Origin of the sequence: Bariatricus sp. HCP28S3_A4 (assembly GCF_052066395.1) — a bacterium.
Classification (GTDB): domain Bacteria; phylum Bacillota; class Clostridia; order Lachnospirales; family Lachnospiraceae; genus Allocoprococcus.
In genome coordinates this window covers 1-115,343 of the sequence record NZ_JBQHSE010000003.1, presented here as the reverse complement: position 1 = coordinate 115,343, position 115,343 = coordinate 1, and the positions used below count along the sequence as shown (strand labels likewise).

Here is a 115,343-nt window from a genome sequence, read left to right as displayed (position 1 = left end):
CTTCTGCAGAGTTATCGCACAAAGAAAAAATATTACCGGTTAAAGGATGGCTCCTTCGTTGATCTGGAGAATTCTCCACTGGAAGCTTTAAATGAGATGATTCAGGGACTGCATGTGAAGCCAAAAGAGTTCCTGAAAGGCCAACTACATCTTCCGATGTATCGGACGCTTTATCTGGATAAACTGCTGGAAGAAAACGAGAGCATTTACAGTAACAGAGACAGTCATTTCCGTAAGATCATTAAAGGATTTAAGACGGTAAAGGAAGCGGACTTTGAAGAGCCAGAGAGTTTAAGCAAAGTGATGCGTCCTTACCAGAAAGATGGATTTAAGTGGCTGCGAACACTGGAGGAGTGGGGATTTGGCGGAATCCTTGCGGATGATATGGGACTTGGGAAGACGCTGCAGGCGATTGCTGTGCTTCTTTCTGCAAAACAAGAAGGAAAAGAAGGAACGTCTCTAATCATAGCGCCGGCTTCTCTGGTCTTCAACTGGCAGGAAGAGTTCAGCCGCTTTGCATCGGAACTTCGGGTAAATGTGGTTGCCGGTACGCAGAATGAGCGCCGGAATATTGTTGAAAACTGGAAGGATGTGGATGTGCTGATTACGTCTTATGACCTGCTCAAACGTGATATTGGGTTTTATGACGAAAAAACATTTCTCTATGAGATCATTGATGAAGCGCAGTATATAAAAAATCATTCAACAGCTGCAGCCAAAGCAGTTAAGGTGATACAAAGCAAAACCAGGTATGCTCTGACGGGAACCCCGATCGAGAATCGCTTAAGTGAGCTTTGGAGCATCTTCGATTATCTCATGCCGGGATTCTTATATTCTTACGAAGCTTTCCGAAAAGAACTTGAGATTCCGATTGCAAAGAATCAGGATGAGGCTGCTACAAAGAGACTACAGAAGATGACGGCTCCTTTCATCCTGAGAAGGCTGAAAGAGAATGTTTTGAAAGACCTTCCGGAGAAAATGGAAGAAATCAGGTATGTCAAGTTTGAAGATACACAGCAGAAGTTATATGATGGACAGGTACTGCATTTGAAACAGGTAATTTCCGAGCAGGACAATCAGGAGTTTAATAAGAATAAGCTGCAGGTATTAGCGGAAATCACGAAGCTTCGGCAGATTTGTTGCGATCCTTCGCTTTGTTTTGAACACTATCGCGGAGAAGCCGCGAAGGTTGATGCATGTCTGGATCTGGTGCAGAGTGCGATGGATGGCGGACATCGTATCCTGCTGTTTTCACAGTTTACTTCTATGCTGGATATTTTGAAGGAGAATTTTGATAAGGCGGGAATCCCGTATTTCCTGATAACGGGAAGCACCGCAAAAGAAAAACGTCTTGAGCTTGTCAGGGAATTTAACGAAGGAGATACGCCGGTATTTTTGATTTCATTGAAAGCAGGTGGAGTCGGACTTAATCTTACCGGTGCAGATGTGGTCATCCATTATGATCCATGGTGGAATCAGGCGGTTCAGAATCAGGCGACAGACCGTGCGCACCGAATCGGTCAGACGCGGAAAGTGACAGTGTATAAACTCCTGGCGAAGAACACGATTGAGGAGAAGATTCAAAAGCTGCAAGAGAAGAAAACTGATCTTGCTACCCAGATCTTAAGTGGAGAGAATGGATATTTGGGAAGTATGAACCGAGATGAATTGCTGGAACTTCTGGATTCCAATCAGGCATAAAAAAGGGGAACGCAGTTTTGCGTTCCCTTTTAAAACATTTGCATTTCAATCACTGATTCAATGCGCCCAGAGACTTATAGAATTCCGGGTAAGAGACATCGACACACCGGCTGTCCTGTATTGTGGTCGTTCCCGCAGCAGCAAGTCCGGCGATGGAAAATGCCATTGCGATGCGGTGATCCAGATAGCTGTTGATGTCCGTGCCGTGGAGAGGATTTCCACCGTGGATGATCATGCCGTCTTCGGTAGGAACCACGTCTGCGCCCATGGCAAGCAGAGCTTCCGTTGTTGTTTTGATCCGGTCGGTTTCCTTCACTTTGAGTTCAGCGGCATCTTTGATCACAGTTGTTCCTTCTGCGAAAGCTGCCATTACAGCGATCATTGGAATCTCGTCAATGAGAGTCGGGATGATCGCACCTTCTACCGTCGTACCGTGAAGTGAACTGGATCTTACAAGCAGATCGGCGGTCGGTTCTCCGCTGGCACTGGTCTGGTTTACATAAGTGATATCAGCGCCCATAGCGCGGCATACTTCGAGAAGTCCGGCGCGGGTCGGGTTGATCCCGACATTTCGGATGAGCAGTTCAGAGTTCGGCACCAGAAGTCCGGCGGCAATGAAGTATGCTGCGGAAGAAATGTCACCGGGAACCTGAATCTGCCGGGCAAAAAGTTCTTCGCATGGCTGAATGGAGGCCGTGGCGCTTCCGTCGTCATGATTGATGGTTATTACATTTGCCCCAAATCCATTCAGCATCAGCTCCGTATGATTGCGGGACAGCGTAGGCTCTGTAACTTCAGTCACACCGTCGGCATAAAGTCCTGCGAGAAGAACGGCGGATTTGACCTGCGCGGATGCCACCCTGGAACGATAGTGAATATGTTTCAGCTCCGGGTGTGATCCGGGATTCAGGTGATGGTTGATCTGAAGCGGCGCACAGCCATTACCGTTCTGACTTTGAATATCGGCACCCATAAGGGACAGCGGTTCCATAATCCGTTTCATGGGGCGCGAATTCAGAGAGGCATCTCCCGATAAAGTGGTGGCAAAGGGCTGCCCGGAGAGGATTCCGGAGATCAGGCGGGTGGTTGTACCGCTGTTCCCGACATCCAGCGTTCCGGCCGGAGCGGTCAGACCATGAAGCCCCCTGCCGTGAACCAGTATCTTTTCCGGCGTATTCTCAATTTCGATCCCCATAGCGCGGAAACATCCGATCGTAGACAGACAGTCCGCTCCCTGAAGAAAATGAGTAATCTCAGTTGTACCTTTGGCCAGTGCCCCGAACATAACGGAACGATGGGAAATGGACTTGTCTCCGGGGATTTCAATCTCACCGTGAAGTCCGTGGGAAGTATGAATTTCCATAATTATGTATATTCCTTTCTGATTGTAGATTCGTTATCTTTCATATATGATATACCGATGCTTTCTGAGCAGAGCGGAAGCTTTATCGCAGGAATTGCCGTCGTAGAATTCAATTCTAAGAACGCCTTCTTCAAATTCGCGGTTATTTACAATTCCGATATTCTTGATATTGACACCGCCGCACGCAAGGATCGTAGCGATTGTTGCAATGCCGCCGGTCTCATCCGGTATGTCGCAGTAGATGGCGAACGTCTTCCGGATCGGTCCCGATGAACCGTCAGGGATCGAATTCCTGTAATTTCTGGAATGGTCAAACATATCATAAATTGCCTGAGAATCGCCTGCATCGATCAGTGATTTAGCCTGAGTCAGCATCTGAATATATTCATCCAGAATCCGGGAAATATTCTTTCCGTTCTGAAGGCAGATATGCTGCCACATCGTCGGTGAAGAAGAAGCAATCCTTGTGATATCCTTAAAACCGCCCGCCGCAAGATTCTTCATCAGTTCATCCGGAGTATCGGTATTCCGCACAAAATTAACCAGGGATGCGGCGATAATATGCGGAAGATGACTGATCGTGCCGGTAATCTGATCATGGATCTGATAATCAAGCACGACAGGAATGGAATGGAGAGCCTCCACGAACTCGGAATAGCTCTGTATTTTTTCTTTGGAAACTTCCGGAGAAGGAGTAAGGATGAAATAAGCGTTTTCAATTAAAAGCGGTTTGGAATTTGCAAATCCGCTTTTCTCAGAACCGGCCATCGGGTGACCGCCTATGAAGTATTTCCCCAGTCCCAGACGTTCAATCTCCTCATGCATCGGAGTTTTTACACTCCCAACGTCAGTGAGAATCAGTCCGTCATGGAGATAGGGCGTCATCATCTTCAGGTATTCGGTATTAAATGCCACAGGGGCACAGAGGAAAATGTAGTCGCAGTCGCGGAAATTGTCATCGATCGACGTGCAGGCTACATGAATGACCGATTCCTGTGTTGCAAGTGCCAGTGTTTCTTTATTATTATCGAATGCAATTATCTCGTAATCCGGATAGTAACGGCGGATGGCCCGGGCAATGGACCCGCCGATCAGTCCGAGACCAATAAATCCGATTTTCTTCTGTTTCATAGCTAAAGAATCCTTTCTAAACATTAACTTTCATTTTAAATGATAAAACGAATTCTGTCAATAATGCAACGCTTTAAAGTGAAAAAGCAATAGGAGTTGCGATATTTTTGTTAAAAATAAATAAAATAGTTGTAACTTTGAACAATATTTAGTACAATGTACCCATGAGAAACTTTTTACAAGGAGGCAGCAGCATGAAGGTTTACAGAACGGATGAAATAAGAAACGTTGTTCTTTTGGGACATGGGGGATGTGGAAAGACAAGTCTTGCAGAGGCAATGGCTTATGTTTCAGGAGCAACGAACCGTTTGGGCAGCATTGACGGAGGAAATACGATCAGTGATTTCGATAAAGAGGAGCAGAAGAGAAAGTTCTCAATCAGCACAAGTCTGATTCCGATAGAGTGGGAAAAAGCAAAGATCAATATTCTGGACACTCCTGGATATTTCGACTTTGTAGGTGAAGTAGAGGAAGCTGTAAGTGCGGCGGATGCAGCGGTGATCGTTGTTTCTGGTAAGGCTGGTGTTCAGGTCGGAACCGAGAAAGCATGGGAACTCTGCAACAAGTATAAACTTCCGCGAATGATTTATGTAACAGAGATGGATGTGGATGATGCAAGTTTCCGTCAGGTAGTGGAAGATCTGACAGCAAGATACGGAAAAGTAATCGCACCTCATTTCATGCCGATTCGTGAGAACGAGAAGCTGGTTGGCTATGTAAACGTTATTAAGAATGCGGCAAGAAGATATACAGGTCTCGGACAGAAAGAAGAATGTGAAATTCCGGAATATTCAAAGGAGAATCTGCAGATTTACCGTGAGAAACTTCTTGAAGCAGTGGCTGAGACGAGTGAAGCCTTTATGGAACGTTATTTCGAAGGAGATGAATTCTCTGTAGAAGAGATTCGTTCTGCTATGAGAAGCGAAGTTATGGACGGTTCGATCGTTCCGGTAGCGATGGGCTCCAATATTCAGGCGCAGGGCGTAACCAATCTCCTTTCTGATATTGTACGTTTCTTCCCGAGTCCGGAATATCGTGAGTGTGCAGGAATCAACCGTAAGACAAATGAGATCTTTGAGGCAAATTATGACTTTGCACAGCCGAAGAGTGCATATGTATTTAAGACTATGGTTGATCCGTTTATCGGAAAATACTCTTTTGTGAAAGTATGTTCGGGCGTACTGAAAGGCGATGATATCCTTTATAATGCAGAGACAGATGCAGAAGCAAAGCTTGGTAAAATCTACACCCTGAACGGAAATAAACCGGTAGAAGTGAGCGAGCTTTTTGCCGGAGATATCGGAGCAATCGCAAAACTTGGTACAACAAGAACCGGTGATACGCTCTCTACAAAGAATACTCCGGTTTCTTTTGGAAGAACCGAATACTCCAAACCATATACATATATGAAATATGTAGTAAATAATAAAGGTGATGAAGATAAAGTTTCCCAGGCACTTGCAAGAATGATGGCAGAAGATGTAACACTGAAAGTGGTGAATGACAGTGAGAACCGTCAGTCTCTTATCTATGGTATGGGCGATCAGCATCTGGAAGTTGTGGCAAGCAAGTTGGCAGAACGTTATAAAGTTGGTATTACACTTGAGACTCCGAAAGTTGCATTCCGTGAGACGATCCGCAAGAATTCCGATGTGGATACCAAGTATAAGAAACAGTCCGGCGGACATGGACAGTACGGACATGTTAAGATGAGATTTGAACCGTCCGGAGATCTGGAGACACCGTATGTATTCGAAGAAGAGGTTGTGGGAGGAGCTGTTCCGAAGAACTACTTCCCGGCTGTTGAGAAGGGACTTCAGGATTCTGTTGTTAAGGGACCTCTGGCAGGATATCCGGTTGTTGGCGTAAAAGCAACTCTTTACGATGGATCTTACCATCCGGTAGATTCCTCAGAAATGGCATTTAAGACTGCAACATGCCAGGCATTTAAGAAAGGTTTCATGGAAGCAGGTCCTGTTCTTCTGGAACCAATTGCATCCGTTAAGGTTACGGTTCCGGATGATTATACCGGAGATGTAATGGGAGATCTGAATAAACGTCGTGGAAGAGTTTTAGGAATGAATCCGGTTGCAGGCGGATATCAGGTGATTGAGGCGGATGTGCCGATGACAGGTATGTTTGGATATTGTACAACGCTTCGTTCCATGACGGGCGGACGTGGTACATATTCTTATGAATTTGCCCGTTATGAGCAGGCACCGAATGATGTTCAGGAGAAGGAAATCGCAAAACGCGCTGCAGAAGAGGCGTAAATTCAATTTGATAGAACAAGAGAAAAGCCGGGCATTTTGTCCGGCTTTCTTTAACAACACTAATTCGTTTTAAATTACAGACCTCGCTATTGTACTTTTGACATAAAAGTGGTATGCTACGTAGGTAAATCTAAAGAAAAATGAAGGGTAGCCTTAAATGAAAATTGTAATTATTGGGGACGGAAAAGTTGGACATAAATTGACGACACAATTATCCGAAGAAAATTACGATGTCGTACTGATTGATCGAAATGAAGGGAAACTGAAAGAAGCAATCAATAATTTGGATATTATGTGCATCAACGGGGATGGAGCAGATGCTCAAATCCAGAGACAGGCGGGAGTTCCGAATGCAGATCTGGTTATAGCCTGTGCGTCTACAGATGAATTGAATATGGTAAGCTGCCTTCTGGCAAGAAAACTGGGAGCAAAGCACACCATTGCACGTGTGAGAAATCCTATCTACTATCAGCAAATTGATCTTTTGAAAGAGGATCTCAGACTAAGTATGGCAGTGAATCCGGAACTTGCGGTAGCATTTGAAATCTCACGGGCGATTCTTCTTCCCGATACCGCAAAGGTTGAGACATTTATGAAAGGAAAAGCTGAGCTCGTAGAATATATTGTAAAAGAACAGAGCAGGCTGGACGGGATGAAGCTTTCTGATATTTATCAGAAGTATCAGATTAAACTGCTTATCTGTGCGGTGCGAAGAGGGAATGATGTGATTATTCCGGATGGAGATTTTCTGGTAAAGGTCGGGGACAGACTTCACTTGGTCGCTTCCCATAAATATATCGAAGAGTTTTTCCGATTTGTCGGAAGAAAAAGAAAAGTAAAGAAAGTCATGATCTGCGGAGGCAGCCGAGTGGCATATTATCTTGCAAAACAGCTGATTGCTCTTGGAATGCAGGTGAAGATCATTGAAAAAGATCTGAAAAAGTGTGAGTCACTCTGTGAAGAGCTTCCGAAGGCGACTATTATATGCGGAGATGCAGCAGATCATGATCTGCTGATTGAAGAGGGCATTGAAGAAGCAGATGCCATGATCAATCTTACTAATGTGGATGAGGAGAATATTATACTTGCATTGTTTGGAAGAACCAAGGGTGTGGATAAGATAGTGGCTAAGGTCAATGAAGACAGCAGAGCACAATTGGTGCAGGAACTGGATATTGATGCTTTGGTTTCCACGAAAACAGCGACTGCTGACGCGATTATGAGTTATGTGCGTGCTCGTCAGAATTCGCTTCGCAGCGTCAATGTTGAATCCATGTATCAGCTTGTCGGCGGAAGAGTAGTGGCTCTCGAGTTTATTATCAAAGAAGAGACAAATTATACGAATATTCCGTTGAAAGAACTTAGTTTTAAAGCGAACAACCTGATTGCTTGCATTGGGCGGGGACGTCAGGTGATCATTCCGGATGGTGATGAATGTATGAAGGTCGGGGATAGTGTAGTGATGGTAACGACAGAAAAAAAAGTACAGGATATCACTGATATAATGCTTTAGCAGGAGAATGTAAGCAATGAATAAGAAAATGACAAAATATATCATTGGAAAAATGCTTGGGGTTGAGGCGATTCTGCTTTTAATTCCGATGATGGTAGGGCTTATGTACAGTGAGAAGGAGTCGGCATATTTTCTTGTGGCGTCGACACTCCTTTGCGTCTGCTATTTCATATGGGGAAGAAAAGAACCCGAAGATACGATGATTTACACGAAAGAAGGGCTGATCATCGTGGCGACGGCATGGATCTTCTGGTCACTGTTCGGAGCGCTTCCATTTTTTCTGTCCGGGTGTATACCGAATTTTATCGACGCGTTTTTTGAGACTGTTTCAGGCTTCACCACGACGGGATCGACTATACTTATGGATATCGAAAGTATGCCCAAATGTATGAATTTCTGGCGTGCACTGACGCATTGGATCGGTGGTATGGGTGTGCTGGTGTTTGTAATGGTGCTGACATCCCTTGATGAAAAGAATTCCATGCATCTGATGCGTGCGGAAGTTCCGGGTCCGGAAGCAGACAAACTGGTCCCAAAGGCAAGGGGAACGGCGCAACTGTTGTATGGTATGTATTTCATTCTGACTGTATTGGAAATCATCCTGCTCCTTTGCGGAGGGATGAGCCTTTTTGACAGTGTGACGCATGCATTCAGCACAGCCGGAACCGGAGGATTTAATTCCTACAATAACAGTGTGGCACATTTTAACAGCGCTTATATTGATGGTGTGATCACTGTTTTCATGATTTTGTTCGGGATTAATTTTAACATGTATTTCCTCCTGTTAATGAAAGATGTTAAAAATGTTCTGAAAAATGAAGAACTTCGTGCTTACCTGGGAATTATCGCAGTCGCTGTCGTGATGATAGTGGTGAATATCACTCCAATGTATCACTCTGTTGGGAAAGCATTTCGCTATGCTTCTTTTCAGGTGGCGGCAATCATAACAACGACGGGTTTCGTGACTGTGGATTTTAATCTGTGGCCGGAACTTTCGAAAATGGTGCTTCTGATTTTGATGATCATTGGTGCGTGTGCAGGGTCGACGGGTGGTGGTATCAAGGTTTCCAGATTTCTGATCCTGATCAAGAGTATCGGACGGGAATTGAAGTCGATGCTGCACCCGAAGGGAGTATCCATTGTAAAGGTAAACGGAAAAAGGGTGAAAGAAGAGACCATGCGGGGCGTATATGTTTATATCAGTGCATATATTATTATTCTTGCTCTTTCTGTTTTGCTTGTTTCTGCGAACAATTATAATTTTGAGACATCCTTTACGGCGGTACTTACGACTCTGAACAATGTTGGACCGGGGCTGGGACTGGTCGGTCCGGTGGAGAATTTTGCTAAATTCAATAGCTTTTCAAAACTGGTACTTTGCTTTGATATGCTGATCGGAAGACTGGAGATATTTCCATTCCTGATGTTGTTTACACCAACACTTTGGAATAAAAAATTTTAAAAGAGGAGGAAATGAATGTGAAAAAGAAAGGAACTATTCTGGGAGTTGTTATTTTTTTGATTTTGGCAGGAATCTACTATTATCTGGCGCTCCCAGCATTTAATATTCATTCGGCGGATGTATGGTACTTTATTCTTGTACTGGTTGCCGTTGTTGGAATTATTTATGCCCTGAAAAGAGGAATTTCAAGAAGAAAGGAGATCAGTGATTCCAAGTTTTTGAAGGTGATCATCGGACTGTTCATTGTTCTTCTGCTGGTATACCTGATTGGAAGCTTTCTTTCTTCACCGGTGATCAACGCAAAGAAATATCAGCAGCTTCTTAAGGTGGAGGACGGAGAATTTACACAGGATATTGAAGAACTGTCCTTTGATCAGATTCCGCTTCTCGACAGGGATTCGGCACAGATTCTGGGTAACCGCAAGATGGGAAGTATGTCTGACATGGTTTCGCAGTTTGAAGTCGATGATATTTACAGCCAGATCAACTACAAAAACCGTCCGGTCAGGGTATCTCCGCTTCGGTATGCCAGTCTGATTAAATGGTTTACAAACCGCAAAGAAGGAATCCCGGCTTATATCCGGATCGACATGGCCAGCCAGACAACGGAAATGGTAAAGCTGGACGAAGGTATGAAGTATTCGACCAGTGAGTACTTTGGAAGGAATATTTATCGTCATCTGAGGTTTGCGCATCCGACTTATATTTATGGGGATCTCAGTTTTGAGATTGACGATGACGGAGTTCCATACTGGATCGCACCGGTAATGAAATACAATATCGGTCTGTTTGGCGGGGTAACCGTAGGACGTGTGGTTTTGTGTAATGCCATTACCGGTGAAATGGAAGACTATAAGATCGATGAAGTACCGGAGTGGATTGACCGTGCGTATTCAGCAGATCTTCTGATAGAATTATATGATTATTATGGCTCGTTAAAGCATGGTTTCCTGAACAGCATACTGAGTCAGAAAGACTGCCTGAAGACGACGAACGGCTATAATTATCTTGCAATCGATGATGACGTATGGGTTTATACAGGTGTAACTTCTGTAAACAGCGATCAGTCCAACGTCGGGTTCGTGCTGATGAATCAGCGAACGATGGAGACAAAATACTATGCAGTCGAAGGTGCGATTGAGGACTCTGCCATGGATTCAGCTGAAGGTCAGGTGCAGAATCTGCATTATGTGGCTACGTTCCCGCTACTTCTGAATATCTCGGGCGAGCCGACGTATTTCATCGCACTGAAAGATGATGCCGGTCTGGTCAAGAAATATGCGATGGTAAACGTCCAGAAGTACCAGTTGGTTGCGATTGGTGATACGGTCAGCAAATGTGAGCAGGAGTATAATGAACTTCTCCTTACCAATGGAGTGAAAGAAGCAGAAAAAGATGAAAGAGAAGTTCTGGAAATCAAAGGAAAGATCACTAAAATTGCACAGGCGGTCATTGACGGAACATCGCATTATTATATCATGATCGAAGACTCGGAAGATATTTTTGATGTGTCTGTTGTGGACTATATTGATATCATCCGATATGAAATTGGTGATGAAGTAACTGTAGAATATAAAAAAGGAGAGAAGACGAACACGGTTTTGTCTCTGGAAAAATAAAGAAATGGATATCTGCCGGCGAGAATGTCGGCAGATATTTGTCTATGTATAGGAACAAAAAAGGACGCAGCATTTATATGTTACGTCCTTTCCCTTGTTTATTTTCAATCTTAATTCAGAATCTGGCAGCCTTCCATGTTCACATCACCGAGCTGTTCATTTGTAGCGCTGATGCTGATATAGAAATCGATATTGTTGTCTTTAGAAATCTTTTTCAGTTTTTCAATAAAAGCAGGAATATTTTCAAGAGCGATATTAGCATGTTTTAAAATACCGTCAATGAAAATTGCCTGAATATCGTGGTCTGCACTTGTCATACCGTAAATGAATCCCAGGTATTCATCGATGTTCGTGATTACATCGTAATCATCCATGCAGATAGCGCGGATGTTGAAAGATAAGCTGTATGTATCGCGATGGCTCTTCTTGATAAAAAATACATGTCCGTCGCAACCTTTCACCAGTTCATTCGCACGCTCGATCATCTGCTGTGTTTTTCCACTACCCTTTGGGCCTGTTAATAAATTTACCATATCTACAAGTCTCCTTTTTACGTATATTTTGTACTAAAAATGGTACTCTTTCTCTTGGAACCATTATACACTAATCACAAAGGATAAACAACCCCATTTATTTGCAACTTTTTAGGAAGTGTGATACAATTAGCCATGCAGACGTAAAGATCGATTGAAAAGAGGATGAAAAATGACAAAAGTAGATATTATTTCAGGTTTTTTAGGTGCAGGTAAAACAACATTTATAAAAAAGCTGATCGAGGAGGTGTTTCCCGGAGAGAAGCTGGTTCTGATTGAAAACGAATTCGGCGAGATCGGTATCGACGGCGGTTTTCTTAAAGATGCAGGAGTTGAGATCACAGAAATGAATTCAGGATGCATCTGTTGTACACTGGTCGGGGATTTCAGCAAAGCACTTCAGAAAGTTCTTACAGAGTATCAGCCGGACAGAGTGATCATCGAACCATCCGGAGTCGGAAAACTGTCTGACGTAGTAAAGGCTATTGAAGGTGTCAAAGAAGAGGCAGATATTGAGATCGATGGCCGGATCACGGTTGTGGACGGGAAAAAGGCAAAGATTTATATGAAGAATTTCGGAGAATTCTTCGAAAATCAGGTGGAGCATGCATCCACGATCGTAATCAGCAGAACACAGATGATGAAGGATGAAAAGATTGAAGAATGTGTTCATATTTTGAGAGAGAAGAATCCGGATGCGGCCATTATTTCAACACCGTGGGAAGAACTTGGAAAAGAAGCAGTACAGCGCGCATTGGAGCATGGTGCCGAGATTGAAGGCATTCTGGAAGAACACCATCACCATGAAGAGGAAGAATGTTGCGATCACGAGCATCATCACCACCATCATGAAGAGGAGGAATGCTGTGATCACGAGCATCATCACCATCATCACGATGAGGAGTGTTGTGACCATGACCATCATCATGACCATGGTCCGGATTGCACTTGCGGATGCCACGATCATCATGATCACCATGGACATCACCATGCGGATGAAGTATTTACAAGCTGGGGCAAAGAAACAGCTCACAAATATATCGAGGATGAACTTGATTTTATCCTGAAAGCATTGACAGAGACGGAAGCTTACGGAACGATTCTTCGCGCAAAAGGCATTATTCAGATGGAAGACGGTTCATGGAAGCAGTTTGATATGGTTCCGGAGGAATTTGAGATCCGTGCAGGACAGGCTGATTATACAGGCCGCCTTTGCGTGATTGGAACAGATCTGAAGGAAGACGAGCTTATGAAGCTGTTCCATATTTAGACCGGAGGTGGGAAAGATGATGACACCGGTTTATATCTGTACAGGATTTCTGGACAGCGGCAAAACGACTTTCGTGAAGGATACCCTCATGAAGCAGGAATGGATCGAAGATGGGCCGACACTTCTTTTACAGTGCGAAGAGGGTGAAGAAGAGTACTCAGAGAGTTATCTGGATGAAAATGGTATGTTTCTCCTTGAAATAGAGGAACGGGAGCAATTGAACGGGGATTTCTTTGATAATTGTGAACGCACGTATCACCCGGCGCAGGTTGTCATTGAGTACAATGGTACATGGGATCTTCAGGAGATCATGGACGAGGAATATCCGGAAAACTGGGAAATCCAGGGCGTTTATTCTACGGTAAATGGCGAAACGCTGGATATGTATCTGAAAAATATGCGCAATATGCTGATGAGCCAGCTCACCGAATCGGAGCTGATCGTCATCAACCGCTGTGGAGAAGGGACAGACCGGTCTGCATTTCGAAGAGCATTGAAGATCCAGAACCCGCAGGCACAGCTGATCTTTGAGGATGAAGACGGACAGATCATCCCCCAGACGGAAGAAGACCTTCCATTTGATATCAAAGCGGATGAGATTGAGGTCGATGATGTGGATTTCGGAACCTGGTATGTGGATGCGTATGAGCATCCAGAGCATTATCTGCACAAAGAGATCACATTTCTGGCGCAGACGTTCCGACCGAAAGGAATGCCGGATAACCTAATGATTCCGGGAAGACAGATCATGACCTGCTGTGCGGACGATGTGAGATTTTATGGGTATCCGTGCAAAATATCCGGAAAACTGCAGTTTGAACAGAGAGGATGGGCTCGGATCAAGGCGCGTTTTGAATATGAATCTGTACGAAGATTTGCTCCGAAACAGCCGGTACTTTATCTGTTGGAGATGGAAAAAGCTCAAAAGCCGGAAGAAGTAGTAGTCTATCTTTAACTGAGGTGAAAATGACAAAAACAGAAGAAAAATATCAGATTTTAAAACAATATTTTGGATATGAAGATTTCCGCCCCGGACAGGAGAAGCTGATCGACAGCATCCTGTCCGGGCGGGATGTGCTCGGAATCCTTCCAACCGGAGCAGGAAAATCACTCTGCTTCCAGATTCCGGCACTTATTATGGAAGGAATCACTCTTGTAATCTCGCCGCTGATCTCACTTATGAAGGATCAGGTGGCATCTCTTAATCAAGTCGGAATTCATGCAGCATTCCTCAACAGTTCCCTTACATATGGACAATATCAAAAAGCACTCGCGTTTGCGGCAGAAGGACGATATAAGATTATCTATGTAGCACCGGAAAGGCTGGAGACTGCAGAGTTTTTAAGTTTTGCACTGCATGCAAAGATTTCAATGGTGGCTGTGGATGAAGCACACTGCGTATCCCAGTGGGGACAGGATTTCAGGCCCAGTTATCTTAAGATCACCGATTTTGTGGACAAGCTTCCGGTGCGCCCGGTCATCAGTGCATTTACCGCTACTGCGACGAAAGAAGTCCGTGAGGATATGATCGATATTCTGATGCTGAGGGATCCGGTACTGGTGACAACAGGTTACGACCGGCCGAATCTCTATCTCGGGGTACAGACACCAAAGGATAAATACAGTGCCCTGAAACAATTTGTGGAAATGCATCCGGGACAGTGCGGGATCATTTACTGTCTGACCAGAAAGCTGGTGGAGGAAGTGTGTGTCCGCCTGGAGGACGACGGATTTTCGGTGACCCGTTATCATGCGGGACTTTCCGATAAGGAAAGACGTGAGAATCAGGACGATTTTATCTATGACCGGAAGCAGATCATTGTTGCGACCAATGCATTTGGTATGGGCATCGATAAATCCAACGTCCGTTATGTCGTGCATTATAATATGCCGAAAAATCTGGAATCCTATTATCAGGAAGTCGGACGATGTGCGCGGGATGGAGAGCCCGGAGAATGCATATTATTTTACAGCGGGCAGGATGTGGTTACAAATCAGCGGTTTATTGAATACAATCAGGATAATGAAGAACTGGATGATTTTACCCGGGCAATCGTGATGGAGCGTGACCGTGAAAGACTGAAGAAAATGACGTATTATTGTTTTACAAATGAGTGCCTGCGAGACTATATCCTTCGTTATTTCGGTGAGTATGGATCGAATTACTGTGGAAATTGTTTCAACTGCCTGAGTCAGTTTGAAACGGTCGATGTGACCGTCGAGGCGGAAAAGATTACAGAATGCGTGAAGACAAGCGGACAGAGGTATGGAATCAATGTGATTCTGGATACCGTACACGGTGCGAACACTGCAAAGATCAGACAATATAAAATGGATAAAAATCCATGTTACGGGACTCTGGCGAAAGTACCGGCGTGGCGGCTCCGTCAGATTTTCAATCATTTATTATTGGAAGAGTATCTGACGACAACGAATGACGAATATATGCTGGTGAAGCTGACTGAAAAATCCGATTCCCTACTTGAAGGTAAAGTTTCGGTCTCCATGAAAATGGCGAAGGAACAGGAGAAAACGGAAAAGACTGCGGTGAAAAAGAAGAAAAAAACGGCTGGGGTACTGCTTTCAAATGAACAGGAGGCACTCTTTGAAAAGCTGCGTCAGCTCAGGATGGAGATCGCAAAAGAAGAAAAAGTTCCGCCATATATTGTGTTCTCGGATAAGACCCTGGTACATATGTGCCAGGTGAGGCCGGAAAATAAAGCGCAGATGCTTAAGGTAAGCGGTGTTGGGAAATTTAAGTATCAGAAGTATGGGGAGAGCTTTCTAGAAGTGATATTGAATTGACACACGTAATAATACGTAGTATAATTGCAAGTAAAGAAAGGAGCCACATAAGAATGCCGATAACTCCCAAGGAGATGATAAGACTTCTCAAAAAGAATGGAACAGGCAATTCTAAAACAGGCGGGGATAACAGATAGATAGTATAAAAATGGAGGTGTCTTTATGGGCAAAATGTTTTATCCTGCGATCTTTCATCAGGAAGAAGGTGGATTCTGGGTGTCCTTTCCAGATTTGCCGGAGTGTTATACAGAGGGGAATGATATGAAACATGCTTATGAAATGGCAGTGGAAGCACTGGGGCTTGCACTTGTTAGCAGGAAAACGGAAAAAGAAATGATTCCTGAACCATCAAGTCCGGAAAACATTCATGTAGAAGATGGTGTGTTGGTTGTAATCAGTTTTGACATGATGGAATATCAGAAAAAGCATAATTCAAAAGCCGTTAAAAAGACATTGAGCATCCCTGAGTGGTTAAATGAAGAAGCTATGGCGTTGGGAATTAATTTTTCACAAGTCCTTCAGGAAGCTTTGATTCAGAGAATTCAAGCAAAGGGAAGAGGATAATGTACATCACGTATGAGATAATTAAGTCTTCAAGGAAAACAATAGCAGTGGAAGTGCGCCAGGACGGTTCTGTCCTGGTACGCGCTCCGCGGAATTGTCCACAGTCCAGAATTGACACATTTCTAAAAGAGAAACAAGCATGGGTTCTTGCCAAAGTGGAGGAACAGAAGGAGAAAGAAGCGGATTCGATGAAAATCCAGCCGCTCAGTGAAGCGGAGCAAAGATTGTATAGAGATAAAGCGAGAGAAATTTTTGAACAGAAGGTTTCCTATTATGCCCAAATGATGGGTGTCAGTTACGGAAGAATTGCGATTCGCGACCAGAAGACCAGATGGGGAAGCTGCAGTGGCGAAGGAAATCTGAACTTCAATTGGAGGCTGATATTTGCCCCGGCGGGAGTGCTGGATTATGTAGTGGTGCATGAGCTCGCTCATCGGAAGGAAATGAATCATTCTCCACGCTTCTGGAAGGTTGTGGAAGATACCATGCCGGAATACAGGAAGTATCAGAAGTGGCTGAAGGAGAATGGGAGAGGACTTCACAGGTATTGATTGAAAGGATTTTTGGAAAATGTGATAACTGCCCTGGGAACGGCATTTATTGACAGTGCAGTTGAAATCTGCAGCTGGTTACAGTTGTTTGAGTCAGAAGAAGAGAAAGAATGTTTTATACAATTGTATACTGGATTGTAACAAGAAATGGGAGACATGAGGAAAAGCTGAATTAAATATAACTGGATCAATCACCTGTTTGTTACTTTGAGAGATTGTGATTGATCCACTTATTATCGCTCGTTACACTAGTGTTCTAGCAATCGTACCCCCATCTTAAGATTTCCGGCTTCGGATATTCCACCCCAAAAGTTTCAATCTCAATTTTCTTAATAAATTCATCTGTAATAGGCTGCTTAATTACAATATCAGGCCCTTCTGAATGATCGGTAATGTCACGAAGAGGAACATTTTCAATACGTTCTATTTCCTCAAACCCATCGATAACCCGTCCGAAAGCAGCAAATTTGCCTTGGAGTCTTTCCTTAACATCGTCGGATAATGTAATAAAGAATCCGCAACCATGCGCTTCTTTGCTTGCGTCACCGGCCATGCCCAGAACACCTTTTCCAAATTGAATTGGATTGTTAAATCCATTAGAAGCAAACTCCCCGTTAAGTACCAGGTCGCAGTCAGGTTCTTTTGAAAAATCATAAGTTGACTGAATGACAAAGCCCGGAACAACACGAGAAATGAGTCGATTAGTGTACATACCCTGCGTTATGCACCATATAAAACTATTTACAGTGTTTGGCGCATATTCGGGATAGAGTTCGGCGGTAATAATTCCCTGATTCGTATATATTTTTGCAATTGGATGTTTCATCAGAGTCACCTCGTTCATTTATTCTGATCTTATTATACTACAGAACCCCCAATAATGAAAAATAAAAAAAGATTTTATTGAGAGTAAATGGTATTATGATAAAAGTGGATAAAATCCGGAAAGGGAAAAAGCATAGTGGGATAAAGTCATTGAATGTGGCTAATAACTCTTTTGAAGGAATCTTTAGCATAAAGGAGTGAATTTCGAATGTTTCAAACGAAGAAAAAGAAGATTATCAACTATCTTAATGAGAAAAATACGGCGAATGCTGAGCTCTCACCGTTTGATCTTTTATTATCTGATTATATTAGTGGTGAACTAAAAATCAGAATGGAAGAAATGGATATTGTAAAACCAGACATATATATTGATTGGCTTCCGGATTATAAATGTATAGGGATTCAGGGGAAGTATAAGCAATATTATGTGGATTTACAGGTTGAGCCAACAGAGATTTCGATTGGATGTGATCCGGATGAACCGGATGAGCACACTGTATTTCCTTTAGAAAGCAGAGATCAGATGTATAAAGCAGTAAAAGATATACTGGTTTATTTGAAGTAATGATTTTGAATGGAAGAGGCTTGTTATGAAGAAATACACAATTGGTTTGATTATAATGCTATTGGCTTTGCTATCGTTAATAGGCTGCGGCAGAGACGAGAAGACAGATTATAGCGAGTATACTTTTTTCACCGATATTGATTGGTGTCGGGAGACAGAGATTGATGTAGAGCATATCTGTTTTTCTTCGGATGGCAGTTTCAGTTATTATTATGGATGCGGGAATCCTGCGAATGATTCTGATTTATGTGAGGGTTATACATATGATGATGAAGGCAGAAACTGGGGAACAAATTCAGTGTTCTTTATGGACGGAGGTATGAGAGAATGAATGAACTTCTTTTTGGAGCAGCATACTATGAGGAGTATATGCCATATGATCGTTTGGAGCAGAAAGTGGATTTGCCGGAATATGCTTATCCGATTATTGTACGAAAGGGAACGAATGATTTCGGTAAAAAAGTCAAATATTTCTTAAACTACTCCGCTGAAGCAAAGAAGGTGCCATATACTTATGAAGATGGCGTGGAATTGTTATCCGGAAGACGGATTGAAGCACAGGAAATGCTGGAGATTCCGGCATGGGGTGTTAAGATTATTGAGGGATAGCCTCTTCGATATATATAATAGCGTACACGGAATCGATTCCGTGTACGCTAATCTTATAGTCTATTTCTTACGTGGAACGATCTCCAGCCAGTATCCGTCCGGATCGGCGATAAAGTAGATTCCCATGGCAGGATTTTCAAAGCAGATGCAGCCCATTTCTTCATGCAGTTTATGGGCGGCTTCGTAGTCATCTGTCCGGAAAGCAAGGTGGAATTCACATTCACCGAGATCATACGGCTGTGGATGATCCTGAAGCCAGGTCAGCTCCAGTTCAAAATCGCTCTCGTCATTTCCAAGATATGCAATGACGAAATCTTCACCGTTCACACGGCGTTTCTCTTTGAGTCCCAGAGCTTTCTCATAAAAGGCCAGAGATTTGTCCAAATCTGTTACATTGTAATTTTCATGATACATTTGAAATTTCATAAAGGTCCTCTTTTCCGCGCGGATGCGCATGATTGATAGTAGAATAAATGGGGATACCGATTATTTGGCATCTGCGGTTTCTGTCAGAATAATCCGGTTCTCATACTGCGGATATTCTGCAAGAAAACGTGTGATGATCTCAGGCTGTTCCCAATAATGCATGGGATAAATGCGGTCGCAGGATATTTTCTTCAAAAAATATAACATGCCCCGGGCATAATCGTTCTCCTGTCTTGGATCCAGAACAACGAAAGCTGCAGTCAGTGCCGAGCCGTCAAGATCCTGAGCCAGTGTATCGATCTCTTTCCGGTAGCTTCCGGTCATCTGCCGGTTGTAGGAGTCGGATTCTTCTTCCCATACCCAGTCGTTCAGATCACCTGCGTGGTAGAAGCATTCTTCCTTGTCGCGAATGAGAAATGCCACTCCTTTATCCGTAGAAAGAAAGGTTGACAGTGTCTGTCCCTGTGGCAGGCTGTAGGTGCGGCGGGACGAAACAGATAGGAGAGGGATGTCCTTGGGAACCGTTCTCCCTGAAATGTCACGCGACAAAACGGCATGAATCTGTTCCATTCCCATGTCCTTCAGTAAAGAGAATACGGAAGGATGATAATGATCTGCGTGTTTGTGGCTGGCCAGTACCAGAATGGGTTTCTGCGGATTCAGCTCCGGGAGTTCTCCCTTAAAATAATCAAACAGATAATAGCAGCTTTCGGTTTCTGCCAGAAAACAACTGTGGTGAATATAGGTCACTTTCATAAGCATTTCCTTTCTGTCGGATTTTGATCTACCGGTTTATTTATAGTAACTGTTCAGAGCCAACCTCGAAAACACTTCGTGTTTCCTCAGTGTGGCGTATCCGCCAAATAGATTTGTACAAAAAAGTGCTCATGAATGCAAGCATTCAACGCCCTTTTTTGACAAATCTGCTTGGCTCTGAACAGTTACATTTTACAATATTGAGAGGTTTTTTACAAGAAGGTGTACATTGCTATTTCTATGGGGGATTGGTATAATACGAAGAGAAACGCTGCCTCTATATATATAATAGAGGAATCGGGGACATGGACCCGGAAAACAAATAAAGAGAACACTCTGATCGAATGGGCAGGTCAGACAGAAAATAAGAGAGGGCGAATGCCCGGAAAGGCAGATAATTATGGAAAACAGCAAAGCAAAAGATCAGAAAGTACTTCAGATGGTCCGCAGTCAGAAGGAGATGTATGTGATTTTTTCGGAATGTACGAAAATGCCGTATGTAGTGTGTGATCCGAAAACATATGACGATGAAATTCTCATCTATTTCAATGTAGACGAATGCAAAAACAAAGTAAGACAACTTATGAATGAAAAAATTCCGGTAAAAATCGTTAAAATCGAAAATCGGAGTTTCCTCGAGTTTTATGTCAGCCTTTATCCGATGGGGGTAAATGAGATCGTATATGATCTGGGATTGCCGAAAGAGATAAGAATACAGCTGGCGGATCTGGTGACCAGGAAGAACGACGGGAAGATGCCGAACGGACAGGAACGAATCGAAAATTCCGAATTTCAACTGACGGCACTTTACTATATGCAGGAGGCGCGGAGACTTCCGCAGGAAAAGGTTCTGGAAAGTGAAGAACTGCGCGAACTGAGCGAAGAGATGATGGCACATTTCCAGAAAGGAAAGTATTTTGTTGTATCTAAAGAAGGAAAAGAGATGGTGATTCTCAAACAGAAAGATGGAAAAGTATTTCAGCCGATCTTTACAGACGTGCAGGAGCTTGGAAAATTCCTGAGTGTACACCGTAAGGAGAAGCTGCAGACCGGAATCGTAGAAGCGGGAAAACTGATTGAAATACTGGTGCCGGGAGCCGAGGGCGTAGCGGTGAATCCCTTTGGTGTGAATCTTCAGATGAAAATGCAAAAGAAACAATAATGAAAGAAAACGAAAGTAAAAATAAAAAAATAAAAAATAATCAAAAAAGGACTTATAATTTTCGCAAAAGTATTGTATAATGGATACGATATCAAAATACAACTCAAATGGAGGGTAAAACAATGAAAATTGCAATCGGCTGTGATCCAAATGCAACAGAGTACAAAACAATCTTAACACCGTTCATCGAAAGTCTCGGACATGAATGTGTAGATTTCGGAAGTGATGATCCGATTTATGCAAATACTGCAATCCGTCTGGCTGAGGCTGTAGCTGCAGGGGAGTGTGAACGGGGAATTCTCATCTGCGGGACGGGTATCGGTGTATGTATCGCTGCAAATAAAGTAAAAGGAGCATATGCAGCACTAGTGAATAATGTATATCAGGCACAGAGAGCCCAGCTTAGTAACAATGCAAACATCATCACGATGGGCGCACAGGTTACCGGAATTGAACTTGCAAAATGTCTGGTTAAAGAGTACTTAAGTGTATCTTATGATCCGAATTCACGTTCTGCCCCGAAAGTAGCAAGAATTACAGAGTACGAGAATGAAAAATAAGAAAAATAAGAGATAATAATCAGAGAATACCGTCGTAAAAGATAAGCATCGAGCGAAGCAGAAAACTTTTCCGGCGGTATTTTCATTGCCATGCATATGCCAAAGCTGTCCAGTGGACCATTTTTTAATTGCCATGCATATGTCAAAGATGTCCAGTGGATCTTTTTTAATTGCCATGCATATGTCAAAAAGGTCCAGTGGACCTTTTTTAATTAAAAGTTTACAATCCTGTTATTGAATATCTGGGGCGCAGGTTCTATAATGTGCATATTAGAGTATAGAAATGGAGATTTTTTTATGTTTTTTAGCGCTTATGGAATGATTGTGAAAGCAATTTATACTTTTTTTCAAACATTGATCTATGTAGTGCCTGCACTCCTGATTGCAATTTCCATGCATGAATTCGCACATGGATATATGTCTTATCTTCTTGGGGATCCGACACCGAAGATGGACGGAAGGCTGACACTGAATCCGTTCCGTCATCTGGATGTATGGGGAACCTTGTGCCTGCTGGTTTTTCATGTCGGATGGGCAAAGCCGATCCGGGTCAATACACGGAATTATAAAAATAAACGAAGAGATATGATTCTGGTGGCAGCAGCGGGGCCTCTGATGAATTTTATTCTGGCGTTTCTGTTCATGCTGCTTTACGGTCTGATCTACAAATTCGGAACCAGCGGAGTGCTCTTGAATTATCTATATGTGTTGAGTTATTATGGGGCACAGCTGAATGTGGGACTTGGGGTATTCAACCTGATTCCGGTGCCGCCGCTTGACGGGGCAAATATTCTGGCAGAGATCGTGCCTGCGGTTAACAGATTTTACAGCCGTTTCCGGCAATATGGATGGCTGATTCTGCTGCTTCTTCTCGGAACAAGAGTGCTGTATGTTCCGATGGAAGCGCTGATGAGTGCGATACTGAGTGTGCTGAAGAATGTGGTATGGTTCATACTGCGGATCGGCGTTGTTGTGGGAAGCGGCGGAGGAACCATTTTATAGTGGACTAAGGGGGAGTGAAGATGGGGGAATTACAGAATCATGCAGTGGAGATCATCCGCGAAGTCAAGAAAGCTGTTGTCGGAAAGGATGATGTGATCGAGCAGATCATGACTGCGATCATAGGAGGCGGCCACATTCTGATCGAGGATATGCCGGGGGTCGGGAAAACGACGATGGCACTGGCATTTTCCAAAGCGATGGGAATTCAGGAAAAGAGAGTACAGTTTACGCCGGATGTGATGCCGGCGGATCTGACCGGTTTTTCCATGTATCAAAAGGAAACCGGAAGATTTGTTTACCAGCCGGGAGCTGTGATGTGCAATCTTTTTCTGGCGGATGAGATCAACCGTACTTCTCCGAAGACGCAGTCAGCGCTTCTGGAAGTTATGGAGGAAGGATGTGTGACGGTGGACGGTGTGACGCGAAGCACCGGAAGGCCGTTCGTAGTTATTGCGACCGAGAATCCGGAGGGGTCGGCGGGGACACAGCTTCTGCCGGAATCGCAGCTGGACCGCTTTATGATCTGTATCCGGATGGGGTATCCGACGGTAGAGGAAGAGGTAGAGATTCTAAAGCGCCGTCAGATGGGCAACCCGGTGAATGAAGTGCAGAATGTGACGGGAGCGGAGCAGATCCTCTGGATGCAGGAAGAGGCATCTCAGGTGTTTATCCACGATTCCGTGTTTGAATATATCGCCAATCTTGCAAAGGCAACCAGAGAACATGAGCTTCTGACTGCCGGACTCAGCCCGAGAGGAACAGTGGCACTGGCGGCGATGGGGAGGGCAAGAGCATGGCTGAAAGGGAGAAATTATGTTCTGCCGGGAGATATCCAAACGGTATTTGGAAGCGTTGCGCTTCACCGGATCCGCCTGAATACCAAAGCGAAAGTGGGACATGCAAGGCCTGAGGAGATCCTGGAGCAGGTCTTAATGCAGGTGAAGGAACCGAATGTAAGGAAGAGATAATGTTTCGATAAAAGCGGGGAGCATGGGGAGACTATGATCAAACGTGTATGTATTTATATGGCGGCGGTATTGCTGACATTATACTGTTTTTTCCTGTATGAGGACGAAATCGTGGCCGCCATGCTGGTGGCCGAATTGATCTATTTTCCGCTGGCGTTCGGGTATCTTATGCTGCAGAAGGGGAAAATCCGTGTCGTTTTGGAAGATATTATACCCATTGCGGAAAAGAATCAGGAAATTCCGGTAAGGGTGATTGTGAGAAATGCTTCACACAGGTTCGCGGCGCGGTATCGCATAGAATTGTCTGTGGAAAATGAATTCACCGGGGAAGTTCTCCGGCATGGAGTGAGCGGGACGGTGAAGGCGGGGCAGGAAGAGAAGCAAGTTATTCTGCTGCGCTCGTCCAGATGTGGAAATCTGATCATCAGGCTGGAAAAGTGCTGGCTGTATGACAGCCTGGGAATATTGAGGACAGCTTTGTTAAACGGGAGAAAAGCTGCGTTTCGGCGGCGCCGGGAGATGGCTGTACAGCGGCAGTCGGTGGGAATCCTTCCCGAGTGCCACCTGATTCCGGTGGAGGTGACGCGGCGTACGCGGGAATTTCCTGCGGATGCAGATGAATATTCGGATCGGGAAAGCGGGGACGACCCGTCAGAGACGTATCAGATCCGGGCGTACAGGGATCAGGATTCGATTCATGATATTCACTGGAAACTGTCGGCAAAAGCTGATGAGCTTCTGGTCAAGGAACACGGCAGACCGCTTGGATGCGTGGTCTTATTATGGCTGAATCTGGAAAAGAAGTCCGGGCAGAGGAGGAAACGCTTCGTTGGAGACGATAGAAAAGAGAATCGGATTGCTTCAGGGATTCTGGAGACGGCAGCTTCCATTTCGTTCTCCCTGTTAGAAGCAGAGTGCGTGCATATGGTGGCATGGTATGAGAAGGCCAATCAGAGAATCTGTAAAAAGAGGATCAGTCGGATGGAACATGTTTATGAGCTGATGAACCGTCTGCTTTTTGTGGAGGAATACGATCATTCGGATGAAGTGGAGGCTTTGTATGAGGAAGCCTTCCGCGGGGAACAGTTCAGTACGAAGCTGGAATTGTGTTCAGACGGTACTTTACTGGTACATGGGGAGAAAAGGTGCGTTGTTCCGTTAGATGAGGAAAAGATCGCATGGGAAGAGATGTATCTGATTGTATAGTTCTGGTTCATGAGGGGACAAGATGAATGGATTAGAGATTATTGACCGTTCAAATAGAGAACAGACAGCAGGATATGCGGTAAAAGAAGCGGCAGCAATGTACGGAATGCTGGTGCTGGTTTTTGCCGCATATTTTTCTGTCTTTGAGGTCCATAACCCGATCGCGGCACTTTTTCTTCTGCCTTTACCGGCAGCAGGAATCGCAGTCTGGGCGGGGAGATGGGGGAGAAGGAAATGGATCCCGATTCTGACAGTGGCTGCTTCGGCAATGCTTGTGCTAACGCCCTGGAATTTCTTAAATGGGATTTCTGTTTTGGCTAATGCCTATATCCGGCTGAATAATGAGTTCTATGGGGTGAGCCAGCCGCTTCTTAAGGTGAATGAGATTTCGGCAGATATTCTGGCAGCTCTGTTTGGAATCCAGATTATTCTGGCTCTTCTTCTGCAACTGGCGGGTAAGTGTAAGCATGGGGCACGAGGGAATGTTCTGGTGCTGCTGGTAATCGTTCTGCCGGTGGCAATGGCCGCCACGGTCGGGAAAATGCCTTCGACAGCCGCTTCCTGGTGTCTGCTTGGCGGAACGCTCTTTTACATGAGATGGAAAATATGCAAATGTGTGCCACTAAGAGAAGCAGCCGGAATCCTTATGATGCTGGGCGTTCTGTTTGGGTGTACGCAGGCATGCATGCCGTATATCCGGACATATAAACTGGAGCATGAGGATCGCCTGATTGAGATCTATGACAGACTGACCCAGATGCAGCAGATCGATATGCAGGGGATTCTGGAAGCCCGTTTTGGCAAAGAGGGATCTTACTCGGGAGGAGGGATCGGAAAAGGAAATCTGGAACATCTGAGTGAATTCAAGCCCACCGGCGAGAAAGCACTGGAAGTCATAGTGACGGAAAAACCCAGGGAAACACTGTATCTAAGAGCATATACCGGGGTGAACTATACCGGAAGGGCATGGGAGAAAGAGACGGTTTTGGCGTTCCGGCAAGGCGTGCCGTCCATTTTCGGAGAGTCCGGCCGCAGAGCACTGATGAATGAACCATTTACAAGGATCAGTGACGGGGCGGCCGGTTTGGAACAACAGAAGATCCGGATCCGCAGAGAAGGAGCTTCCTCTGATTTTTCTTATATACCGTATTTTGCGAAAGTGAATCAGGATGACAAAATCTATCTGGATGCCTGGGTGAAAGGACGATGGACGAAGGATCAGGAGTATAGTTACTTTTCGGCGGCAGAGGTCAAGAACATCTCATCGGGAGAGCTTGCCAAAGAGTCGGATATCTGGAATGAATACAGGACATTTGTTAAGGAAGAGTACAGTACGGCTCCGGACGGACTGAATCAATTGAAAGCATTAACCCGTTCGATGGATCAAGGAAATGTGGAACAGGTGTCAAATGAGATCAACCGGCTTTTTGAAGATACACTGGGACTTCGTTATAGTAAGACACCGGGAGAGGTTCCGGAAGGTGAAGAATTTACGGAATACTTTTTGACAGAGAACCGGAAAGGATTCTGTGTCCATTTTGCGTCAGCCTCAGCGCTTATCTACAGGATGTGTGGCTATTCATCACGGTTTGTGGAAGGATATGCAGTCCCTTCCAATGAATTTGTACGATTAGATGACGGAACGTACCGTGCTGTGGTGACGGATGATATGGCACATGCATGGTGTGAGACGTTTGATGAGAAGACCGGCTGGGTGGTGAGGGAACACACGCCGTCGTATATGGAAGAGACTGATGCGGCAGGTACTCCTGATGACCGGGAAGACGAAACACCGGATATTGTGGAACATGAAGAAGCGGATCACACAGCTCAGGCAGAGGAAGAAGATCTGACGACACAACCGGAGACGGAAGAAAATAAAGGGGGAAATGTGGCAGATCAGAAGACGGATGACGGGGGAAAGACTGATAACGGAGAAAGAGAAAATAAGCCGGGGATTATTCAGACAATCGGAAAGATAACGGCAGTTGTCGCAGCAACGACGTTGGGAGTGATCATTCTGGTGCTGTGCATTTTCATGGTATTTGGAGGTCTTGTAAGGCAAAAACGATATGCCGGTTTCCGAAGGCGAAAAGAAAATCGGGGAATTGCCAACCTGTACCAGGCCATATATGAAATCTGTCTGTTTGACGGGATGAAGCCGGATCAGCAAGATGAGAGGATGACTCTGGAAAAAATGAAAGCACAATTCACCCAGCTTTCAGAGGAAGAGTGGGAATGGATGTATCTGTGCGCGGAAAGGGCTGCGTTCTCCGGTGAGGAGATCACAAAAGAGGAACAGAAGCAGATGTTCCGGTTGTACCAGAAATTCCGCAGAGCATACCTGAAGACGTTGAACAGAAAAAAGAAATTCTGGTTCTTATATGGGAAAGGATTGTAGATGTAAAAATACCGGGTCGGCAGGGTGCCGCCCGGTATTTTTCTATTCTTTTGATGGCTCTGTTTTGGCCGTTGCGGTTCTGACACTGATGCCGTTGATCTCAACACGGTCGTCGACTGCGATGACCAGGCATTTTCGGCCGTCGATGATGCGGGTCTCGACCAGATCGGCGCATTCCGGGTTCACCTGAATGGTGATGTCCGGTGTCTTGATCTCGAATTTCTTCGTGTTCGCTACATTTGCGGCAAGAAGAGAAGTGTTTTCACCGGCGGCAGCATCAAAGTGTTCGTCGAATGTTTCCAGTTTTGCTTCTTCCACGCCGCTTTTGGCGAGCAGATATTTCACCTCGGCTTTATCGAGTTCAAGCGGTTCCGGATTTTCTGCGTTCTGTTCGATCAGTTCGTTCAGGTTCTCATGGATATTTTTGACTACTTCATATTCGCAGTCGTCACCAAGTGTTTCCTCGATCAGAGCTTTGAAGGTTTCCTTCTGGCTTCCGGCTGTGAGCGGAGGTACGCAGCCGAGCAGGACATCGGTGAGGCCGTTGGAAAGGTTCTCTGCATTTTTGGAATAATACAGAAGACTGTGGATATCGGTGCTGCGGTCGTTAAATGCCGGGAATAAGAATCCGGCATCCGGCATTTCCACGATCCAGTCGCGGATCCTCTCATGAAAACTGTTTTCATCGGCGTGATAGCTGAGAGCCGGTTTGGAGAGCTTGACCGGACAAAAGCAGCAGAGGATGTAGTCAAAGACCTCATCCGATGCATCGAACATCTCTGTTCCGTCCGAAGCTTTTCCGGGAATATCATATACGGCATGAATCAGCAGAATCAGGTAGTTTTCCGGGAAATCATAGGAATCAATCACCCGGTTGTAGAATTCCGTGAGAAGGTCATCGTCGGTAAGACGGCTGTTACGCAGTTTCAGGAGAAATTCCTGTGTGCCGCCTTCGGATTCTGTCTCAAGCGGGAATTCCATGTTTAAAAGATTTTTCCCGATGGTGCCGGAAAGGGATTTGCGAAAAATATCAAAATATTTGAACATCTCCTCTTCCGGAAGGGAGAGGAATGCTTCTTTCAGTTCCGTCTTTTTCTCTTTTTCCCCGTCTACATAACATCCGCAGATCCGGGTGATCGCGCAGTTATGTGGGGTGAATTGTTTCTTGATTTCAGTCACTTCTTTTTTATTCATATGTAGATTTCTCCTTTGTCAAAAGAATTTTGTCAGCGTGATTAATAGTATAGCGCAAATCGGGTAGATAGACAAATATAAAATATTTATTAAATTGATTAAAAGAGAAAATTCTTCATTGATTCTTGATTTCTCTAAGAATAAAATAAAACAATAGGCAGAAATCATCTGCAGAATTGAGGGGTTAATAGAGACGACAGGAGGACTAGACAAGATGTCGAAATTTTGTGTAAAAAAGCCATATACCGTATTGGTAGGTATCGTGATGGTGCTTGTTCTGGGATTTATCAGTTTCACCAGGATCACGACCGATCTGCTGCCGAGCATCACGTTGCCCTATGTTATGGCGATAACGACTTACCCGGGGGCGACGCCGGAAAAGGTGGAAAGCTCTGTGACAGAACCATTGGAGAGTTCGCTCGGTACGGTGAATGGTGTAAAGAATGTGACCAGTAATTCCGCGGAGAATTACAGTCTGGTCATACTGGAATTCGAAGAGGATACGAATATGGACAGCGCGATGGTCAAGCTGTCAACTGCCGTGGAACAGCTGAGCAGCGTCCTCCCGGACGAAGCGGGAACGCCGATGCTGATGGAACTGTCGCCGGATATGATCCCTACGATGACGGTGAGCCTTGATTATGATGGAATGGATGTGAAAGAACTCAGCAAGTTCGCGGAGGACACATTGATTCCTTATCTGGAACGTCAGGACGGCGTGGCGAGCGTGAACAGCACGGGGCTTACCGAGGAAAAAGTAGAGATCCGTCTGAACCAGGCAAAGATCGATCAAGTAAATGACCGCCTTCTGGCGAAAATGGACAGTACTTTTGCCGAGGCTAAGGCGACGCTGGATGAAAAAGAGAGTGAATTAAACGCAGCGAAGGGTGAGATCGCCAGCGGTAAGAAAGAGTTGGAGAGCCAACAGGATTCCACCTATGATGAACTGGCAAAATACAGCCAGCTGATGGATGAAACGATGGCAACAGCGTCTGCCTATCAGGCGCAGGTGACCGGACTTCAGACCAGCCAGGCGGCGCTTTCGGCAGAAAAGGATGCTTATCATGAGCAGGTCGTCCCGGCATATAATCAGCTGAATGAAGTGGTGGCGCAGGTTGGTGCCATGATGGGAGTTCCGGATCTCAGTATTTCTGCGATTCTTGCCGATGAGAGCCAGACAACCTATCAGCAGGTGAAGATGACTCTGGCAAATATGGCACAGATGCAGCCGGATAATCCGGAGCTTCAGACGATGGTAGAGAATTTCACATGGGAGAATCTTTCCATGATGGAAGAGAAGGTAACGGTACGGCTTCCGCAGATCGATACGGAGCTTGCCAATCTGGATACCGAGATCGCTGCGGCGCAGGCCGTGCTTGCTCAGGTGAACAGTCAGGTCGCTGAAGCAAAGAACAATTACGCTTCCGTGGAGAAAGGAAAGCTTTCCGCTGCAGCTGCATTTGGCGCGGCTTCCGCACAGCTTTCGGCGGGAGAGAGCCAGCTTGCATCGGCACAGGCTCAGCTTGATGAGGCAAGAGAGCAGTATAAGACGGCAAGAGAGACGGCGATGAAGAACGCCAATATTGATGCGCTTGTAGATATGGATACTTTGTCCGGACTGATCTATGCGCAGAATTTCGAAATGCCGGCAGGCTACATAAAGGAAGGCGAGAAACAATTCCTTCTGAAAATCGGTGACAATTTCGACACGCTGGATGAACTCAAGAATACCCTTCTGTGCAGTCTGGACGGAATCGGTGATGTCAGGCTGTCGGACGTGGCGGATGTGACGATGATCGATAATTCCGGCGAAAGTTATGCAAGGATCAACGGAAATGATGCGGTTATGCTGAGTATCATGAAATCATCCACGGCAGGGACCTCGGATGTTTCCAACAATCTGAATGATGTGATAAAGGAACTGGAAGAAACGTATGAGGGACTACATATCACTTCATTGATGGACCAGGGAGATTATATTAAACTGATCATTCAGTCTGTTTTAAAGAATCTGATCTACGGTGCGATTCTGGCAATCATTGTGCTGGCATTGTTCTTGAAGGATGTGAAGCCGACGATCGTGGTTGCGTTCAGTATTCCGCTCAGTGTATTATTTGCGATTGTATTGATGTATTTCTCAAATGTAACACTGAATATTATTTCTCTGTCCGGGTTGGCGCTTGGAGTCGGAATGCTGGTGGATAACTCGATCGTCGTGATTGAAAATATTTACCGGCTCAGAAGTATGGGAGTTCCGGCCCCGAAAGCCGCGGTTCAGGGAGCAAAACAGGTGTCCGGTGCAATTTTTGCTTCAACTTTGACCACTATCTGTGTCTTTCTTCCGATCGTATTTACAAAAGGTATGACTCGGGAACTATTTACGGATATGGGGCTTACCATTGCTTATTCGCTGATCGCCAGCCTGATCGTGGCACTTACCGTTGTGCCGGCCATGAGTTCGACCGTGCTGAAGAAGAGTACTGCGAAAAAGCACCCACTGTTTGATAAAGTGATGATCCTTTATGATAAATCACTTCGTTTCTGTCTGAAATGGAAAATTGTTCCGCTTGGCCTTGCGGTTGCGCTCTTGGTCGGCGCCGTATATGGAACCACGAAAATGGGACTGGAGCTGATCCCGAATATGAGCAGCAATACGATCAGCGTTTCTCTGGCAATGAATGAGGAAATGGATCAGGATACCATTTATCGGAACGTCGATGAACTGACAGCACAAATTGCAGATATCGAGGGCGTAGAAACAGTCGGCGCCATGTCGGGAGGAACTGCCATGAGTGTTATGTCGCTGAGTGGCACTTCGACCGGAGAAAAACAAACGCAGTTCACGTTCTATGCACTTTTGGACGAAGAGCATGAAAATGACGGTGATGCGATCGGTAAACAGATCGCAGAGCTTGGAAGCGGTCAGGAAGAAAAATATGAGATGGAGGTCTCTTCGTCCGGAATGGATATGTCCTCTCTCGGAGGAAGCGGAATCGAAATCGATATTCAAGGACAGGATCTGGATACACTCCTTGCCATTAGTGAGGATGTGAAAGGCATGTTGGAACAGGTCGAGGGCCTGGAGGAGATTACGAATGGTCAGGAGGAGCAGGATCCGGGTATCAAGATCGCTCTGGACAAGGATGCTGCCATGAGAAACGGGTTGACGGTTGCACAGATCTATTCCGAACTGGCATCGGCGCTGACTACGGAGAAAACGGCAGCTTCCCTGACTCTGGAGGGAAATGAGTACAGTGTGATCATTGTCGATGAATCGGATATGCTGACGGCGGAAAATCTGATGGACTACACCTTTGAAACGACTTCGAAGGATGAAGAGGGAAATGATGTGACCGAGGAGCACAAGCTGAGCGAGTTTGCCAAAAAGGAAGATGCGAACAGCATTGCTTCGATCCACAGAGAAAATCAGGCAAGACAGATTTCGGTCAGTGCAGTGACACAGGATGGCTATAATACATCCCTGATCGGAAGAAAAGTCCAGAAGCTTCTGGACGAGTACGATGTGCCGGAAGGATATATCGTAGAGATGGCAGGTGAAGTAGTCAGTGTACAGGAGACCATGACGGATCTGATCCAGATGATTGCGCTGGCGGTTGTGTTCATTTATATGATCATGGTTGCACAGTTCCAGAGTCTGTTGTCACCGTTCATCGTAATCTTCACGATCCCGCTGGCATTTACCGGAGGACTTTTGGCACTCTGGGGAACCGGACAGACTCTTTCCATGGTTGCGATGATCGGTTTCCTCGTGCTGGCAGGTGTGGTTGTAAATAATGGTATCGTGTTTGTGGATTATGTGAACCAGCTTCGTCTCTCCGGTATGGAGAAGAAAGAAGCACTGGTGATGACCGGCAAGACCCGTATGCGCCCGATCCTGATGACAGCGATGACGACGATCCTTGCAATGTCAACCATGGCATTCTCGCGGGATATGGCTTCTGCAATCGGAAAAGGAATGGCAACCGTAACGATCGGCGGCCTGGCCTATGCAACCCTGATGACCCTTTATATTGTACCGGTGATGTATGATATTTTCTTCCGCAGAGAACTGAAAGAAATCGATGTGGATTCGGATGTGGATCTGGATGCAGAATCCGCTGTAATATAAAACGCGGCTAAAAAGGTATACTGAAAAAGAGAGATGCCGGATAAAAAACGGCATCTCTCTTTATGATATTCAAGTATTATTTCAGCATTCCCATCAATACCTGGTTGACAAGCTTTCCGTCCGCTTTTCCTTTCACTTTCGGCATCAGATCTTTCATGATCTTGCCTTTATCTTTACCGGTCGGCTCTGCAATTCCAAGTTCGGAAAGAACAGAAGCGATCACTTCTTTGATCTCGGCTTCGTCCATCATCTTCGGTGCATACTGTTCCAGAACAGCAAGGCGTTTCTCACATTCTTCCTTGATATCGGTACGGTCTTCCGGAGTCATCTCCAGAGTTTCTTTCACCTGTTTGATCTCTTTGAGGATTACCTGAACCTCTTCTTCTTCAGTCAAATCGGCACGTTTGTCGATCGCTTTGTTCTTAAGAGCAGCCAGAAGAGCAGATAAGGTTTCCTTGGTGTCTTTGTCTTTTGCTTTCATTGCAGCGACCATTGCGCTTCTTACTTCATCAATTTTGCTCATGTTACGATCCCTCCATTTATTATATAACCATTATTATACATGAATGTGAAAAAAATACCAGAGGAAATATGCGCGATCATCAAATCATTTGGAGATGATTGACATCCGGGCATTACAACTAATATAATGTAGGAGGGAAAATGTTCCATGATAAGGTATGTCTGAAGCGATCACAGAAGCTTCTATATAATGTATAAAGAGAGGAAAACAAAATGCAAAAGATACTGGACGATGCCGTTCGGGAAGGCAGAGATCTGACGTCGATGGGGAAGACGGCGGATTATATTCCTGAATTGGGAAGAGTCAATAAGGATTATCTTGGGGTATGTGTATTTACAAAAGAAGGAAAACGTTGGCAGAGCGGAGATTCAGATGTAAGATTTACGATCCAGAGTATATCAAAGGTTATTACACTCGCAGTTGCATTGGAGAAATGCGGATTCGAGAAAGTTTTTGCACGTGTCGGGATGGAACCGTCGGGGGACGCATTCAATTCACTGATAAAATTGGATCTGACGAGTGATCATCCTTTTAATCCGATGATCAATTCCGGAGCGATTGCGGTTACGAATTATCTGGTTTCCCTTGTGAACTTTGAAGAAATGCTTGATTTTACAAAGATACTTTGTCTGGACGATAAGATTGTGCTGGATGAGAAGGTATATCAGTCAGAGATGAATCATATTTCAAGAAATAAAGCAATCGCATATTTGCTTGAAAGCAAAGGAATTCTGGAAAACAGTGTTGAGGAGACAATAGACTTTTATGTGAAAATGTGTTCGCTGAGTGTAACAGCGGCAAGTCTGGCAGGCTTCGGCCTTGTATTGGCATCAGATGGGTTTCATCCTGTCACAGGGAAAAGGCTGCTCGCCAGCAATGTAGTGAGGACAGTGAAAACGATCATGCTGACTTGTGGGATGTATGACGGTTCCGGGAAATTTGCTGTGGAAGTAGGCGTACCGTCCAAAAGCGGAGTTGGCGGCGGAATTCTGTCGGTTGCGGATAAGCGGATGGGAATCGGAATATTCGGACCTGCACTTGATGAGAAAGGGAACAGTGTCGCGGGGCAGTATGTGCTCAGAGAAATATCGGAGAAACTAAGGCTTCATATGTTTGAGGCGAATCATTTGGTATAAGCGCAAAAAGTGGAATATAGGATAAGGAATTATGGCAGTGTGTGAACTTTGTCCCAGAAGATGCGGGGCGGACAGGGAAAATGGAATAAAGGGTTTCTGCGGTGAAACGTCAGAAATCAGAGTCGCGCGGGCGGCGCTTCATATGTGGGAAGAACCGTGCATTTCCGGAGAAAATGGTTCCGGAACGGTTTTTTTTACCGGCTGCACGCTCCGGTGTGTGTTCTGCCAGAACCACGTCATTTCCGATGGAGAGGTGGGAAAGATCATATCTGTAAGAAGGCTGGCGGACATTTTTCATGAGCTGAATGAGAAGGGAGCAAATAATATCAATCTCGTGACGCCGGGACATTTCGCGCCGCAGATCATCCGGGCACTGGATCTAGCCAAGAATGAGGGGATGAAGCTTCCCATTGTGTGGAATTCCGGCGGGTATGAGCGGCAGGAGACACTGAAAATGCTGGAAGGTTATGTAGACGTGTTTCTGCCGGATTTTAAGTATTTAAATCCATTGCATGCGAAGAAATATTCGATGGCGGAAGACTATCCGGACGTGGCGAAGGCAGCAGTTGCCGAGATGGTAAGACAGGCAGGCTCCCCTGAGTTTGATGAGCGGGGGATCATGAGAAAGGGCGTGATTGTGCGCCATCTGCTCCTGCCGGGATGTCTTGCGGATGCAAAGCGGATCGTGGAATATCTCTATCAGACTTATGGGAACCGGATTTATCTCAGTCTGATGAATCAGTATACTCCGGTGGAGGCACTGGATCAGGAACGCTATCCGGAACTGGCGCGGAAGGTGCCGGATCATGCTTATGAACGGCTGGTGGATTATGCGATCTCGCTGGGGATTGAACAGGCATTTATTCAGGAGGGAGAGACGGCAAAAGAAAGCTTCATCCCTCCATTTACACTGGAAGGGGTATAAAAGAAAGATGAAAAGGCAAGTGAATATGAACGAAATTTCCGATGGGAAATTGTACGGGAGCAATGATATGGTAAAGGCAGATTGCGGCGATTGTGAGGGATGTTCGGCTTGCTGCAGGGGCATGGGGACATCGATCGTACTGGACCCGTTGGATGTCAATCGTCTTGCATGTGGACTTCAGATGACGTTCGAGGAACTGCTGTCCGAAAACGTGGAGTTGAATGTCGTGGACGGCCTGATTCTTCCAAATCTGAAAATGGTGGAAGAAAAATGCGGCTTTCTGAACGAAGAGGGGCGCTGCTGCATTCATCCCATCCGTCCGGGAATCTGCCGGCTGTTCCCGCTCGGGCGTTATTATGAAAACGGAGGATTCAGGTATTTTCTTCAGGTGAACGAATGCCGCAAGGAAAACCGTTCCAAGGTCAAAGTGAAAAAATGGATCGATACACCGGATCTGAAATCGTATGAAGCATTCGTAAATGACTGGCATAATTTTCTTCTTGCACTTGAAAAATATGTTTCCGAGAATCCGGAAGAGCAAAAGGCGGTCAGTATGTACATACTGCAGCAATTTTATCTTTCTCCATATGAGGAGGCTGAGAATTTCTATACACAGTTTGCAAAAAGGCTGGCCAGAGGTTATGAAGAACTGGGATTGGAGTAGATATGACAAAAGAAGAATACATGAGAAGAAAGAAAATAGAGCAGCGTAAGCAGCGAAGACGCCGCCGGCGGATCAAAAAAATGATCCGGCTCGGGGTACTGGCCGGAATGCTTCTGATCTTCATCCTGCTTATTGTCGGAGCGGTCAGTCTCGTTCGGTTCCTTTTCTTTCGAGAGGACACAAAAGAAAATCAGGAGAGCCAGCCTGTCGTATCAGAAGAGGTCATTCAAAAAGAGTCTTCCACGATTCTGACGGCGGGTGATATCATGATGCATGATCCAATGCTGGTATCGAATCAGTATCTGCATGAAGACGGCACATATGATTACCATTCCGTTTTCAAATATATAGCCGGTGAGTATGAGGCGGCGGATCTTGCAGTTGTGAATTTCGAGACAACAATTGCGGATGGCGACTACACGGCCTACCCAAGATTCAAATCTCCGGAGGCGATTGCAACAGCACTTTCTGATAATTATGTTGATTTGTGCCTGTTGGCGAATAACCATATTTATGATAATCAGACGACAGGATTGATGCAAACCATTCAGGCGATGGAAGAGAATCATCTGCTTTACACCGGAGTGCGCAAAGATACTTCTGAAAAAAACTATTATGTAACAGAAATTGACGGAATTAAAATCGGAATCTTTAACTATGTATTTGATTCAGGAAGCGTTGATGGTCAGGAGATATCCATCAACTCGATTCCGGTCAGCGATGAAGATGCGCAGCGGATCAATACCTTTAATTACGGAGGGCTGGAACATTATCTTTACAGCGAGATCGAAGAAGGCCTCCAAGAACTGGAAACGCAAGGCGTAGAATACACAATCGCCTATCTGCACTGGGGAACAGAGTACGAAACAACGGAAAATGAACGTCAGCAAAATATTGCAAAAGAGCTTTGTGAACTGGGAATCGATGCGCTGATCGGCGGGCATCCGCATGTGGTACAGCCGGTAGATCTTCTCACAAATGAAGCAGGAACCCATCAGATGGTATGCGTATACTCTCTGGGAAATCATTTATCAGACCAGAGAAAAGAACGGATTGATTTTGCTCCCGAGGGACATACAGAAGACGGGCTGATGGTGGAACTGATACTTGAAAAATCAGACGATGGTCAGGTTTCCCTTACGGGCATGGAGTTTATACCGACGTGGGTGTACAAGTCAGGCAGCAGCGATAATCCGAATTATTATATCTTACCATTGAATGATATGGAGACTTTGCTGAAAGAGACGGCAGATCTGGGAATCGAGACAGAGGCGAAGCAATCCCTGGCGCGGACTAATGCAATCATTGGAGAAGGAGCGGCAAAGATTGAGGCAGCCCTCCCGATTGCGGCAAAATAGAAAGAGGAGTGATGTCTATGAGACAAATGGAATTCAAAATGGAACGTCCCGGACTTGTGGAGGCAGGTCAGGAGGTAGAAGTCTCGGAAGGAAAAGTTGCAGCATACTTTTACTATACAATCGAGCCGGCTGTAGCGATGAGCGCCAACTTCAGATCCTGGGAACGACTTCAGTCAAAGAAAGGAAAAGTTGTGGATGTGAAGGAGACTCCGCGGGGGTTCTATGTGGTGTGTGAATTTGATGAAGACGATATAAAATAGAAGGAAGATGGAGCAATTTCATTATTGCTCCATCTGTCTCCCCAAAAACCCGGCCGCACATAGCGCCATTTTTAATTCTGTGTCACCCAATTTCTTTTTCCCTTCTTTGGCAAGAATTGCGATCGACCCGATGGCATCTCCTTCACAAATGATCGGGCTGATGACCTGACTGTCGTATTCCTCCGGCTGTGCCGTTATAATTCTTGTAAAATTCTTTTCTCCTGCGAAGGAGAGAAACTGCTGGCGTTTTGCAATTGCCTCACTTAGCTGACGGGTAATCGATTGCTCAAGAAATTCCTTTTTTCCCGGTCCTCCGGCAGCAATCACCTGATCCATATCAGTTACACATACAAGGTATCCCAGCGTCTGTGCCAGACTTTCCGCATATTGTTTTGCAAATGTACTAAGTTCTCCGATTGGAGAATATTTTTTTAAAATAATCTCACCTTTGCGGTCTGTAAATATTTCCAAAGGGTCGCCTTCCCGAATTCTTAGAGTGCGGCGGATTTCTTTGGGAATTACAACACGACCGAGGTCATCAATTCGTCTTACAATTCCGGTTGCTTTCATAATAAAATCCTCCATTAACAGTATCTTTTGAATTTACTTTCCGTTTCTTTCCATAGTATTTGTAAATAGGAGGAATTTTATGCGCTTGTAAAAAATGAAGGCGTTTGAAGAAAGTGAAGGATTTTTGCGCATTCTGTCTCTTTTATTTTCCGGAATATCTGTTTCTGGGATATCCTCAATATAGCAGTTATCCTGAAAGCATCTTCCCTTTGACAAACTTAAAAGAGCCATCTCGCTATATTCTTTCAATTTGTAATTCTTGAGAATGCTTCCAATATTTTGTCTTCCACTTGGAATCACTCTTTCCTTTACCCACGTAAGACTGATGTCTTCAGAAACGGTATATATCTTTTCATATTCACACCACATTGCCCAGAGCATACCCTAATTATTATTTGACGCGCGTCAAATAATAATCATTGCGTACTGTGTTCGTTCATAATTAGTTTTACAGGATGCTGTTTTAAAACTTCTGCCAGTTCTTGTGAGTCATTTACAGTTTCCTGAATTATAATTCCACCGTAACCCACCTGCTGCAGGTTATGGCAGTCGCTGCCTGAGATCCGCTTTAAATCAGGATATGATTGAAGCCATGTATCCAATTTCTTGTTGTTATTTCCACTGTTTGGACGCTGATTGTATTCGACACCATCTAAAAAATCGGGATCGCGGGGAATGCATGGAGTTCTGAATGGATGAGCCTGATACAATACTGCTCCATATGAATGACAAAGTTCATATAGTTCTTTTTGACTCATAAAACAAAGATCAGGGTTTTGAAATAAGAAATCTTCATCGATTCCATAAATTAAAAAATCTTCTTCATTCGGCTCCAGGCGTATTTCTATTCCGAGCATGACTTTTATGCGATTCTCTGATGCTACTGATTTTGCTTTTCGATATCCCAATAAATATCTTTCGATTCGAGCTTTTTCTGTATTTCCAAAATGGACCAGAAGGTTATTGTCAAAATGATTAGTTATTACAATGGCATCGTAACCGGCTTTATTGTATGCTTTCACAATACTTTCTGCATCAGTTTCGGCACAGGGACTTCCTTCGCTGGTATGGACATGCATCTCTATTTTCATAGTGTACCTCCTTTATACAGTCTGATATGATATTTCATAGAATAATCATACCATTTAAGTTACGGGCTGCTGGCCCAAACGAAACACGATCTTTAACGTTACTATAAATATAAACGACAGCATCAACAAATCGCATAATAACTTTCCCTTTCCGTACCGTATTTCGTCCACAAGTGCCTGAATATCATCTTCATTATAGCCCCCATTTCCTCAGCGACACCGGAAAAAGCAGTCTGCGCTTTGCAGATTGCCTGAGCGGAGGCATTGCTGACTACAATTTCACCATTCTGTTTCTGAAAAAACAGAATTTTATCACCAGATTTCAGGCCGAGCAGACGGCGGATTTCAACTGGAACTGTAATCTGACCATTTGAAGAAATTTTCGCAAGATTCATAAAATCCTCCTTTCTATTTTTGAAATCTAAAGAAAACTTGAGATTAATTCTATCATATTCAATTCAAGGAAGAAAGTAAACGGAGTTATAGAAAAATGAAAAATTTGCATTTGACAATCAAATCAAAATGCCCATTCCTATCTCGCCCGGTTTGTGGTATCATAGAACACGGATTTAAAGAAACAGAATATAATCAATACAAAATCTGGAGAAAATGAGGTTAAGAGGAGAGAAAACTATGAGATCTCTTATGGTATATTTGAAAAACTATAAGAAGGAAACGGTTCTGGCGCCTTTGTTTAAGATGCTGGAAGCGTTATTTGATTTGTTTGTACCGCTTGTCATGGCGGCGGTGATCGACAAAGGAATCGCTAGAAGTGATCAGAGCTACATCGTGCGGATGTGCCTGCTTCTGATCGCGCTTGGAATCATCGGACTGACCTGTTCGATCACGGCGCAGTATTTTGCGGCGAAGGCGGCAACCGGATTTGCGGCGGAGGTGAGACATGCGCTATTTGCGCATGTGCAGAAGTTTACATTTTCGGAGATGGATACGATTGGGACATCGACCCTTATCACCCGGATGACGAGTGACTTGAATCAGGTGCAGTCCGGGCTGAATCTGACGCTTCGTCTGCTGCTTCGTTCCCCGTTCATTGTTTTTGGGGCGATGATCATGGCGTTTATGATCGATATCAAAGCGGCTCTTGTGTTTGTAGTAGCGATTCCGCTGCTTGCTGTGATCGTATTTTCCATCATGCTGATGACGATGCCGCTCTATAAGAAGGTGCAGGCGCATCTGGATCAGGTCCTTCTGGTGACGAGAGAGAATCTGACGGGGGCGAGAGTGATTCGGGCATTTAACAAAGAAGAGGATGAAAAACGCCGGTTTGAGGAGAATAATCAGCTTCTCACCAGGGCACAGAAGTTTGTCGGAAGTATTTCGGGACTGATGAATCCGCTTACTTATATTGTGATCAACGGGGCGGTGATCGTGCTTATATACACCGGTGCGGTCCGGGTCAATATCGGGGAACTGACGCAGGGGCAGGTTGTGGCGCTGCTCAACTATATGTCCCAGATTCTGGTGGAACTGGTGAAGCTTGCGAATCTGATTATTTCGATCACGAAAGCACTGGCGTGTGCGAACCGGATTCAGAGCGTGTTTGAAGAAAAGCCGGATATGCAGGACGGAACGCTTGTGTGGAAGGTGGATTCGGATGAAAAACAGATCCCGAGAGTGGAATTTGAGCATGTTTCGCTTACGTACCAGGGTGCAGGTGCGGAGTCTTTAAGCGATATTTCTTTTAAAGCATATCAGGGACAGACGATCGGAATTATCGGAGGTACCGGTTCCGGGAAATCGTCTCTGGTAAATCTGATTCCGCGGTTTTATGATGCGACCCGGGGGGAGATCCGCATCGACGGCCGGAATGTAAAAGAGTATCAGATGGATTCCCTGCGGGAACGGGTCGGTATGGTCCTTCAGAAAGCTGTTCTGTTCAAAGGTACGATCGGAGCGAACATCCGTTGGGGAAAGGAAGATGCAACCGATGCGGAGATTGAAGAAGCGCTTGAGATTTCGCAGGCGAAGGAATTTGTGGATTCGAAAAAAGAAGGTTTGAATTTTAAAATCGAGCAGAGCGGGCGGAACCTTTCCGGCGGCCAGAAACAGCGTCTGACGATTGCCAGAGCACTGGTGAAGAAGCCGGAGATTTTGATTTTGGACGACAGTGCATCGGCACTGGATTTTGCGACGGATGCAAAATTAAGAAAGGCGATCCGGGAAATGAAAGAGCAGCCTACGGTGTTCATCGTATCCCAGAGAGCGTCTTCCATCCAGTATGCGGATCAGATTCTGGTGCTGGATGACGGAGAGCTGGCAGGCGCCGGAACCCACAGGGAGCTTCTGGAGAATTGTCCTGCTTATCAGGAAATCTATTATTCACAGTTCCCGAAAGAGAAGGAGGCGTAAGCAGGTGGAAGATAAGAAGAAAAAACAGTCGGAAACATTGAAAAAAGTATTTCGTTATCTTGGAAAATACCGGATTTTTGTTGTGATCTCCATTTTCCTTGCTGCCTTGACCGTCGCACTGACTTTGTATATTCCGAAGCTGACGGGTAAGGCGGTGGACTATATCGTAACCAAGGGGCAGGTTAATTTTACAGGAGTTTTCCAGGTGATGCTGCAGATCGGTGTCTGCGTATTGATCACGGCACTGGCGCAGTGGATCATGAGTATCTGCAATAATAAGATGACCTATCAGGTAGTCCAGGATATTCGAAATGAAGCATTTAAGAAAATAGAGATTCTACCACTGAAATATATTGATGGGCATGCTTACGGTGAAATCGTGAGCCGTGTTATTGCCGATGTGGATCAATTTGCAGATGGGCTTTTGATGGGATTCACACAGTTGTTTACCGGAGTGGCAACGATCGTCGGGACGCTGGGATTTATGCTTTCTGTAAATGTGAAGATCACGTTGGTGGTTGTGCTGATCACGCCGGTATCTTTCCTGGTGGCAAACTTTATCGCGAGTCGTACATTTACCATGTTCAAGCTTCAGTCTGAGACAAGAGGAGAACAGACGGGGCTGATCGATGAGATGATCGGGAATCAGAAAGTGGTACAGGCTTTTGGACAGGGCGATAAGGTGGTCGAACAGTTCGACGAGATCAACGAAAGACTGAAAGACTGCTCGTTGAAGGCAACATTTTTCTCATCCATCACGAATCCGGCCACCAGATTTGTTAACAGCCTGGTGTATACCGGTGTGGGAATTACGGGAGCATTTGCGGTACTGAACGGGTCGCTGACTGTTGGTCAGTTATCCTGCTTCCTCAGTTATGCGAACCAGTATACGAAACCGTTCAATGAGATATCCGGAGTGATCACAGAACTGCAGAATGCGATTGCCTGTGCGCAGAGAATCTTTGATCTCATTGAGGAAGAACCACAGATTCCGGAAAAAGAACATGCAGAAGTGTTGACAGATATCAAAGGAAATGTCCGTCTTGAGGATGTGTCATTCTCTTATGTACCGGAACAGAAGCTGATCGAACATTTCAGCCTGAAAGTAAGACCGGGACAAAAAGTAGCAATTGTGGGACCGACCGGGTGCGGGAAAACCACGCTGATCAACCTGCTGATGCGTTTCTATGATGTGACCGGAGGAAAAATCTGTGTGGAAGGAGAAGATATCCGGGAAGTGACCAGAAGAAGTCTTCGCGCAGGATACGGTATGGTGCTTCAGGATACCTGGCTGAAGACCGGCACGATTCGCGACAATATTATTATGGGGAAGCCGGATGCGACGGAGGAAGAGATCATCGAGGCAGCCAAAGCATCCCATGCGCACAGTTTTATCAAACGTCTTCCGAAGGGGTATGATACCTGGATCACGGAGGACGGCGGAAGCCTGTCGCAGGGACAGAAGCAGCTGCTCTGCATCACCCGTGTTATGCTCTGCAGACCGCCGATGCTGATTCTGGATGAGGCGACTTCTTCCATTGATACCAGAACCGAAGTGCAGATCCAGAAGGCATTTGCACGTCTGATGGAGGGAAGGACCAGTTTCATCGTTGCACACCGATTATCCACGATCCGTGAAGCGGATGTAATCCTGGTCATGAGAGACGGTAAGATCGTGGAACAGGGAAATCATGAAGAACTGATCCGGAAAGGCGGATTCTATCATCAGCTGTATTACAGTCAGTTTGCAGGTGTATAGAAGAAATAAAAAAGGGGAAACACGCAAGTTGTGAGCGGAGGTTTCCTCTTTTTGTTTCTATGCATAATAAATCAAATGAATCAGGATCTCAGTGATTCGAAAAATGGATCCATGATCGTCTGTGCATATTCCAGAAGGGAATAACGCTGCTGCTGAAGACACCAGTTATAGGTAAGACCGATCTGGAAACCACAGATCATGTCTGCCAGAGTGGTATAAGAATGGGGCGAGGTGATCTCGCCGGATTCCAGTCCGTCTTTCACCAGGGAACGCATGATCTGATAATATTTTCTGTCAGGATTCAGAATATGGCGCATTCCACTTGTCATGACCTGGAGTCCGTAAAGGGTAGGATAAAAACTCCGATATGGGGAATCCTCAACGGAACGCATAACGAATACATTAAATATTTTCAGTTTTTCCACGGAATGAAGAGAGGAATCCAGATTTTGCTTCTGCCAGTCTTCGTAGATTATGTCATAAGTATAAGCGACCGAAAAAAGAAGTTCTTCTTTTCCGTGAAAGTGGTGATAAAAGGCGCTGCGTGAGGTCCCGGATTTCTCGATAATCTGTGAAATGGTTGTTTCTTCGTAGCCCTGTTCATAGAAAAGCTCCCACGCAGCCTGCATAATTTTTTCTTTTGTTTTACTTTTGTACGGTTTTCTCATAATACGTCTCTCTTTTGTAAAGAATTGGATGCTAATTCGAAAGTAAAAATATTAGCTTCCATATCATAACATAGTAAAAACGCAAATTTCAAGATAATTGGCAAAAATGCACAAAAACAGTGGTAAAAAAAGGCTTTACTTGACTTAATTTCCTATCTCTGTTACAATGATAAAATCAAAAAAGAGAACGCAGTACGGAATTTGGTACTATTTTGACTGCGAGGAGGTTGCGGGATGAAGAGATTGAGGTTGGAGAATTCCATGGAATGGAAGGAGAAACAGCTAGCCATTGAGGCAGCATTGCTTTATGGATTCCAGACGGAGACAGCAGAATTTCCGATAGCGGCACTGGACGGAGAAATCGAGGTTCCGGGAACCGAAGACGAACTGACCGCTTTATGGAGACTGGAAGCCAAAGCAGCACCGGAAGGATATCTGCCGGCAAAGAAAGAAGGACCGATTTTTGATACTGATTTCCGAAAGAAGAAAGGTCTTGAGACTCTGTTTGGAACCGGGGAGTTCCTGAAAGATGAGGATTATGACTTTCTGCCGGACAAGTTGGATGTTCGGATAATCCTGCCCAAGGAAGCGGATCTGTCTATGATCACGGCGGCGTGTAACATTGCATTTCGTCTGGGAATGGAGACCACTGCCTATGAGGGCAAGATCCTTGCAGATGAGACCTATCAGGGGAATGCGATCGTGTTTGAAGATGCCAAGAGTGCAGAGATGGCAGTGGAGCAGGAAGAGAATGCGGTTCGCCTGTATGTAAGAGGACGCGGCGAAGAACTGGAGAAGCTGTCCGCCCTTGTCTGTGAGAAATTCCCGGTTGTCGATGCATGGAGAAGCTGGCGGGATGTGCTGATGGATATGGCGGATGATTTCGCTTTGAGAAATGCAGACGGACAGCTCGCCTATCTGAGCGCGTATGAGCAGACGGAGCCGGGAGCATATGAACTGTATGGATCTCCGGAGATTACCGATCAACAGAAAGAACAATTCCCGGATTCTGTATTTTACAATTATAAATCCGGCCGCAAGGTCTATGAAAAAGTATATGAGCTTCCGTGGGAAGTGGATACATTTACACAGGTTCTGGAAGAGAAGATCTATCCATGCATCGGATGCGGAGATCGGGTCAGAATCGAAGGCGCGCTCAGTGAGGACAAAAAAGTGCGCAGCAGGATCGTTGCAGATGTAGCGAAACATCTTGAAGAAAAAGGAGCAGTGCTGGAACAGGCGCAGCTGATCTGTGCTTACAAGCAGGGATTTTCGTGGATGGAAGAAGTTGTCATTCCGGAAGCTGCAAAGGTAGATACGACAAAGGTTGAGATTTATTTCAAACCGTTTCTTCCGGAAGGGCAGACCGAGTGGCTTGATGAGAACGGTGCAACACCGTCTTATCATAATTTGAAGGCCGATAATCCGGATAAATGGTATGACCTTCCGATCCGCTATTTGCAGGAGCTTTATCCGATTGAGGATATCATCACAGAAAAACTGGGAATCGCACGTGAGGATGTGGTGTTCCTTCCGTACGAAGGTGATGAGAATATCACCTATCTCTGCCGTGTTGCTGCGGGAGAAGAAAGTCGTGAATTCCGGTATCTGGTACATTATGAGGAACGTCCGTATATGGATGAATATCCGCAGATGGGAAAGGTTCATCCGGCGACCGGTTATGTCCGGGTGTGGGTAAATGGAGAAGAAAAGCTTTCTGAAGAGATCAAGACAGATCTGGAAGAAGTTTGGGATATCTATCAGGCAGAAGTGCTGCCTGACTGCCGCAGATATATCGAGAAGAAGACGGGCGGAGAAATCCGTTCTGATCTGCAGCCGTTCTTCCATAAACTTTCGCTGGATGTTACGGTAAGTGAGCCGGATTACAGAACCGGGAGCAGAGAAGATCTGATTTCCTCTCTGGATGCGCTGCATGAAGATATGTATTTTGTCGGAAGTGACTATTTTAAGAATTACGGCGTACAAAGAGCAGATGTCATGCTGGATGCACCGGGACTGATCCTTCCTGAGATCCATAACCGGGAAGGAGCACCGGTATTTAAAGTGACGCTTTATGAGCAGCTGCGGGAATCGGCCTGCATTCTGTGTGAAGGTAATGAAGTGGTTTCACAGAAGAACAGAGAAGATGTACAGGTATGGGCAGAACGTATACGGATGTGCGGAGACCGGTTGGAACTTTTGATTCGAACAGAAGGCGTTCCGGAAATGGTACTTTCTGCTTATGCCGAGCTTTTTGATAAAGGCATTCTTGATCTTGCGAATCGTTTGGATCCATGTTATTGTATTGTACTCCGGGATGAAAACGGACACAGCTACGAAGCGGCAGTTCCTGAAAAAAAAGACCGCCCGGTGAAGAAGATTACCGAGATTGACCTGCATGAACAGGAACTGATTGGTTATGATACTAATTGTGAGATTATTGAAGAATTAAAGCAGGTAGAAGGAATCGATGTGTTCCGTACAGCGGTATCTTATGCCGGAAGAGAAGTATATGCGATCTGGCTTAAACCAGAGTACAAGGGATATCTGTCTATGACGAAGCGGCTGACCAGATGCCCGAGTGAGGTTATCAATGCCCGCCATCATGCAAACGAGGTGTCCAGTACGAATGCTTCCCTGATTCTTTTGAAGAAACTGTTGACGGAAGATATTTACAGGGATCTTCCCGAGAAGCTGAACCTGGTACTTGTTCCGATGGAAAATGTGGATGGCGCTGCAATTCATTACGAGCTTCAGAAGGAACATCCAAACTGGAAACTGCATGTGGCAAGATTTAATTCAATTGGTAAAGAATTTTATTATGAGCATTTCCGCCCGGATACGATACATAGTGAAGCGATGGGACTGACACGGTTGTTTGAAAAATTTGTGCCGGATATGATCGTAGATAATCACGGTGTACCGAGCCATGAGTGGGAACAGCAGTTTTCAGGTTATACTTCACCTTCCTACAAAGGATTCTGGCTTCCGAGATCTCTGCTGTATGGATATTTCTGGTATGTTACCAATCCGGAATACAAGGATAATTATCCAGTGAACAAAGAGATGGAAGATGTGATCGCAGACAAGATTGCCGAGGATGAAGAGATGACGAGATGGAATCTCGAGTGGAGTGCGCAGTTTGAAAAATATGCACATGCATGGATGCCGAAGCTTTTCCCGGCAAATTACTATAAAAATATGATCAATTACTGGATCCCGTTTGCGTCGGATCCGACTCATCGGTATCCGTCGATCCGTTTCCCATGGATCACCACGGTTGCCTACACAAGTGAAGTGGCGGATGAGACGGCACAGGGAGAATACTTGAATTTATGCGCCCGGGCTCATGTGGCTCATGACGAAGCGACACTGCAGATGCTTATGAAGGCAGAGAATGTCTTCGACTGTGATTGCGGCTTACGTGACAATGCGGTTTTTGCCAGATACTGTCGATTACGGCCAATGATTGTCGGCGGATCTGGAAAAAATAAATAAAATATATTCTAAAGGAGGAGATTTCTATGGAACTCATCAAATTACTTGGCGTTTTAATCGTAATTGTAGGATTTGCGCTGAAACTGGATTCAATCCTCATTATTTTCCTTGCACTGATCACAACAGGTCTTGTGGGCGGTCTTGGAATCGGTGGACTTTTGGAAACAATTGGAACAAACTTTGTTGCCAACAGAAGTATGGCAATTTTCATCATGATTCTTCTGGTAACCGGTGTACTGGAGAGAAACGGACTACGTGAGGCAGCTGCAGACCTGATTAAGAAGGTGAAAGGTGCTACTGCAGGTAAGGTTGTTGCTGCATACGGTATCATGCGTGGTATCTTCGGAGCGTTCAACGTAGGATTCGGTGGTGTTGCCGGATTCATCCGCCCGGTTGTTCTTCCAATGGCAGAAGCTGCGATTGAAAATGGCGGAAACAAAGCAACAGAGGAACATATTGAAGATGTAAAAGGTATGGCATCTGCAATGGAAAACGTTACATGGTTCTTCTTCCAGGTGCTCTTTGTAGGTGGAGCCGGCGGTATTCTTGTACAGACTACATTAGCCGGACTCGGATACGAAGTAGAACTGATCGATCTTGCTGTAACAGAAATCCCGGTTGCAATCTTTGCTTTGATCGTTGCATGTGCATTTGTAGTGATCAAGGATAAGAAAATGCAGCAGAAATACTATGGCAATTCAGCAAAGACAACAAAGAAATAGGGAGGAGACATAAATGAGTGCTTTAAAATTTATTCAGATTGACCCTACTTTAAACACAAATCTGGTTAATATCGTTTGGATCATAATCGGACTTGTTACAATTTACGCAGGTATTAAGAACTTACTTGACAAAGAAAATTCTTCCAGAATCGGAACAGCCGTTTTCTGGTGTTCATTCGGTATCGTGTGTGCATTTGGTACATGGCTGCCGGCGAAGGTTTCCGGTGCACTGGTTATTATCATGTGTATCCCGCCGATCTTCAAGAAGGTAAAAGTCGGAAAAGCAGAAGTTCCGACCAAAGAATATACACAGAAGCAGTACAAGAAAGTTGGTATGAAGATCTTCTTCCCGGCTGTCTGCGTTGGTATCTTCTCACTTTGCATGGCTTTGTTTACCAATATCAGTTCCATGCTTGCAGTAACACTCGGTACATTAGTAGCTGTTATCATTCTGATGGTTTACAATCCGTCTGAAAACAAACCGGATGTATTTTTGAAAGAATCAGAGCGTTTCCTTTCTCTGATGGGACCTCTCTGTATGCTTCCTCAGCTTCTTGGATGTCTGGGTGGCGTGTTCACTGCAGCAGGTGTCGGCGAAGTGATTGCGGGTATCGTAGAAAATATCGTTCCGAAGGGAAATGTAAATTTAGGTATTATTGTATATGCAGTAGGTATGGTATTATTTACTATGATCATGGGTAACGCATTTGCAGCGATCACAGTTATGACAGTTGGTATCGGCGCACCGTTCGTACTTGCTTATGGAGCAAATCCGGTTATAATCGGTATGCTTGCTCTTACATGCGGATATTGTGGAACGCTCTGTACACCTATGGCTGCAAACTTCAATATCGTTCCGGTTGCTATTCTGAATATGAAGGATCGCTGGGGTGTTATTAAGAATCAGGTTCTTATAGCTATGATCATGCTGGTATTCCAGATCTGCTATATGATCTTATTCAAATAAGCATTTACGAAAAAGGATGATGGAAAGATGAGTCGGGATATGGAGCGGGGAGCCCAAATTGTGATTTGTGACTGGGTCCGGGTGAAGCCGTGGGACAAGCTGCTGATCGTGACGACAAGAGAGCATTTGCCGGAAGCGAGAATGCTGCGGAAATGTGCGATCGGAAGAGCAAGATCGGTCAATACGCTGACTGTGGAAGATGCAGGAAGGCTGGTAGGGGTATTTTTTGACACGAATGAGGAAGTGTTCGACCCGTATACGGCCATAATCGCTGCGACCGATTATTCACTTGTGACCACAAAAGCGGCAAAACGTGCGATTCAGAAGCACAAGAAGTTCCTGTCCCTCCCGCTTTCTACAAATGATGGCAGATCCATGCTGGAATATGATTTCATGACGATGGATACGAAGAAAAGCCGTCTGATGGCGAAGGTGATCATGAAATACCTTCGCAGTTCTGAAAAAATCCATGTGACGACATCGGCGGGAACGGATCTGGTCATGTATAAAGAAAACCGGAATCCGGGCTTCTTCAACGGTGTGATCAAAGATGGAAAAGGATATTCTTCTGCCAGCATTGAGGTATACGTTCCGATCGAGGAGACGAAGACAGAAGGCGTTATGATGCTGGACGGTTCTCTCGGTTATATAGGGCGTGCAAATGAGCCGACCCGGATTCTGTTTCACGAGGGGCGGATAACAGATATAGAAGAAACGCATACCGGCATAAAACTGAAAAACTATATGGAAGAATACAGGGATCCGAGAATCTATATCGGAGGAGAATTTGGGATTGGTCTGAATTCTTATTCCCGGTGTCTGGGAAATTGTTATATCGAAGACGAATCGGCATACGGAACTTTTCATATTGGCCTGGGAAGGAATCTGGCGCTGGGAGGCAAGCAGAACGCAAATGGTCATTTTGACCTTGTGTGTCTGGAACCGGACATTTATACTGATAATAGACAGATTATGCAGCAAGGGAAGATTATCATACCAGAACCGGTGGTATATTAGTACCGGCGGTGGTACAAAAAGTTCCGCATGCGGAACTTTTTGTCAATGGTCAGAAAAAGTCGTAAGGAGGAAACGAACATGAAGGTATTAGTAACAGGTTTTGACCCGTTTGGGGGAGAAAAAGTAAATCCTGCATATGAGGCAGTAAAATTATTGCCGGATACGATCGCGGGGGCAGAGATCATTAAACTGGAGATTCCGACGGTGTTTTCAAAGAGTGGTCCGGCTGTAGAAGCAGGGATCCAGAAATATCAGCCGGACGTTGTCATCAATGTCGGACAGGCAGGCGGTCGCTCTTGTGTTACCATCGAACAGGTGGGAGTGAACCTTGCAGAAGCGCGTATTCCGGATAATGCCGGAGAGCAGCCTATGGATGAACCGCTTCAGGTGGACGGCGCACCGGCATATTTTGCGACGATTCCGGTTAAGGCAATTGTAAAGAACATCCGTGATCATGGAATCCCTTGCCATATTTCCTATACAGCAGGAACCTATGTATGCAACTGTGTGATGTATAACGTACTTCATATGGCAGCAACAAAATATACCAACATTCGTGCCGGATTTATTCATGTACCATTTGCTGCTGAGCAGGTGGTCGATAAGCCGAACGGGACTCCGTTCATGTCTCTGGAAATGATTGCGAAGTGCCTTGAATATGCGATTGAGGCTACTGTAAACAATACAGAAGACATTGAAGAAGCAATGGGAACGACCCATTAGGAAAAGAATCATTCTGGCAGAAAATATGGAATTATCAGAGGAATGCTTACCGGATGGTGGGCATTCCTTTTTACATAGGGAAAGACTGCAGCTGACCTTATTCTAAACTTGATTTATGATAATACTAATTGCCATAGTTCACTCGCAAGGCAGAACTATTATCCGGTATTATTGCCCAAATACCCAGGTAAACATTTGTAATAAATATTGAAGAACCCTAAAAGGGATAATAAAACGGAAAAAAGAGAGATGCTCAACGGTGTGTTCTGTGATATGTCTGCTCCGACAACAATCCATCATTTATGTAAAGTTCCTGTACGATTAGAAACAGCTTTTCGTTCTGATTTTAAACTTATCTGCATACACATGTTTTAGATAAGGAGGAACAGAACATGGAAAAGAAAGTGAATTCTGTGATCAAACCGATTCAAATACTGAAGGCATTGCTTGCTTCTTATATCGTGACAGCCCTGCTTCTTTTGCTTCTGACGTTTTTGCTGTATAAGTTTGGACTGGATGAGAAGAAAGTAGAGATCGGAATCCTGATCGTGTATCTGGTATCTGCTTTTATCGGAGGAATGATAGCAGGCAAGCTGGCAGGAACGAGGCGGTTCCTGTGGGGGACTCTGATCGGAATCCTGTATTTTGCACTGCTTCTCATGATTTCAATCGGTGTATACCGCACAATCCAGGGAGGAAGCAGTATGCTGGTTTCATTTGCACTTTGTGTGGCGGGGGGGATGCTGGGAGGTATGCTCTCATGAGAAGAAAACTTGTAACACTTTGACGTTGACGCTGTCAAGGGTGTTGTGATATACTATAGTGCATAGTGAAAAGTAAGGAGGAGATTGCAATGAAGCATATTAAGACATTGAATACACAGACTCTGAACAATACAGTAAAAAAAGGCGGATGTGGAGAATGCCAGACATCTTGCCAGTCTGCTTGTAAGACATCCTGTACCGTAGGAAATCAGACTTGCGAGCACAGCAAATAAGAGAATTTTATCTTAGTATGAATCAAGGCAGCGGCTAAAAGCCGCTGTCTATTGGCGTTATGGAAAACAAATTAGAAAGGGGTACCGGTTGTGATTCATCAGTACCAGAATAACGGATATTTGATCGTGATGGATATCAACAGCGGATGCGTTCATACGGTGGATCAGGCAGCATATGACGTGATTGCATGTCTGAATGCAAGGAATGAGAACCAGACAGCCGAGACGCTTCGTCAGGATGAGACCTGGGAGGCAGTGAAAGCGGAGCTGAAGGATAAATATCCGGAAGAAGAATTAAGAGAAATATTAGAGGATGTGACAGAACTCACGGAGTCGGGGCAGTTATTTGTGAAGGATACTTATGAGCCGCTCATCGGTGAGGTCGTGAAACGCAAGACGGTTGTGAAGGCAATGTGCCTGCATATTGCGCATGACTGCAATCTGGCATGCAGATACTGCTTTGCAGAAGAAGGAGAATATCATGGAAGAAGAGCCATGATGAGTTTTGAAGTGGGAAAGAAAGCCCTGGATTTCCTGATTGCCAATTCGGGCAGCAGACGTAATCTGGAAGTGGATTTCTTCGGCGGGGAACCGCTGATGAACTGGCAGGTTGTCAAGGATCTTGTTGCATACGGAAGAGAACAGGAGAAGATACATAATAAGCATTTTCGTTTTACAGTGACGACGAATGGTGTTCTGCTGAATGATGAGATCCAGGAGTTTATCAATAAAGAGATGGATAACGTGGTCATGAGTCTCGACGGAAGAAAAGAAGTCAATGACCGTATGAGACCGTTCCGAAACGGGAAGGGCAGTTATGATCTGATCGTGCCGAAATTCCAGAAACTTGCGGATTCCAGAAATCAGGAGCGTTACTATATCCGGGGAACATTTACCAGAAATAATCTGGACTTCTCCGAGGATGTAAAGCATTTTGCAGAGCTTGGGTTCAAACAGATGTCCATCGAACCGGTTGTCGGGGATGCTTCGGATCCGTATGCGATCCGTGAAGAGGATCTGCCGAAGATTTTTGAAGAATATGATAAGCTGGCGCAGTTCGTGATTGAGAAGGAAAGAAAGGGCGAAGGCTTTAATTTCTTCCATTTTATGATCGATCTGGAAGGCGGACCGTGCCTGTATAAGAGATTGTCCGGATGCGGATCCGGAACAGAGTATTTGTCGGTAACTCCGTGGGGCGATCTCTATCCGTGCCATCAGTTTGTCGGAGATGAAGATTTCCTGATGGGAAATGTGGATGAAGGAATTACAAAACCGGAGATTGCGGACGCATTCCGGTGCTGTAATGTATATACCAAGGAAAAATGCAAGAAATGTTTTGCCAGATTCTATTGCAGCGGAGGCTGTATGGCGAATGCATATAAATATGCAGGCGGTCTGAACGACTCCTATGACATCGGATGCGAGATGGAGCGTAAGCGGGTAGAATGTGCAATCATGATAAAGGCTGCTTTGGCAGAAGAAAGGAAGTAGGACATGAAGAAAAGTAAAGGGATTATCAGCCTTGTTCTGATCGCTGCACTTATGGGACTGCTTGGATTTACCTGTGCTCAGGGATTCGGATCCTCACATTCCGGTGCAGCAAAGAACATTAACCTGGGTCTTGATCTTGCCGGCGGTGTCAGCATTACCTATCAGGCAAAGGACAAGAATCCGACCAAAGAAGAGATGGCAGATACCATCTACAAATTACAGAAACGTGTGGAACAGTACAGTACAGAGGCTTCTGTTTATCAGGAAGGCGATGACCGGATCAGCATTGAGATTCCGGGTGTTTCCGATGCAAATACTGTTCTGGAAGAACTCGGAAAACCGGGCTCACTGGAATTCCAGGATCCGAACGGAGAAGTCGTATTAAGTGGTTCTGATGTGAAGAGTGCTCAGGCACAGACTCAGCAGAACAGCACGACAAAGAATAATGAGTATGTTGTGGCTCTGGAGCTTACGGACGAAGGCGCAGAGAAATTTGCAAAGGCAACGGAAGAAAATCTTGGAAAGCAGATCGCCATTGTTTATGATGGCGAAACGATCAGTGCACCGGTGGTTAATTCTGTGATTGAAAATGGACAGGCTGTCATCGAAGGTATGGCAGATTATGAGGAAGCTGACACACTTGCTTCAACGATCCGAATCGGTGGACTGAAGCTGGAACTGGAAGAACTCCGTTCCAATGTAGTGGGGGCACAGCTTGGTGAGGAAGCAATCAGTACAAGCTTGAAAGCAGGAGCGATCGGTCTTGCGTTAGTCTTTATCTTCATGTGTATTGTATACCTGCTTCCTGGTTTTGCTGCAGGACTTGCACTTCTCATTTATACAGGACTGGTCATTGTACTTTTGAACGCATTTGACATTACACTGACTCTTCCTGGAATCGCGGGTATTATCCTCGGTATCGGTATGGCAGTTGATGCGAATGTTATTATCTTCGCGCGTGTGAGGGAAGAGATTGCTGCCGGAGTGAGTGTGAGATCATCACTCAGAAACGGATTTAAGAAGGCAATGTCCGCGATCGTGGATGGTAACGTGACTACTTTGATCGCGGCAATCGTACTGGGACTTAAGGGCTCCGGTTCTGTCAAAGGATTTGCTCAGACACTTGCTCTTGGTATCGTGATTTCCATGTTCACAGCACTTGTGATCACTCGAGTAATTGTATTTTCCTTCTATGCAATTGGAATCCGTGATGAGAAATTCTATGCAAAAAAGAAGAAAGAGACAAAGGTATTCAATTTCCTTGGCAAAAAGAATCTTTGTTTCGCAATTTCGATTGCAGTCATTGCGGTTGGCCTGATTACAATGGGGGTGCAGTCAGCAGGCGGAAATGGCTCTCTGAATTACAGCTTGGAATTTAAGGGTGGTACGGCTACCAATGTGACCTTCAATGAAGATTATGATATCAAGGAAATTGATTCTCTCATCGTACCGGTTGTAGAAGAGGTGACCGGCGATAAGAATGTTCAGACGCAGAAGGTGAAAGACAGCACACAGGTGATCATTAAGACTACGACATTGGATCTGGAACAGAGAGAAGCGTTGAATCAGGCACTTGTAGATAAATTCGGAGTAGATGAATCTCTGATTACAGCAGAAAATATCAGTTCTACTGTCAGCAAAGAGATGAGAACGGATGCGATCATCGCGGTAATTATCGCTACGATCTGTATGCTGATCTACATCTGGTTCCGTTTCAAAGACATCCGTTTCGCAACCAGCGCGGTTATCGCACTTTTGCACGATGTTCTTGTAGTACTGGCTTTCTACGCAGTGGCAAGAGTCTCCGTAGGAAATACATTCATCGCATGTATGCTTACTATTGTCGGATACTCCATCAATGCGACGATCGTTATATTCGACCGTATCCGTGAAGAAATACATTTGAAGAAACGGGATGAAAGCCTGGCAGACGTAGTAAATAAGAGTATCACCAATACACTTACCAGAAGTATTTATACTTCACTCACTACCTTTGTCATGGTTGCAGTGATCTACATCCTGGGCGTAAGTTCGATTAAGGAATTCGCAAGCCCTCTGATGGTAGGTATCGTATGCGGCGGATATTCTTCTGTATGCATCACAGGAGCCCTGTGGTATATGATGAAGACCAAATGGAAGAAGATAGAAGTTCCGGCAGGCGGAAAGAAGAAAAAATAAATTGTATTATGAAATTTGATAGAGAAAAGGTGTTGGAGTTTTCCGACACCTTTTCCATATATCAGGATAAGATTGAAAGGAAACGATAAGATGGAAAACTGGGTACTTTTGAGAAAAGGTGCGGATTTTGCACATATCAGTGAGAAATTTCATATCAGTCCGCGAATCGCTTCACTGATTCGAAACAGAGATGTCATCGGGGATGAGGCGATTGCGAAATATTTGAACGGAACGATTGCGGATCTCTATGATGGAATGTTGATGAAGGATATGGATAAGGCTGTCAATGTCCTTGTGGAGCGGATCCGGGCAGGAAAGCGTATCCGTGTTATCGGGGATTATGACATAGACGGAATACAGTCGACCTACATTCTCCTGGAAGGGTTCCGTTATCTGGGAGCTGATGTGGACAGTGATATTCCGGATCGAATGAAAGACGGATATGGATTAAATCGCCACCTGATCGACCGGGCACTTGACGCGGATGTTGACACCATTGTGACCTGCGACAATGGGATTGCGGCGGCAGAAGAAATAGCTTATGCAAAAAGCATGGGGATGACGGTGGTTGTGACAGATCATCATGAAGTACCTTATCGCGAAGAGGAAGGCGAAAGAGCATATCTTCTCCCGGAGGCGGATGCGGTTGTTGATCCCAAAAGAGCGGATTGTCTGTATCCATTTAAAGGTCTCTGCGGAGCTGCAGTCGCCTATAAGCTTGTGGAAGCATTGGCAGAAGCAATGGACAGTGATGTATGTGAGTTGGATTATTTGATGGAAAATGTCGCCATTGCCACGGTTGGAGATGTGGTGGATCTCGTGGATGAAAATCGTATTTTCGTAAAGCAGGGCCTGGAAATGCTGAAGCGTACGAAGAATAAGGGATTAAAAGCGCTGATTGAATGTACAGGAGTCAATGCTGCGAACCTGAATACCTATCATATTGGATTTGTCCTGGGACCGTGCATGAATGCAAGCGGCCGTCTGGATACAGCGAAGCGGGCGCTGGAGCTTTTGGAAGCAAGAACGCAGAAAGAGGCAGATGTGCTGGCAGGGGATTTGAAGGCTTTGAATGACAGCAGAAAGGACATGACGGCCCAGGCGGTGGAGGAAGCGTTTATTCAGGTTGAGAATACGGAGATCCGGGATGATGATGTTCTGGTAATCTATCTTCCGCAGTGTCATGAGAGTCTTGCGGGAATCGTGGCAGGAAGAGTCAGGGAGAAATATTACCGACCGGTGTTTGTCCTGACCCGCGCCCAGGAAGGGCTGAAAGGATCCGGTCGATCAATTGAGACATGGCACATGTATGAAGGATTGAATCGCTGTGCGCATCTTCTGACGCGGTTTGGCGGACATAAGATGGCGGCAGGTCTCTCGCTTCCGGAAGAGAATCTGGAGCAGTTCCGCCAGGAGATCAACCGGAAATCACAGCTATCAGAGGAAGACCTCGTGGAAAAGATACAGATTGATATGCAGCTTCCTTTTTCTGCGGTGACGGAGAAATTTGTCGGAGATATAAAGGTTCTGGAACCATTCGGAAAGGCTAACGCGAAGCCGCTGTTTGCAGAACGAAAAGTACATGTTCTTGGAGCGCGGATCCTGGGAAAAAATCGGAATGTGTTGAAACTTCGCGTGGAAGATACGAACGGAACCGGGATCGATGCAATGTATTTCGGTGATATAGAAGGCTTTTTGAATTATATAAAACAGAAGTTCGGGGATCGGGCATATCAGGATATGCTGAGCGGCAGGAATGTGCCAAGAATCCGCGCAGAGAAGGGAATCGAAATGGCATTTACATATTATCCCGATATCAATGAATACCAGGGAATAAAAACTCCACAGATTGTGATTCAAAATTATAAATAGATTTTGAAAATTCAGAATTTTGTGATATAATTAATAATATTTTATTATGCGTACAAAGGGTGGAAGGTTTCATGAAAAAGTTAGAAGATTATGTAGTAAGTATTCCGGATTTCCCGCAGGAGGGAATTATTTTCAGAGACGTGACAAGTGTATTGGAAAATGCGGATGGACTTCATCTTGCAATTGATGGTCTGGAAGAAAAAATAGGTGACAGAGAATTTGATGTGATTGTCGGACCGGAATCCAGAGGTTTCATTTTCGGAATGCCGATCGCGTACAACCATCACAAGGCATTTGTGCCGGTGCGAAAGAAGGGAAAACTTCCATGTGAGACGATATCTGCTTCCTATGAGCTGGAGTACGGCACCGCGGAAATCGAGATTCACAAGCGCTCCATCAAGCCGGGAGATAAAGTGATCATAGTGGATGATCTTCTTGCAACAGGAGGAACCGCAGAAGCAATCATTAAGCTGGTCGAGGAACTGGGCGGAGAAGTTGTAGGCTTTCTTTGTCTGATTGAGCTGGAAGGATTGAAGGGACGGAGCAAACTGGAAGGTTATCCGGTTGAGTCCGTAATCCAATATCCCGGAAACTAAGGAAAAGGAGGGGGAAGATATGGCAGATGGATGGGACATCAGTCAGGAGCCGCTGATTGAAGCGAGTAATAAAAAACTGGATATCGTCGATGGCCATGCGGTAAAGGCACCTGCAGACTATCAGAACCCGGATGAATTGTATAATAGTTTAATTGCGCGGATTCAGAAATATCATCCGTCGGCGGACATCTCAATGGTCGAAAAAGCATATTGTATCGCGAAAAACGCGCATGAAGGTCAGAAGAGAAAGTCCGGGGAAGCCTATATCATTCATCCGCTCTGGGTTGGAATCATTCTGGCGCAGCTGGAGATGGATAAGGAGACGATCACAGCAGGAATCCTTCACGATGTTGTGGAAGATACGGTCATGACGTATGATGAGATCAAGGAAGAATTCGGAGACGAAGTCGCACTTCTGGTGGACGGTGTGACGAAGCTGGGACAGTTATCCTATTCGGCGGATAAGCTGGATGTTCAGGCGGAGAACCTTAGGAAAATGTTCCTTGCTATGGCAAAAGATATCCGCGTTATCATTATTAAACTTGCAGACCGTCTGCATAATATGCGGACTCTGCAGTATATGCGGCCGGAGAAGCAGAAGGAAAAGGCGAAAGAGACCATGGACATCTACGCGCCGATCGCGCAGAGGCTTGGTATTTCTAAAATAAAGACAGAGTTGGATGACCTGGCACTGAAATACTCTCAACCGGAAGTATTCTATGATCTGGTGAAACAGATCAATGCGAGAAAGACAGAGAGAGAGGAGTTTGTTCAGCAGATCGTGGATGAGGTCTCCGCTCATATGGAAAATGCGAACATTGAGGCGGAAGTCAACGGTCGAGTGAAACATTTCTTCAGTATATATAAAAAGATGGTCAACCAGGATAAAACCGTGGATCAGATCTATGATCTGTTCGCAGTCCGGATCATTGTAGATTCTGTGAAAGACTGTTACGCTGCGCTGGGAGTCATTCACGAGATGTACACACCGGTTCCGGGAAGATTCAAGGATTATATTGCTATGCCGAAGGCAAATATGTATCAGTCGCTTCACACGACTTTGATGAGCTCTGTCGGCCAGCCGTTTGAAATTCAGATCCGAACCAAAGAGATGCACAAAACGGCAGAATATGGTATTGCCGCACACTGGAAATATAAGGAATCAAATGACGGTAAGAAGAGCGTAGAAGCGAAGGAAGAGGAGAAGCTGAGTTGGCTCAGACAGATCCTGGAGTGGCAGAAAGATATGTCCGACAACCGGGAATTTATGAACCTCCTCAAAGGAGATCTGGACCTGTTTGCGGAGGATGTATATTGCTTTACCCCGAACGGAGACGTGAAGAACCTTCCGAATGGTTCTACGCCGATTGACTTTGCCTATGCGATCCACACTGCAGTCGGCAATAAAATGGTCGGTGCGCGTGTGAACGGTAAGCTGGTCAATATTGATTATAAGATACAAAACGGTGACAGGATCGAGATCCTGACTTCACAGAATTCCAAAGGTCCCAGCCGGGACTGGCTGAATATCGTCAAAAGTACACAGGCGAAGAATAAGATCAATCAGTGGTTCAAGAAAGAGTTCCGCGAAGAAAATATTGTACGCGGAAAAGAAATGATGCTGGCCTACAGCAAGGCGAAAGGATTTGTACTGGCTGATCTTTTGAAGCCGAAATACATGCAGATCGTGCAGGAAAAATACGGATTTCGTGACTGGGATTCTATTCTGGCGGCGGTCGGACACGGCGGCCTGAAAGAAGGTCAGGTGATCAACCGTCTTGTTGAAGAATACGGCAAGGATCACAAAAAAGAGATCACCGACGAGATCGTAATGGAAAAGATCGCGGAGGCATCCAAGAATAAGGTTCACATTGCAAAATCGAAAAGTGGAATCGTTGTTAAGGGAATTGACGATATGGCAGTGCGCTTTTCCAGATGCTGTAATCCTGTTCCGGGTGACGAGATCGTCGGATTTATCACTCGAGGCCGCGGCATGTCGATCCATCGGACGGATTGTGTGAATATGATTCATTTATCAGAGCCGGAACGTGCACGACTAATACCGGCTGAGTGGGAAAAACCGGCGGACGGTGAAGGCAACGGAAGTTATCTGGCCGAAATCAAGATGTATGCAAATGATCGTCAGGGATTGCTGATGGATATGTCCAAAGTCCTGACGGAGATGAATATTGATGTGAAGTCTATGAATGTGCGCACCAGCAAGCAGGGAACGGCAACGATCGAAGCAGGTTTTGTCGTACATGGGCGTGAGGAACTGGCGAAAGTGATTGAAAAGCTCCGTCAGCTTCAAGGTGTGCTGGATATTGAACGTGCAGTCGGTTAAATAGAAAATATATCGTAAGAAGAGGATATGAATATGAAAATAGAGAAGTTTGTAACAGGTATTATCAGTACCAATTGTTATATTCTGTCAAATGAAGACACGAAGGAAGCGGTCATCGTTGATCCGGCGAATCTTTCACGGAAAATGGTGAGTTATATGGAAGAGGAACAATTAAAACCCAAAGCCATCCTTCTGACGCATGCGCATTTTGATCATATTATGGGAATTGATAAGATTATAGCCATGTTTGGGGAAATCCCGGTTTATGTGGAAGAAAATGATCTGGACCTCCTTCACAAAGCGGAACTGAACGAATCTACGACCTATACGGCGGGATACAGCTATGCAGGCGGTGAGGTGATTCATGACAAAGATGTGCTGTCGTTGATCGGATATGAATTTCAGGTGATTCATACACCGGGACATACGGCAGGAGGTGTCTGTTATTATGTGAAAGATGCAAATGTACTTTTCAGCGGAGACACGCTGTTCTGCTGCTCCGTGGGAAGATCTGATTTCGCGACGAGCAGTACTTCGGATCTGATCCGTTCGATTAAGGAGAAGCTGTTCCTTCTCCCGGACGAGACGATCGTGTATCCGGGACATATGGGTGCAACAACGATCGGGAATGAAAAGGTAAATAATCCTTATGTGTAACATGAAAATGGATAGAAAAACACAGGCAGAAGAGGTTTAATAAGGCATGATTCAGATTATATGTCAGAATGAGCGGTATACCTACGACATGTATCATATCGTAAAATCGTTCTTTCCGGATGCCGTGATAAACCAGACGGTGGATGCAGAACAAGAATCACTGATTCAGATCAGAGTGGATGGTGATTCTTGTTTTTGTTGCCAAGCAAACGACGAAGAGGTTCGCGGAACCTTTTTAGGTAGTAACGAACCGGGAATCTTTACGGTTGAACCGTCTGAAACGGATCCGATTGCAGATAAAAGGGAAAAAAAGAGATATATCAATAAAAAATTATATATATGGTTGTCAGAACTCACAGGAGAAAGCCATGCATGGGGGGATATGACAGGAGTACGTCCGACGAAAATGCTCATGGAGAAGCTGGAGGAAGGATTTTCTGATGACGAAATCGTCAGATTTATGGCAGATACTTATGTGGTAGGTGAGAAGAAAGCACGCCTCGGTATCGAAATCGCAAAACGGGAGAAGGAACAGCTTGGAAAGCTGGATTATGAAAATGGATACAGCCTCTATATCGGAATTCCGTTTTGCCCCACGACCTGCAGTTATTGTTCCTTCACGTCTTATCCGATCGCAAAATGGGAAAAACGTACGGATGAGTATGTGGATGCGCTTCTGGAGGAACTGACCGGCATTGCCGAAATGTCACGCAATAAAAATTTGAACACGATCTATATGGGCGGAGGAACGCCTACGACGCTGAGCGCAGAGCAGATGGATCGGGTGCTTACCCATCTGGAAGAAAAATTCAGCTATGAAGAGCTGAAAGAGTTTACAATCGAGGCAGGGCGTCCGGACAGTATCACGAAGGAGAAACTGGAAGTTATATACCGGCACAACGTTGGGCGGATTTCCATCAATCCACAGACGATGCAGCAGAGGACTCTGGATGCGATCGGACGTCATCACACAGTAGAAGATATCGTATGCGTCTATCATATGGCCCGCGAAATCGGATTTGACAACATCAATATGGATCTCATTGCCGGTCTCCCGGGAGAGCATCCCTGTGATATGGAAGACACACTGCGTCAGATACGGCAGCTGGAGCCGGACAGCTTGACTGTACATGCACTTGCAATGAAGCATGGTTCCCGGCTTACAAGGGAGAAGGCCCAGCAGACGGGCGGCGGAAACGCGGGAGAGGAGCAGATGAAGAATGCACAGATGGCCCGTGAGCTGGAAGAAATGATCGATATGGCGTCTGTGGCTGCGAGAGAGATGGATCTGCATCCGTATTATCTGTATCGGCAGAAGAATATCGCCGGAAATTTTGAAAATGTGGGCTATGCAAAGGTTGACAAAGCCGGAATTTACAATATACTAATTATGGAGGAAAAACAATCGATCATTGCAGCGGGGGCGGGTGCTTCCACCAAGATCGTACTTCCCTATGAGATTCCGGCGCCGGGCAGCAGGAACGGCAGAATGACGAATCTGATCAGAATAGAAAATGTCAGGGACGTGGGAGAGTATATTTCACGAGTCCATGAGATGATAGAACGAAAAGGAGAATGGCTATGGCATTAAAGAAGAAACCGGTTACCGGTATGAAGGACATGCTCCCGAAGGAGATGGAGATCCGGGATTACGTAATCCAGATGATCAAAGACACTTACAAAACTTTCGGGTTTACCTCCATGGAGACTCCATGTGTGGAACATATTGAGAATCTCTGCAGTAAACAGGGTGGAGATAACGAAAAACTGATCTTCAAGATTTTGAAACGTGGTGAGAAGCTTAAGATCGATGAGGCGAAAGAAGAGGCGGATCTGGTGGACGGAGGACTCCGCTATGATCTGACTGTACCGCTCGCAAGATATTACGCAAACCATGCAAATGAACTACCGTCTCCATTTAAGGCGCTTCAGATCGGAAATGTATGGCGTGCTGACCGTCCGCAGAGAGGCCGGTTCCGCCAGTTCATGCAGTGTGATATCGATATTCTCGGAGAACCGGGCAATCTGGCCGAGATCGAGCTGATTCTGGCGACCACAACGATGCTTGGGAAGATGGATTTCCATAATTTCACCGTCAATATTAATGACCGGAATATTCTGAAAGCCATGGCAGCATACAGCGGCTTTAAAGAAGAAGATTTCGATGAAGTATTTATTATTCTGGATAAGATGGATAAGATCGGAGCTGAAGGTGTCGGAGCTGAACTCCAGGAGATGGGGTATACCAAAGAAAATGTTGACACCTATCTGGGGCTTTTTGATGAGATCAGCCCGGATGTGGAAGGAATCCGTTTCTGCCGCAAGAAGCTGGCAGGATTCCTAGATGAGAAGGTGGCAGACAGCATGGAAACGATCATTTCCTGCGTGGAAAGTGCTAAGGAGGCAGATTTTAAAGTGAAATTTAATCCGACTCTGGTGCGCGGACAGTCTTATTATACCGGAACTATTTTCGAGGTTACGATGGATGAGTTTGGCGGTGCAGTCGCCGGAGGCGGGCGTTATGATAAGATGATCGGTAAATTTACCGGTCAGGACACCCCGGCATGTGGATTCTCGATTGGATTTGAGCGTATTGTTATGCTTCTTCTGGAGAATGGATATGAGATCCCGTCAAAGCGTCAGAAGAAGGCATACCTTCTGGAGAAAGGCATGCATCAGGAAGGAATTCTGAAAGTACTTGCTATGGCGAAAGAAGACCGTGCAAACGGAAAGCAGGTTCTGATCGCCAACATGAAGAAGAATAAAAAATTCCAGAAGGATCAGCTGATCGCGGATGGGTATGAGGATATTACGGATTGCTATAAAGATTCCGTAATGGAACTGTAAATAGATAAAAACAGGAGGAAGAAATCATGGCAGAATCAATGATGGGCCTGAAAAGAACGCACCGTTGTGCGGAACTTTCCGAGGCAAATATTGGTGAGAGAGTGACCATCATGGGATGGGTTCAGAAGAACAGAAATAAAGGAGGACTGGTTTTCGTCGATGTGCGTGACCGTTCAGGAATCATTCAGGTCGTATGTGAAGAGGGAAGCACAGCTCCGGAGATTATTGAAAAGGCTGCGAAGCTGAGAAGTGAATTTGTCATTGCGGTTGTAGGAAAAGTAGAAGCTCGTTCCGGTGCGGTCAATGAAAATCTGGCAACCGGTGCCATCGAGATCAAACCGGAAGAACTCAGGGTGTTGTCCGAATCCGAGACACCTCCGTTCCCGATTGAAGAGAATTCCAAGACAAAGGAAGATCTGCGTTTGAAATATCGTTTCCTTGATCTTCGAAGACCGGATATTCAGAGAAATCTGATGATGAGAAGCCGTGTGGCAACGCTGACTCGTCAGTTCCTTGCAGAAGAAGGATTTCTTGAGATTGAGACTCCTTTCCTGATCAAGAGTACACCGGAAGGCGCAAGAGATTATCTTGTTCCGAGCCGTGTTCATCCGGGAAATTTCTATGCACTTCCGCAGTCACCGCAGATTTTCAAACAGCTTTTGATGTGTTCCGGATATGACCGCTATTTCCAGATCGTAAAGTGTTTCCGTGACGAGGATCTCCGTGCTGACCGTCAGCCGGAATTTACACAGATCGATATGGAATTGTCTTTTGTTGATGTAGACGATGTGATCGATGTCAATGAACGTCTTCTTGCAAAGCTGTTCAAAGAAGTGCTGGATATCGATGTTGAGCTTCCGATCCAGAGAATGACCTGGCAGGAGGCCATGGATCGCTTCGGATCCGACAAACCGGACATTCGTTTCGGTATGGAACTTCAGAATGTGACAGAAGTTGTAAAAGATTTTGATTTTGTAGTCTTTAAGAATGCGATTGAAAAAGGCGGAACTGTCCGTGGCATTAACGCAAAAGGACAGGGCGCGATGCCGAGAAAGAAAATTGACAAGCTGGTTGATTTCGCAAAGGACTATGGTGCAAAAGGACTGGCCTACATTGCAATCCAGAAAGACGGTACCGTGAAATCTTCCTTTGCTAAATTCATGAATGAAGAACAACAGAAAGCATTGATCGAGGCTATGGGAGGAGAAAACGGCGACCTGCTTCTCTTTGCTGCTGATAAGAATAAAGTGGTATGGGATGTCCTCGGAGCACTCCGCCTGGAGCTCGCACGACAGATGGAACTTCTGGATAAAAACGAATACAAATTCCTCTGGGTAACGGAATTCCCGCTTCTTGAGTGGAGTGAAGAGCAGAATCGTTTCACAGCGATGCATCATCCGTTCACCATGCCGATGGAAGAAGACCTTCAGTACATCGATTCTGATCCGGGAAGAGTACGTGCCAAAGCATACGATATCGTTCTGAACGGAAACGAGATCGGAGGAGGAAGTGTGCGTATCTTCAATCAGGAAATCCAGAGTAAGATGTTTGAAGTACTCGGTTTCACACCCGAGCAGGCCGAAGAACAGTTTGGATTCTTATTGAATGCGTTTAAATACGGTGTACCGCCGCACGCAGGACTTGCTTACGGACTGGATCGTCTGGTTATGCTGATGGCAAAACAGGACAGCATCCGCGACGTGATCGCATTCCCGAAGGTGAAGGATGCATCTGATTTGATGACCGAGGCTCCGGCAGCAGTTGACAAAAAACAGCTGGAAGAGCTGGGACTGGAACTTGCGGGAACAAAGGAAGAGAAGGAAGAAGAATAAGAATAAAAGAAGAGAAGCACGCTGTCCAGAAAATGGATGACGTGCTTTTTTCTATAGAAAACTTCACTTCCATGACGAATAATCTAGACTTGCAAAAAAATTGTATAAAAGAAAACCACTGGGATATCTCAGTGGTTAAAGAGCGACAGACGGGACTCGAACCCGCGACCTCCACCTTGGCAAGGTGGCGTACTACCAACTGTACTACTATCGCATGTGTAATTGTCGTTCCTCAGAACAATATATACTATACCTTATGAATGAACATTTGTCAACTGATTTGTGAAGAAATGCATGTTCAACTTTTTGAGGATTTGTGGATATTTTGCTGACAATTCGTTTGAAACAAATGAAAAGTCATACATGCAAAACGAAAAAAAGGGTTGACGAAGTGCACGCATATAGGGTATACTATATTTTGTTCAGAGGAACGCAAATTCATACATGCGATAGTAGTACAGTTGGTAGTACGCCACCTTGCCAAGGTGGAGGTCGCGGGTTCGAGTCCCGTCTGTCGCTCTGGAAACAATGGAGTTTATGCTCCATTGTTTTTTTTATGTAATTCTTTGCTCAGAAGTAATGCTAGTAAAGTTTTCTGGACATTTATTGTTAACAACGAAGATAAGCGCGCAAGAATCGTAACACTGATCGTTCTGTTTGTCGGTGTATTATTGATTGCATCATTGAAAGGAATCCTTCAGAATGAGTATTTTTCAACAGCCAGTAATTACCTCTTACCGGCACTTTTCGGATGTATGACACTCGGTATGATTGGACGTGGAAATGGACCTACATATGTAAAGAATAAACTGCTCATCATGGTTGTTCCTGCTGTTTTGATATCAATCCTAACTGTCATGGGGATTGCGTCTACCGGTTTGGCCGGTATTCTGATTCTTGTAATGATTCCTGTCACGATTCTGTGTGCACGGATACTTTTTATTTTTTGTGAATTTATACCTTTGAAATTTGGACGAAAAAAATGGTATCATATATTATAAGGTGCTGTTTTGGAATGTGTCGGTTGTAGAAATCGAAGTAGACACAGCGAATATCGAGCGGAGAATGAAGGAGGTATGATTGTGTATCAAATTGGAGATTACATTGTAAAATCTACAGATGGTGTATGCAAAGTGGAAGACATCCTGCATTTGAACATGTCTGGAGTTGATTGCAAGAAAGAGTACTATTTATTGATACCGGTTGGAGAGAAGGCCGAAAAAATATATGTCCCTGTCGACACAAAAACCAATATCAGAAAGGCTATGACGGAAGAGGAAGCTTTGAAACTGATCGACAAAATACCCGAGATTGAGGAAATGTGGGTGGACAATGAAAAAATGAGGGAGCAGCGATATAAGGAAGCGGTTCGAAGCGGCGATCCGGAATCTCTGATCAGTATTATTAAAATGATATACTTGCGCAAGCAGAAAAGAATGGCCCAGGGCAAAAAAACGATGATGGTAGATGAGCGCTATTTTCAAAAGGCGGAACAGAGCCTGTATTCAGAACTTGGTTTTGCACTCGGGAAAAACAAGGATGAAGTGTGCCGGATTATTGAAGAGTCGGTAAAACGAAAGAAAAAATAGAATCAGAAAAAAGGAGTCTGCATTGCCGGTTAATGGCTGAGGCAGACTCCTCTTTTATGTAATGAATTTCATTCACTAAAATATACGAAAAGCAAAATCCGATTACCGGAGGAAGAACCAGTATCCGGCAAATGCAGCTGCAGCAAGGATCAGAATGACAAGAATCACGACCAGTACGACCGGAAAACGTCCGCCTTCATCCTCGTCATCTTCATCAAGCATATTCTGGTAATTCTCACGCATTTCTTTTTCACGGGATTCACGCACATGCTTCGGCGGAATGTTGGAGTAAGTCTGTTCTGACTTTCTGTTATCGATCTGTTTGCGTCTGACCGGTTTCGGCTGATCCTCAAAGGCACTGTCCAGTGCATCGGAAAATTCCTCGATCGGATCTTCCATTGCGCGCGGTGCCGGTTTTACCGGACGTGGTTTTTTCTTCGGACGCGGTGCTTCTTCATCGAAGCCTGGACGTTCAATTGCAACAGTCTCATCCAGAGCTGCTTTTTTCTTTTTGGCAGGAACGGTTTTCTTCTCAGGCATAGTTTTCTCTTTTACCGGAGCAGCAGGTTTCTTTCTGGGTGCTGCTTCTTTAGCTTCCGGAGAAACAGGTCTCTTCTTCGGAGCTGCCTTCTTCTCAGTCGCTGCAGCCTTTGCCTGTGGGAATTCCTGGGTGTTTGCCTCAGACCCGGAAGGAACAGGTTTCTTTTTCCTGGCAGGGGCTGCCGGTTTGGCAGAAGACTCGGAGACAGGTGCCTTTCTCACCGGGTTTTCATTTCCCGGAACAGGATTCGGATTCACCGGGCGTTTTTTGCGCTTTGGCTTTGGCGTTTCTGTATCAACTTCCTTCTTGGCACGCTGTTTATCTAAATTCCACTGTTTCTTGCAATCGTGGCAAATGGCAAATTCGTTGTAGATAGCCTCACCGTCTGCAGTCTCACCGACTTTCTTGTTTCTGATCTCAAGTTCTTTGTTACAAATGGGGCATTTCATTCGTTATCTCTCCTCTTTGGCTTTTCATAGTCTTAATGTCCATACATATATAATGTTATCACTTCTGGAAAAGAAGTCAAGAAACTTCTTTGCACGTATTCAAAAAAGTGATAGAATAGAACCAATTAATGACTATTTACTCGAGATACAGGAAAGGATTAAAATACGATGGACAATAAGGTGATTAAAATCGGACTGCTTGGACTGGGGACAGTCGGAACAGGTGTGTATAAGTTGATTGGACGCCGCAGTGATGAGATGGAACAGAAGATTGGAGCAAATCTTGAGATCGAGAAGATTCTTGTACATAATTTGAAAAAGACACGCCATGGAATCGAACAGAGCCTTCTGACGGACCGTTGGGAGGATATTATCGGAAATGAAGAAATTCGGATCGTCATTGAAGCAATGGGAGGAATTGAACCGGCCAGAACGATGATTCTGGAGGCGATTGCAGCAGGTAAAAGTGTGGTTACGGCGAATAAGGATCTGATTGCGGAACATGGAAGAGAGCTGTTGGAAGCCGCCAGGGAACATAAGGTAGATCTTCTCTTTGAAGCGGCGGTTGCCGGAGGAATTCCGATTATCCGACCGTTGAAACAATGTCTTGCGGCAAATGAGATTGATGAAGTCGTCGGAATCGTAAACGGAACGACAAACTATATTTTAACGAAAATGTTTGAAGAGGGAATGGACTTCGGTGAGGCTCTGGCACAGGCACAGGAGCTGGGCTATGCGGAGGCGGATCCGACCGCAGATGTCGAGGGCCTGGATGCAGGACGTAAAATGGCGATCATGGCTTCCGCTGCATTCCATTCCAGAGTCGTATTCGACGATGTGTATACGGAAGGAATTACAAAGATCTCAGCAAGAGATGTCGCATATGCCAGAGAATTTGACTGTGTTATCAAGCTGCTTGGGGTAGCAAGAAATACGCCAGAGGGTATCGAAGTCGGTGTCTATCCGATGATCATTGATAAGAATCATCCTCTGGCTACGGTAAGAGAATCCTTCAATGCAGTGTTCGTGCATGGAGACGCGGTAGGAGACACCATGTTCTATGGAAGAGGAGCAGGTGAGATGCCTACGGCAAGCGCGGTAGTAGGAGATATTCTGGATGTGGCAAGGAATATGCAGTACGGCTGCATGGGAAGAATCGGATGCGGATGTTATAAAGAACTGCCGGTCAAAGAGTTTGGAGAAGTCAAGAACCGCTTTTTCCTGAGAATGCAGGTAACGAATGAGCCGGGCGTTCTTGCGCAAATCGCGAAAGTATTTGGCGATCACAAGGTCAGCATCGAACGGGTCGTACAAAGAGAAGCGAAGAAAATGCATGCTGAACTGGTTATCGGAACCGCGGCAGTTAAGGAATATCATATGAAGGATGCAGTGGATGCTCTTAAGGAAATGCCGATCGTAAAAGAAATCAGCAGTATCATCCGGGAATATTAAGGGAATCATAGAGAAAGGAAGTGGAGCAATGCGTGAGCGTACGACGATAGGCTTTTTGGTGAAACAGATTAATAATATTTATGAAAAAGATTTCAACCGGATGCTGAAGTCGATCGGCATCACTTCCTCACAGTGCGCGGTACTGGATTATTTATTTCACAGCAGCAAGGAAGAGATCACACAGCGTGATATCGAACGGCACTTAAGTCTGAAGAATCCGACGGTGACAGGTCTTTTGAAACGGCTGGATGAGAAGGGATTCATTTTATCCGTGCCCAGTACGACGGATAAACGTTGCAAGAACATTTATCTGACTGAGAAGGCCTACGATATTCAGAAGAAGATGGAGGCAAGCAGGAAGAAGAGTGACAGGCAGCTTACGATGGGAATGACACAGAAAGAAGTACAGGCGCTCAAAAAAGCGCTGGAAAAAGTACTATATAATATTTCTGAACCGTAAATCGGACAGATTCTAAGTGGTAAAGGAGAAAGAGACATGAGTTATGCAGACAAAGTTTTTATAGATATGTGCCGGGACATTATTGATCACGGAACCAGCACGGAAGGGGAGAAGGTTCGTCCGAGATGGGAGGACGGAACACCGGCATACACGATCAAAAAATTCGGTGTTGTGAACCGCTATGACCTGCGTAAGGAATTCCCGGCAATCACGCTCAGAAAGACAGCGATCAAGAGCTGTACCGATGAACTGTTATGGATCTGGCAGAAAAAGTCGAATAATATTCATGATCTAAGCAGCCATATCTGGGACAGTTGGGCGGATGAGGACGGATCCATCGGGAAAGCCTACGGTTATCAGATGAGCGTCAAGCATCAGTATAAAGAAGGAATGATGGATCAGGTGGACCGGGTGATTTACGATCTGAAGAACAATCCGTACAGTCGGAGAATCATGACCAATATCTATGTGCATCAGGATCTTCATGAGATGAATCTTTATCCGTGTGCGTACAGCATGACGTTTAATGTGACGAAGGAAAAAGGAAGTGACAAACTTACCTTGAACGGGATTCTGAATCAGCGTTCTCAGGATGTGCTTGCGGCAAACAACTGGAATGTCTGCCAGTACGCGGTTCTTCTGCATATGCTGGCGCAGGTCTGCGATATGCAGGTTGGAGAGTTCGTACATGTGATTGCGGATGCGCACATTTACGATCGTCATATCCCGCTGATCGAGGAACTGATCACCAGAGAGACGCATCCGGCACCGATGTTCTGGCTGAATCCGGAAATTAAAGATTTCTATGCATTTACAAAAGATGATGTCCGTCTTGATAACTATGTAACGGGACCTCAGATCAAGGATATACCAATCGCTGTGTAGAGGCGAAATACGGGATAAAGGAGAGAAGCAAATATGAAACTGATTGTAGCGGCTGATAGAAATTGGGCCATTGGGAAAAACAATAAATTGATGTGGAGTATTCCGGCTGATATGAAATTCTTCCGTGAGACGACACAGGGAAACGTCGTGATCATGGGAAGAAAGACACTGGAAAGCTTTCCGCAGGGACAGCCCCTGAAGAACAGGGTAAATATTGTGATTACGAGAAATCCGTCCTACAAAGTCAAGGATGCGGTCGTCGTTCACAGTGTGGAGGAAGCAATTGAGGAGAGCAGGAAATATGACGGAGACGTATTTGTGATCGGCGGGGAGAGCATTTACCGGGCAATGCTTCCTTATTGTGATACGGCACTCGTGACGCGGATCGATTATGCTTACGAAGCCGATACCTGGTTCCCGAATCTGGATGAGGATGAAGAGTGGGAGCTGACAGATGAAGGGGAAGAACAGACCTGTTTTGATCTGGAGTATGCCTTTACCAGATATGAACGCAAATAACAAAAAACATCAAGAAAATATGCAAGAACTATCATTGACAAAGACTGGTAATGGTAAGTATAATAGATTCAATCAGTAAAGAAACAAGCAAGAATATGTGAAATGCAATGACAAGGAGGAGTACATAATTTCCGGATGCATAGAGAGAAAGCGGTCGGTGTAAGCTTTCGGGATGGAATTATGGAAGTAGCCTTCGAGCAGCGAACCCAACGGGCTGATGCCTCAGTAGACTTCGACGTGATTCCGACGTTACATGGGAACGGTATCGGACAGGAGAAATGTCCCGTACTGACAGAGAGCAGGAACTGCGGTTCCTGAATTTAGGTGGTAACACGGATGATGATTCGCCCTAAGCTAGTAATAGTTTGGGGCGGTTTTTTTGCTTTATAGAACAAAGGAGGTAGTTACATGAAGAAAATTTCGGGGAACAAATTATTGGTAAAAGCGCTGAAAGAAGAAGGAGTAGAGGTCATGTTCGGATATCCGGGCGCCTGCACGATCGACATCAGCGATGAACTTTATAAGCAGAACCATACAAAGGTGATCCTTCCAAGACATGAACAGGCACTGGTTCATGCGGCAGATGCCTATGCGAGATCGACAGGGAAAGTAGGCGTATGTCTTGTAACCAGCGGCCCGGGTGCGACGAATCTGGTAACAGGACTTGCAACAGCCAACTATGACAGTGTTCCTCTGGTATGCTTTACCGGTCAGGTGGCCAGACCTCTGATCGGAAATGATGCCTTTCAGGAAGTTGATATTGTAGGAATCACAAGAAGTATTACCAAATACGGTGTGACGGTAAGCAGGAGAGAGGATCTCGGGCGCATCATCAAAGAAGCGTTTTATATTGCAAGAACAGGACGCCCGGGTCCGGTACTTGTGGATCTCCCGAAAGATGTGATGGCAGAGCTGGGAAGTCCGGAATATCCGCAGACTGTGAATATCCGTGGGTATAAACCGAGCACAGGTGTACATATCGGCCAGCTTAAGAGGGCAATCAAGATGCTCGGTAAAGCAAAACGCCCGCTGCTCCTTGCGGGCGGAGGTGTTAATATTTCCGGAGCCAATGCATGCTTTCGCAAATTTGCTGAGATCACAAATGTTCCGGTGGTGACAACGATTATGGGACGAGGTGCGATTCCGACCGATCACCCGCTCTTTATCGGCAATCTCGGAATGCACGGTTCCTATGCTTCCAATATGGCTGTGGGTGCATGCGATCTCCTTTTCTCCATCGGTACCCGATTTAATGACCGTATTACCGGAAAATTGCATGCATTTGCACCGAACGCGCAGATCGTGCATATTGACATTGATACGGCGTCGATTTCCAGAAATATCAAAGTAGATGTCCCGATTGTCGCCGATGCGAAGGAGGCCATCGAAAAGCTTCTTGAGTATGTGGAACCGGGCGACAATGCGGCATGGTTGGAAAGAATCGGAGAGTGGAAACAGGAGCATCCGCTGAAGATGAAACCAAAATACGGCGTGATGCAGGCTCAGGATATTATCGAAACGATCAATGAAGTATTTAAAGAGGATGATACAATCGTTGTGACGGATGTAGGACAGCATCAGATGTTCACTTCCCAATATTTGGAAGTCAATGAAAAAACAAGAATGTATATGTCAGGCGGACTTGGTACAATGGGATATGGACTGCCTGGTGCAGTCGGCGCACAAATCGGCAATCCGGACAGCACCGTGATTGCAATTTCCGGTGACGGAGGAATGCAGATGAATATTCAGGAATTTGCAACTGCAGTTTTGGAGGAGCTGCCGCTGATCCTTTGTGTATTTAACAACACATATCTGGGAATGGTTCGCCAGTGGCAGAAATTATTCTATGGCAAACGTTATTCCATGACGGATCTCCGCTCCGGTGCGGCGACCAGAAGAGGGGAAGAGCCTCCGGTGAAATATACGCCTGATTTTGTGAAACTGGCTGAAAGTTACGGAGCAAAGGGAATCCGTGTAACCCGTCCGGAAGAAATGAAGCCGGCATTTGAAGAAGCAAAGAGAAACCGCGCTCTTAAGGTACCGACACTGATCGAATTCATTCTGGATCCGGAAGATCAGGTCTATCCGATGGTACAGCCGGGCGGAACATTGGAAGAGATGATTCTGGATAATTAAGGAGGAGCAGACATGGATAATACAATGAAGAAAAGATGGATTTCATTATATGTAGAAAATCAGGTGGGTGTCCTGTCCAAGATTTCCGGCCTGTTTTCGGGAAAATGCTACAATCTGGAGAGCCTGACTGTAGGAAAGACGGAGGATCCGACAATCTCCCGTATGACGATCGAAACGATCAGTGATGAAGAAACATACGAACAGATCAAGAAACAGCTGAACCGAATGGTAGAAGTGATCAAAGTCATTGATTTCACGGAGATTTCTGTAGTCATGCAGGAGCTTATGTTTGTCAAAGTAAAGAACTGCACGCCGGAAGATAAAACGGAACTGTTCCAGATTGCACAAACCTATCAGGCAAAGGTACGCGATTACGGAAAAGACAGTGTGCTTTTGGAATTTGTTCACACGGCGCACAAAAACAGTGCGATCATTCAGTTCCTTCGTTCGGAGTTCCAGTCAATCGAAGTGGTAAGAGGCGGAACTGTGGGAATCGAAGCGATTACCATGCCGAAGAGATAGGAAAACAGATCAAAACAAAAAAACAGAGCGCACTCTTGAATTTTAGGCGGAGTCGTATTATAATGAAGTTTAGATTTCGAGAGTGTGAAATCCATAGCATTAAATAAGTAAAAATAATAAAAATACAACTGCCGAAGGACAGCGGAATGGAGGAATTACAATGGAAAAGAAACAGATTGACTGGTCAAATCTCGGGTTTGGATACGTACAGACTGACATGCGTTATGTTTCTAATTTTAAGGACGGCAAGTGGGATGAAGGTGAACTTACACCGGATGCGAATGTAGTGTTGAATGAGTGCGCAGGAGTGCTTCAGTATGCACAGACTGTATTTGAAGGCCTGAAGGCGTATACAACAGAAGATGGACATATTGTAATGTTTCGTCCGGATCTGAATGCAAAACGTATGGCAGATTCCGCAAGAAGACTGGAAATGCCGGTTTTCCCGGAAGACAGATTTATTGAGGCAGTTGCACAGACTGTAAAGGCAAATGCAGCTTATGTACCTCCGTATGGTTCAGGAGCAACCTTATATGTACGTCCGTATATGTTCGGAACCAATCCGGTTATCGGTGTAAAGCCGGCGGATGAATATCAGTTCCGTGTATTTACAACACCGGTAGGTCCGTATTTCAAAGGCGGTGCAAAGCCGATTACGATCAAGGTTTCCGATTTTGACCGTGCAGCACCGCACGGAACAGGACACATCAAAGCCGGATTGAATTATGCGATGAGCCTTCATGCAATCGTGACCGCTCATGAAGAAGGATTTGCAGAGAATATGTATCTGGACGCTGCGACCAGAACGAAAGTGGAAGAGACCGGCGGAGCAAACTTTATCTTTGTAACAAAGGACAATAAAGTCGTTACACCGAAGTCAGACAGTATCCTGCCGTCTATCACAAGACGTTCGATCCTGCATGTGGCAAAAGAATATCTCGGACTGGAAGTAGAAGAGAGAGAAGTATTCTTTGACGAAGTGAAAGATTTCGCAGAATGCGGACTCTGCGGAACCGCAGCAGTTATCTCACCGGTAGGCAAGATCGTGGATCACGGCAAAGAGATCTGCTTCCCGAGCGGAATGGACGAGATGGGACCTGTTACCAAGAAGCTGTATGAAACCCTGACCGGAATTCAGATGGGACATCTGGAAGCACCGGAAGGATGGATCAAGGTGGTTGAATAATGGATCAGAATGCAAAAAAGAGAAATGAACTGCTGGCACAGCAGATGATAAAAGCACTGGAATCCCGCAATATGGAAGCTTATTATGCGGAAAATAAAGAAGAAGCGCTTTGTAAGGCTCTGGAGCTCATGCCGGAAGGAAGCTCTGTTGCATGGGGCGGTTCCATGAGTGTAAAGGAAATCGGTCTTATCAAGGCTGTTCATGAAAGAAATTACGAAGTCTATGACCGGGATCTGGCAAAGACTCCGGAAGAAAGAACCGAGATTACCAAAAAGGCATTTTTCAGCGATTTCTTCCTGGCAAGCTCCAATGCGATCACGGAAGACGGAATCCTGGTCAATATTGACGGACATGCCAACCGTGTAGCTGCCATTGCATACGGACCGAAGAATGTACTTATGATCATCGGAATGAATAAGGTCGTGCGTTCCGAGGAAGATGCCAGAGCGCGCGCAAAACATATTGCGGCGCCGGTCAACGCACAGCGTTTCGGAAAGACACCTTGTACCGTTACCGGACAATGCTCCGACTGCAAGTCTCCGGGATGCATCTGCTGTCAGACGATGATTACCAGATTCAGTCAGATTCCGAAGAGAATCAAGATCATTCTGGTCAATGAAGAACTTGGATTCTAGGATTTTCAGATGGAAAAGATCAGAAAACAGTATACATTTACCGGACATGTACAGGGAGTCGGTTTCCGGTACAGCGCCCAGTATCTTGCGCAGGCGATCGGCGTGACCGGCTGGGTGAAAAATGAATGGGACGGCACCGTGGTAATGGAAGCGCAGGGAACGAGAGAACAGCTTGATCTTCTGGTGCAGAAGCTCAGAACACGGAATTTTATCCGGATCGATTATGCGGCGGAGTTGGAAATTCCGTTGGTGGAAGAACTGGGATTTCATGTGAGATGATAATATAGTGAGATGAAAGAGAGCACTTTGTATGGGAAACATACAGAGTGCTTTTTTTCTTTTAATGGTGTAATAGGGATGAAAAATGAAAGAATGTTTAGACTCAGTTTAGTTTTTCCGGCTATTATTATATAATCATAACAGAATATTTGAGGAGGCAGAAAATGGTTCATATACTTGTTGTCGACGATGATAAGAATACGCGTCGTTTATATAAAGCGGTACTGGAAAGTGAGAATTATACGGTGTACACGGCTGAGAATGGGGAGGAAGCGCTGGGATTGATGGATCGGGAGCACATTGATCTTGTTGTACTGGATGTCATGATGCCGAAAATGGACGGATATGAGTTTACTAAAGTACTCAGGGAATCACAGAATACGCTTCCGATCCTGATGGTTTCTGCGAAGCATCTTCCGGAAGACAAAAAGAAAGAATATCTGGATATTATAGAGGAGGAGGCACTGCGCCTTTCGGCGATGACAACCAATGTCATGAACATGACAAAGGTGGAGAATCAGACGATTCTGACTGATATTACCAAATTCAATCTGTCCGAGCAGATTCGTTCCAGCGTTCTGCTCCTTGAGAATGCATGGACGAAGGAGAGAATTACCAGATTTTTATTGCGAATGAAGGACCGGAGATACCGCCGGAAAGTCAGAAGAAGATATTTGACAAACTTTATCAGGCTGATGAATCACATTCTTCCGAAGGAAACGGGATCGGGCTTGCGATCGTGAAGCGCGTGGTCGAGCTGCATTATGGTGATATCGATGCAGAATGCAGAAACGGGATCACAACCTTCTATGTGGAACTTCCGAAAGACGCCAGGTAGTGATATGCGTTTATGAAATTTTTGTGAAATGGCAATTGAGTTTCGTTTCAGTTTAGATTTCTCCGATATGATGAGTGGAAGATTCGGAAGAATTGATATTTATCTTGAAATTTACGAAAGGACATAAAGGATGTTTGAAAATCAATATATAGACTATGCTGCAGATATGACGATTCTTCTTACTTACTATAAATGCAAGGATGACTGGAAAGACGAAGCAAAAAAGATGGAAGCAGCGTATGGTACGATGCTGGAAAAGCATGTTGGGCGGCGGAGTCGCAACCCGCCTGATCGAGAGAAATACGACCCTTCCGACCAGATATTCCAGAGTGTTCTCGATGGCAGCGCCGTATCAGCGAGATGTGGAAATCCGTGTTCTTCAGGGGGAAAGGCCGATGGCAAAAGACAATAAGAAGATCGGAGATTTCAGACTCAAGGGAATCCGGAAAGCACCGGCGGGTGTTCCGCAGATCGAAGTAACCTTTGACATAGATGCAAACGGAATTCTGAAAGTTTCAGCCAAAGATCTGGATACAGGGAAGGAACAGTCGATCACGATCACAGCGGATGACCGTATGTCAGATGCAGAAATTGAACAGGCAATGCGGGATGCGGCAGAATATGCAGGACAGGATAATCTGAGGCGAGAAGCTTTGGAATTGTCAAGTGAAGCAAATCAGATCGTCATCCAGGCACAGAAGAAATTAAAAGAAGAAGGAAAGCAGATGGACAAAGCTGTCAAGAAGCAGCTGAAGAGTGCAAATGCGGCGCTCCAGAAATGTCTGTCCAGGCTCCGCGTAGATAAAGTAACACAGGAAGATATCAATAAACTGAAATGTGCAAAAGAAGAGGTTGAAAGACTGCTTTAATACAAACAGGACGACAGGCGCCATCAACGCTTATCGTCCTGTTTTTTCTGCGTGCCGCTAATTAGATGCTTATAAAAGGCACGCTGAAATTTATCCCTGATTAAATCGTGAAAGGAATTGTCTGGTCCGTTCTTCTTTCGGATTTTCAAACACTTCCTTCGGATCACCCTGTTCTACAATATATCCGTCATCCATGAAAATGACCTGATGTGCGACATCCCTTGCAAAGGCCATTTCATGAGTTACGATTACCATTGTGGTTTCTTTGTCGGCGAGTTCTTTGATTACCTTCAGCACTTCACCGGTCAGTTCCGGATCCAGTGCGGAAGTGGGCTCATCAAAACAAAGAATATCCGGTTTCAGCGCAAGAGCACGGGCGATTGCGACCCTCTGACACTGACCGCCTGAAAGCTGGTGCGGATAATTGTTCATCCTGTTTGAAAGTCCCATCTGTGCAAGAAGATCTTCCGCCAGCAGGCGGATCTCGTCGTGGATCTCCTTTTTGCGTGACTTGTAATCCGGCTGTTCTTTGGCAAGGAGTTCCTTCGCCAGCATGACATTTTCCAGAGCAGTATACTGCGGAAACAGGTTAAATGACTGGAAGACGAGACCGAAATGCAGACGTTTCTTCCGAACAGAGGATTCCTGCCAGGTCGAAGGATCTGCGGAATCAAAAAGCGTTTCACCATTTACGCGGATGACGCCTTCATCCGGTTTTTCCAGAAAATTGAGACAGCGCAAAAGAGTCGTCTTACCGCTTCCGGAAGAACCGATGATGGATACGACTTTCCCTTTTTCGAGAGAGAAACTGATATCCTTCAGAACTTCTGTATGATTAAACGTTTTACCAATGTGTTCTACTTCTAAGATTGCCATTGTTTTCTTTCTCCTTTATCTGAAATAATCCAGCTTTTTCTCTAAGCGGCCCAACAGTACCGTTACAATACCGTTGAATATAAGGTAATAAACAGCTGTAAAGAACAGCGGCCAGATCTGACCGGAAATACCGTGGGATCCTTTCATGAACGCCTGACCGGCCCAGATGATCTCCTGCAGTGCGATAATGCGGGCAAGAGAAGTATCTTTGACAAGGGTGATGATCTCATTGGACATCGGAGGAACGATACGTTTGATCATCTGGAGAAGCGTTACTTTGAAGAAAATCTGACTTTTTGTCATACCAAGTACCAGTCCGGCTTCTTCCTGACCTACCGGAACACCCTGGATCCCGCCGCGGTAGATTTCTGAAAAATAGCATGCATAGTTGATAATGAACGCAACGGAAGCTGCCAGGAAACGTCCTCCTTCACCGCCGCCCCAGATAGGATTGTGAAGGACCAGCCCCGGAAAGTAAAAGATAATGAGAAGCTGGATCATCAGAGGAGTACCACGGATAATCCAGACGAAAAGCTTGGTCAAATAGCTAAGTGGTTTAAAACGTGACATGGAACCGAAGGCGATGATAAGTCCGAGCGGAAATGCGCCGATCAGTGTCACAAAGAAAAGTTTTAATGTTTGTAAAAAGCCGACATTCAAAGCGTTGATGACAATCGGCATCTGTTCCATAATCTGATTCATAGGGATACCCTGCTTTCTCCAAAAATAGATTGTATTTTACGCATTATGATACGTAAGTGGAATGTAAATGAATAGAGAGCGGAGGAACCGCTCTCTATCCGGAAAATCATTACTGTTCAATAAGTGCTGCCTGAACACCGTATTTCTCAGCACATTCCATCATGCTGCCATCCGCATAGCTGGATGAGAAGAAATCGTTCAGAGCCTTGGCAAGGTCAGAACCCTTACGGAATCCAACGCCGTATTCTTCGCTGTTCAGTCCGAATGTGTAGGCCAGGTTCTCATATCCGGTTCCCTCACCGACCATGGCAGCTGCCATCAGAGAGTCGATCACGGCAGCATCTGATGTTCCTGCAGCAACTTCCATCAGTGCGTCAGCCTGAGATTTTACGGATGTGTAATTGATTCCAAGGTCGCTGATTGCGGCTTCGCCGGCACTTCCTGATTCTACTGCGAACGTAAGTCCGGAAATACTGTCTGCATCCTGATACTGGTCTTTCTTGTCAGCTGGAACAATGACAACCTGTGCATTGTTGCAGTAAGCGTTGGAACATTCCATAGAACTTGTTACTTCATCTGTAAGAGTCATACCGTTCCATACACAATCGATCGTCTTTCCGTCAAGCTCCATGATCTTGTTATCCCAGTCGATCTCGACGAATTCAACATCAACACCCAGGCTTTCTGCAAAAGCTTTTGCCATATCAGCATCGAAACCGATCCATTCATCGTTCTCATCTTTATAGTCCATCGGCTCGAAATCGGTGATACCAACAACCAGAGTTCCTTTTTCTTTCACATATTCCATATCGGTCTGTTCACTGGAAGTATTTTCTGTCTTTGTTTCCTTATTTTCCTCTGTCTTCGATCCGGAACCGCCGCAAGCTGCAAGCGAAAGAATCATGGCAAGAGTAAGGCCCATTGAAATTAACTTTTTCATGCTTAATTCTCTCCTTATATTAAATATGTAATGCGATTTACTTCACAATATTATCAATTTACTAAAGTAAAGTCAAGCGAAAAACGAATAAAAGTAAAGAAAGTGAGCCAATTCGGCAGATCGAGTCGTGTTTGCTTAAAAGGCAGGGTTGAAATCCATAGGTTTCAACATTATAATGGGAATAGAAATTACATTGAGGAAATGGAGGCAGAATATGACGAAGGAAAGGATAGAAAACTGGCTGGGGAACCGCATGAAGGATCATCCGGGCAATGTGATTTCGGCAGATTTTGCTATCAGGCCAGAGCTTGTAGGGGTTCACTTTTTTGATGAGCCGTTGGTGGGAATCGGAAGTGCAGAGGATCCTCTGTTTGATGAGTATAAAAAAGAGGGTGTGATCGGACCGTGGCATCTCAGTCCAAAAGAATGGATGCCGGAAGCCAATACAGTGGTTTCTGTTTTTTTCCCGTTTACAGAAGAAGTGCGAAGAAGCAACCGGGAGACGGAAGGAGAGCCCTCAGCTGAATGGCTTCATGGAAGGATCGAAGGGCAGGCCTTTCTGGCTGATACAATGCGTGAGCTGGCTGCATGGATGAACGAACAGAATGTGCCAACTCTTGTACCGGCGCAGGACGAGCGGTTCCAAAGTGTTATGGGAGGCCAGGGAATTACCGGATACGAGAATATCAATGAGAAGACCTACGGAAGCAGATGGTCGGAACGACATGCGGCTTATGTGTGTGGTCTGGGAACGTTCGGGCTTTCCAAAGGGATCATTACAGAAAAAGGAATGGCAGGGCGCTTCGGCAGTCTGGTTACGGTGATGGAGGCGGAGCCGGATGTGCGGAAGTATTCCGGACTTTATGATTACTGCATTTTCTGCGGTGCATGTATCAGGCGCTGTCCGGTGCAGGCGATCTCCTTCGAAGAAGGAAAGAAGCATCCGCTGTGTCATCAGAAACTGATGCAGACGAAGAGAGATTTTGCCCCGCGCCTTGGCTGCGGAAAATGCCAGACCGGTGTACCCTGCGAGAGCAGGATACCGGAAAAGAAAACGGTGGATTCGAGGTTATACATATGAAAATTGGAATTTTTGATTCGGGAATCGGCGGATTATCCGTTCTTCACCGCGCGATGAAAATGATGCCGAACGTGAGTTTTGTCTATTATGCGGACACCGAGCATGTGCCATACGGAGAAAAGACGGTGCAGCAGATTCGGGAATTTGACGAACATAATCTGAATTTCCTGATCGATCAGGGGGTAGATGCGGTCGTGATCGCCTGCAATACAGCTACGAGTGTTGCCACGAAGGAATTTCGCGCCGGCTTTCCGGTGCCAATCGTGGGGATGGAACCGGCGGTCAAGAAAGCAGTGGAGCAGTATTGTGACACCGGGAAACGGATCCTTGTGGCGGCAACACCGATTACGATTGCCTCGGATAAGCTTCATAATCTCCTTGAGCGGGTGGATAAGGAGCATGATGTAGATCTGCTCCCGCTTCCGAAATTGGTGCGATTCGCGGAAAAAGGTGATTTTACATCCGGAGGGATCGAAGCATATCTATGCGAAGAACTTTCCGAATTCGACCTGGAAGATTATGCGGCAGTCGTACTGGGCTGTACCCATTTTAATTATTTTAAACAGAACTTTCGAAATGTTTTCCCGGAAGAGATTCATTTCGTGGACGGTAATGAAGGGACGCTCCGGCAGCTTCTTCGCGTTCTGCCGGGGGATCTGACCGATCAAAAGGAAGAAAACTCGGCTTCTGTACAATACTTTTTTTCGGGAGTACCGGCAGACGACGCGCAGATAGAATTGGTGGAACGCTGCATGAAACGCCTGGATGAGATGTACGACATAGTATAGACATTTCCCCTGGTCGATCCGCATAGAATGTGATGAAGGCGCAGCAGGAGATCATGCATGGGAAAACAGAAAATTTCGCCGGAAGGATTTGTGATAACAACCGCAGTAGCAGCCTGTATTCTTGGAACCGCATATTGGAGTGAGCAAACCGTAAACGTAGGAGGAAACACCGGTCATGCAGCAGAAAGTCTGGTACAGGATACCTTTACGGCCTATCTTCTTGAAGAGGAACCCGAAGAAAATGCAGAAGAAAACGGGGATGAAAAGGATTACATCAAGTGGGTGGAATTTCATGTGACATCAGAGGCAATGAAGCAGGCATATCAATATGATTTGGATACATATGACGGCGATGTTCACCTGAACTGGGTCGATCTTCTTGCATACCTGGGAGCAAAATACGGGGGAGATTTCTCCCGCTACCGAAGCTCGGATCTTGCCGAAACGGCTGAAAAGCTGCAGATGGGTGAGTTATCGGTGAAAGAACTGGAAGACACGATGGAGTACTTTGCATATTACCGTGAAGCTTATGGGGCGGTTCTGGACGGGATGGTGGGAGAGTACCGTCTGGAACAGTCCGATGGGAGTATGAAAAGTTTTTATGGGCTCAAGGCATTTAACCCGATCGCGAAAGGATTTCCATATTCGGATTATGACGATTTCGGAGTTTCCAGAAGCTACGGATACCGCAGAAATCATCTGGGACATGATATGATGGGACAGGTGGGGACACCGGTTATAGCAGTAGAATCCGGCGTGATTTCAGCGCTCGGATGGAACCAGTATGGCGGCTGGAGGATCGGAATCGACAGTTTTGATAAAAAGAGATATTACTATTACGCACATCTAAGGCAGAACCGTCCGTATGCCGAAGGGCTGAAAGAAGGAGATGTGGTGCAGGCGGGGGATGTGATCGGCTATCTCGGCCGCACCGGATACAGCTCGGAAGAAAATGTCAACAATATTGATGAATATCATCTTCATTTTGGGCTGCAGCTTATTTTTGACGAATCACAGAGAGAAGGAAATCATGAGATCTGGGTCAGCGGATATGAACTTGTGCGGTTCCTCTCCATGAACCGCTCGGAAGCGGTCAGAAATGACGCGACAAAAGAATGGACGAGAAAATATGCTTTCGTTGATCCGGCTGCAGAAGCGTATCTGAAGGAGAATCAGAAGACACATAGTGAATAAATATTAAGAGGTGCAGGGGTTATCCCTGCACCTCTTGAATTCCGGAAATATCCGAATCAATCATCATGGAATAGTTGGTATAATACACCACGAATCCCGGTTTACTTCCATTTGGTTTTTTGACATGTTTTTTCTCCACATAGTCGATCTCCACCTTTTCGGATTTCGCATTCTTGGAGTAATGGGCAGCCAGGCGGGCCGCCTCCTCGAAAGTGCGGTCCGGCATTTCGTCTCCGCCGGTCTTTACGATAACGTGGGAGCCGGGCGCTCCTTTGGCGTGGAACCACCAGTCGTTCCCTGTGGCAAAGTGGAAAGTCAGTTCATCGTTCTGGAGATTATTCTTCCCGACATACATGTGATAGCCGTCCGAAGAAATATAGTGGAGTGGCTTACTGGTGATCTTGACTTTCTTTTTGGTAAATTTGCGCCGGATGTATCCGGTAGAGACCAGCTCTTCCTTGAGCTGCGTCAGGTCGTCCTCCCCGCGTGCCATTTCCAGTGCATTTACGATGGATTCCAGATAGGTGATCTCGTCGTGAGTCTCCTGAATCAGACCGGTCAGTGCTTCATAGGTCCTCTTCTGCTTGTTGTATTTCTCAAAATAGCGGGCTGCATTTTCCTGTGGAGTTTTCTGCGGATCCAGCGGAATCGTAACCATTTCATTGGTGTAATAGTTGAGCGCTTCCAGCTTCTTAGCGCCTTCCTTCAAATTGTAGCCGTAGGTATGGATCAGTTCCCCGTAAACTTTGAATTTGTCCCGGTTCTGTGTGTCCCGTAACTGGCGCTGCTGCAGATCGTATTTCTTCCGGTTCCGTTCCAGAGCCGTCTGGACCACGCGCCTTAGATCCGACGATTTCTGGCGGATCCGGGTGATCGTGTCGCGGGAAGCATAATAGGTCCGTATCACCTCGGAAATAGAGTCGAAGGTCCGGACACGGTAATTTTCCAGATGAGTAAGCGGGATGGATGAAAATTCCACCGGGTCATCTCCTTCATAATAAATCTGAGGGGAGAAATCTCCGTTTGCCACCTGCTCGAAGAAATAGGTGAACTGACGGTACAGATGTGCCAGCACATCCTCGGAGAGTTCCCGTGGTGGGAGCGCAGAGTCAACACCCGCAAGATGGCAGATCTCCTCGGCAGCGACCGGGCTGACGCCGGTAAAACTGTTATAGATCGCCTTTGCGAGAGGCATCGGTTTGGAAATAAGTCCGTCACGGAACACCGATTCCGTTACATCCAGCGGATCCAGCTTGCTCATCGTGTCAGGGATAAAATAGTCTCTTCCGGGAAGGACTTCACGCACAGAACTCATCTGGGCGGAGACATGCTTGATACTGTCCAGGATCATGCCCTTGTCATTACAGAAAATGATGTTGCTGTGTTTGCCCATGATTTCTACGATCAGCGTCTTCCTGCAAAGGTCACCCATCTCATCCAGATGCTCAATATCGAAATGGATGATCCGTTCCAGCTTCGGCTGACTGATCGACACGATCCTTCCGTTTCCTACATATTTTCTGAGCAGCATACAGAAATTCGGTGCCGTCATGGGACTTGGTTTATTTTCTTCCGTCAGATAGATCAGAGGAAGGGAGGCGCTTGCGGAAATGCAGAGCCTTTTCTGTCCTTTCGGAGTCTTGATTGTGAGCAGAAGCTCGTCGGTTTCCGGCTGGGCGATTTTATAGATTCTTCCGTCTAAAATGGTTTGATTCAGTTCTTTTACTATATTTGCGATTGTAATGCCGTCAAAAGCCATAGTTACACCTCGTTTTGAAGTTTTAAAGGATCATAAGGTAAAGACCGGTGCGGGTGGAAAATGAACCGCCCGGATTATGACCCTTGTACCATCATACCATGCTCCCGCGTGATTTGCAAATGTACGGGGAACGGTTCTGCATAGTTATAAAGAAACTCGGATGAGCGGCTGAACTGACTTAGAAAGGTTGACATGCCAAAGGGGAAAGGGCTATAATATAACGTAGCAAAATTTGGTCGCAGAGCGGCCGGTAAGAAGAGGGAAAATCAGATGATAAAGAGTATGACAGGTTTCGGACGCTGTGAGGTATCCGAGGCAGAACGCAAGTTTACGGTAGAAATGAAAGGAGTCAATCATCGTTATCTGGACGTGGGAATCCGGATGCCGAAAAAGCTGAACTTCTTCGAGACATCGATCCGCAACTTATTGAAGAAATATATCCAGCGCGGCAAGGTGGATCTGTTTATTACATATGAAGATATGTCAGAGGCTCAAGTTACTTTAAAATATAATCAGAAGCTGGCAAGTGAATATATGGACTATTTCAAAAAGATGGAAGAGGATTTTCATCTGGACAATGACATCCGTGTATCTACACTTTCCAGATGTCCGGAAGTGCTCACAATGGAAGAACAGGTCGTGGATGAAGAGGAGCTCTGGAACGGACTTTCCAAGGCGCTGGAGGGAGCCTGCAGACAGTTTGTTGAGACGAGAACGGCAGAGGGCGAGAATCTGAAGAAGGATATCATCGCAAAACTGGACGGTATGCTGGAGACGGTGGCATGCATCGAAGAACGTTCGCCGCAGATCGTGGCGGAATACCGTGAGAAGCTGGAGACGAAGGTGAAGGAGCTTCTCGCAGATACACAGATGGATGAGGGGAGAATCGCGGCAGAGGTCGTGATCTTTGCGGATAAAATCTGTACGGATGAAGAAGTAGTCCGCCTGAAGAGCCATATCAAGCATATGAAAGAAACGCTGGAATCTGCAGATGGAATCGGACGCAAGCTGGATTTCATTGCCCAGGAGATGAACCGGGAGGCAAATACCATACTTTCCAAGGCAAATGACCTGGAAGTTTCCAATCATGCCATTGATCTGAAGACTGAGATTGAGAAGGTTCGGGAACAGATTCAGAATATTGAATAAAAGCTTTGAAAAATCTTCGATTTTATGGTAAAATAAATATTTGCTTATATAGAAAATGGCAGGAGAGCTGATTATGAGTAAAAAAAAGGGAATACTTATTGTAGTTTCCGGTTTTTCCGGTGCCGGAAAAGGAACGCTGATGAAGAGACTGCTGGAAGATTATGATGATTATGCACTTTCTGTTTCGGCAACTACCAGAAGTCCCCGTCCGGGAGAAGAAGACGGAAGAGAATATTTTTTCAAGTCCGTTGAGGAATTTGAAAAAATGATTGCACAGGATGAGTTGATCGAGTATGCTAAATATGTTAACAACTACTATGGTACGCCGAAAGAATATGTGATGCAGCAGCTTGAAGAAGGGAAAGATGTGATCCTTGAGATCGAGATCCAGGGAGCACTGAAGGTTAAGGAGAAGTATCCGGACACCCTGCTTCTGTTCGTCACACCGCCGGGAGCCAGGGAATTGAAAGAGCGTCTGGTTGGAAGAGGTACGGAGACCATGGAAGTGATCGAAAGCCGGATGAAGCGTGCGGTGGAGGAGTCGGAAGGCATGGATCAGTACGATTACTTGGTCATCAATGATGACCTTGACACCTGCGTGAAGGAAATGCACCGGATCATCCGTGCGGAACATGATCGCGTATGCCGGAATGAAGAATTTATCGGCAGGATCAGAAAAGAACTGGAAGAATTATAAAGTTCGGGATGCAGATAAGATACGAAGAGAGACTGAAAGGAGCAGAATTTATGTTACATCCATCTTATAGCGATTTGATGAAAGTAGTAAACCAGGATGTGGAAGAGGGAGCAACCAAGATCGTTAACAGCCGTTATTCCATCGTGCTTGCCACTGCAAAGCGTGCAAGACAGCTGATCGACGGTGAGATGCCTCTTGTTGACACGAAGCCGGGCGAGAAGCCGCTTTCCATTGCAATCGATGAGCTGAACAACGCAAAGCTGAAGATCATTGCAGAGGATACGGAAGAGTAAAAAGAACGATGCAGCAAGTACGCCGGGGCGTACTTGAATCCCAAGGCAGAAGCAGGCGACTGTGTCTGCCTTGCTGAGCTTTATTTGGGAAGAGAATAAGGCGACAGGAGCTGCCTTTGGCGGCTTGGAAATTATTGATACGAGGAGAACATGCCATGAACATTTTATTTGTTTCACTGGGCTGCGATAAGAATCTGGTGGATACGGAAGTGATGCTGGGACTTCTGGCAAAGAAGGGGCATCAGATGATCGATGATGAGACGCAGGCGGATATTGTGATCGTTAATACCTGCTGTTTTATCCACGATGCCAAGGAAGAGAGTATTCAGACTATTCTGGAAATGGCTCAGCTTAAAGAGACGGCTGTCCTTAAGAAACTGATCGTGACAGGCTGTCTGGCACAACGTTATAAAGAGGAGATCCTGGAGGAAATCCCGGAAGTGGATGCGGTGCTCGGAACCACATCCTACGATGAGATCGCGGAAGTGATCGACGGACTGTTCAGTGACAGCCCGATGGAACGGGCGGATGCCAGAATGATCATGAAGGATGTGGATTATCTTCCCGAGACGCAAAAGGGAAGGCTGGTTACGACCGGCGGACATTTTGCCTATCTGAAGATCGCGGAAGGGTGCGATAAGCATTGCACGTACTGTATCATTCCGAAGATCCGCGGAAATTTCCGCAGTGTACCGATGGAGGAACTGATCGATGAGGCAAAAGAGCTTGCCGATCAGGGGGTTAAAGAACTGATTCTGGTAGCCCAGGAGACCACCCTTTACGGCAAAGACATTTACGGAGAGAAGTCGCTCCCGCGTCTTTTGAAAGCGCTCTGTAAGATTCAGGGACTTCGGTGGATTCGCATTCTCTACTGTTATCCGGAGGAAATCACGGATGAGCTGATCCAGGTAATCAAGGAAGAACCCAAGATCTGCCATTATCTGGATCTTCCGATCCAGCATGCAAGCGATGCAATCCTGAAGCGGATGGGAAGAAAAACATCGAAGGAACAGCTCATTTCCATTATCGGAAAACTTCGGGAAGAGATTCCGGACATCACTCTTCGGACAACGTTGATCACGGGATTCCCGGGAGAGACGGACGAACAGCATGAAGAGCTGATGGATTTTGTGGATCAGATGGAATTCGAACGCCTGGGTGTCTTTACTTACTCACCGGAGGAGGATACGCCGGCAGCCGAGATGCCGGATCAGATTTCAGAAGAAATCAAGCAGGATCGTCAGGCTGAATTGATGGAGCTTCAGCAGGACATCGTGTTCGATCGGAATGAAGATCTGATCGGAGAAGAAATGCTCGTCATGATCGAGGGAAAGGTAGCCGATGAGAACGCGTATGTGGGAAGAACCTACCGCGATGCGCCGAACGTGGACGGACTGATCTTTGTAAATACAGATGAGGAACTGGTTTCCGGGGATTTCGCGAAAGTGAAAGTGACCGGGGCTATGGATTATGATTTGATAGGAGAATTATTATGAATTTACCAAATAAACTGACTGTACTTCGTGTGGTTATGATTCCGTTTTTTGTGGCATTTTTGCTGTTTGACATCACAGGCGCGGCAGATAAATGGATCGCACTTGCCATTTTCTGTGCGGCCAGCCTGACAGATATGCTGGATGGAAAGATCGCGAGAAAATACAATCTGGTGACGAATTTCGGAAAGTTTATGGATCCGCTTGCAGATAAGCTTCTGGTGTGTACCGCGATGATCTGTCTGGTTTCCATGGACAAGTTGAACGTGATCGTCGTTCTGGTTATTATTGCAAGAGAATTTATCATCAGCGGGTTCCGGCTGGTGGCTTCCGACAACGGAATCGTCATTGCGGCGAGTTACTGGGGCAAATTTAAAACGGTGTCCCAGATGGCGATGGTCATCGTGTTGATTATGGATCTGGGAGGCGTGTTCGAAATGATCGGCAATGTGCTTGTCTGGGTGGCACTGATTCTGACCGTTGTATCACTGGTGGATTATATAGCGAAGAACAAGCAGGTATTGACACAGGGAGGCATGTAACATGGTTGTGGAACTGATTTCCGTAGGAACTGAAATTTTACTTGGAAATATTGTAAATACGAATGCGGCTTACCTAGCAGAGAAATGCGCTCTGCTAGGTTGTTCTTTATATCATCAGACGGTGGTGGGCGATAATGAGGAGCGTATGGAGGACGCGATACGTCAGGCACTTGACCGCTCGGATATCGTGATCCTGACAGGGGGACTTGGACCTACGAAGGATGATTTGACGAAAGAAGTGACTGCACGTGTATTCGGAAGAGAACTGTATCTGGATGAGCATTCTAAAGAGCGGATCGAAGCGTATTTCGGTCGGATAGGGAGCAGCCGGATTACGGAGAACAACTGGAAACAGGCGTTGGTTCCGGAAGGCGCGATCGTGATCGATAACCATAACGGCACCGCTCCTGGACTGATCATTGAAGATCCGGAAAAGGGAAAGACAGCGATTCTGATTCCGGGACCACCGAATGAGATGAAACCCATGTTCGAACAGGACATTGCTCCGTACCTGAATAAACTGCAACCGGAAGGAATTTATTCTCATATGGTGAAAATATGTGGTATCGGAGAGAGCCGGGCCGAAACGATGGTGGCGGATCTCATGGACGCACAGACGAATCCGACGCTGGCACCTTATGCAAAGACGGGAGAAGTTCATTTCCGGGTGACTGCGAAGGCGAAATCCGAGGAAGAGGCAGAAGAGCTCATGAAGCCGATGATCGAGGAAATGTATCGACGCTTCGGCGATGCGGTGTATACGATCAATGAGCAGGAGACACTGGAAGAGAATCTTGTGGCACTTTTGAAAGAAAAGGGCATGACACTTTCGACCGCAGAATCCTGTACCGGGGGCAAGCTGGCCGGACGGCTTCTGAATGCGGCCGGAGCTTCTGAGGTGTTCAATGAAGGGTATATTACTTATGCAAATGCATCCAAGGAAAAGATTCTGGGTGTGAAGCATGAGACACTGGAAGAATTCGGCGCGGTAAGTGCACAGACAGCCGAAGAAATGGCGCGAGGTGCGGCAAAGGCAGCAGAGGCTGATGCTGCTCTGAGTGTGACCGGAATCGCGGGACCGGGCGGCGGGACCAAGGAAAAGCCGGTCGGACTGGTCTATATCGGATGTGCGGTGAACGGACGCGTGACGACCCGGGAATGTCATTTCACCGGAAACCGGGAGAAAAATCGGGATTATGCGGTTGTGCGGGCGCTTACACTTTTGAGGGAGGAATTGCTGGCGGCAGGACAGCAGCAGAAATAACATAAAGAGGTAAAGCGTATGATAATTAAAAGACTGGAAAATGAGGAAATACTGGAAGGACTGCATCTGGTATGGGATGTGTTTGCTGCTGATATTGCACCGACGTATTCGAGGGAAGGTGTAGAAGAATTTCAGAAATTTATTAAATATGAGAATTTTATGCCGAAGGTGCAGAGCGGACAACTGATTGTGTTCGGAGCAATGGAAGGACAGGAGCTCTGCGGAGTCGGTGCTGTGCAGACTGACGGGCACATTGCGCTTCTGTTTGTCGGGAAGAACTGGCAGAGACGGGGAATCGGAAGGCTGCTCTTTGTTGCCCTGCAGCAGTTCTGTATTGTGGCATTTGGAATAACGAAGATGACGGTTCATGCGGCGCCTCAGGCCGAAGGATTTTACAGGCGGCTTGGATTCCATGAAGTGGCTCCGGAGCAGGTGAAAAACCAAGTCCGTTACGTTCCGATGGAAAGAGCGATGAGTGCGGAAGAAATCCGGCTTCAGAAAAAAGCAAAACGCAGAGGAAAATTCCTGATGCTGGCTATCCTGGCTCTTGTGGTACTTCTGGGAATAGGTGTCGGAACGACAGCGTATAGAGTATTTACGATGGTTCAGGATGGAATTATGGATGGCGGAGGAATGAAAAATCCATTCCTAAGCGATGGGGGGCAAACGGATCAAACGGAGAAAGAGACGAAAAAAGAGACCGGGGAAGGAATTGATGGAATCGAATGTTACCAGGCGGAGAACCTGCCCTACACGATTACGGAGGAGTCTTATTCTTATGAATCCTCGAAAAGTGAGGGAAGCATCACATCCCAGTTTGATGTGAAGTATCCGCAGATCCAGGGGCTGGAAGGAGAACAGATTGCGAAGGTCAATGAGGAACTGAAAAACTGTGCGATGAGTACGGTCAATGCGCTGTATCTTAAGGCCAGCGATGATATGAAAGCGGCGGTGATGAAAGAAGACTCTCCGATCCTCGCAAGTAAGGTGACTTATCGTGTGACATACGCGGGAGAAGATTTTATCAGCGTAGTCTTCTCGGATGATTATTATGCAGGAAACAAAAATGCAAGATATCAGGATCTAAGAACGAGAAACATCCGCCTGTCAGACGGAAAAATCTATGAAACGAGTGAAATCATCAATGTAGATACGGAATTTATAAAAGAATGGAAGAAACGGATGAAAGAAGAAGCACCGAATTCGATCGTAGTAGATGCGCTGAAGACGTCACAGTATCGGAAAATCCTGAGCGGAGAGATCCTTGATAACCGTTATTATGACAATTTCTTCGTAGACAAGGACGGTATTGAAATCGGTATGACCTATCATTATCGGGATGATGAACAGCAGAAGGAAGAGCGTGGCTGGATCACCGCACCATTTACAATGGAGGAGATAAAAGCCTACAAAACAGACAGTGATTTTTGGAATCTTTGTACAAACTAATGATTGACGAATGTCGAAAATTATGCGAAAATAAAGACATATATGGGGTGTTAAAAATATGTCAAACACACTATAGGAAGAAATCATTTACATTTGAAAGGAGTTTTAACATGATTTATTCACATGAAGTAGAAATGATGTGTCCGGTAGCTCAGGGTGCAAATCACGGACCGGCTCCGATTCCGGAAGAAGCGAAATGGGTTAAAGCAAAAGAAGTAAAGGATATTTCTGGTCTGACACACGGAATTGGCTGGTGTGCACCGCAGCAGGGAGCATGCAAACTAACTTTGAATGTTAAAGATGGTATTATCCAGGAAGCACTGGTTGAGACGATCGGATGTTCAGGAATGACTCATTCCGCAGCTATGGCATCTGAAATTCTTCCGGGCAAGACAATTCTGGAAGCACTGAATACAGACCTTGTATGTGATGCTATCAATACAGCAATGAGAGAGTTATTCTTACAGATCGTTTACGGAAGAACTCAGAGTGCATTCTCTGAAGACGGACTTCCGATCGGCGCAGGTCTGGAAGACCTTGGTAAAGGACTTCGTTCTCAGGTTGGTACAATGTATGGAACACTTGCAAAAGGTCCTCGTTATCTTGAAATGGCAGAAGGATATGTTACAGGTATCGCACTGGACGAGCATGATGAGATCATCGGTTACAAATTCGTAAGCCTTGGCAAATTCACAGATTTCATCAAAGGCGGAGACGAACCAAACGTAGCATGGGAGAAAGCTCAGGGACAGTATGGTCGTGTAGCTGACGCTGTTAAGATCATCGACCCACGTAAAGCTTAATCATTAGTGTCGCCTTAAGAATTGGTGCCGCTTGTACATATCAGGTAACTTAAAATAAATCAGGAGGACAAGTAAATGGCTTTATTTGAATCATATGAAAGAAGAATTGATAAAATCAATGAAGTATTAAACAGCTATGGCATTGCTTCTTTGGAAGAAGCAGAAAAGATTACAAAGGATGCCGGACTTGATGTTTATAATCAGGTTAAGGCTATTCAGCCGATCTGTTTTGAAAATGCATGCTGGGCATATATCACAGGTGCAGCAATCGCAATTAAGAAAAATGTTGACACAGCAGCAGAAGCTGCAGCAGCAATCGGTGAAGGCCTTCAGGCTTTCTGCATCCCGGGTTCTGTAGCAGACCAGAGAAAAGTAGGTCTTGGACACGGTAACCTTGGAAAGATGCTTCTGGAAGAAGATACAGACTGCTTCGCATTCCTTGCTGGTCATGAATCATTCGCAGCAGCTGAAGGCGCAATCGGTATCGCTGAAAAAGCAAACAAAGTTCGTAAAAAACCGCTTCGTGTTATCCTGAACGGTCTCGGAAAAGACGCTGCAAAGATCATTTCCAGAATTAACGGATTCACATACGTTCAGACAGAATACGATTATTATACAGGAGAACTGAAAGAAGTTCAGAGAATCGCTTACTCTGACGGACTTCGTTCTAAAGTAAACTGCTACGGAGCAAACGATGTACGTGAAGGTGTTGCAATCATGCACAAAGAAGGCGTAGACGTTTCTATCACAGGTAACTCTACAAACCCGACACGTTTCCAGCATCCGGTTGCAGGTACATACAAGAAAGAATGTATCGAACAGGGCAAGAAATACTTCTCAGTTGCTTCAGGCGGCGGTACAGGACGTACCCTTCACCCGGACAACATGGCAGCAGGACCGGCTTCCTATGGTATGACGGATACACTCGGACGTATGCACTCTGACGCACAGTTCGCAGGATCTTCTTCCGTACCGGCTCATGTAGAAATGATGGGACTTATCGGTGCGGGAAATAACCCGATGGTTGGTATGACGGTAGCAGTTGCAGTTTCTATCGAAGAAGCTAAGAAGGAAGGGCGTTTTTAAGCGGTTTTAGCACAATTTCATAAAATATAATATTAGACACGTCATAAGAACAAAAAGCTCTGTGACGTGTCTATTTTTTTTCACCTTAAAATATAGGCTCACGTCATATGACGTGTTCAATCTGTAGAATGGAGGTGAATATCATGAAAAAACAAATGGTAGAGTTTGCAGTAGTGACTAAAAATGGTGTCGTTACTCAGATAGGGCGTTCAGTAATTTATCAGCCTGAGATTAAATTTAAAGGCGGTACTGTAAAATGGGTAGATGATTCTAAGCATATGAAGAAGCATCAATAGGAGGGTTATGTATATATAACACGGTAGAAACGGTCAGAATATACAGTTCTAATTCTGGCTACTAACATATTTATTGATGTTGGCGCGTCAATAGATAGAAGTAATAAATAGTAACATACATACATACAAATCTGAGGACTAAGATATGACACGTAGATTGACTATGCATATAGAAAACAAAATGACTCTTGCAGATGGCATTGCAGAGTTCATGTTGAATTGTGAAGCTAGAAACCTTCGTCCAGGCACTATCAGACATTATAGTGACAGTGTGAAACAGATATACAAATATGTTCCTCCTGACACTCTTTTAGAAAATATCTGTGAAGATACATGGGACGCATACAAAATAGCCTTACACAAGAAAGCAAACTTAAACGGAGTCTCTATCTATACATATGGTAGAGACTTCAAAACTATTTTGAGATTTTTCATGAAACAAAAATGGATTCCGAATATGGAGCTTAGTTTACCAAAAGCAGACAAATCACCCACAGAAACATATACAAATGAAGAGTTGATGAAACTGTTAAAAAAACCCAATATCAACAAGTGCAGTTTCACAGAATACAAATGTTGGGTTATGGTAAACTTTTTGCTCTCTACGGGAGTAAGACAGAACAGCATAATAAATATAAGGATTTGTGACCTTGACTTTGACAATGATGTTGTGCATGTAAATGTAACGAAAAATCGTAAACCACTCATCATACCATTAAACAAGGATATAAAGAAAATTTTGCAGGAATATCTAAAATACAGACAATCAGAGGATAATGAAGATTATTTATTTTGTAATGAGTATGGCGATAAACTAGTTAAGAGTACAATATACCACTCCATGTATGAATACAATAAGAAACGTGGTGTAGAACGAACTGGCATACACCGATTTAGACATACATTTGCCAAACAGTTCATATTAATGGGAGGTAATGTAGTAACTCTTCAAAAAATATTAGGGCATAGCAGTTTGGAGATCACACAGAACTATCTTAACTTATTAACTACAGATGTCTCAAAAGATATTGAAGAGTTTAACATATTGCGTAAATTCAAATTCGAGTCCATTAAAATGAAAAAGAAGTAATTGAAATATATCTGGCAAACTGTATAATTAAGGTAAGAAATAAATTCACATGGAGGTAAGCTTATGGCAACAAGGACACGCAAATCCAGTAAAGAAGCATTGGAGGACAAAATCTTAAAAGCGAAGGAAGATGTACAGAATTACAAGGAAAAATATGAAGCTGCCTGCGCTACATTAAAAGAGTTAGAAACTAAAAGAGATGAACAGCGCAAAGAAGAATTGATATCATTAATTAAAAGCAGTAACAAGTCATATGAAGAGATATTAGCATTTTTAAACGAATGATCTCATCTAAGGGAGTATTAATTTACTCCCTTTTATATCGTAAACAATTTGGAGAAGAATATTAGTGTAAATAAAACCAAAGTTATTCAGTGTATTGATTGTGGCGAGTGGTTTGAGGTTGATATTTCAAGTAAACGCATACGTTGTGACGAATGTTTTAAACTAGAACGTAAAGAACACAATAGAAAAATGTATCAAAATCGAAAAATTCAACCAAGTTGAGCTGTTAAAAAATAGTCCATTATTTATGGATTAAAATAAAAACTTAAAAATAAAATAACCCATTTATAATGGACTAAGTTTTGTGTCAATAAGAGAAACAAACATATCGCACAAATGACTAAGTATAGGAAGAATTATTTTTAGACTTCTCATATTATAAATCAATAGAAACCTAATTTTTCTTAGTTAGCGACAATTCTCAAAACCCTTGATTTTACTGGCATATAAGCATATATTTTAAAAATATTACGTTTTCTTTGAATGGTATATAGGAAAGGTAGAATTATCCTAATATAAAAAATTCAACTGTTATTTACGGATTAAAATAAAAACTTAAAAATAAAATAATTCGTAAATAACGCATTAAGTTTTGTGTCTATATAGGAAACAAAAATAAAATTCCACTTATCCTAAACAAAAAAATAGTCCACAATTCGTGGGCTACGATTTTCAAAAATTAACCAAATAACCCATTCGTAGCGGTCGAAAGTTTTTCAAGCTACTATGGAGAAGTACCTTTACAAAAAATAAGGTTAATTCGCAAATTTAATATCTATTAGATTACTCATATGAAAGCCAATTTAAAGTTACATAGGAGAGGGTTTGCATTATTTTTTAATAATTCGGCGTTTTAGGCTTTATAAAGACCTAATCTTTAGGAACAAATTAATTCTACATAGGAGAGGGTAGTTTTGTGGACACAATAAAAATTATGTTAGCTTTCTGAACCCCTTGTAAATACAGTGTTTTCAAGGTCTACAAGGAATATTGAGATTTTCCTAATATGATAGAGAGTAATGTCTAGTTTTAGAAATCATCATGGAATAAAAGCTAAAACTATTGATTTCCTTATGATTTACAAGGATAAAGTGGCATTTTATTCCCTTTATATATACAGTAATGAGTAAAAAAGAAATATGTTATAAAAGCCAAATGGTTACTAGACATTTTAAAAACCTTGATTTTTCTAGTATTTTCAAGGGTTACAGAATACCCATCCCGTTTTTCTTATTATGTATAGATATATACAGATAAAACGTCATAAAATAGAAAATCCCACTTTTCCCTTGTATTTAATGTATTTATAAGCATTTTTTGCTTCGTATATATCAGATATGGAAAGAAAAGAAAATCAAAGTGTGAAGTTTCTTAAAAACGCTAAAACCATTGATTTTACTAAGTTTCAAGGTGGTACGCCCGTTTTTCTTATTATGTATAGATATATAGAAATAAAACGTGTAGCGAAATAGAAATCACATGTACCACCGAGCAAAAACCTTGATTTTCCTATATTTTATAAGGTCAAAGTGGCATTTTATTCCCTTTATATATACAGTAATGAGTAAAAAAGAAATATGTTATAAAAGCCAAATGGTTACTAGACATTTTAAAAACCTTGATTTTTCTAGTATTTTCAAGGGTTACAGAATACCCATCCCGTTTTTCTTATTATGTATAGATATATACAGATAAAACGTCATAAAATAGAAAATCCCACTTTTCCCTTGTATTTAATGTATTTATAAGCATTTTTTGCTTCGTATATATCAGATATGGAAAGAAAAGAAAATCAAAGTGTGAAGTTTCTTAAAAACGCTAAAACCATTGATTTTACTAAGTTTCAAGGTGGTACGCCCGTTTTTCTTATTATGTATAGATATATAGAAATAAAACGTGTAGCGAAATAGAAATCACATGTACCACCGAGCAAAAACCTTGATTTTCCTATATTTTATAAGGTCAAAGTGGCATTTTATGCTTCGTATATATCAGATATGGAAAGAAATAACATATGTTTGATTTAGAAAAATGATTAAGACATTTTTAAATCATTGATTTTCCTATGATTTATAAGGGTAAAATAGCATTTTATGCTTCGTATATATACAGTAATGGAAAGAGAAGAAAAATCGAAAAAATTTTTTTTAGAAAATAGCGGAAAGCATTGATTTTACTAGGTTTCAAGGCTTTGTTACTATTTTTCTTATTATGTATAGATATATACAGATAGAAACGTCACGAAATAGAAAATCTTAGTTTTCCTTGATTTTACGCCATTTATAAGCATTTTATTACCTTTATATATACAGTAATGGAAAGATAAGAAAACAAAGCTTAGTTTATTATCCATGTAATAGAATCATCTACTACATAGATAATAGACTAAACGTCTATTAACATAATCCTCATTTTTTCATTATTTTAAAAGACATATATAGGAAAACAAGGGGGTTCGAGTCCCCCGTCCTCCTCCAAATGAAAGAATGATTAGACAAGACACAGAAAGGATATATTATGAATAAAGAAGCAATTACAATCTTTACTGCTAGTAAAGCAAGAGAATTGTTAAAAGATGGAAGATTTACTATCATTGATATTAAACCAGATAAAAATGATCCAGATAGAAAAAGAAGTTTATTCGTATTTAAGAATACAGAAGGTCTGGAAGATAAATTGAAATAGAATATTTTCATCTCATTGTTTATTTCTCTCTAAGAAGGAGTGTCTACTAACTAAGTAGGTGCTCCTTTTTTGATGAAAAGAATTAAGCAGGAAGAGAATATTAATAGGAAGAAAATATTTGTTTAAAGAATACATATTGATTTCTCTTGTTGGGACAAGCCCACCAAGAGACTTATAACATTTGACATATTAATTACATATTGAAGAACATGTATCAATTATATCCATATTCCAAAAGTTAACATTTAAAAAATACATATTAATTAATAACTTTATTATTATGTGTGTTTTAATTGTACACTTTTGGAAAGTAAGTTAAAAGTTATAAATTTGCATCTTTTGAGCCTTAGCGAAAAAGTGCAAAAATAAATATGTATCTCTTAAAATTCAAAAAGGTTATTACTCCATTAGGAGAATAAATAAATAACAAACAAAAAATACATAAGTAAAGGAGTTAGAACAATGAACAATAGTAATTACACACAAAGAGGAAAGAAGTACATTTATTCAGTTAAAAGAGCTAATGAGCTTATTCAACTAGGTTATCGCTGTATTGAAACTGGATTTACAGCAAAAAGTCAGAAATTCTTTTGGGTATTCAAATATGAAGATATTGATGATTACTACGCAAACAAAAAAGAAGATTAACTGAAAGGATAGAACTAATAATGATAGAACTAAACAAAGAATATACAATAAAAAATGCTTGTGAAGCACTTGAATGGAAATATGCAAAAGGTAATACACATATAGCAATTGTCAAAGAACTGGAATCATGCTTTGAGTATTATCATCCAGAGAATAAGAAAACACATAAACCAAAGAAGTCATACATATTCACAAAGATGTTAAGAGAACCAGTTGAACCTAGTAGAGCTAATAATAAAGGTGGGAATAACAATAAGAATATCACTCCAATGATTAAGCTCTTAAAGGCTATACTTGTTGATTCTGATTTAGACGAATATTATTCTTTTTCTGATTGGTACAGTGACAAACTTGATTTAATTGACAACTTTACTGGCAATATCATTTATAAGGATATGGATGAGATTGAAGCTTTCTGCGCTGATTATGGTATAAGGAATGCAGAATTGTTTAAAGATTATATCTCTTCTGCGAAGTCAATCCTTAAAAGAATATTCCTTAAATCATTAGAGCGTATAGAAAAAGACCATGAATGTATTTATAACTGTGGCTATAAGTTTATTTATGAACTTGGCAAAAAAAGACCTGGATTTATTTCTCTTAATGAATTAAATGATAAGATAAAAGAGGTGGAAACTGATATTTGTAATAAAATGAATGATAAATATCGGTTAAGTAATAAGATGAAGGGCAGACAGTTATTAATGATTATCTATGGCAATCGTGATTATAAGATTGAATTTGATAATCGCAAAATAGACACGCTTATGAATGATAAAGATTCTATTAATACAATCAATGCTATTATTGAAGATACATATGGTTATACATGTTCTGGAATTAGTGATGCAAATCCACTTATCAATTATTTCCCAGTTGTAATGATTAATGATATTGATTTTGATAAAGGTAATGTTAGTGTTCTTGCAACAGAAGTCACTAATATTATTCGTGCTAAAGCGAAGAAAGAAATATTTAATAAACATATCAAGCTGAAAGATAAAAACGGTAATGTTTATGATAGGGTTTATAAATATACAGATTTATCAGATAAGAATGATATCAAGAAAATTGAGAAACTACTATTTAAGTATTTAGACAGTAATTCATCTGTAGAAGAATTAAACATTGATTTTGATATTAATGCAGATACAAGTGAAATTGATGATATTATGTCAGATTCTTACGAAGACGTTTGGGGAGATGTAATTGATTTAGAGAATGATTTTTCTATTGATGAAATATTGGATATGCCTATTATAGGTGAATTTAAATCTGTACCTTGTAAAGGGTGTCGGTAACTGACAGGGTTACACAGATTTTGTGTAAGGTGGTTAAGGGTATGTTAAACTTCAACACACCTTGATTAAGTTAGGGTGTACTGTAAAACGGCGTGTACCTTTATCGACTAGCCCCATTTTGGGTATCCCCATTGAGGACAGCGAAAAATTTCCTAGTCATAAACCATTTGGAACTGACAACGAAATCGTGGTGAGTTAAATAAAAGATATATTTAATAAGCAGTTCTTCGAACTACTTATTATTTATATATAATTACAACAAGTAGAATAAATGGGACATTTGCGCAGATGTTCCTTAGTTGATGTAATGCGCATACATTGACAGATTAAAAACTGATCACTTTTAATCGTATTGTTCTATTGTTGTTAGTAACTTATTAATTATGATTCATTAAAGTATAAAACACCATTAATTATTTTTAAGTAACTAGTAAACACAAGATAAAATACCATTAATTATATTATATTTTTTAATTTTATAATAGTTGAATCAATTCAACTATTAACAACTTTACAATTCAATGACGCAAGTATAATTCAATTTATTTTATTTTAAACCTATTTAATTACAATTTAATATGAAATAGCAAAAACAAATTTGCAAAAACAAAACATATTTTGATAATTGGTTGATTTTTTTAATTTAAAACATATTTTTTTAGAAGTTTGGTAATTAGTTAATGCTAGGGGAGATATATTGTCTCCCCTTCTAAAAAGTAAATACATAGAAAGTGAGGAAATTAATGATGAGAAAATTATACGAATGCGAAAGTAAATTTGAGAGAGAAAAGCAAAGAGATTTAATGCTTGATGAGATATTGGAAAAGATTTGTAGAGTAGAGAAGATAATTGAAAATATGTCGGAAGCTATTCGACAAAATCTTGAAAATGAAAACAATAGAATTGATATAGATAATGATACAGATAAGGGGGATGATTAAATATGAGATTAACTCCTAAGATGAAAGAATGTGCAGAGATTTTTGTTAATAATCCAGAGTTAACTTGCAGAGAGGTAGGAGCTATGTTAGGAGTGCATGAGTCTACTATTTCAAGATGGGTAAAACGCGAAGATTATAAGGAATATGAGCATTCTTTGTGTCATGAAAGATTTCTCAGTTTAGAGAAGTTGGCTATTGCAAAATTGAAAGAAAATGCCAAAAAGTGTAACCAGAAAGCAATTGAATATTTATTGGACTATTGTGGTTATAAAGCTACAGATAAATTAGAAGTTAAAGATACAACTATTAATGTTGGTATAGAAGAATAGGTGAATAAATGGCAGAGATAAACTTAAAACTCAAAAAGAATTTATTTGTGCCTAAGTTCTATCCTCTGCTGTTTGATTATTCCCACAGATGGGAAGTGTATATGGGTAGTGCGGGTAGTGCTAAAAGCTATTTCATTACTCAAAAACTTATTTTAAGATGTTTAAATGAAAAGATAAAGATTCTAGTATGCAGGAGAACAGCTTCTACAATCAGGAATACTTGTTTTTCATTGTTTAAAGATGTGATTTCGAAGTGGAAACTTACAGAATTTGTAAAGGTAAGAGAAAGTGATTTTAATATTAAGTTCCCTAATGGTAGCGAGATTATCTTTATGGGACTTGACGAAGAGACTAAGCTGTTATCACTAAATGCAATAGGAACAATCTTCATTGAAGAAGCGTATGAAGTTCCTAAACCTATTGTGGAACAGCTTAATTTGCGCTTGAGGGGAAATACAGCTAATAAACAAATGATAATAGCATTTAACCCGATCTCAAAGAATCACTGGCTATATGATTTCTGTGAAGTAAATCCACCAGAATCATTTATATATGTACATTCTACATATAAAGACAATCCTTTTCTTGATGATGAGTATGTACATGAATTAGAAGAATTATATGTAAGGAATCCTGCAAAGGCACGTGTGTTCTGTGATGGCATCTGGGGCATTGATGCGGAAGGTTTAGTTATACAGAACTGGAAGGAAGAAATATTTGATCCTATGGAATTATCATCACAAGGACTAGAGCATAGAGTAGGAATGGACTTAGGATGGATTGACAAAAGTGCAATCATTGAAACGCTTTATGACAGACAGAATAAGACGATTTATGTATTTAATGAGTTTTATAAAAGTGGATGTCAGTTATCAGAATTGGCAGATGCAATTAGGAACATGAACCTACAGAAAAGCAAAATCTATGTTGATGCAGCTGAACCTAGAAGCATTCAATATTTTAAGAATGAAGGTATCAACGCGGTAGGTTGTGCGAAAGGTAAAGACAGTGTAAAAGCAGGACTAATGTTTTTACAAGATAATCTGATTATAGTTCATCCAAGGTGTATTCACTTTATTGCAGAATTGGAGAATTTTTCTTACATAAAAAGCAAACAAACCGGAGAATGGACAGAAAACACAACACACGAATGGAGTCATGCTATAGACGCTTGTCGGTATGGCTATAGTGATATTTATACGAATAAGAAATTAAGAACGCTTGATAAATCATTATTGGGCTTATAGGAGGAAATATGTTTAAGATTTTAGATGATAATAAAGTATTTTATCAGTGGGACAAAAATAGAAAATTAATTATAGAAGATGAGAATATTAAGGAAGTGCATTTTTGCAACCGTACAGATGATATTGCGTTGATGTGCGAAGTGTATGAGAAAGATGGATTGAGATTAGTTGATGTTCCAAATACGCTATTAACAGAATCATGGGATATTAAGGTATATGCATCAGATGGTGATAATACACGTTACTATGACACCATTAAAATTATTGAACGTAAGAAACCGTCTGATTATGTGTATGAAGAGACAGAAGTATTGACATACAGAAAGCTTGAAAAGAGACTTATTGAGATTGAAACAGCAGGCTTTAAAAAAGATGTAGAAGAGTATTTTGAGTCACACCCAGTAGCAGTTAGCGTCAATGGACAAACTGGCGAAGTTGTACTTAATGCAGATGATGTAGAAGCAATCTCTATTGATAATAAAGCTTCATATGACGATGCTGTAAATAAAGCTCATACACATGCAAATAAAAGCGCATTGGACAAGGTCACAGAAGCTAAGATTTCAAGTTGGGATAATAAAAGCGAGTTTAACGGTGATTATAATTCTCTTACAAATAAACCAGATTTATTACAGTTAGATAACACATTAACTTCCAGTACAAAGGCAGCTAATGCAAAAACTGTAGGAGATAAGATTAAGACGATTGAAACAAACGTAAACAATAAAGCTAATCTTACTGGATATACAGCTAATCAGAACGTTGTAACAGACGCAAGCGGTAATTTAGTAACAAAGAGTGCGCTCCCATATGTAGATGATGATGGAGTACTTTGTTTCTGGTAGGAGGTGCTTAATGATTTATTTAGATGGAGATACAGAGCTTACAACAGATGTATTGCAGAAGATTATCAATAGATTTGTTATGAATGTACAGCCTAAATTGCAAAGATGGGAAAACTATTACAATGGCAAACATGATATCTTAAACAAATCATATTCTGATACTACCAAGGCATGCAATCATATTGTAACGAATTATTGTAAAATTATTGCAGATACATACAAAGGATATATTGTAGGAAAGCCAGTTTCTTATACAAGCAATCAGAATATTGATGATGTTCAGAGTGTCATTAACTATAATGATTCAAATAGTGAAGATATCAATATCTGTGAAGATGCGCTTGTTTATGGTGTAGCTTATGAATTGTTCTGGATTGATGAATATGCACAAATAAGATATTCGCGCGTTAATCCACTTAATTCATTTGCGATCTATGATAACTCTCTTGATTCGAAGCTATTATATTTTGTCAGATGGTACAAAGCTGATAGTTTCGATGATTCAGACTTAGTGTATATTACAGTATATGATAAAAGTACGGCAAAGGTATTTAAGGCTCATGGCATTAATGGAGCATTAGAGTTTGTAGAAGAAAGATTACATCATTTTGGTGATGTTCCTGTGAGCGTGTTTTACCTTAGTAATACAGAAGAGAATATCTTCAATTGTATTATGAGTTTAAATGACGCTTATAACGAATTACAGAGTTCAGAGATTGATGATTTTTCAGCCTGGGTTGATGCTTATTTAATTTTAACTGGTACAGATGCAGATACAGAAGATATTGCAAGAATGAAAGAGAATCGTGTTCTCGTTCTTCCAGAGGGTGCAAATGCTGAATGGCTGACAAAGAATGCGACTGACACACAGATTGTAAATATGCTTGATAATATAAAGAAGAATATCTTTAAAGTAACAGCTTGTCCAGACATGGCAGATGAAACATTCTTGGCACAATCTGGCACAGCATTAGCATATAAGCTAGTTGGATTTGAAAATGTAGCATCTAGCATTGTAGCTAGGTTCACAAATGCAATACAGCGAAGAATAGAGCTTATCTGTAATGTTCTCAATCTTAAAGCAAGTGACGCTGTATGGCGTGATATTAATATAAACTTTGTAAGGAATCTTCCAATTAATCTTACGGAAGTTATTCAGATGGTCAATTCATTAAAAGGAATTGTTTCAGATGCAACATTACTCTCACAAATCCCATTTGTTAAAGACGTAGAATCAGAGTTAGAAGCGGTACAGAAGCAAAAAGAAGAAAATATCGCTATGTATGATTTTGGTTCTACGGAGGATGTGATGGAAGATGAGTAATAATTACTGGGCAGAACGTCAAGTAAAGACGCAAAGAGCAATTACGAACAAAACAGAGAAAGAGATCAATAAACAGCTAACCAAGTATTATAAAACAGCTATGGTAAATGTAGTAGGTGAATTTGAGTCCACTTATAATAAGTTAATGGCTACAATAGCAGAAGGGAAAGAACCTACTCCTGCTGATTTGTACAAGCTAGACAAATACTGGCAGATGCAAAGCCAGTTAAAAAAAGAAGCCCAGAAGCTAGGAGATAAAGAGATAGCATTACTTAGTAAGGAATTTGAAAAGGAATGGATAAATGTATATGAGTCTATTTCACTTCCTTCTGGTGCTACATTTAACACTATCTCTACTTCTGGTGCGAGAGTGATGATTAATGATGTTTGGTTAGCTGATGGAAAGACGTTCTCTGACAGGGTGTGGAAGAATGTCAATCATTTAGTAGAGACATTAAATGACAATATGATTAATTGTGTAATAAATGGTAAAAAGACTACGCAATTAAGAGACTTACTAATGCACAGATTTAAGGTTTCCAGAAGTCAAGCTAATGCATTGGTAAGAACTGAATTAGCACATATAGAGACAGAAGCAGCAAGACAGAGATATGAAGATTATGGACTATCACAGTATGAGTTTTTAGCTGATACAGATGAGAGGACATGTAAACATCATTCTGCCAGTTGTGCTTCTTTAGATGGAAAAAGGTTTTACTTTAGCGAGATGCAAGCAGGTGTAAACGCTGTGCCGATGCACCCAAATTGAAGATGTGTGATTATTCCAGTTGTGGAATAAAAATATAAACAATTGTCTTAAAGGGACTAGACATTAAACAAGTAACTAATTGATTAATAGGGTGATTATATGATTAATCAAACTAAGGAGGTAAAAACATGGAAGATATTAAAGACACTAGTGTAATTACAGACGAACAAGAAATTGAGCAGGAAGAAGTTAAAACATATACGCAGGATGAAGTTTTAGCACTTCTCCAAAAAGAGTCAGATCGTAGAGTACAGCAAGCTCTAAAGACTCAACAGAAGAAATATGAAAAGCAGTTAAGTCTATCTAAATTAGATGGTGACGAAAGAGCAAAAGCTGAAAAAGACAACCGAATTGCAGAGTTGGAAGAACAGTTAGCACAGTTCCAGATTGAAAGAAATAGAAGTGAACTTAAATCAGTTCTATCATCAAGAGGACTTAGTGCAGAGTTTGCAGATATTATTGCAATTAATGATGATATCGAGACGTCACAAGCTAACATTGATAAACTCGATAAATTATTTAAATCTGCCGTTAAAGCAGAAGTTGAAAAGAGATTAGCAGGCACAACGCCGAAAGGTAAAGATATAATGCCTTCTGGTGAGCTTACAAAAGAAGATGCTAAGAAGATGAGCTTAGCACAGATCAGTGAGCTTATGGAGAAAAACCCAGAAGCATATAATAAATTTTTTAATTAATTAGGGAGGTATTAAATTATGGCAAATACGGTATACGCAAATAAAGTTTTAGAAGCAAAAGCAAAGGACTTACTTACAACGAGTGTAAATACAAGGAACCTTATGACAGTAGACAATTCACTTGCACAGAACGTAGGTATGACAAAGACGATTAATGTTTATACATACACTGGTGAAGCGGAAGAGCTTGCGGCTGGTGTAGGTAACACAGCAAGTAAAAGAGGTTCTATCGCTTACAAAGGAACTGACTATACCGTTAAAATGGTACAGCAGGCATTTGATTATCTTGATGAAGATTTTATGAAGGACAACACTATTGTTGATAACATGCTCAAAGGTGCTAATCAGGTTATGGTTAATAAAATGACCTCTGATTTCATTACAGAAGCTAAGAAAGCCACTCTAGGAGTAACATTTGCTACAGCAATCGGATATGATGTAATTGTTGATGCAATTTCTGCTCTTAATGTAGAGAATGAGTCTGGCATCTTTATTGTAATTCCTAATGCATGGAAAGCAGCACTTAGAAAAGATGCAGATTACAAGAGTGCTAGAATGGGAGAAGTTATCTACAATGGTCAAGTAGGAACTATCTGTGGTATTCCAGTTATTGCTACAAAAGCTCTTACTACAGAAGCATTTGTAATGACTAAAGAAGCAATCAAACTCTTTATGAAGAAAGATGTCGAAGTTGAGCAGGACAGAGATGCTGACAAGAGAAAGAATAGTGTATATCTTAGAACAGCTTATATTGTGGCTATGGTAGACGCTACAAAGATTTGTAAGGTATCTAAATCTGCATAGTATAATGTATTGTAAAGGGGTGTCCGAAATGGGCATCCCTAATTATGTATTATGAAATAGAGTATTGATAAAGGGCAAGGAGATGGAATTATGTTAGAAGAATTACTTGATTTATTAGGTGATAGCGCAGATAACTACACGAATGCTCAAATCTCTCTTTGCTTGAAGATGGCTATTGCAGAAATCGAAGGTTATTGCGGAAGAGAACTTGACGAAGAATTAGAGATGATTGCTTATCGAATTGCAATTATTAAACTTAATAGACTTAATACAGAAGGATTGTCATCTCAATCTTATAGCGGAGTAAGCGAAAGTTATGTGAATGGATATCCCAATGATATTATGGCAGTTCTCAAACGCAAGAGAAAGATAAAGGTTATTTAATATGATAAATGCAGATATGAGAAAGTATGATTATTTCACTTATAGAGATTTAGACTCATACGGACAGCCAAAGCTATCGGAAAAGCAAGGTCAGATTAAAATGAATATCAATATTACTTCACAGAGCATTCAAGATAATATTAATTATTCAAATTGTAGTTATATTGGATTGACGCAAGATTCAGTTGATGATAATTATGTTATCCAATATAATGACGAAAGATTAAAGGTCGTTTATGTCAATCCCAAAGGCAGATATAAACAAGTGTTCATGGAAAGGATGTAACTGTTATGTCTGTTGAGATTGAAGGGATGGATAAAATATTAGCTGATTTGGAAAAATTAGCAAATGCAGAAGGTATAGAAAACGCAGTTGAAAAGTCATGCGCTCTTGTAGAAGCATCTGCAAAAAGGAAAGCACCAAAAGGCACGGGAGCATTAAGACGTAGCATTGAAAGCAAAGTTGAAAATAAAGGTACAGAAATTGAAGGAACAATTTTTACTCCTTTAGAATACGCTCCATACATTGAATTTGGTACTGGTCTATTTGCTGAGAAAGGCGGTAGAAAAGATGTTCCATGGAAGTATAAAGATGATAACGGAGAATGGCATACAACAAGTGGACAGAAACCACAGCCTTATTTGCGTCCTGCATTAAAGGAGAATAAAAAGAAGATTATTAATATGGTAAAGGGGGCATTATTAAATGATTAATTATCACGCGGATTTAGTAAATGCTCTCAAAGGAGTGTTACCCACTTACTATGAAATGTCACTACATAGTGGTATTGCTACACCTTGCATCAGCTATATAGAATTTGACAATATAGATGACGAAAAAGGAAATACAATAGGCTATAGTAGAATCATTTATCAAGTAAAAGTATGGGGAAACGATATTGGAGCAATTCAAAAATATGCAGTACAAGTTGATAAAGTATTGCGTGAATTAGGATTTACAAGAACCAGTGCAAACGAATTGCATGATCCAGAGTCTGCAATGATTCAGAAAGTTATGTTATATGAGGCACTGGTATTAGAAGAATATAATAAGGAGGAATAAAAGATGGCAGTTATTTCAAAAGGAATTGCACTTTTTAAAGACGAAGTTGAACTGACAAATTTACAAGAGATTCCAGATTTAGGCGGTGATACAGAAGCTATTGAGATTACTTGTCTTAAAGACGGTGCTCATAAATATACAGATGGAATTAAAAACTATGGTGATAGTTTAGCCTTTAAATTTTTATATGAGAAGACACAGTTTACTACACTTAATAGTGTAGATGGCTCTGAGAACTGGAAAGTATCTCTTCCAGATGGTTCTAATTGTTCTTTCACAGGGACATGCTCAGTTAAACTTGACGGTGTAGGTGTAAACAGCGCACTTACTTATACGTTATCAATTAAACCAGATTCTGAAATGATTTGGTCATAAACCCATATGGGAGTAGAGGGAGAGTATAATCTCCTTTTCTCTCCCTTTACTATAATTAAAATAAAAGGAGATAAATAAAAATGATGTACGTTGATTTTGAAGCAGGAAATAAAACATATAAATTAAGATTAAACACAAGGAATATTGTTGCACTTGAAAAACAGTTAGGGACAAATCCTTTATTGGTGTTTGGCATCAATGGAGATAAATTCCCAACAGTGACAGAAATGGTAAATATATTATATTGTTCATTAATTCAATACAATCATGGTATTACGATAAATGATGCTTTTGACATTTTCGATGATTATTTAGCTGATGGACACAGCGCAACAGACTTTATCCAAGTTATTGTAGATATCTTCAAGGTATCTGGGTTAATGGATAATGACAAGGAAAACAATTCTGAAAAAAACTAATTGAAGGAGATTCTATACAAGAGTCTCCTTTTTTATTTTCAGATTGTATATATAGATGGTTGGATAATGCTCTTGACTATGGAATATCAGAACATGATTTCTGGGATATGACTTTAGCTGAATTGGGACGTTTAATTGAAAGTAAAAAGAGAGTCCAAAAAGAACAAGCAAAGGAAAGAGCTTCTTATGATTATATTCTTGCGGATTTAATCGGTTGGAGCATTGCAAGGATTTATGACTCTAATAATACAATACCAGATATAAGTGAAGTATATCCAGCTCTATTTGATTCTAAGGAAATAGAAGAGAAGAAGAGACAGCAAAAGATGAAATTATCTGAACTAAGATTCAAACAATTTGCGCAGTCCTTCAACCAAAGATTTAAAGGAGGTGCAAATAAGAATGAATGAAGAACTGAAAATTAAAATATCAGTTGAATTAGATAAACTGAAAAAAGGCGTAGATGAAGCTAAGAAGAAAGTAAAAGAAGTAGGGGACGAAACAACTAAATCTTCTAGCAAAATAAAGGACGCTCTAAAAGGTATTGGTACGGCAGTAGCGGCGGCATTTACTGTTAAAGCTATTGCAAGCTTTACAAAAGAAATTGTAAACGCTTCGGCATCAGTGGCGGCTGAACAATCTGCATTTAGTCAGATTATGGGAGATTATTCAGATCAAGCTACTGAGAAATTAAGGAAGGTGTCAGACGAAACTGGGATAACGGAAACACGTCTTACATCTTCTATGACTTCTATGACAGCTAAATGGAAAGGTTTAGGACTTGGGGTGGAAGATGCTACGACAAATGCTACTAGAGGTCTTACATTAGCGGCTGATGCTTCTGCATTCTGGGATATGTCATTAGATGAGTCTGTTGGACATCTAAACAGTTTTATCAACGGATCATATGAAGGTGGCGAAGCGATTGGATTGTTTGCTAATGATACTCAGATGGCAATGTTTGCCGTACAGAGCGGATTGATCGGAAGTACAAAAGAATGGGCTAATCTGGATGAAGCTACAAAACAAGCAACAAGACTTGAATATGCTGAAAACATGATGGCGCAATCTGGTGCAGTAGGACAAGCCAAAAGAGAAGCGGGCGAGTATGCAAATGTACAAGCTAATCTGAACGAAAAGTGGAGACAGTTTAAAGCTCAGATTGGTGAACCAGTATTACAGAATGTGGTTATTCCTGCGATGGAACTGTTGTCAAGTGCAGTAGATAAAGCAAGCCAAGGTTACGAATCATTAAAGATATTTGTAGCTGATGCTAATGCAAAGATACAAGAAGCTGTTGCGTGGGCAAATCAACACCAGACAGCATTAACAATGGTAGGAATTGCTGTAGCAACAGTTACAACAGCTTTAATTGCTTATAACGTAGCTCAGGCGATTGCCAGTGCAGGAGGATTGGCAAACGTAGCATCATTAGCAGCTAATGCAGTAGGCTATTACGCTTTAACAGCAGCGGAAGTAGTAGCCACAACCGCTAGTACTGCGTTTGGTGCTGTCATGGCATTTATTACAAGTCCGATTACTCTGGTAGTAGTGGCGATTGGTGCATTAATAGCTATCATTGTACTATGTGTTAAGCATTGGGACACGATTAGTAAAGTAGCAAAAGATACGTGGAATAAGATTACAAACTTTACTTCTGATGCAGTAAGTAAGGTTACTGGTAAATTCGAAGAGATGAAAACAAAGGCAACAGATAAAGTAAGCTCTATGAAAGAATCAGTAGTTAATAAATATAATGACATCAAATTTGGAATTACAGACAAAATAAATGGAGCTAAACAAGCTGTCTCTGATGGATTTAATAACATGAAATCAAGTGCGATTGAAAAAGCTTCTGGAATGGTGTCTAATGTCAAATCCAAGTTTTCAGAAATCAAATCTGGAATTACTGGGGAGATAAATGGAGCAAGGAATGCTGTCAAATCTGCTATTGATAGGATGAGAAGCTTCTTTAATTTTTCCTGGAGCTTACCTAAAATCAAAATGCCCCATATTGGTATTAGTGGCAAGTTTTCATTAAACCCACCTAGTGCGCCTAGATTCTCTATTTCATGGAATAAATTAGGCGGTATCTTTGATAAACCTACACTATTTAATTATGGTGGAAGTTTGCAAGGAATAGGCGAAGATGGTGCAGAAGCAGTTGTCCCACTAGAGAAGAACACAAAATGGTTAGATAAAATTGCAGAAAGATTATATGCAAAGCAAGGTAATACTCCTATTGTTTTACAAGTTGATGGAAAGACTTTTGCACAGATCAGTGTAGATAGTATTAATTCACTTACAAAACAAACTGGACATTTACCACTTAAATTAGCGTAAAGGAGGTAGAACATGGCATATTTTAAAATTGGTGATGTTGATTATTCTTCATGTGTGAATGAGTTAAAAGTCAATGATTCTGCAAATTACAATGCACAAACTAATGCGGCAGGAGATACAGTAGTTGATTATATCAATAATAAAAGAGAAATTGAAGTTGGTATTATCCCATTAAATGATGAAGATATGTATACATTACTTAATTCAATCAGCTTTAATGTCTCTATCTCTTTTCGTAACCCAAAAACAAAGGCACTGGAAGAAAACATTAATTGTATTCTTCCAGAATCAAAAATAGAGTATTATACAATACAATCAAATAAAGTAATGTATAATGCGCTGACATTGACGTTTATTGAACTATAGGGGGAATAATATGATTAGTGCAGATAAGAAATATACTGATTCTATTAATTCCTCCGTTAGGAATATAAAGAGTTTAACTATTATGTATGGTGAAGGTTCTAATACATATGGAACAGTATTTCGGAAAGATTTAAAAAGCTATGATATTCAAAGAGTGGGCGAAGGTAAATTCTTTGGTTTTGGTGTATGTCAAAGAGCAAATATTAAATTGATTGATATTAATAATTCAAAAACCGTTACTACATCCAATTATTTTAAAATTGGTTTTGATGTAAATGGTTCAACATATCCTTATCCAAATTTTTATGTATCAGAAGTTCACAGAGATGAAATAACTGGTGAACTATCAATAACAGCATATGATTTGATATACAAAGCTTCCAAACATACTGTAAGTGAATTAAGCATAACAAGCTACACAATTAAAGAGTTTGCAGAAGCGTGTGCAACACTAATAGGAGCAAAGGGCGTAGACATCGTTAATGTCAGTGACAATTCATTTAATATATCTTATGCAGATGGTGCTAATTTTGACGGTACAGAAACGATTAGAGAAGCATTAGACGCTGTAGCAGAAGCGACCCAGACGATTTATTACGTTAATAAAGGCAATAAAATTGTATTTAAGAGATTGGATAAAGATGGGAAAGCTGTACTTGATATTGATAAGAATAAATATTTTGAATTGGACAGTAAAACAAATAGAAGATTATCAACTATTACACATGCGACAGAATTAGGTGATAATGTTTCCGCTTCTATGACAGAAACTGGCTCTACTCAATATGTAAGAGATAATCCATTTTGGGAATTAAGGGAAGATATTGGTGATTTAGTTAATAATGCTCTTACTGCTGTAGGTGGGTTGACAATAAATCAGTTTGAATGCGAATGGAGAGGAAACTATTTGCTTGAAATAGGCGATAAAATTTCCTTAACTAAACATAATAATGATACTGTCTACTCTTATGTATTAGATGATACATTGGAATATAATGGCTCATTATCAGAAAGTACAAGATTTAGCTATGATGATAATGAGGATGAAACGGAAGATAATCCTACTTCATTAGGAGAAGCATTAAAACAGACTTATGCAAAAGTCGATAAAGCAAATAGAGAGATTACATTAGTAGCAAGTAAAACAGAAGATAATACAGACCGTATTAGTGCACTTGAAATTAATACGGAAAGTATATCAGCATCAGTAAGTAAGGTCGAGACAAATGTATCGGAATCAATAGATGGCATTAATGGTGATATAGAGAAATTAACCGAAAAAGTAGAAGCCACAATGACATCTGATGAAGTTAAATTAGAGATAAAATCAGAGCTTGATAATGGAGTAACAAAAGTTGAGACGAACACTGGTTTTACTTTTAACGATAATGGTTTAACTGTTGAAAAAGCCAACAGTGAAATGAGAACACAGATAACAGAGGACGGTATGACAGTGTATAAAAATGACGAAGCAGTATTAACAGCAAATAATATTGGTGTTGATGCATTAAATCTACATGCTACTACTTATTTGATTGTTGGCACTAATTCACGTTTTGAAGATTATGCAGATACCAGAACCGGCTGCTTCTGGATAGGAAATTAGGAAGGGGGGAGAAATAGACATGGCTTTACAAACTAAAACAATTACATGTAATGGTTCAAATGGGCATCATGCATTTACATTAACAGTAACCGAAAATAGTACAAGTACAAGTAATAATACTTCTTCCGTTTCCTTTAATTTCAAACTGTCATCAGTAAAAACTGGGTATGATTGGAACTATAGCAATAATGTGCCAGTAACATACTCTATCAACTTTAACGGCACAACTTATAGTGGGAATATTATGAGTTATAACGGCAGTTCAACCGTAACACTTAAAAGCGGTTCAGCTACTATTCCACATAATTCTGATGGTACAAAATCAATCAGTTATAGTTTTAGCGTATCAAGCATAAGTGCATCTTATTTGCCTGGTTCTGCTAGTAAAAGTGGAAGTATGACGCTAACAGCTATTCCAAGGCAAGCCACAATTACATCTGCTCCTAACTTTAATGATGAGGAAAATCCAACTATATCATACAATAATGGTGCAGGAAATACAGTTACATCTTTGCAGGCTTGTATCTCATTGGACGGTTCAAAAGATGATATTGCTTATAGAGATATCAGTAAGACATCTTCATCATATACATTTAATCTTACAGATGCAGAAAGAAACGTATTAAGAAATGCTTGTACTACATCTAATAGCAGAAATGTTATATTCTTTGTGCAAACTGTATTAAATGGGCAAACATATAGGAGTACGCTTACAAAGACACTTAATATTGTAAATGCTACACCTACAATAGAGGCTACAGCAAAAGACACGAACAGTACAAGTTTAGAACTTACTGGAAGTGAAAACAAGATCATTAAGGGATACAATACAATTGCAGTAAATATGACCGCAACAGCCCTTAAAGGTGCTACAATATCCAGTTATAAGATTACAAACGGAAGTAATACGATTAATTCATCTAGTGGTGAATTTAACAATGTAGAAAGTGAGTCTTTCGATTTTACCGTAACAGATAGCAGAGGTAATACATTTAAGAAGACACTAGTTAAAACATTAGTTGATTATATCAGACCTACAGCGAACGTTAAGGCAGATATATCACCAGATGGAATTATTACTGGGACAATAAGCGGTAATTTCTTTAATGGCTCATTTGGAAGTAAGAGTAATACACTGTCAGTACAATATAATTATAAGACAGTTGATGGCTCTTATGGATCATGGAAGAGTGCAACAGCTACGAAAAGCGGAAATACATATACGGCAGACTTTACAATATCTGGATTAGACTATCGGAACAAATATGTTGTTAGAGCTATGGTATGAAGTGCTATACTAACGTTGTAACAGTAGTGGCTAATAAGATATAATCAATCTATCAAAGAAAGAAGGAATTATTATGCCACAAACTTACACTCCAGAATTTAGAAGAAA

At 43.2% G+C, this 115,343-nt stretch carries 112 protein-coding genes, 2 tRNA genes, 2 pseudogenes and 1 other annotated feature (1 of these 117 running past the window's edge); of the genes and pseudogenes, 97 read left to right on the top strand and 19 right to left on the bottom strand.

Annotated features, from left to right (window positions below; all coding sequences use genetic code 11):
- Positions 1 to 1,701, top strand: partial view of an SNF2-related protein gene (locus ACTNBF_RS02530; protein WP_441024676.1) — the 3' end only. 2,637 nt of this gene lie to the left of the window's left edge; 1,701 of the gene's 4,338 nt are visible here — the last part of the coding sequence; the start codon falls outside the window, past its left edge; it ends in the stop codon at positions 1,699 to 1,701.
- Between the two features lie 49 nt (positions 1,702 to 1,750).
- Here ACTNBF_RS02530 and aroA read toward each other — a convergent pair whose 3' ends face one another.
- A complete protein-coding gene (gene aroA / locus ACTNBF_RS02525; protein ID WP_427819909.1) occupies positions 1,751 to 3,064 on the bottom strand; it encodes a 3-phosphoshikimate 1-carboxyvinyltransferase in 1,314 nt (437 codons plus the stop codon).
- A 33-nt stretch (positions 3,065 to 3,097) separates the two neighbouring features.
- Positions 3,098 to 4,195 carry a prephenate dehydrogenase/arogenate dehydrogenase family protein gene (locus ACTNBF_RS02520; protein ID WP_427807245.1) on the bottom strand — a complete coding sequence of 366 codons (1,098 nt, stop codon included), beginning with the start codon at positions 4,193 to 4,195 and terminating at the stop codon, positions 3,098 to 3,100.
- Between the two features lie 194 nt (positions 4,196 to 4,389).
- Between ACTNBF_RS02520 and ACTNBF_RS02515 the strand changes: the two genes are divergently transcribed.
- The 4 genes from ACTNBF_RS02515 (at position 4,390) to ACTNBF_RS02500 (ending at position 11,062) form a co-directional block, all read left to right on the top strand.
- Positions 4,390 to 6,468 carry an elongation factor G gene (locus ACTNBF_RS02515; protein ID WP_427807246.1) on the top strand — a complete coding sequence of 693 codons (2,079 nt, stop codon included), beginning with the start codon at positions 4,390 to 4,392 and terminating at the stop codon, positions 6,466 to 6,468.
- A gap of 157 nt (positions 6,469 to 6,625) precedes the next feature.
- Positions 6,626 to 7,981 (top strand): Trk system potassium transporter TrkA, encoded by a 1,356-nt coding sequence (gene trkA / locus ACTNBF_RS02510; protein ID WP_427807247.1) that lies wholly within the window; start codon positions 6,626 to 6,628, stop codon positions 7,979 to 7,981.
- A gap of 16 nt (positions 7,982 to 7,997) precedes the next feature.
- Positions 7,998 to 9,443 carry a TrkH family potassium uptake protein gene (locus ACTNBF_RS02505; protein ID WP_427819907.1) on the top strand — a complete coding sequence of 482 codons (1,446 nt, stop codon included), beginning with the start codon at positions 7,998 to 8,000 and terminating at the stop codon, positions 9,441 to 9,443.
- An 11-nt stretch (positions 9,444 to 9,454) separates the two neighbouring features.
- A complete protein-coding gene (locus ACTNBF_RS02500; RefSeq protein ID WP_441024678.1) occupies positions 9,455 to 11,062 on the top strand; it encodes a CvpA family protein in 1,608 nt (535 codons plus the stop codon).
- Positions 11,063 to 11,172: 110 nt separating this feature from the next.
- Here ACTNBF_RS02500 and ACTNBF_RS02495 read toward each other — a convergent pair whose 3' ends face one another.
- Positions 11,173 to 11,595 (bottom strand): hypothetical protein, encoded by a 423-nt coding sequence (locus ACTNBF_RS02495; RefSeq protein ID WP_427807250.1) that lies wholly within the window; start codon positions 11,593 to 11,595, stop codon positions 11,173 to 11,175.
- Between the two features lie 172 nt (positions 11,596 to 11,767).
- Here ACTNBF_RS02495 and ACTNBF_RS02490 point away from each other — a divergent pair, with 172 nt between their 5' ends.
- The 5 genes from ACTNBF_RS02490 to ACTNBF_RS02470 all read left to right on the top strand — a co-directional run bounded on the left by ACTNBF_RS02490 (position 11,768) and on the right by ACTNBF_RS02470 (position 16,785).
- Entirely contained in the window at positions 11,768 to 12,865 is a 1,098-nt protein-coding gene (locus ACTNBF_RS02490) for a CobW family GTP-binding protein (protein WP_441024680.1), read from the top strand.
- 16 nt (positions 12,866 to 12,881) lie between these two features.
- Positions 12,882 to 13,820 carry a TIGR03943 family putative permease subunit gene (locus tag ACTNBF_RS02485; RefSeq protein ID WP_427807253.1) on the top strand — a complete coding sequence of 313 codons (939 nt, stop codon included), beginning with the start codon at positions 12,882 to 12,884 and terminating at the stop codon, positions 13,818 to 13,820.
- 11 nt (positions 13,821 to 13,831) lie between these two features.
- Entirely contained in the window at positions 13,832 to 15,670 is a 1,839-nt protein-coding gene (gene recQ, locus ACTNBF_RS02480; protein WP_441024681.1) for a DNA helicase RecQ, read from the top strand.
- A gap of 162 nt (positions 15,671 to 15,832) precedes the next feature.
- Positions 15,833 to 16,234, top strand: a complete 402-nt coding sequence (locus ACTNBF_RS02475; RefSeq protein WP_427819904.1) for a type II toxin-antitoxin system HicB family antitoxin — start codon at positions 15,833 to 15,835, stop codon at positions 16,232 to 16,234.
- On the top strand, positions 16,234 to 16,785 hold the full coding sequence (locus tag ACTNBF_RS02470) for a M48 family metallopeptidase (protein WP_441024682.1): 552 nt from the start codon (positions 16,234 to 16,236) through the stop codon (positions 16,783 to 16,785). Before ACTNBF_RS02475 ends, ACTNBF_RS02470 begins: the two co-directional genes overlap by 1 nt.
- A 256-nt stretch (positions 16,786 to 17,041) precedes the next feature.
- Here ACTNBF_RS02470 and ACTNBF_RS02465 read toward each other — a convergent pair whose 3' ends face one another.
- Entirely contained in the window at positions 17,042 to 17,611 is a 570-nt protein-coding gene (locus tag ACTNBF_RS02465; RefSeq protein WP_441024683.1) for a peptidylprolyl isomerase, read from the bottom strand.
- Between the two features lie 207 nt (positions 17,612 to 17,818).
- On the opposite strand from ACTNBF_RS02465, the gene ACTNBF_RS02460 reads away from it, so the two are divergent.
- From ACTNBF_RS02460 to ACTNBF_RS02450, 3 genes are read left to right on the top strand one after another with little or no spacing between them, the layout of a single operon-like run.
- Positions 17,819 to 18,175 carry a hypothetical protein gene (locus tag ACTNBF_RS02460; RefSeq protein ID WP_427819901.1) on the top strand — a complete coding sequence of 119 codons (357 nt, stop codon included), beginning with the start codon at positions 17,819 to 17,821 and terminating at the stop codon, positions 18,173 to 18,175.
- 25 nt (positions 18,176 to 18,200) lie between these two features.
- Positions 18,201 to 18,506: a hypothetical protein gene (locus tag ACTNBF_RS02455; protein ID WP_441024684.1), complete on the top strand. Its 306-nt coding sequence runs from the start codon at positions 18,201 to 18,203 to the stop codon at positions 18,504 to 18,506.
- The gene (locus tag ACTNBF_RS02450; RefSeq protein WP_441024685.1) at positions 18,503 to 18,784 is read left to right on the top strand and encodes a Beta-galactosidase C-terminal domain; all 282 of its coding nucleotides are present in this window, start codon (positions 18,503 to 18,505) and stop codon (positions 18,782 to 18,784) included. Before ACTNBF_RS02455 ends, ACTNBF_RS02450 begins: the two co-directional genes overlap by 4 nt.
- 60 nt (positions 18,785 to 18,844) lie before the next feature.
- Here ACTNBF_RS02450 and ACTNBF_RS02445 read toward each other — a convergent pair whose 3' ends face one another.
- The gene (locus ACTNBF_RS02445) at positions 18,845 to 19,210 is read right to left on the bottom strand and encodes a VOC family protein (RefSeq protein WP_427807260.1); all 366 of its coding nucleotides are present in this window, start codon (positions 19,208 to 19,210) and stop codon (positions 18,845 to 18,847) included.
- A 60-nt stretch (positions 19,211 to 19,270) separates the two neighbouring features.
- Positions 19,271 to 19,966: an MBL fold metallo-hydrolase gene (locus tag ACTNBF_RS02440; RefSeq protein ID WP_427819899.1), complete on the bottom strand. Its 696-nt coding sequence runs from the start codon at positions 19,964 to 19,966 to the stop codon at positions 19,271 to 19,273.
- A 400-nt stretch (positions 19,967 to 20,366) separates the two neighbouring features.
- Here ACTNBF_RS02440 and ACTNBF_RS02435 point away from each other — a divergent pair, with 400 nt between their 5' ends.
- The 6 genes from ACTNBF_RS02435 (at position 20,367) to ACTNBF_RS02410 (ending at position 27,265) form a co-directional block, all read left to right on the top strand.
- Positions 20,367 to 21,128, top strand: a complete 762-nt coding sequence (locus ACTNBF_RS02435; protein WP_441024686.1) for an SseB family protein — start codon at positions 20,367 to 20,369, stop codon at positions 21,126 to 21,128.
- Positions 21,129 to 21,250: 122 nt separating this feature from the next.
- On the top strand, positions 21,251 to 21,688 hold the full coding sequence (locus ACTNBF_RS02430) for an RpiB/LacA/LacB family sugar-phosphate isomerase (protein WP_427819897.1): 438 nt from the start codon (positions 21,251 to 21,253) through the stop codon (positions 21,686 to 21,688).
- 297 nt (positions 21,689 to 21,985) lie between these two features.
- Complete coding sequence (locus tag ACTNBF_RS02425; RefSeq protein WP_441024688.1) at positions 21,986 to 22,690, top strand: site-2 protease family protein; 705 nt, start codon at positions 21,986 to 21,988, stop codon at positions 22,688 to 22,690.
- A 20-nt stretch (positions 22,691 to 22,710) separates the two neighbouring features.
- On the top strand, positions 22,711 to 23,658 hold the full coding sequence (locus ACTNBF_RS02420; RefSeq protein WP_427807265.1) for an AAA family ATPase: 948 nt from the start codon (positions 22,711 to 22,713) through the stop codon (positions 23,656 to 23,658).
- 57 nt (positions 23,659 to 23,715) lie between these two features.
- Positions 23,716 to 24,864, top strand: coding sequence for a DUF58 domain-containing protein (locus tag ACTNBF_RS02415; RefSeq protein WP_441088704.1), 1,149 nt, complete (start codon positions 23,716 to 23,718; stop codon positions 24,862 to 24,864).
- Positions 24,865 to 24,886: 22 nt separating this feature from the next.
- Positions 24,887 to 27,265, top strand: coding sequence for a transglutaminase-like domain-containing protein (locus tag ACTNBF_RS02410; RefSeq protein ID WP_441088703.1), 2,379 nt, complete (start codon positions 24,887 to 24,889; stop codon positions 27,263 to 27,265).
- Positions 27,266 to 27,307: 42 nt separating this feature from the next.
- On the opposite strand, the gene ACTNBF_RS02405 is transcribed toward ACTNBF_RS02410, so the two are convergent.
- Positions 27,308 to 28,459, bottom strand: coding sequence for a DUF4317 domain-containing protein (locus tag ACTNBF_RS02405; RefSeq protein WP_441088702.1), 1,152 nt, complete (start codon positions 28,457 to 28,459; stop codon positions 27,308 to 27,310).
- Positions 28,460 to 28,673: 214 nt separating this feature from the next.
- On the opposite strand from ACTNBF_RS02405, the gene ACTNBF_RS02400 reads away from it, so the two are divergent.
- The gene (locus ACTNBF_RS02400; RefSeq protein ID WP_441088701.1) at positions 28,674 to 32,588 is read left to right on the top strand and encodes an efflux RND transporter permease subunit; all 3,915 of its coding nucleotides are present in this window, start codon (positions 28,674 to 28,676) and stop codon (positions 32,586 to 32,588) included.
- Positions 32,589 to 32,664: 76 nt separating this feature from the next.
- On the opposite strand, the gene ACTNBF_RS02395 is transcribed toward ACTNBF_RS02400, so the two are convergent.
- A complete protein-coding gene (locus ACTNBF_RS02395) occupies positions 32,665 to 33,111 on the bottom strand; it encodes a GatB/YqeY domain-containing protein (RefSeq protein ID WP_441050064.1) in 447 nt (148 codons plus the stop codon).
- Between the two features lie 212 nt (positions 33,112 to 33,323).
- Here ACTNBF_RS02395 and glsA point away from each other — a divergent pair, with 212 nt between their 5' ends.
- From glsA to ACTNBF_RS02370, 5 genes are read left to right on the top strand one after another with little or no spacing between them, the layout of a single operon-like run.
- Positions 33,324 to 34,247, top strand: a complete 924-nt coding sequence (gene glsA, locus ACTNBF_RS02390) for a glutaminase A (RefSeq protein WP_441050063.1) — start codon at positions 33,324 to 33,326, stop codon at positions 34,245 to 34,247.
- A gap of 31 nt (positions 34,248 to 34,278) precedes the next feature.
- Positions 34,279 to 35,172: a radical SAM protein gene (locus tag ACTNBF_RS02385; RefSeq protein ID WP_427807121.1), complete on the top strand. Its 894-nt coding sequence runs from the start codon at positions 34,279 to 34,281 to the stop codon at positions 35,170 to 35,172.
- Positions 35,173 to 35,179: 7 nt separating this feature from the next.
- Entirely contained in the window at positions 35,180 to 35,836 is a 657-nt protein-coding gene (locus ACTNBF_RS02380; protein WP_427807122.1) for a YkgJ family cysteine cluster protein, read from the top strand.
- A gap of 2 nt (positions 35,837 to 35,838) precedes the next feature.
- A complete protein-coding gene (locus tag ACTNBF_RS02375; RefSeq protein ID WP_427819890.1) occupies positions 35,839 to 37,194 on the top strand; it encodes a CapA family protein in 1,356 nt (451 codons plus the stop codon).
- A 17-nt stretch (positions 37,195 to 37,211) separates the two neighbouring features.
- Positions 37,212 to 37,454, top strand: a complete 243-nt coding sequence (locus ACTNBF_RS02370; RefSeq protein WP_427819889.1) for a hypothetical protein — start codon at positions 37,212 to 37,214, stop codon at positions 37,452 to 37,454.
- Positions 37,455 to 37,475: 21 nt separating this feature from the next.
- Here ACTNBF_RS02370 and spoVT read toward each other — a convergent pair whose 3' ends face one another.
- From spoVT to ACTNBF_RS02350, 4 genes are all read right to left on the bottom strand, one after another.
- Entirely contained in the window at positions 37,476 to 38,024 is a 549-nt protein-coding gene (spoVT, locus tag ACTNBF_RS02365) for a stage V sporulation protein T (protein ID WP_427819888.1), read from the bottom strand.
- A 33-nt stretch (positions 38,025 to 38,057) separates the two neighbouring features.
- Positions 38,058 to 38,405, bottom strand: coding sequence for a hypothetical protein (locus tag ACTNBF_RS02360; RefSeq protein ID WP_441088700.1), 348 nt, complete (start codon positions 38,403 to 38,405; stop codon positions 38,058 to 38,060).
- 35 nt (positions 38,406 to 38,440) lie between these two features.
- A complete protein-coding gene (locus ACTNBF_RS02355; RefSeq protein WP_427819886.1) occupies positions 38,441 to 39,115 on the bottom strand; it encodes a PHP domain-containing protein in 675 nt (224 codons plus the stop codon).
- A gap of 122 nt (positions 39,116 to 39,237) precedes the next feature.
- Positions 39,238 to 39,510 carry an AbrB/MazE/SpoVT family DNA-binding domain-containing protein gene (locus ACTNBF_RS02350; RefSeq protein WP_427819885.1) on the bottom strand — a complete coding sequence of 91 codons (273 nt, stop codon included), beginning with the start codon at positions 39,508 to 39,510 and terminating at the stop codon, positions 39,238 to 39,240.
- Between the two features lie 238 nt (positions 39,511 to 39,748).
- Between ACTNBF_RS02350 and ACTNBF_RS02345 the strand changes: the two genes are divergently transcribed.
- Together ACTNBF_RS02345 and ACTNBF_RS02340 are read left to right on the top strand one after the other, a co-directional pair.
- Positions 39,749 to 41,485: an ABC transporter ATP-binding protein gene (locus ACTNBF_RS02345; protein WP_427819884.1), complete on the top strand. Its 1,737-nt coding sequence runs from the start codon at positions 39,749 to 39,751 to the stop codon at positions 41,483 to 41,485.
- A 4-nt stretch (positions 41,486 to 41,489) separates the two neighbouring features.
- Complete coding sequence (locus ACTNBF_RS02340; RefSeq protein WP_441050061.1) at positions 41,490 to 43,244, top strand: ABC transporter ATP-binding protein; 1,755 nt, start codon at positions 41,490 to 41,492, stop codon at positions 43,242 to 43,244.
- A gap of 80 nt (positions 43,245 to 43,324) precedes the next feature.
- Here the strand turns inward: ACTNBF_RS02340 and ACTNBF_RS02335 are convergent, their stop codons facing one another.
- Positions 43,325 to 43,912: a TetR/AcrR family transcriptional regulator gene (locus ACTNBF_RS02335; RefSeq protein ID WP_427819882.1), complete on the bottom strand. Its 588-nt coding sequence runs from the start codon at positions 43,910 to 43,912 to the stop codon at positions 43,325 to 43,327.
- 234 nt (positions 43,913 to 44,146) lie between these two features.
- Here ACTNBF_RS02335 and ACTNBF_RS02330 point away from each other — a divergent pair, with 234 nt between their 5' ends.
- The 16 genes from ACTNBF_RS02330 to aspS all read left to right on the top strand — a co-directional run bounded on the left by ACTNBF_RS02330 (position 44,147) and on the right by aspS (position 65,653).
- The gene (locus ACTNBF_RS02330) at positions 44,147 to 47,410 is read left to right on the top strand and encodes a M14 family metallopeptidase (RefSeq protein WP_441088699.1); all 3,264 of its coding nucleotides are present in this window, start codon (positions 44,147 to 44,149) and stop codon (positions 47,408 to 47,410) included.
- 26 nt (positions 47,411 to 47,436) lie between these two features.
- Positions 47,437 to 48,132, top strand: a complete 696-nt coding sequence (locus ACTNBF_RS02325) for a 5-oxoproline transporter, DUF969 family subunit (protein ID WP_441088698.1) — start codon at positions 47,437 to 47,439, stop codon at positions 48,130 to 48,132.
- Positions 48,133 to 48,145: 13 nt separating this feature from the next.
- The gene (locus ACTNBF_RS02320; RefSeq protein WP_441088697.1) at positions 48,146 to 49,099 is read left to right on the top strand and encodes a DUF979 domain-containing protein; all 954 of its coding nucleotides are present in this window, start codon (positions 48,146 to 48,148) and stop codon (positions 49,097 to 49,099) included.
- 27 nt (positions 49,100 to 49,126) lie between these two features.
- The gene (locus tag ACTNBF_RS02315) at positions 49,127 to 50,116 is read left to right on the top strand and encodes a peptidase (RefSeq protein ID WP_427807139.1); all 990 of its coding nucleotides are present in this window, start codon (positions 49,127 to 49,129) and stop codon (positions 50,114 to 50,116) included.
- Positions 50,117 to 50,194: 78 nt separating this feature from the next.
- On the top strand, positions 50,195 to 50,839 hold the full coding sequence (pcp, locus tag ACTNBF_RS02310; protein WP_427807140.1) for a pyroglutamyl-peptidase I: 645 nt from the start codon (positions 50,195 to 50,197) through the stop codon (positions 50,837 to 50,839).
- Between the two features lie 392 nt (positions 50,840 to 51,231).
- Positions 51,232 to 51,603, top strand: coding sequence for a TIGR04086 family membrane protein (locus ACTNBF_RS02305; RefSeq protein WP_427807141.1), 372 nt, complete (start codon positions 51,232 to 51,234; stop codon positions 51,601 to 51,603).
- 89 nt (positions 51,604 to 51,692) lie between these two features.
- Positions 51,693 to 51,836, top strand: a complete 144-nt coding sequence (gene scfA / locus ACTNBF_RS02300) for a six-cysteine ranthipeptide SCIFF (protein ID WP_008369659.1) — start codon at positions 51,693 to 51,695, stop codon at positions 51,834 to 51,836.
- A 90-nt stretch (positions 51,837 to 51,926) separates the two neighbouring features.
- On the top strand, positions 51,927 to 53,327 hold the full coding sequence (gene scfB / locus ACTNBF_RS02295; protein WP_427807142.1) for a thioether cross-link-forming SCIFF peptide maturase: 1,401 nt from the start codon (positions 51,927 to 51,929) through the stop codon (positions 53,325 to 53,327).
- 3 nt (positions 53,328 to 53,330) lie between these two features.
- Positions 53,331 to 55,505, top strand: coding sequence for a protein translocase subunit SecD (gene secD / locus ACTNBF_RS02290; protein ID WP_441050058.1), 2,175 nt, complete (start codon positions 53,331 to 53,333; stop codon positions 55,503 to 55,505).
- A 90-nt stretch (positions 55,506 to 55,595) separates the two neighbouring features.
- The gene (gene recJ / locus ACTNBF_RS02285; protein WP_441050057.1) at positions 55,596 to 57,377 is read left to right on the top strand and encodes a single-stranded-DNA-specific exonuclease RecJ; all 1,782 of its coding nucleotides are present in this window, start codon (positions 55,596 to 55,598) and stop codon (positions 57,375 to 57,377) included.
- Between the two features lie 71 nt (positions 57,378 to 57,448).
- Positions 57,449 to 57,973 carry an adenine phosphoribosyltransferase gene (locus ACTNBF_RS02280; RefSeq protein WP_427807145.1) on the top strand — a complete coding sequence of 175 codons (525 nt, stop codon included), beginning with the start codon at positions 57,449 to 57,451 and terminating at the stop codon, positions 57,971 to 57,973.
- A gap of 19 nt (positions 57,974 to 57,992) precedes the next feature.
- Positions 57,993 to 60,317 carry a RelA/SpoT family protein gene (locus ACTNBF_RS02275; protein ID WP_427819876.1) on the top strand — a complete coding sequence of 775 codons (2,325 nt, stop codon included), beginning with the start codon at positions 57,993 to 57,995 and terminating at the stop codon, positions 60,315 to 60,317.
- A 33-nt stretch (positions 60,318 to 60,350) separates the two neighbouring features.
- A complete protein-coding gene (locus ACTNBF_RS02270) occupies positions 60,351 to 60,974 on the top strand; it encodes an MBL fold metallo-hydrolase (RefSeq protein ID WP_427807147.1) in 624 nt (207 codons plus the stop codon).
- 46 nt (positions 60,975 to 61,020) lie between these two features.
- Entirely contained in the window at positions 61,021 to 62,565 is a 1,545-nt protein-coding gene (gene hemZ, locus ACTNBF_RS02265; protein ID WP_441050056.1) for a coproporphyrinogen dehydrogenase HemZ, read from the top strand.
- Positions 62,550 to 63,821 (top strand): histidine--tRNA ligase, encoded by a 1,272-nt coding sequence (hisS, locus tag ACTNBF_RS02260; RefSeq protein WP_427819874.1) that lies wholly within the window; start codon positions 62,550 to 62,552, stop codon positions 63,819 to 63,821. Before hemZ ends, hisS begins: the two co-directional genes overlap by 16 nt.
- 26 nt (positions 63,822 to 63,847) lie before the next feature.
- Complete coding sequence (gene aspS, locus ACTNBF_RS02255) at positions 63,848 to 65,653, top strand: aspartate--tRNA ligase (RefSeq protein ID WP_441050055.1); 1,806 nt, start codon at positions 63,848 to 63,850, stop codon at positions 65,651 to 65,653.
- A 141-nt stretch (positions 65,654 to 65,794) separates the two neighbouring features.
- Here the strand turns inward: aspS and ACTNBF_RS02250 are convergent.
- Positions 65,795 to 65,867, bottom strand: a tRNA-Gly gene (locus ACTNBF_RS02250).
- A 232-nt stretch (positions 65,868 to 66,099) separates the two neighbouring features.
- Here ACTNBF_RS02250 and ACTNBF_RS02245 point away from each other — a divergent pair.
- The 3 genes from ACTNBF_RS02245 (at position 66,100) to ACTNBF_RS02235 (ending at position 67,242) form a co-directional block, all read left to right on the top strand.
- Positions 66,100 to 66,172: transfer RNA gene (locus ACTNBF_RS02245), tRNA-Gly, on the top strand.
- Between the two features lie 47 nt (positions 66,173 to 66,219).
- Complete coding sequence (locus tag ACTNBF_RS02240) at positions 66,220 to 66,654, top strand: hypothetical protein (protein ID WP_441088696.1); 435 nt, start codon at positions 66,220 to 66,222, stop codon at positions 66,652 to 66,654.
- An 81-nt stretch (positions 66,655 to 66,735) separates the two neighbouring features.
- Positions 66,736 to 67,242 carry a CarD family transcriptional regulator gene (locus ACTNBF_RS02235; RefSeq protein WP_427819872.1) on the top strand — a complete coding sequence of 169 codons (507 nt, stop codon included), beginning with the start codon at positions 66,736 to 66,738 and terminating at the stop codon, positions 67,240 to 67,242.
- 102 nt (positions 67,243 to 67,344) lie between these two features.
- Here ACTNBF_RS02235 and ACTNBF_RS02230 read toward each other — a convergent pair whose 3' ends face one another.
- A complete protein-coding gene (locus ACTNBF_RS02230) occupies positions 67,345 to 68,232 on the bottom strand; it encodes a hypothetical protein (RefSeq protein WP_441050053.1) in 888 nt (295 codons plus the stop codon).
- Between the two features lie 168 nt (positions 68,233 to 68,400).
- Here ACTNBF_RS02230 and ACTNBF_RS02225 point away from each other — a divergent pair, with 168 nt between their 5' ends.
- From ACTNBF_RS02225 to ACTNBF_RS02165, 13 genes and pseudogenes are all read left to right on the top strand, one after another.
- Positions 68,401 to 69,684 carry a homoserine dehydrogenase gene (locus tag ACTNBF_RS02225; protein ID WP_427819870.1) on the top strand — a complete coding sequence of 428 codons (1,284 nt, stop codon included), beginning with the start codon at positions 68,401 to 68,403 and terminating at the stop codon, positions 69,682 to 69,684.
- Between the two features lie 28 nt (positions 69,685 to 69,712).
- Complete coding sequence (locus ACTNBF_RS02220) at positions 69,713 to 70,144, top strand: MarR family winged helix-turn-helix transcriptional regulator (RefSeq protein WP_427807154.1); 432 nt, start codon at positions 69,713 to 69,715, stop codon at positions 70,142 to 70,144.
- Positions 70,145 to 70,180: 36 nt separating this feature from the next.
- Positions 70,181 to 71,029, top strand: a complete 849-nt coding sequence (gene thyA, locus ACTNBF_RS02215; RefSeq protein ID WP_441050052.1) for a thymidylate synthase — start codon at positions 70,181 to 70,183, stop codon at positions 71,027 to 71,029.
- Positions 71,030 to 71,062: 33 nt separating this feature from the next.
- The gene (locus tag ACTNBF_RS02210; protein ID WP_427819869.1) at positions 71,063 to 71,548 is read left to right on the top strand and encodes a dihydrofolate reductase; all 486 of its coding nucleotides are present in this window, start codon (positions 71,063 to 71,065) and stop codon (positions 71,546 to 71,548) included.
- A gap of 98 nt (positions 71,549 to 71,646) precedes the next feature.
- Positions 71,647 to 71,903: a binding site (T-box leader), on the top strand.
- A 53-nt stretch (positions 71,904 to 71,956) separates the two neighbouring features.
- Positions 71,957 to 73,687 (top strand): biosynthetic-type acetolactate synthase large subunit, encoded by a 1,731-nt coding sequence (gene ilvB, locus ACTNBF_RS02205; RefSeq protein WP_441050051.1) that lies wholly within the window; start codon positions 71,957 to 71,959, stop codon positions 73,685 to 73,687.
- A gap of 12 nt (positions 73,688 to 73,699) precedes the next feature.
- Positions 73,700 to 74,209 carry an acetolactate synthase small subunit gene (gene ilvN, locus ACTNBF_RS02200; protein WP_427807158.1) on the top strand — a complete coding sequence of 170 codons (510 nt, stop codon included), beginning with the start codon at positions 73,700 to 73,702 and terminating at the stop codon, positions 74,207 to 74,209.
- A gap of 160 nt (positions 74,210 to 74,369) precedes the next feature.
- Entirely contained in the window at positions 74,370 to 75,395 is a 1,026-nt protein-coding gene (locus tag ACTNBF_RS02195) for a branched-chain amino acid aminotransferase (RefSeq protein ID WP_441024714.1), read from the top strand.
- Positions 75,395 to 76,030: a lactate utilization protein gene (locus ACTNBF_RS02190; protein WP_441024715.1), complete on the top strand. Its 636-nt coding sequence runs from the start codon at positions 75,395 to 75,397 to the stop codon at positions 76,028 to 76,030. Before ACTNBF_RS02195 ends, ACTNBF_RS02190 begins: the two co-directional genes overlap by 1 nt.
- Positions 76,031 to 76,039: 9 nt before the next feature.
- Positions 76,040 to 76,309 (top strand): acylphosphatase, encoded by a 270-nt coding sequence (locus ACTNBF_RS02185; RefSeq protein ID WP_427807161.1) that lies wholly within the window; start codon positions 76,040 to 76,042, stop codon positions 76,307 to 76,309.
- 164 nt (positions 76,310 to 76,473) lie between these two features.
- Positions 76,474 to 77,052 (top strand): response regulator, encoded by a 579-nt coding sequence (locus tag ACTNBF_RS02180; RefSeq protein WP_441024716.1) that lies wholly within the window; start codon positions 76,474 to 76,476, stop codon positions 77,050 to 77,052.
- Positions 76,974 to 77,147, top strand: a pseudogene (locus ACTNBF_RS02175) (sensor histidine kinase); the annotation flags it as partial. The gene ACTNBF_RS02180 and the pseudogene ACTNBF_RS02175, both read left to right, overlap by 79 nt.
- A gap of 130 nt (positions 77,148 to 77,277) precedes the next feature.
- Positions 77,278 to 77,379, top strand: a pseudogene (locus tag ACTNBF_RS02170) (DUF5685 family protein); the annotation flags it as partial.
- A 7-nt stretch (positions 77,380 to 77,386) separates the two neighbouring features.
- On the top strand, positions 77,387 to 78,016 hold the full coding sequence (locus ACTNBF_RS02165) for an Hsp70 family protein (RefSeq protein ID WP_441024717.1): 630 nt from the start codon (positions 77,387 to 77,389) through the stop codon (positions 78,014 to 78,016).
- 90 nt (positions 78,017 to 78,106) lie between these two features.
- Here the strand turns inward: ACTNBF_RS02165 and ACTNBF_RS02160 are convergent, their stop codons facing one another.
- From ACTNBF_RS02160 to ACTNBF_RS02150, 3 genes are all read right to left on the bottom strand, one after another.
- Positions 78,107 to 78,892 carry an amino acid ABC transporter ATP-binding protein gene (locus ACTNBF_RS02160; RefSeq protein ID WP_427807165.1) on the bottom strand — a complete coding sequence of 262 codons (786 nt, stop codon included), beginning with the start codon at positions 78,890 to 78,892 and terminating at the stop codon, positions 78,107 to 78,109.
- A 15-nt stretch (positions 78,893 to 78,907) separates the two neighbouring features.
- Complete coding sequence (locus ACTNBF_RS02155) at positions 78,908 to 79,594, bottom strand: amino acid ABC transporter permease (RefSeq protein WP_427807167.1); 687 nt, start codon at positions 79,592 to 79,594, stop codon at positions 78,908 to 78,910.
- Positions 79,595 to 79,703: 109 nt separating this feature from the next.
- Complete coding sequence (locus ACTNBF_RS02150) at positions 79,704 to 80,534, bottom strand: transporter substrate-binding domain-containing protein (protein ID WP_427807168.1); 831 nt, start codon at positions 80,532 to 80,534, stop codon at positions 79,704 to 79,706.
- Between the two features lie 214 nt (positions 80,535 to 80,748).
- Between ACTNBF_RS02150 and ACTNBF_RS02145 the strand changes: the two genes are divergently transcribed.
- From ACTNBF_RS02145 to ACTNBF_RS02135, 3 genes are read left to right on the top strand one after another with little or no spacing between them, the layout of a single operon-like run.
- The gene (locus tag ACTNBF_RS02145; protein ID WP_427807170.1) at positions 80,749 to 81,615 is read left to right on the top strand and encodes a 4Fe-4S binding protein; all 867 of its coding nucleotides are present in this window, start codon (positions 80,749 to 80,751) and stop codon (positions 81,613 to 81,615) included.
- Positions 81,612 to 82,403 (top strand): glutamate racemase, encoded by a 792-nt coding sequence (gene murI / locus ACTNBF_RS02140; protein WP_441024718.1) that lies wholly within the window; start codon positions 81,612 to 81,614, stop codon positions 82,401 to 82,403. Before ACTNBF_RS02145 ends, murI begins: the two co-directional genes overlap by 4 nt.
- Before the next feature lie 57 nt (positions 82,404 to 82,460).
- Positions 82,461 to 83,597: a M23 family metallopeptidase gene (locus ACTNBF_RS02135; protein ID WP_427819859.1), complete on the top strand. Its 1,137-nt coding sequence runs from the start codon at positions 82,461 to 82,463 to the stop codon at positions 83,595 to 83,597.
- Positions 83,598 to 83,616: 19 nt separating this feature from the next.
- Here ACTNBF_RS02135 and ACTNBF_RS02130 read toward each other — a convergent pair whose 3' ends face one another.
- Positions 83,617 to 85,356, bottom strand: coding sequence for an Rqc2 family fibronectin-binding protein (locus ACTNBF_RS02130; RefSeq protein ID WP_441088695.1), 1,740 nt, complete (start codon positions 85,354 to 85,356; stop codon positions 83,617 to 83,619).
- Positions 85,357 to 85,626: 270 nt separating this feature from the next.
- Here ACTNBF_RS02130 and ACTNBF_RS02125 point away from each other — a divergent pair, with 270 nt between their 5' ends.
- The 35 genes from ACTNBF_RS02125 to ACTNBF_RS01955 all read left to right on the top strand — a co-directional run bounded on the left by ACTNBF_RS02125 (position 85,627) and on the right by ACTNBF_RS01955 (position 115,235).
- Positions 85,627 to 86,505: a YicC/YloC family endoribonuclease gene (locus tag ACTNBF_RS02125; protein WP_427807175.1), complete on the top strand. Its 879-nt coding sequence runs from the start codon at positions 85,627 to 85,629 to the stop codon at positions 86,503 to 86,505.
- A gap of 73 nt (positions 86,506 to 86,578) precedes the next feature.
- Complete coding sequence (gmk, locus tag ACTNBF_RS02120) at positions 86,579 to 87,202, top strand: guanylate kinase (protein WP_427807176.1); 624 nt, start codon at positions 86,579 to 86,581, stop codon at positions 87,200 to 87,202.
- Between the two features lie 50 nt (positions 87,203 to 87,252).
- On the top strand, positions 87,253 to 87,495 hold the full coding sequence (gene rpoZ / locus ACTNBF_RS02115; protein WP_427807177.1) for a DNA-directed RNA polymerase subunit omega: 243 nt from the start codon (positions 87,253 to 87,255) through the stop codon (positions 87,493 to 87,495).
- 155 nt (positions 87,496 to 87,650) lie between these two features.
- On the top strand, positions 87,651 to 88,991 hold the full coding sequence (gene rimO / locus ACTNBF_RS02110; RefSeq protein ID WP_427807178.1) for a 30S ribosomal protein S12 methylthiotransferase RimO: 1,341 nt from the start codon (positions 87,651 to 87,653) through the stop codon (positions 88,989 to 88,991).
- On the top strand, positions 88,988 to 89,530 hold the full coding sequence (gene pgsA, locus ACTNBF_RS02105) for a CDP-diacylglycerol--glycerol-3-phosphate 3-phosphatidyltransferase (protein WP_427807179.1): 543 nt from the start codon (positions 88,988 to 88,990) through the stop codon (positions 89,528 to 89,530). Before rimO ends, pgsA begins: the two co-directional genes overlap by 4 nt.
- Before the next feature lies 1 nt (position 89,531).
- Positions 89,532 to 90,794 (top strand): competence/damage-inducible protein A, encoded by a 1,263-nt coding sequence (locus ACTNBF_RS02100; protein WP_427807180.1) that lies wholly within the window; start codon positions 89,532 to 89,534, stop codon positions 90,792 to 90,794.
- A gap of 18 nt (positions 90,795 to 90,812) precedes the next feature.
- Positions 90,813 to 92,243, top strand: a complete 1,431-nt coding sequence (locus tag ACTNBF_RS02095) for a GNAT family N-acetyltransferase (RefSeq protein WP_427807181.1) — start codon at positions 90,813 to 90,815, stop codon at positions 92,241 to 92,243.
- A 110-nt stretch (positions 92,244 to 92,353) separates the two neighbouring features.
- Positions 92,354 to 93,046, top strand: a complete 693-nt coding sequence (locus ACTNBF_RS02090) for an iron-sulfur cluster assembly scaffold protein (RefSeq protein WP_427807182.1) — start codon at positions 92,354 to 92,356, stop codon at positions 93,044 to 93,046.
- Between the two features lie 75 nt (positions 93,047 to 93,121).
- The gene (locus ACTNBF_RS02085; RefSeq protein WP_427819854.1) at positions 93,122 to 94,132 is read left to right on the top strand and encodes a GGGtGRT protein; all 1,011 of its coding nucleotides are present in this window, start codon (positions 93,122 to 93,124) and stop codon (positions 94,130 to 94,132) included.
- 143 nt (positions 94,133 to 94,275) lie between these two features.
- Positions 94,276 to 94,428: a hypothetical protein gene (locus ACTNBF_RS02080; RefSeq protein ID WP_441088694.1), complete on the top strand. Its 153-nt coding sequence runs from the start codon at positions 94,276 to 94,278 to the stop codon at positions 94,426 to 94,428.
- Between the two features lie 145 nt (positions 94,429 to 94,573).
- Complete coding sequence (locus ACTNBF_RS02075; protein ID WP_441088693.1) at positions 94,574 to 95,518, top strand: tyrosine-type recombinase/integrase; 945 nt, start codon at positions 94,574 to 94,576, stop codon at positions 95,516 to 95,518.
- 63 nt (positions 95,519 to 95,581) lie between these two features.
- Positions 95,582 to 95,803, top strand: a complete 222-nt coding sequence (locus ACTNBF_RS02070; RefSeq protein WP_441088692.1) for a hypothetical protein — start codon at positions 95,582 to 95,584, stop codon at positions 95,801 to 95,803.
- A 1,337-nt stretch (positions 95,804 to 97,140) separates the two neighbouring features.
- The gene (locus tag ACTNBF_RS02065) at positions 97,141 to 97,275 is read left to right on the top strand and encodes a hypothetical protein (protein WP_441088691.1); all 135 of its coding nucleotides are present in this window, start codon (positions 97,141 to 97,143) and stop codon (positions 97,273 to 97,275) included.
- 303 nt (positions 97,276 to 97,578) lie between these two features.
- Positions 97,579 to 97,713 (top strand): hypothetical protein, encoded by a 135-nt coding sequence (locus tag ACTNBF_RS02060; RefSeq protein WP_441088691.1) that lies wholly within the window; start codon positions 97,579 to 97,581, stop codon positions 97,711 to 97,713.
- A 607-nt stretch (positions 97,714 to 98,320) separates the two neighbouring features.
- A complete protein-coding gene (locus ACTNBF_RS02055) occupies positions 98,321 to 98,488 on the top strand; it encodes a hypothetical protein (protein ID WP_441088690.1) in 168 nt (55 codons plus the stop codon).
- Between the two features lie 462 nt (positions 98,489 to 98,950).
- The gene (locus ACTNBF_RS02050) at positions 98,951 to 99,136 is read left to right on the top strand and encodes a hypothetical protein (protein WP_441088689.1); all 186 of its coding nucleotides are present in this window, start codon (positions 98,951 to 98,953) and stop codon (positions 99,134 to 99,136) included.
- Between the two features lie 20 nt (positions 99,137 to 99,156).
- Positions 99,157 to 100,437: a hypothetical protein gene (locus ACTNBF_RS02045; protein WP_441088688.1), complete on the top strand. Its 1,281-nt coding sequence runs from the start codon at positions 99,157 to 99,159 to the stop codon at positions 100,435 to 100,437.
- Between the two features lie 743 nt (positions 100,438 to 101,180).
- Positions 101,181 to 101,378: a hypothetical protein gene (locus tag ACTNBF_RS02040; RefSeq protein WP_441088687.1), complete on the top strand. Its 198-nt coding sequence runs from the start codon at positions 101,181 to 101,183 to the stop codon at positions 101,376 to 101,378.
- Positions 101,379 to 101,380: 2 nt separating this feature from the next.
- Positions 101,381 to 101,707, top strand: a complete 327-nt coding sequence (locus tag ACTNBF_RS02035; protein ID WP_441088686.1) for a phBC6A51 family helix-turn-helix protein — start codon at positions 101,381 to 101,383, stop codon at positions 101,705 to 101,707.
- 8 nt (positions 101,708 to 101,715) lie between these two features.
- A complete protein-coding gene (locus tag ACTNBF_RS02030) occupies positions 101,716 to 102,954 on the top strand; it encodes a PBSX family phage terminase large subunit (protein WP_441088685.1) in 1,239 nt (412 codons plus the stop codon).
- Between the two features lie 8 nt (positions 102,955 to 102,962).
- Positions 102,963 to 103,799 carry a hypothetical protein gene (locus tag ACTNBF_RS02025; protein ID WP_441088684.1) on the top strand — a complete coding sequence of 279 codons (837 nt, stop codon included), beginning with the start codon at positions 102,963 to 102,965 and terminating at the stop codon, positions 103,797 to 103,799.
- 10 nt (positions 103,800 to 103,809) lie between these two features.
- Complete coding sequence (locus ACTNBF_RS02020; protein ID WP_441088683.1) at positions 103,810 to 105,123, top strand: phage portal protein; 1,314 nt, start codon at positions 103,810 to 103,812, stop codon at positions 105,121 to 105,123.
- A complete protein-coding gene (locus tag ACTNBF_RS02015; protein ID WP_441088682.1) occupies positions 105,116 to 105,892 on the top strand; it encodes a minor capsid protein in 777 nt (258 codons plus the stop codon). Before ACTNBF_RS02020 ends, ACTNBF_RS02015 begins: the two co-directional genes overlap by 8 nt.
- A 128-nt stretch (positions 105,893 to 106,020) precedes the next feature.
- Complete coding sequence (locus tag ACTNBF_RS02010; RefSeq protein ID WP_441088681.1) at positions 106,021 to 106,587, top strand: DUF4355 domain-containing protein; 567 nt, start codon at positions 106,021 to 106,023, stop codon at positions 106,585 to 106,587.
- An 18-nt stretch (positions 106,588 to 106,605) separates the two neighbouring features.
- Positions 106,606 to 107,391 (top strand): phage major capsid family protein, encoded by a 786-nt coding sequence (locus ACTNBF_RS02005; RefSeq protein WP_441088680.1) that lies wholly within the window; start codon positions 106,606 to 106,608, stop codon positions 107,389 to 107,391.
- A gap of 90 nt (positions 107,392 to 107,481) precedes the next feature.
- A complete protein-coding gene (locus ACTNBF_RS02000; RefSeq protein ID WP_441088679.1) occupies positions 107,482 to 107,775 on the top strand; it encodes a phage head-tail connector protein in 294 nt (97 codons plus the stop codon).
- A 291-nt stretch (positions 107,776 to 108,066) separates the two neighbouring features.
- On the top strand, positions 108,067 to 108,489 hold the full coding sequence (locus ACTNBF_RS01995) for an HK97-gp10 family putative phage morphogenesis protein (protein WP_441088678.1): 423 nt from the start codon (positions 108,067 to 108,069) through the stop codon (positions 108,487 to 108,489).
- Positions 108,482 to 108,838 (top strand): hypothetical protein, encoded by a 357-nt coding sequence (locus tag ACTNBF_RS01990; protein ID WP_441088677.1) that lies wholly within the window; start codon positions 108,482 to 108,484, stop codon positions 108,836 to 108,838. The genes ACTNBF_RS01995 and ACTNBF_RS01990 overlap by 8 nt, the downstream gene beginning before the upstream one ends.
- 3 nt (positions 108,839 to 108,841) lie before the next feature.
- On the top strand, positions 108,842 to 109,213 hold the full coding sequence (locus ACTNBF_RS01985) for a phage tail tube protein (protein ID WP_441088676.1): 372 nt from the start codon (positions 108,842 to 108,844) through the stop codon (positions 109,211 to 109,213).
- Positions 109,214 to 109,293: 80 nt separating this feature from the next.
- Positions 109,294 to 109,632 (top strand): DUF6096 family protein, encoded by a 339-nt coding sequence (locus ACTNBF_RS01980; RefSeq protein WP_441088675.1) that lies wholly within the window; start codon positions 109,294 to 109,296, stop codon positions 109,630 to 109,632.
- 59 nt (positions 109,633 to 109,691) lie between these two features.
- Positions 109,692 to 110,042, top strand: a complete 351-nt coding sequence (locus tag ACTNBF_RS01975) for a hypothetical protein (RefSeq protein ID WP_441088674.1) — start codon at positions 109,692 to 109,694, stop codon at positions 110,040 to 110,042.
- On the top strand, positions 110,035 to 111,975 hold the full coding sequence (locus ACTNBF_RS01970; protein WP_441088673.1) for a hypothetical protein: 1,941 nt from the start codon (positions 110,035 to 110,037) through the stop codon (positions 111,973 to 111,975). Before ACTNBF_RS01975 ends, ACTNBF_RS01970 begins: the two co-directional genes overlap by 8 nt.
- A gap of 12 nt (positions 111,976 to 111,987) precedes the next feature.
- A complete protein-coding gene (locus ACTNBF_RS01965) occupies positions 111,988 to 112,341 on the top strand; it encodes a hypothetical protein (RefSeq protein WP_441088672.1) in 354 nt (117 codons plus the stop codon).
- Positions 112,342 to 112,351: 10 nt separating this feature from the next.
- Positions 112,352 to 113,947, top strand: a complete 1,596-nt coding sequence (locus ACTNBF_RS01960; protein ID WP_441088671.1) for a hypothetical protein — start codon at positions 112,352 to 112,354, stop codon at positions 113,945 to 113,947.
- Positions 113,948 to 113,966: 19 nt separating this feature from the next.
- The gene (locus tag ACTNBF_RS01955; RefSeq protein ID WP_441088670.1) at positions 113,967 to 115,235 is read left to right on the top strand and encodes a DUF859 family phage minor structural protein; all 1,269 of its coding nucleotides are present in this window, start codon (positions 113,967 to 113,969) and stop codon (positions 115,233 to 115,235) included.
- Positions 115,236 to 115,343: the final 108 nt, after the last annotated feature.

Excerpts from the sequence above, each read along its gene's own strand:
- ACTNBF_RS02015 (WP_441088682.1), top strand. The coding sequence starts at position 105,116 with ATGAGTAATAATTACTGGGCAGAACGTCAAGTAAAGACGCAAAGAGCA.
- ACTNBF_RS02505 (WP_427819907.1), top strand. The coding sequence starts at position 7,998 with ATGAATAAGAAAATGACAAAATATATCATTGGAAAAATGCTTGGGGTT.
- ACTNBF_RS02010 (WP_441088681.1), top strand. The coding sequence starts at position 106,021 with ATGGAAGATATTAAAGACACTAGTGTAATTACAGACGAACAAGAAATT.
- ACTNBF_RS02460 (WP_427819901.1), top strand. The coding sequence starts at position 17,819 with ATGTTTCAAACGAAGAAAAAGAAGATTATCAACTATCTTAATGAGAAA.
- ACTNBF_RS01985 (WP_441088676.1), top strand. The coding sequence starts at position 108,842 with ATGGCAGTTATTTCAAAAGGAATTGCACTTTTTAAAGACGAAGTTGAA.
- ilvN (WP_427807158.1), top strand. The coding sequence starts at position 73,700 with ATGGATAATACAATGAAGAAAAGATGGATTTCATTATATGTAGAAAAT.
- ACTNBF_RS02520 (WP_427807245.1), bottom strand. The coding sequence starts at position 4,195 with ATGAAACAGAAGAAAATCGGATTTATTGGTCTCGGACTGATCGGCGGG.
- ACTNBF_RS01995 (WP_441088678.1), top strand. The coding sequence starts at position 108,067 with ATGTCTGTTGAGATTGAAGGGATGGATAAAATATTAGCTGATTTGGAA.
- ACTNBF_RS02180 (WP_441024716.1), top strand. The coding sequence starts at position 76,474 with ATGGTTCATATACTTGTTGTCGACGATGATAAGAATACGCGTCGTTTA.
- ACTNBF_RS02405 (WP_441088702.1), bottom strand. The coding sequence starts at position 28,459 with ATGAATAAAAAAGAAGTGACTGAAATCAAGAAACAATTCACCCCACAT.
- ACTNBF_RS02500 (WP_441024678.1), top strand. The coding sequence starts at position 9,455 with ATGAATGTGAAAAAGAAAGGAACTATTCTGGGAGTTGTTATTTTTTTG.
- ACTNBF_RS02395 (WP_441050064.1), bottom strand. The coding sequence starts at position 33,111 with ATGAGCAAAATTGATGAAGTAAGAAGCGCAATGGTCGCTGCAATGAAA.
- ACTNBF_RS02330 (WP_441088699.1), top strand. The coding sequence starts at position 44,147 with ATGAAGAGATTGAGGTTGGAGAATTCCATGGAATGGAAGGAGAAACAG.
- ACTNBF_RS02305 (WP_427807141.1), top strand. The coding sequence starts at position 51,232 with ATGGAAAAGAAAGTGAATTCTGTGATCAAACCGATTCAAATACTGAAG.
- ACTNBF_RS02485 (WP_427807253.1), top strand. The coding sequence starts at position 12,882 with ATGATGACACCGGTTTATATCTGTACAGGATTTCTGGACAGCGGCAAA.
- ACTNBF_RS02190 (WP_441024715.1), top strand. The coding sequence starts at position 75,395 with ATGGATCAGAATGCAAAAAAGAGAAATGAACTGCTGGCACAGCAGATG.
- ACTNBF_RS02435 (WP_441024686.1), top strand. The coding sequence starts at position 20,367 with ATGGAAAACAGCAAAGCAAAAGATCAGAAAGTACTTCAGATGGTCCGC.
- ACTNBF_RS02355 (WP_427819886.1), bottom strand. The coding sequence starts at position 39,115 with ATGAAAATAGAGATGCATGTCCATACCAGCGAAGGAAGTCCCTGTGCC.
- ACTNBF_RS02360 (WP_441088700.1), bottom strand. The coding sequence starts at position 38,405 with ATGCTCTGGGCAATGTGGTGTGAATATGAAAAGATATATACCGTTTCT.
- ACTNBF_RS02375 (WP_427819890.1), top strand. The coding sequence starts at position 35,839 with ATGACAAAAGAAGAATACATGAGAAGAAAGAAAATAGAGCAGCGTAAG.
- ACTNBF_RS02320 (WP_441088697.1), top strand. The coding sequence starts at position 48,146 with ATGAGTGCTTTAAAATTTATTCAGATTGACCCTACTTTAAACACAAAT.
- ACTNBF_RS02515 (WP_427807246.1), top strand. The coding sequence starts at position 4,390 with ATGAAGGTTTACAGAACGGATGAAATAAGAAACGTTGTTCTTTTGGGA.
- ACTNBF_RS01955 (WP_441088670.1), top strand. The coding sequence starts at position 113,967 with ATGGCTTTACAAACTAAAACAATTACATGTAATGGTTCAAATGGGCAT.
- murI (WP_441024718.1), top strand. The coding sequence starts at position 81,612 with ATGAAAATTGGAATTTTTGATTCGGGAATCGGCGGATTATCCGTTCTT.
- ACTNBF_RS02210 (WP_427819869.1), top strand. The coding sequence starts at position 71,063 with ATGAAACTGATTGTAGCGGCTGATAGAAATTGGGCCATTGGGAAAAAC.
- ACTNBF_RS02030 (WP_441088685.1), top strand. The coding sequence starts at position 101,716 with ATGGCAGAGATAAACTTAAAACTCAAAAAGAATTTATTTGTGCCTAAG.
- ACTNBF_RS02185 (WP_427807161.1), top strand. The coding sequence starts at position 76,040 with ATGGAAAAGATCAGAAAACAGTATACATTTACCGGACATGTACAGGGA.
- hisS (WP_427819874.1), top strand. The coding sequence starts at position 62,550 with ATGGCTATGGCATTAAAGAAGAAACCGGTTACCGGTATGAAGGACATG.
- ACTNBF_RS02335 (WP_427819882.1), bottom strand. The coding sequence starts at position 43,912 with ATGAGAAAACCGTACAAAAGTAAAACAAAAGAAAAAATTATGCAGGCT.
- ACTNBF_RS02065 (WP_441088691.1), top strand. The coding sequence starts at position 97,141 with ATGGAAAGAAAAGAAAATCAAAGTGTGAAGTTTCTTAAAAACGCTAAA.
- ACTNBF_RS02475 (WP_427819904.1), top strand. The coding sequence starts at position 15,833 with ATGGGCAAAATGTTTTATCCTGCGATCTTTCATCAGGAAGAAGGTGGA.
- ACTNBF_RS02370 (WP_427819889.1), top strand. The coding sequence starts at position 37,212 with ATGAGACAAATGGAATTCAAAATGGAACGTCCCGGACTTGTGGAGGCA.
- ACTNBF_RS02085 (WP_427819854.1), top strand. The coding sequence starts at position 93,122 with ATGGCTTTATTTGAATCATATGAAAGAAGAATTGATAAAATCAATGAA.
- ACTNBF_RS02165 (WP_441024717.1), top strand. The coding sequence starts at position 77,387 with ATGGTACGATGCTGGAAAAGCATGTTGGGCGGCGGAGTCGCAACCCGC.
- ACTNBF_RS01990 (WP_441088677.1), top strand. The coding sequence starts at position 108,482 with ATGATTAATTATCACGCGGATTTAGTAAATGCTCTCAAAGGAGTGTTA.
- ACTNBF_RS02160 (WP_427807165.1), bottom strand. The coding sequence starts at position 78,892 with ATGGCAATCTTAGAAGTAGAACACATTGGTAAAACGTTTAATCATACA.
- recJ (WP_441050057.1), top strand. The coding sequence starts at position 55,596 with ATGGAAAACTGGGTACTTTTGAGAAAAGGTGCGGATTTTGCACATATC.
- ACTNBF_RS02125 (WP_427807175.1), top strand. The coding sequence starts at position 85,627 with ATGATAAAGAGTATGACAGGTTTCGGACGCTGTGAGGTATCCGAGGCA.
- spoVT (WP_427819888.1), bottom strand. The coding sequence starts at position 38,024 with ATGAAAGCAACCGGAATTGTAAGACGAATTGATGACCTCGGTCGTGTT.
- ACTNBF_RS02090 (WP_427807182.1), top strand. The coding sequence starts at position 92,354 with ATGATTTATTCACATGAAGTAGAAATGATGTGTCCGGTAGCTCAGGGT.
- scfA (WP_008369659.1), top strand. The coding sequence starts at position 51,693 with ATGAAGCATATTAAGACATTGAATACACAGACTCTGAACAATACAGTA.
- ACTNBF_RS02430 (WP_427819897.1), top strand. The coding sequence starts at position 21,251 with ATGAAAATTGCAATCGGCTGTGATCCAAATGCAACAGAGTACAAAACA.
- ACTNBF_RS02055 (WP_441088690.1), top strand. The coding sequence starts at position 98,321 with ATGAATAAAGAAGCAATTACAATCTTTACTGCTAGTAAAGCAAGAGAA.
- rpoZ (WP_427807177.1), top strand. The coding sequence starts at position 87,253 with ATGTTACATCCATCTTATAGCGATTTGATGAAAGTAGTAAACCAGGAT.
- thyA (WP_441050052.1), top strand. The coding sequence starts at position 70,181 with ATGAGTTATGCAGACAAAGTTTTTATAGATATGTGCCGGGACATTATT.
- ACTNBF_RS02455 (WP_441024684.1), top strand. The coding sequence starts at position 18,201 with ATGAAGAAATACACAATTGGTTTGATTATAATGCTATTGGCTTTGCTA.
- hemZ (WP_441050056.1), top strand. The coding sequence starts at position 61,021 with ATGATTCAGATTATATGTCAGAATGAGCGGTATACCTACGACATGTAT.
- ACTNBF_RS02315 (WP_427807139.1), top strand. The coding sequence starts at position 49,127 with ATGAGTCGGGATATGGAGCGGGGAGCCCAAATTGTGATTTGTGACTGG.
- ACTNBF_RS02440 (WP_427819899.1), bottom strand. The coding sequence starts at position 19,966 with ATGAAAGTGACCTATATTCACCACAGTTGTTTTCTGGCAGAAACCGAA.
- ACTNBF_RS02275 (WP_427819876.1), top strand. The coding sequence starts at position 57,993 with ATGGCAGATGGATGGGACATCAGTCAGGAGCCGCTGATTGAAGCGAGT.
- ilvB (WP_441050051.1), top strand. The coding sequence starts at position 71,957 with ATGAAGAAAATTTCGGGGAACAAATTATTGGTAAAAGCGCTGAAAGAA.
- ACTNBF_RS02280 (WP_427807145.1), top strand. The coding sequence starts at position 57,449 with ATGAAAAAGTTAGAAGATTATGTAGTAAGTATTCCGGATTTCCCGCAG.
- ACTNBF_RS02020 (WP_441088683.1), top strand. The coding sequence starts at position 103,810 with ATGATTTATTTAGATGGAGATACAGAGCTTACAACAGATGTATTGCAG.
- recQ (WP_441024681.1), top strand. The coding sequence starts at position 13,832 with ATGACAAAAACAGAAGAAAAATATCAGATTTTAAAACAATATTTTGGA.
- ACTNBF_RS02450 (WP_441024685.1), top strand. The coding sequence starts at position 18,503 with ATGAATGAACTTCTTTTTGGAGCAGCATACTATGAGGAGTATATGCCA.
- ACTNBF_RS02420 (WP_427807265.1), top strand. The coding sequence starts at position 22,711 with ATGGGGGAATTACAGAATCATGCAGTGGAGATCATCCGCGAAGTCAAG.
- aroA (WP_427819909.1), bottom strand. The coding sequence starts at position 3,064 with ATGGAAATTCATACTTCCCACGGACTTCACGGTGAGATTGAAATCCCC.
- ACTNBF_RS02385 (WP_427807121.1), top strand. The coding sequence starts at position 34,279 with ATGGCAGTGTGTGAACTTTGTCCCAGAAGATGCGGGGCGGACAGGGAA.
- ACTNBF_RS02150 (WP_427807168.1), bottom strand. The coding sequence starts at position 80,534 with ATGAAAAAGTTAATTTCAATGGGCCTTACTCTTGCCATGATTCTTTCG.
- aspS (WP_441050055.1), top strand. The coding sequence starts at position 63,848 with ATGGCAGAATCAATGATGGGCCTGAAAAGAACGCACCGTTGTGCGGAA.
- ACTNBF_RS01965 (WP_441088672.1), top strand. The coding sequence starts at position 111,988 with ATGGCATATTTTAAAATTGGTGATGTTGATTATTCTTCATGTGTGAAT.
- ACTNBF_RS02095 (WP_427807181.1), top strand. The coding sequence starts at position 90,813 with ATGATAATTAAAAGACTGGAAAATGAGGAAATACTGGAAGGACTGCAT.
- ACTNBF_RS02345 (WP_427819884.1), top strand. The coding sequence starts at position 39,749 with ATGAGATCTCTTATGGTATATTTGAAAAACTATAAGAAGGAAACGGTT.
- ACTNBF_RS02195 (WP_441024714.1), top strand. The coding sequence starts at position 74,370 with ATGGAAAAGAAACAGATTGACTGGTCAAATCTCGGGTTTGGATACGTA.
- gmk (WP_427807176.1), top strand. The coding sequence starts at position 86,579 with ATGAGTAAAAAAAAGGGAATACTTATTGTAGTTTCCGGTTTTTCCGGT.
- ACTNBF_RS02230 (WP_441050053.1), bottom strand. The coding sequence starts at position 68,232 with ATGAAATGCCCCATTTGTAACAAAGAACTTGAGATCAGAAACAAGAAA.
- ACTNBF_RS02470 (WP_441024682.1), top strand. The coding sequence starts at position 16,234 with ATGTACATCACGTATGAGATAATTAAGTCTTCAAGGAAAACAATAGCA.
- trkA (WP_427807247.1), top strand. The coding sequence starts at position 6,626 with ATGAAAATTGTAATTATTGGGGACGGAAAAGTTGGACATAAATTGACG.
- ACTNBF_RS02050 (WP_441088689.1), top strand. The coding sequence starts at position 98,951 with ATGAACAATAGTAATTACACACAAAGAGGAAAGAAGTACATTTATTCA.
- ACTNBF_RS02465 (WP_441024683.1), bottom strand. The coding sequence starts at position 17,611 with ATGAAACATCCAATTGCAAAAATATATACGAATCAGGGAATTATTACC.
- ACTNBF_RS02425 (WP_441024688.1), top strand. The coding sequence starts at position 21,986 with ATGTTTTTTAGCGCTTATGGAATGATTGTGAAAGCAATTTATACTTTT.
- ACTNBF_RS02220 (WP_427807154.1), top strand. The coding sequence starts at position 69,713 with ATGCGTGAGCGTACGACGATAGGCTTTTTGGTGAAACAGATTAATAAT.
- pgsA (WP_427807179.1), top strand. The coding sequence starts at position 88,988 with ATGAATTTACCAAATAAACTGACTGTACTTCGTGTGGTTATGATTCCG.
- ACTNBF_RS02410 (WP_441088703.1), top strand. The coding sequence starts at position 24,887 with ATGAATGGATTAGAGATTATTGACCGTTCAAATAGAGAACAGACAGCA.
- rimO (WP_427807178.1), top strand. The coding sequence starts at position 87,651 with ATGAACATTTTATTTGTTTCACTGGGCTGCGATAAGAATCTGGTGGAT.
- ACTNBF_RS02060 (WP_441088691.1), top strand. The coding sequence starts at position 97,579 with ATGGAAAGAAAAGAAAATCAAAGTGTGAAGTTTCTTAAAAACGCTAAA.
- ACTNBF_RS02155 (WP_427807167.1), bottom strand. The coding sequence starts at position 79,594 with ATGAATCAGATTATGGAACAGATGCCGATTGTCATCAACGCTTTGAAT.
- ACTNBF_RS02040 (WP_441088687.1), top strand. The coding sequence starts at position 101,181 with ATGATGAGAAAATTATACGAATGCGAAAGTAAATTTGAGAGAGAAAAG.
- ACTNBF_RS02380 (WP_427807122.1), top strand. The coding sequence starts at position 35,180 with ATGAAAAGGCAAGTGAATATGAACGAAATTTCCGATGGGAAATTGTAC.
- ACTNBF_RS02080 (WP_441088694.1), top strand. The coding sequence starts at position 94,276 with ATGAAAAAACAAATGGTAGAGTTTGCAGTAGTGACTAAAAATGGTGTC.
- ACTNBF_RS02445 (WP_427807260.1), bottom strand. The coding sequence starts at position 19,210 with ATGAAATTTCAAATGTATCATGAAAATTACAATGTAACAGATTTGGAC.
- ACTNBF_RS02145 (WP_427807170.1), top strand. The coding sequence starts at position 80,749 with ATGACGAAGGAAAGGATAGAAAACTGGCTGGGGAACCGCATGAAGGAT.
- ACTNBF_RS02270 (WP_427807147.1), top strand. The coding sequence starts at position 60,351 with ATGAAAATAGAGAAGTTTGTAACAGGTATTATCAGTACCAATTGTTAT.
- ACTNBF_RS02415 (WP_441088704.1), top strand. The coding sequence starts at position 23,716 with ATGGCGGCGGTATTGCTGACATTATACTGTTTTTTCCTGTATGAGGAC.
- ACTNBF_RS02005 (WP_441088680.1), top strand. The coding sequence starts at position 106,606 with ATGGCAAATACGGTATACGCAAATAAAGTTTTAGAAGCAAAAGCAAAG.
- ACTNBF_RS02350 (WP_427819885.1), bottom strand. The coding sequence starts at position 39,510 with ATGAATCTTGCGAAAATTTCTTCAAATGGTCAGATTACAGTTCCAGTT.
- ACTNBF_RS01970 (WP_441088673.1), top strand. The coding sequence starts at position 110,035 with ATGAATGAAGAACTGAAAATTAAAATATCAGTTGAATTAGATAAACTG.
- ACTNBF_RS02100 (WP_427807180.1), top strand. The coding sequence starts at position 89,532 with ATGGTTGTGGAACTGATTTCCGTAGGAACTGAAATTTTACTTGGAAAT.
- ACTNBF_RS02000 (WP_441088679.1), top strand. The coding sequence starts at position 107,482 with ATGTTAGAAGAATTACTTGATTTATTAGGTGATAGCGCAGATAACTAC.
- glsA (WP_441050063.1), top strand. The coding sequence starts at position 33,324 with ATGCAAAAGATACTGGACGATGCCGTTCGGGAAGGCAGAGATCTGACG.
- ACTNBF_RS02225 (WP_427819870.1), top strand. The coding sequence starts at position 68,401 with ATGGACAATAAGGTGATTAAAATCGGACTGCTTGGACTGGGGACAGTC.
- ACTNBF_RS02070 (WP_441088692.1), top strand. The coding sequence starts at position 95,582 with ATGGCAACAAGGACACGCAAATCCAGTAAAGAAGCATTGGAGGACAAA.
- ACTNBF_RS02075 (WP_441088693.1), top strand. The coding sequence starts at position 94,574 with ATGACACGTAGATTGACTATGCATATAGAAAACAAAATGACTCTTGCA.
- ACTNBF_RS02135 (WP_427819859.1), top strand. The coding sequence starts at position 82,461 with ATGGGAAAACAGAAAATTTCGCCGGAAGGATTTGTGATAACAACCGCA.
- ACTNBF_RS02325 (WP_441088698.1), top strand. The coding sequence starts at position 47,437 with ATGGAACTCATCAAATTACTTGGCGTTTTAATCGTAATTGTAGGATTT.
- ACTNBF_RS02400 (WP_441088701.1), top strand. The coding sequence starts at position 28,674 with ATGTCGAAATTTTGTGTAAAAAAGCCATATACCGTATTGGTAGGTATC.
- secD (WP_441050058.1), top strand. The coding sequence starts at position 53,331 with ATGAAGAAAAGTAAAGGGATTATCAGCCTTGTTCTGATCGCTGCACTT.
- ACTNBF_RS01960 (WP_441088671.1), top strand. The coding sequence starts at position 112,352 with ATGATTAGTGCAGATAAGAAATATACTGATTCTATTAATTCCTCCGTT.
- ACTNBF_RS01980 (WP_441088675.1), top strand. The coding sequence starts at position 109,294 with ATGATGTACGTTGATTTTGAAGCAGGAAATAAAACATATAAATTAAGA.
- ACTNBF_RS02035 (WP_441088686.1), top strand. The coding sequence starts at position 101,381 with ATGAGATTAACTCCTAAGATGAAAGAATGTGCAGAGATTTTTGTTAAT.
- ACTNBF_RS02130 (WP_441088695.1), bottom strand. The coding sequence starts at position 85,356 with ATGGCTTTTGACGGCATTACAATCGCAAATATAGTAAAAGAACTGAAT.
- ACTNBF_RS02025 (WP_441088684.1), top strand. The coding sequence starts at position 102,963 with ATGTTTAAGATTTTAGATGATAATAAAGTATTTTATCAGTGGGACAAA.
- ACTNBF_RS02490 (WP_441024680.1), top strand. The coding sequence starts at position 11,768 with ATGACAAAAGTAGATATTATTTCAGGTTTTTTAGGTGCAGGTAAAACA.
- ACTNBF_RS02495 (WP_427807250.1), bottom strand. The coding sequence starts at position 11,595 with ATGGTAAATTTATTAACAGGCCCAAAGGGTAGTGGAAAAACACAGCAG.
- ACTNBF_RS02045 (WP_441088688.1), top strand. The coding sequence starts at position 99,157 with ATGATAGAACTAAACAAAGAATATACAATAAAAAATGCTTGTGAAGCA.
- pcp (WP_427807140.1), top strand. The coding sequence starts at position 50,195 with ATGAAGGTATTAGTAACAGGTTTTGACCCGTTTGGGGGAGAAAAAGTA.